This window comes from Streptomyces sp. NPDC048258, assembly GCF_043201995.1.
Lineage (GTDB): Bacteria > Actinomycetota > Actinomycetes > Streptomycetales > Streptomycetaceae > Streptomyces.
In genome coordinates this window covers 801,924-898,056 of record NZ_JBICZH010000001.1, presented here as the reverse complement: position 1 = coordinate 898,056, position 96,133 = coordinate 801,924, and the positions used below count along the sequence as shown (strand labels likewise).

General features: G+C 72.1%; 85 protein-coding genes, 1 tRNA gene, 1 pseudogene and 1 riboswitch. Of the genes and pseudogenes, 33 read left to right on the top strand and 54 right to left on the bottom strand.

Going from position 1 to position 96,133, the window contains the following annotated elements; all coding sequences use genetic code 11:
• From ACGFYQ_RS04150 to hisD, 3 genes and pseudogenes are all read right to left on the bottom strand, one after another.
• A pseudogene (locus ACGFYQ_RS04150) lies at positions 1-94 on the bottom strand (imidazoleglycerol-phosphate dehydratase); the annotation flags it as partial.
• Positions 91-1,197 (bottom strand): histidinol-phosphate transaminase, encoded by a 1,107-nt coding sequence (locus ACGFYQ_RS04145; protein ID WP_393739652.1) that lies wholly within the window; start codon positions 1,195-1,197, stop codon positions 91-93. The pseudogene ACGFYQ_RS04150 and the gene ACGFYQ_RS04145, both read right to left, overlap by 4 nt.
• Positions 1,194-2,516 carry a histidinol dehydrogenase gene (hisD, locus tag ACGFYQ_RS04140; RefSeq protein WP_393739650.1) on the bottom strand — a complete coding sequence of 441 codons (1,323 nt, stop codon included), beginning with the start codon at positions 2,514-2,516 and terminating at the stop codon, positions 1,194-1,196. The genes ACGFYQ_RS04145 and hisD overlap by 4 nt, the downstream gene beginning before the upstream one ends.
• Before the next feature lie 124 nt (positions 2,517-2,640).
• Between hisD and ACGFYQ_RS04135 the strand changes: the two genes are divergently transcribed.
• Genes ACGFYQ_RS04135 through ybaK form a run of 3 tightly spaced genes read left to right on the top strand, consistent with a single transcriptional unit; the run spans position 2,641 to position 5,552 of the window.
• Positions 2,641-4,281, top strand: a complete 1,641-nt coding sequence (locus tag ACGFYQ_RS04135; protein ID WP_393739648.1) for an oxidoreductase — start codon at positions 2,641-2,643, stop codon at positions 4,279-4,281.
• A 42-nt stretch (positions 4,282-4,323) separates the two neighbouring features.
• Positions 4,324-5,061 (top strand): LON peptidase substrate-binding domain-containing protein, encoded by a 738-nt coding sequence (locus tag ACGFYQ_RS04130; RefSeq protein WP_393739646.1) that lies wholly within the window; start codon positions 4,324-4,326, stop codon positions 5,059-5,061.
• Positions 5,061-5,552, top strand: coding sequence for a Cys-tRNA(Pro) deacylase (gene ybaK / locus ACGFYQ_RS04125; RefSeq protein WP_393739644.1), 492 nt, complete (start codon positions 5,061-5,063; stop codon positions 5,550-5,552). The genes ACGFYQ_RS04130 and ybaK overlap by 1 nt, the downstream gene beginning before the upstream one ends.
• Positions 5,553-5,843: 291 nt before the next feature.
• On the opposite strand, the gene ACGFYQ_RS04120 is transcribed toward ybaK, so the two are convergent.
• From ACGFYQ_RS04120 to ACGFYQ_RS04105, 4 genes are all read right to left on the bottom strand, one after another.
• Positions 5,844-6,491, bottom strand: coding sequence for a hypothetical protein (locus ACGFYQ_RS04120; protein ID WP_393739642.1), 648 nt, complete (start codon positions 6,489-6,491; stop codon positions 5,844-5,846).
• A 49-nt stretch (positions 6,492-6,540) separates the two neighbouring features.
• Complete coding sequence (locus ACGFYQ_RS04115) at positions 6,541-7,350, bottom strand: ABC transporter permease (RefSeq protein WP_393739761.1); 810 nt, start codon at positions 7,348-7,350, stop codon at positions 6,541-6,543.
• A gap of 11 nt (positions 7,351-7,361) precedes the next feature.
• The gene (locus ACGFYQ_RS04110; RefSeq protein WP_393739759.1) at positions 7,362-8,336 is read right to left on the bottom strand and encodes an ABC transporter ATP-binding protein; all 975 of its coding nucleotides are present in this window, start codon (positions 8,334-8,336) and stop codon (positions 7,362-7,364) included.
• Between the two features lie 103 nt (positions 8,337-8,439).
• Entirely contained in the window at positions 8,440-9,741 is a 1,302-nt protein-coding gene (locus ACGFYQ_RS04105) for an NYN domain-containing protein (RefSeq protein ID WP_393739640.1), read from the bottom strand.
• Between the two features lie 213 nt (positions 9,742-9,954).
• Between ACGFYQ_RS04105 and ACGFYQ_RS04100 the strand changes: the two genes are divergently transcribed.
• Complete coding sequence (locus ACGFYQ_RS04100) at positions 9,955-10,119, top strand: hypothetical protein (RefSeq protein ID WP_393739638.1); 165 nt, start codon at positions 9,955-9,957, stop codon at positions 10,117-10,119.
• Between the two features lie 72 nt (positions 10,120-10,191).
• Here the strand turns inward: ACGFYQ_RS04100 and dnaE are convergent, their stop codons facing one another.
• Complete coding sequence (gene dnaE / locus ACGFYQ_RS04095; RefSeq protein WP_393739636.1) at positions 10,192-13,734, bottom strand: DNA polymerase III subunit alpha; 3,543 nt, start codon at positions 13,732-13,734, stop codon at positions 10,192-10,194.
• 169 nt (positions 13,735-13,903) lie between these two features.
• On the opposite strand from dnaE, the gene ACGFYQ_RS04090 reads away from it, so the two are divergent.
• The 6 genes from ACGFYQ_RS04090 to ACGFYQ_RS04065 all read left to right on the top strand — a co-directional run bounded on the left by ACGFYQ_RS04090 (position 13,904) and on the right by ACGFYQ_RS04065 (position 20,808).
• On the top strand, positions 13,904-15,265 hold the full coding sequence (locus tag ACGFYQ_RS04090; protein WP_393739633.1) for a DUF2252 domain-containing protein: 1,362 nt from the start codon (positions 13,904-13,906) through the stop codon (positions 15,263-15,265).
• Positions 15,266-15,324: 59 nt separating this feature from the next.
• Entirely contained in the window at positions 15,325-16,014 is a 690-nt protein-coding gene (locus ACGFYQ_RS04085) for a hypothetical protein (protein WP_393739631.1), read from the top strand.
• Positions 16,015-16,059: 45 nt separating this feature from the next.
• Positions 16,060-16,854 carry a DsbA family protein gene (locus ACGFYQ_RS04080; protein ID WP_393739629.1) on the top strand — a complete coding sequence of 265 codons (795 nt, stop codon included), beginning with the start codon at positions 16,060-16,062 and terminating at the stop codon, positions 16,852-16,854.
• A gap of 130 nt (positions 16,855-16,984) precedes the next feature.
• Positions 16,985-18,646: an alkaline phosphatase D family protein gene (locus ACGFYQ_RS04075; protein ID WP_393739627.1), complete on the top strand. Its 1,662-nt coding sequence runs from the start codon at positions 16,985-16,987 to the stop codon at positions 18,644-18,646.
• 222 nt (positions 18,647-18,868) lie between these two features.
• Positions 18,869-19,822: a zinc metalloprotease gene (locus ACGFYQ_RS04070; RefSeq protein WP_393739757.1), complete on the top strand. Its 954-nt coding sequence runs from the start codon at positions 18,869-18,871 to the stop codon at positions 19,820-19,822.
• A gap of 32 nt (positions 19,823-19,854) precedes the next feature.
• Positions 19,855-20,808 (top strand): serine/threonine-protein kinase, encoded by a 954-nt coding sequence (locus tag ACGFYQ_RS04065; RefSeq protein ID WP_393739625.1) that lies wholly within the window; start codon positions 19,855-19,857, stop codon positions 20,806-20,808.
• Between the two features lie 10 nt (positions 20,809-20,818).
• On the opposite strand, the gene ACGFYQ_RS04060 is transcribed toward ACGFYQ_RS04065, so the two are convergent.
• Complete coding sequence (locus ACGFYQ_RS04060; protein WP_393739623.1) at positions 20,819-21,397, bottom strand: dienelactone hydrolase family protein; 579 nt, start codon at positions 21,395-21,397, stop codon at positions 20,819-20,821.
• 42 nt (positions 21,398-21,439) lie between these two features.
• Between ACGFYQ_RS04060 and ACGFYQ_RS04055 the strand changes: the two genes are divergently transcribed.
• Positions 21,440-22,489 (top strand): mechanosensitive ion channel family protein, encoded by a 1,050-nt coding sequence (locus ACGFYQ_RS04055; protein WP_393739621.1) that lies wholly within the window; start codon positions 21,440-21,442, stop codon positions 22,487-22,489.
• Positions 22,490-22,525: 36 nt separating this feature from the next.
• Here ACGFYQ_RS04055 and ACGFYQ_RS04050 read toward each other — a convergent pair whose 3' ends face one another.
• Positions 22,526-23,113: a TetR family transcriptional regulator gene (locus ACGFYQ_RS04050; protein WP_393739619.1), complete on the bottom strand. Its 588-nt coding sequence runs from the start codon at positions 23,111-23,113 to the stop codon at positions 22,526-22,528.
• 63 nt (positions 23,114-23,176) lie between these two features.
• Between ACGFYQ_RS04050 and ACGFYQ_RS04045 the strand changes: the two genes are divergently transcribed.
• The gene (locus ACGFYQ_RS04045; RefSeq protein ID WP_393739617.1) at positions 23,177-23,662 is read left to right on the top strand and encodes an SRPBCC family protein; all 486 of its coding nucleotides are present in this window, start codon (positions 23,177-23,179) and stop codon (positions 23,660-23,662) included.
• A 17-nt stretch (positions 23,663-23,679) separates the two neighbouring features.
• Here the strand turns inward: ACGFYQ_RS04045 and ACGFYQ_RS04040 are convergent, their stop codons facing one another.
• From ACGFYQ_RS04040 to ACGFYQ_RS04020, 5 genes are all read right to left on the bottom strand, one after another.
• Positions 23,680-25,272, bottom strand: a complete 1,593-nt coding sequence (locus ACGFYQ_RS04040) for a Na+/H+ antiporter (RefSeq protein ID WP_393739615.1) — start codon at positions 25,270-25,272, stop codon at positions 23,680-23,682.
• A 408-nt stretch (positions 25,273-25,680) separates the two neighbouring features.
• Positions 25,681-26,103 (bottom strand): GNAT family N-acetyltransferase, encoded by a 423-nt coding sequence (locus ACGFYQ_RS04035; RefSeq protein ID WP_393739755.1) that lies wholly within the window; start codon positions 26,101-26,103, stop codon positions 25,681-25,683.
• Between the two features lie 44 nt (positions 26,104-26,147).
• Positions 26,148-27,089 (bottom strand): RluA family pseudouridine synthase, encoded by a 942-nt coding sequence (locus ACGFYQ_RS04030; protein WP_393739613.1) that lies wholly within the window; start codon positions 27,087-27,089, stop codon positions 26,148-26,150.
• Positions 27,090-27,130: 41 nt separating this feature from the next.
• A complete protein-coding gene (gene lspA, locus ACGFYQ_RS04025; protein ID WP_393739610.1) occupies positions 27,131-27,691 on the bottom strand; it encodes a signal peptidase II in 561 nt (186 codons plus the stop codon).
• Positions 27,692-27,783: 92 nt separating this feature from the next.
• The gene (locus ACGFYQ_RS04020) at positions 27,784-28,686 is read right to left on the bottom strand and encodes a TraR/DksA family transcriptional regulator (RefSeq protein WP_393739608.1); all 903 of its coding nucleotides are present in this window, start codon (positions 28,684-28,686) and stop codon (positions 27,784-27,786) included.
• Positions 28,687-29,292: 606 nt separating this feature from the next.
• Here ACGFYQ_RS04020 and ileS point away from each other — a divergent pair.
• Complete coding sequence (gene ileS / locus ACGFYQ_RS04015; protein ID WP_393739605.1) at positions 29,293-32,451, top strand: isoleucine--tRNA ligase; 3,159 nt, start codon at positions 29,293-29,295, stop codon at positions 32,449-32,451.
• Positions 32,452-32,508: 57 nt separating this feature from the next.
• Here ileS and ACGFYQ_RS04010 read toward each other — a convergent pair.
• From ACGFYQ_RS04010 to rsmH, 17 genes are all read right to left on the bottom strand, one after another.
• Positions 32,509-32,581, bottom strand: a tRNA-Ala gene (locus ACGFYQ_RS04010).
• Positions 32,582-32,936: 355 nt separating this feature from the next.
• Positions 32,937-34,118, bottom strand: a complete 1,182-nt coding sequence (locus ACGFYQ_RS04005) for a DivIVA domain-containing protein (RefSeq protein WP_393739603.1) — start codon at positions 34,116-34,118, stop codon at positions 32,937-32,939.
• A gap of 82 nt (positions 34,119-34,200) precedes the next feature.
• Positions 34,201-34,497, bottom strand: coding sequence for a YggT family protein (locus ACGFYQ_RS04000; RefSeq protein WP_030155988.1), 297 nt, complete (start codon positions 34,495-34,497; stop codon positions 34,201-34,203).
• Positions 34,498-34,556: 59 nt separating this feature from the next.
• A complete protein-coding gene (locus ACGFYQ_RS03995; protein ID WP_393739601.1) occupies positions 34,557-35,180 on the bottom strand; it encodes a cell division protein SepF in 624 nt (207 codons plus the stop codon).
• Between the two features lie 149 nt (positions 35,181-35,329).
• Positions 35,330-36,049, bottom strand: a complete 720-nt coding sequence (locus tag ACGFYQ_RS03990) for a YggS family pyridoxal phosphate-dependent enzyme (RefSeq protein WP_393739599.1) — start codon at positions 36,047-36,049, stop codon at positions 35,330-35,332.
• A 3-nt stretch (positions 36,050-36,052) separates the two neighbouring features.
• Positions 36,053-36,763, bottom strand: a complete 711-nt coding sequence (pgeF, locus tag ACGFYQ_RS03985) for a peptidoglycan editing factor PgeF (RefSeq protein ID WP_393739753.1) — start codon at positions 36,761-36,763, stop codon at positions 36,053-36,055.
• A 17-nt stretch (positions 36,764-36,780) separates the two neighbouring features.
• Positions 36,781-37,983, bottom strand: coding sequence for a cell division protein FtsZ (gene ftsZ, locus ACGFYQ_RS03980; RefSeq protein WP_362390301.1), 1,203 nt, complete (start codon positions 37,981-37,983; stop codon positions 36,781-36,783).
• A gap of 277 nt (positions 37,984-38,260) precedes the next feature.
• Positions 38,261-39,097: a cell division protein FtsQ/DivIB gene (locus ACGFYQ_RS03975; RefSeq protein ID WP_393739596.1), complete on the bottom strand. Its 837-nt coding sequence runs from the start codon at positions 39,095-39,097 to the stop codon at positions 38,261-38,263.
• A 32-nt stretch (positions 39,098-39,129) separates the two neighbouring features.
• A complete protein-coding gene (gene murG / locus ACGFYQ_RS03970) occupies positions 39,130-40,224 on the bottom strand; it encodes an undecaprenyldiphospho-muramoylpentapeptide beta-N-acetylglucosaminyltransferase (protein ID WP_393739594.1) in 1,095 nt (364 codons plus the stop codon).
• Positions 40,225-40,230: 6 nt separating this feature from the next.
• Positions 40,231-41,592 (bottom strand): putative lipid II flippase FtsW, encoded by a 1,362-nt coding sequence (gene ftsW, locus ACGFYQ_RS03965; protein ID WP_393739592.1) that lies wholly within the window; start codon positions 41,590-41,592, stop codon positions 40,231-40,233.
• Positions 41,593-41,660: 68 nt separating this feature from the next.
• The gene (gene murD / locus ACGFYQ_RS03960; RefSeq protein WP_393739590.1) at positions 41,661-43,088 is read right to left on the bottom strand and encodes a UDP-N-acetylmuramoyl-L-alanine--D-glutamate ligase; all 1,428 of its coding nucleotides are present in this window, start codon (positions 43,086-43,088) and stop codon (positions 41,661-41,663) included.
• Positions 43,070-44,140, bottom strand: coding sequence for a phospho-N-acetylmuramoyl-pentapeptide-transferase (gene mraY, locus ACGFYQ_RS03955; protein ID WP_362390310.1), 1,071 nt, complete (start codon positions 44,138-44,140; stop codon positions 43,070-43,072). The genes murD and mraY overlap by 19 nt, the downstream gene beginning before the upstream one ends.
• Positions 44,137-45,561 carry a UDP-N-acetylmuramoyl-tripeptide--D-alanyl-D-alanine ligase gene (murF, locus tag ACGFYQ_RS03950; protein ID WP_393739587.1) on the bottom strand — a complete coding sequence of 475 codons (1,425 nt, stop codon included), beginning with the start codon at positions 45,559-45,561 and terminating at the stop codon, positions 44,137-44,139. The genes mraY and murF overlap by 4 nt, the downstream gene beginning before the upstream one ends.
• Positions 45,558-47,252, bottom strand: a complete 1,695-nt coding sequence (locus ACGFYQ_RS03945) for a UDP-N-acetylmuramoyl-L-alanyl-D-glutamate--2,6-diaminopimelate ligase (RefSeq protein WP_393739585.1) — start codon at positions 47,250-47,252, stop codon at positions 45,558-45,560. The genes murF and ACGFYQ_RS03945 overlap by 4 nt, the downstream gene beginning before the upstream one ends.
• A gap of 45 nt (positions 47,253-47,297) precedes the next feature.
• Positions 47,298-49,325 (bottom strand): peptidoglycan D,D-transpeptidase FtsI family protein, encoded by a 2,028-nt coding sequence (locus ACGFYQ_RS03940; protein WP_393739583.1) that lies wholly within the window; start codon positions 49,323-49,325, stop codon positions 47,298-47,300.
• 318 nt (positions 49,326-49,643) lie between these two features.
• Positions 49,644-50,147 (bottom strand): hypothetical protein, encoded by a 504-nt coding sequence (locus ACGFYQ_RS03935; RefSeq protein WP_393739581.1) that lies wholly within the window; start codon positions 50,145-50,147, stop codon positions 49,644-49,646.
• The gene (gene rsmH / locus ACGFYQ_RS03930) at positions 50,144-51,073 is read right to left on the bottom strand and encodes a 16S rRNA (cytosine(1402)-N(4))-methyltransferase RsmH (protein WP_393739751.1); all 930 of its coding nucleotides are present in this window, start codon (positions 51,071-51,073) and stop codon (positions 50,144-50,146) included. The genes ACGFYQ_RS03935 and rsmH overlap by 4 nt, the downstream gene beginning before the upstream one ends.
• A gap of 341 nt (positions 51,074-51,414) precedes the next feature.
• Here rsmH and ACGFYQ_RS03925 point away from each other — a divergent pair, with 341 nt between their 5' ends.
• From ACGFYQ_RS03925 to ACGFYQ_RS03910, 4 genes are all read left to right on the top strand, one after another.
• Entirely contained in the window at positions 51,415-51,966 is a 552-nt protein-coding gene (locus ACGFYQ_RS03925) for a beta-class carbonic anhydrase (protein WP_393739579.1), read from the top strand.
• A gap of 136 nt (positions 51,967-52,102) precedes the next feature.
• Positions 52,103-53,113, top strand: coding sequence for an AAA family ATPase (locus ACGFYQ_RS03920; RefSeq protein WP_393739577.1), 1,011 nt, complete (start codon positions 52,103-52,105; stop codon positions 53,111-53,113).
• Complete coding sequence (locus ACGFYQ_RS03915) at positions 53,113-54,474, top strand: DUF58 domain-containing protein (protein ID WP_393739575.1); 1,362 nt, start codon at positions 53,113-53,115, stop codon at positions 54,472-54,474. Before ACGFYQ_RS03920 ends, ACGFYQ_RS03915 begins: the two co-directional genes overlap by 1 nt.
• Positions 54,471-56,882 carry a transglutaminaseTgpA domain-containing protein gene (locus tag ACGFYQ_RS03910; RefSeq protein WP_393739573.1) on the top strand — a complete coding sequence of 804 codons (2,412 nt, stop codon included), beginning with the start codon at positions 54,471-54,473 and terminating at the stop codon, positions 56,880-56,882. Before ACGFYQ_RS03915 ends, ACGFYQ_RS03910 begins: the two co-directional genes overlap by 4 nt.
• A 495-nt stretch (positions 56,883-57,377) precedes the next feature.
• On the opposite strand, the gene ACGFYQ_RS03905 is transcribed toward ACGFYQ_RS03910, so the two are convergent.
• Genes ACGFYQ_RS03905 through ACGFYQ_RS03895 form a run of 3 tightly spaced genes read right to left on the bottom strand, consistent with a single transcriptional unit; the run spans position 57,378 to position 60,971 of the window.
• Positions 57,378-58,013, bottom strand: a complete 636-nt coding sequence (locus ACGFYQ_RS03905; protein WP_393739571.1) for a TetR/AcrR family transcriptional regulator — start codon at positions 58,011-58,013, stop codon at positions 57,378-57,380.
• A 29-nt stretch (positions 58,014-58,042) separates the two neighbouring features.
• The gene (locus ACGFYQ_RS03900; RefSeq protein ID WP_393739569.1) at positions 58,043-60,130 is read right to left on the bottom strand and encodes a YhgE/Pip family protein; all 2,088 of its coding nucleotides are present in this window, start codon (positions 60,128-60,130) and stop codon (positions 58,043-58,045) included.
• Positions 60,102-60,971 carry an ATP-binding cassette domain-containing protein gene (locus tag ACGFYQ_RS03895; RefSeq protein ID WP_393739567.1) on the bottom strand — a complete coding sequence of 290 codons (870 nt, stop codon included), beginning with the start codon at positions 60,969-60,971 and terminating at the stop codon, positions 60,102-60,104. The genes ACGFYQ_RS03900 and ACGFYQ_RS03895 overlap by 29 nt, the downstream gene beginning before the upstream one ends.
• Before the next feature lie 172 nt (positions 60,972-61,143).
• Between ACGFYQ_RS03895 and ACGFYQ_RS03890 the strand changes: the two genes are divergently transcribed.
• From ACGFYQ_RS03890 to ACGFYQ_RS03870, 5 genes are all read left to right on the top strand, one after another.
• Complete coding sequence (locus tag ACGFYQ_RS03890) at positions 61,144-61,668, top strand: SAV_6107 family HEPN domain-containing protein (protein ID WP_393739565.1); 525 nt, start codon at positions 61,144-61,146, stop codon at positions 61,666-61,668.
• Between the two features lie 88 nt (positions 61,669-61,756).
• Positions 61,757-62,515, top strand: coding sequence for a methyltransferase (locus ACGFYQ_RS03885; protein WP_393739563.1), 759 nt, complete (start codon positions 61,757-61,759; stop codon positions 62,513-62,515).
• 261 nt (positions 62,516-62,776) lie between these two features.
• Positions 62,777-63,178 carry a DUF3040 domain-containing protein gene (locus ACGFYQ_RS03880; RefSeq protein ID WP_328925249.1) on the top strand — a complete coding sequence of 134 codons (402 nt, stop codon included), beginning with the start codon at positions 62,777-62,779 and terminating at the stop codon, positions 63,176-63,178.
• Between the two features lie 105 nt (positions 63,179-63,283).
• On the top strand, positions 63,284-63,910 hold the full coding sequence (locus ACGFYQ_RS03875; protein ID WP_393739560.1) for a DUF4126 domain-containing protein: 627 nt from the start codon (positions 63,284-63,286) through the stop codon (positions 63,908-63,910).
• Between the two features lie 105 nt (positions 63,911-64,015).
• A complete protein-coding gene (locus ACGFYQ_RS03870) occupies positions 64,016-65,431 on the top strand; it encodes a phytoene desaturase family protein (protein WP_393739558.1) in 1,416 nt (471 codons plus the stop codon).
• Between the two features lie 13 nt (positions 65,432-65,444).
• On the opposite strand, the gene ACGFYQ_RS03865 is transcribed toward ACGFYQ_RS03870, so the two are convergent.
• The 5 genes from ACGFYQ_RS03865 to ACGFYQ_RS03845 all read right to left on the bottom strand — a co-directional run bounded on the left by ACGFYQ_RS03865 (position 65,445) and on the right by ACGFYQ_RS03845 (position 69,886).
• Complete coding sequence (locus tag ACGFYQ_RS03865) at positions 65,445-66,323, bottom strand: hypothetical protein (RefSeq protein ID WP_393739556.1); 879 nt, start codon at positions 66,321-66,323, stop codon at positions 65,445-65,447.
• Between the two features lie 51 nt (positions 66,324-66,374).
• Positions 66,375-67,289, bottom strand: a complete 915-nt coding sequence (gene metF, locus ACGFYQ_RS03860; protein WP_393739554.1) for a methylenetetrahydrofolate reductase [NAD(P)H] — start codon at positions 67,287-67,289, stop codon at positions 66,375-66,377.
• Between the two features lie 230 nt (positions 67,290-67,519).
• Positions 67,520-68,155, bottom strand: coding sequence for a thiamine phosphate synthase (gene thiE, locus ACGFYQ_RS03855; RefSeq protein WP_393739552.1), 636 nt, complete (start codon positions 68,153-68,155; stop codon positions 67,520-67,522).
• A gap of 77 nt (positions 68,156-68,232) precedes the next feature.
• A complete protein-coding gene (locus ACGFYQ_RS03850) occupies positions 68,233-68,598 on the bottom strand; it encodes an Rv2175c family DNA-binding protein (RefSeq protein ID WP_393739550.1) in 366 nt (121 codons plus the stop codon).
• A 67-nt stretch (positions 68,599-68,665) separates the two neighbouring features.
• On the bottom strand, positions 68,666-69,886 hold the full coding sequence (locus ACGFYQ_RS03845; RefSeq protein WP_393739548.1) for an NAD(P)/FAD-dependent oxidoreductase: 1,221 nt from the start codon (positions 69,884-69,886) through the stop codon (positions 68,666-68,668).
• Between the two features lie 81 nt (positions 69,887-69,967).
• Positions 69,968-70,080: riboswitch (TPP riboswitch) on the top strand.
• On the opposite strand from ACGFYQ_RS03845, the gene thiO reads away from it, so the two are divergent.
• From thiO to ACGFYQ_RS03815, 6 genes are all read left to right on the top strand, one after another.
• Positions 70,078-71,247 carry a glycine oxidase ThiO gene (gene thiO / locus ACGFYQ_RS03840; protein WP_393739546.1) on the top strand — a complete coding sequence of 390 codons (1,170 nt, stop codon included), beginning with the start codon at positions 70,078-70,080 and terminating at the stop codon, positions 71,245-71,247. (Overlaps the previous riboswitch by 3 nt.)
• The gene (gene thiS / locus ACGFYQ_RS03835) at positions 71,244-71,462 is read left to right on the top strand and encodes a sulfur carrier protein ThiS (RefSeq protein WP_393739544.1); all 219 of its coding nucleotides are present in this window, start codon (positions 71,244-71,246) and stop codon (positions 71,460-71,462) included. Before thiO ends, thiS begins: the two co-directional genes overlap by 4 nt.
• 5 nt (positions 71,463-71,467) lie before the next feature.
• Entirely contained in the window at positions 71,468-72,262 is a 795-nt protein-coding gene (locus ACGFYQ_RS03830) for a thiazole synthase (RefSeq protein ID WP_393739542.1), read from the top strand.
• A gap of 315 nt (positions 72,263-72,577) precedes the next feature.
• Positions 72,578-74,488: a Stk1 family PASTA domain-containing Ser/Thr kinase gene (gene pknB, locus ACGFYQ_RS03825; RefSeq protein WP_393739540.1), complete on the top strand. Its 1,911-nt coding sequence runs from the start codon at positions 72,578-72,580 to the stop codon at positions 74,486-74,488.
• Between the two features lie 15 nt (positions 74,489-74,503).
• The gene (locus tag ACGFYQ_RS03820) at positions 74,504-75,409 is read left to right on the top strand and encodes a deoxyribonuclease IV (protein WP_393739749.1); all 906 of its coding nucleotides are present in this window, start codon (positions 74,504-74,506) and stop codon (positions 75,407-75,409) included.
• A 78-nt stretch (positions 75,410-75,487) separates the two neighbouring features.
• Positions 75,488-76,003 carry a DUF4396 domain-containing protein gene (locus tag ACGFYQ_RS03815; RefSeq protein ID WP_393739538.1) on the top strand — a complete coding sequence of 172 codons (516 nt, stop codon included), beginning with the start codon at positions 75,488-75,490 and terminating at the stop codon, positions 76,001-76,003.
• 181 nt (positions 76,004-76,184) lie between these two features.
• Here ACGFYQ_RS03815 and ACGFYQ_RS03810 read toward each other — a convergent pair whose 3' ends face one another.
• Positions 76,185-76,817 (bottom strand): sulfite oxidase-like oxidoreductase, encoded by a 633-nt coding sequence (locus tag ACGFYQ_RS03810; RefSeq protein WP_393739536.1) that lies wholly within the window; start codon positions 76,815-76,817, stop codon positions 76,185-76,187.
• 173 nt (positions 76,818-76,990) lie between these two features.
• On the opposite strand from ACGFYQ_RS03810, the gene bfr reads away from it, so the two are divergent.
• Positions 76,991-77,470: a bacterioferritin gene (gene bfr, locus ACGFYQ_RS03805; RefSeq protein ID WP_388554795.1), complete on the top strand. Its 480-nt coding sequence runs from the start codon at positions 76,991-76,993 to the stop codon at positions 77,468-77,470.
• Here the strand turns inward: bfr and ACGFYQ_RS03800 are convergent.
• Together ACGFYQ_RS03800 and ACGFYQ_RS03795 are read right to left on the bottom strand one after the other, a co-directional pair.
• The gene (locus tag ACGFYQ_RS03800) at positions 77,467-77,733 is read right to left on the bottom strand and encodes a bacterioferritin-associated ferredoxin (RefSeq protein ID WP_393739533.1); all 267 of its coding nucleotides are present in this window, start codon (positions 77,731-77,733) and stop codon (positions 77,467-77,469) included. The two genes, bfr and ACGFYQ_RS03800, sit on opposite strands and share 4 nt — an antisense overlap.
• Positions 77,734-77,893: 160 nt before the next feature.
• Entirely contained in the window at positions 77,894-79,258 is a 1,365-nt protein-coding gene (locus ACGFYQ_RS03795; protein ID WP_393739531.1) for a class II 3-deoxy-7-phosphoheptulonate synthase, read from the bottom strand.
• Positions 79,259-79,592: 334 nt separating this feature from the next.
• On the opposite strand from ACGFYQ_RS03795, the gene ACGFYQ_RS03790 reads away from it, so the two are divergent.
• Positions 79,593-81,473 carry an anthranilate synthase family protein gene (locus ACGFYQ_RS03790; RefSeq protein ID WP_393739529.1) on the top strand — a complete coding sequence of 627 codons (1,881 nt, stop codon included), beginning with the start codon at positions 79,593-79,595 and terminating at the stop codon, positions 81,471-81,473.
• A gap of 87 nt (positions 81,474-81,560) precedes the next feature.
• Here the strand turns inward: ACGFYQ_RS03790 and ACGFYQ_RS03785 are convergent, their stop codons facing one another.
• From ACGFYQ_RS03785 to ACGFYQ_RS03770, 4 genes are all read right to left on the bottom strand, one after another.
• Positions 81,561-82,589, bottom strand: a complete 1,029-nt coding sequence (locus ACGFYQ_RS03785) for a 6-phosphofructokinase (protein ID WP_393739747.1) — start codon at positions 82,587-82,589, stop codon at positions 81,561-81,563.
• A gap of 155 nt (positions 82,590-82,744) precedes the next feature.
• Complete coding sequence (locus ACGFYQ_RS03780; RefSeq protein ID WP_362390493.1) at positions 82,745-83,389, bottom strand: response regulator transcription factor; 645 nt, start codon at positions 83,387-83,389, stop codon at positions 82,745-82,747.
• 23 nt (positions 83,390-83,412) lie between these two features.
• Complete coding sequence (gene macS / locus ACGFYQ_RS03775) at positions 83,413-84,624, bottom strand: MacS family sensor histidine kinase (protein WP_393739527.1); 1,212 nt, start codon at positions 84,622-84,624, stop codon at positions 83,413-83,415.
• 32 nt (positions 84,625-84,656) lie between these two features.
• A complete protein-coding gene (locus tag ACGFYQ_RS03770; RefSeq protein ID WP_393739744.1) occupies positions 84,657-85,424 on the bottom strand; it encodes a lysophospholipid acyltransferase family protein in 768 nt (255 codons plus the stop codon).
• Positions 85,425-85,594: 170 nt separating this feature from the next.
• Here ACGFYQ_RS03770 and ACGFYQ_RS03765 point away from each other — a divergent pair, with 170 nt between their 5' ends.
• Entirely contained in the window at positions 85,595-86,374 is a 780-nt protein-coding gene (locus ACGFYQ_RS03765) for an alpha/beta hydrolase (protein WP_393739525.1), read from the top strand.
• Entirely contained in the window at positions 86,367-86,951 is a 585-nt protein-coding gene (locus ACGFYQ_RS03760) for a hypothetical protein (RefSeq protein WP_393739523.1), read from the top strand. Before ACGFYQ_RS03765 ends, ACGFYQ_RS03760 begins: the two co-directional genes overlap by 8 nt.
• Before the next feature lie 354 nt (positions 86,952-87,305).
• On the opposite strand, the gene ACGFYQ_RS03755 is transcribed toward ACGFYQ_RS03760, so the two are convergent.
• From ACGFYQ_RS03755 to ACGFYQ_RS03730, 6 genes are all read right to left on the bottom strand, one after another.
• Positions 87,306-88,067 carry an endonuclease/exonuclease/phosphatase family protein gene (locus ACGFYQ_RS03755; protein WP_393739521.1) on the bottom strand — a complete coding sequence of 254 codons (762 nt, stop codon included), beginning with the start codon at positions 88,065-88,067 and terminating at the stop codon, positions 87,306-87,308.
• Positions 88,068-88,139: 72 nt separating this feature from the next.
• On the bottom strand, positions 88,140-89,081 hold the full coding sequence (locus tag ACGFYQ_RS03750) for an ROK family glucokinase (RefSeq protein ID WP_393739519.1): 942 nt from the start codon (positions 89,079-89,081) through the stop codon (positions 88,140-88,142).
• Between the two features lie 61 nt (positions 89,082-89,142).
• Complete coding sequence (locus ACGFYQ_RS03745) at positions 89,143-89,604, bottom strand: DUF5304 domain-containing protein (protein ID WP_393739517.1); 462 nt, start codon at positions 89,602-89,604, stop codon at positions 89,143-89,145.
• 108 nt (positions 89,605-89,712) lie between these two features.
• Positions 89,713-90,915, bottom strand: a complete 1,203-nt coding sequence (locus ACGFYQ_RS03740) for an ArsA family ATPase (RefSeq protein WP_393739515.1) — start codon at positions 90,913-90,915, stop codon at positions 89,713-89,715.
• Positions 90,916-90,920: 5 nt separating this feature from the next.
• Positions 90,921-91,364, bottom strand: a complete 444-nt coding sequence (locus ACGFYQ_RS03735) for an SRPBCC family protein (RefSeq protein WP_393739513.1) — start codon at positions 91,362-91,364, stop codon at positions 90,921-90,923.
• 79 nt (positions 91,365-91,443) lie between these two features.
• Positions 91,444-92,247, bottom strand: coding sequence for a metallophosphoesterase (locus ACGFYQ_RS03730; RefSeq protein WP_393739742.1), 804 nt, complete (start codon positions 92,245-92,247; stop codon positions 91,444-91,446).
• 242 nt (positions 92,248-92,489) lie between these two features.
• On the opposite strand from ACGFYQ_RS03730, the gene ACGFYQ_RS03725 reads away from it, so the two are divergent.
• On the top strand, positions 92,490-94,286 hold the full coding sequence (locus ACGFYQ_RS03725; RefSeq protein ID WP_393739511.1) for an AMP-dependent synthetase/ligase: 1,797 nt from the start codon (positions 92,490-92,492) through the stop codon (positions 94,284-94,286).
• Between the two features lie 29 nt (positions 94,287-94,315).
• On the opposite strand, the gene ACGFYQ_RS03720 is transcribed toward ACGFYQ_RS03725, so the two are convergent.
• Positions 94,316-95,932 carry a GMC oxidoreductase gene (locus ACGFYQ_RS03720; RefSeq protein WP_393739509.1) on the bottom strand — a complete coding sequence of 539 codons (1,617 nt, stop codon included), beginning with the start codon at positions 95,930-95,932 and terminating at the stop codon, positions 94,316-94,318.
• Positions 95,933-96,133 lie beyond the last annotated feature (201 nt).

Below are 96,133 nucleotides of genomic sequence, written 5' to 3'. Positions count from 1 at the left end.
TCGAGACGTCGACCTTGCCGGTGCCGTCGAGGTTTATCTCGACGACGACCGAGGTCTCCTTCGTGGTCCGTTCGACCCGTCCGATGCGGCTCATGCGTGCTGCTCCTTCTTCAGTGCGCGAACCGCTTCCAGGAACGCGTCGTTCTCGGCCGGGGTGCCGGCGGTGACCCGCAGCCAGCCCGGTACGCCGTTGTCCCGGACCAGGACGCCCTGGTCGAGGATCTTCTGCCAGGCGGTGTGGGAGTCCTCGAACGTCCCGAACTGGATGAAGTTCGCGTCGGACTCGGTGACCTCGTAGCCGATGGCCCGCAGTTCGACGACCAGGCGGTCCCGCTCGGCCTTGAGCTGCTCGACGTAGCCGAGCAGGGTGTCGGTGTGCTCCAGGGCGGCCAGCGCGGTCGCCTGGGTGACGGCCGAAAGGTGGTACGGCAGGCGCACCAGCTGGACGGCGTCGACGACGGCGGGGTGCGCGGCCAGGTAGCCCAGGCGCAGTCCGGCGGCGCCGAAGGCCTTGGACATGGTCCGGGAGACCACCATGTTCGGCCGGCCCTCGATGAGGGGCAGCAGCGAGTCGCGGTGGCTGAACTCCACGTACGCCTCGTCCACGATCACCAGGGACGGCTTGGCCGCCTGGGCGGCCTCGTACAGGGCGAGGACCGTCCCGGCGTCGACCGCGGTACCCGTGGGGTTGTTGGGCGAGGTGATGAAGACGACGTCGGGGGCGTTCTCGGCGATCGCCTGCTCCGCCGCCTCCACGTCGATGGTGAAGTCGTCCCGGCGCGGGCCGGAGATCCAGCCGGTGCCGGTGCCGCGGGAGATCAGCGCGTGCATCGAGTACGAGGGCTCGAAGCCGATCGCGGTGCGGCCGGGCCCGCCGAAGGTCTGCAGCAGCTGCTGGATGACCTCGTTGGAGCCGTTGGCGGCCCATACGTTCTCCCGCGCGACCGGGTGCTTGGCCGTGCGGGTGAGGTAGGCGGCCAGCTCGGTGCGCAGCTCCACCGCGTCCCGGTCGGGGTAGCGGTTGAGGGTGCGGGCGGCGTCGGCGACGCGCTCGGCGATGCGCCGCACGAGCGGCTCGGGGAGCTCGTACGGGTTCTCGTTGGTGTTCAGCTGGACGGGCACGTCGAGCTGCGGGGCGCCGTACGGGGTCTTGCCGCGCAGTTCGTCCCGGATGGGGAGGTCGTCGATACCGGTCACTGTCCAGGAACCTTCCAGCCGAAGCGCGCCTTCAGGGCGGCGCCGTGCGCGGGCAGGTCCTCGGCCTCGGCCAGCGTCACCACGTGGTGGGTGACCTCGGCGAGGGCGTCCCGCGTGTAGTCGACGATGTGGATGCCGCGCAGGAAGGACTGCACGGACAGGCCGGAGGAGTGGCAGGCGCAGCCGCCGGTGGGCAGCACGTGGTTCGACCCGGCGCAGTAGTCGCCGAGCGAGACCGGGGCCCACGGGCCGACGAAGATCGCGCCGGCGTTGCGTACGCGGGCGGCCCAGGCGGCGGCGTCGGCGGTCTGGATCTCCAGGTGCTCGGCGCCGTACGCGTCGACGACCTTGAGGCCGTCCTCCAGGCTGTCGACCAGCACGATCGCGGACTGCTTGCCCGCGAGGGCCGGCTTGATCCGGTCGTGGATGTGCTTGGTGGCCGCGACCTGCGGCTCCAGCTCGCGCTCGACGGCGTCCGCGAGCTCGGCGGAGTCCGTGACGAGGACGGCGGCGGCCAGCGGGTCGTGCTCGGCCTGGCTGATCAGGTCGGCGGCGACGTGTACCGGGTCGGCGGTGGAGTCCGCGAGGACCGCGATCTCCGTCGGGCCGGCCTCGGTGTCGATGCCGATCTTCCCGGTGAAGTAGCGCTTGGCGGCGGCGACCCAGATGTTGCCGGGGCCGGTCACCATGTTGGTGGGCAGGCAGTCTTCGGTCCCGTACGCGAACATCGCGACGGCCTGGGCCCCACCCACCGCGTACACCTCGTCGACACCGAGCAGCGCGCACGCGGCGAGGATCGTCGGGTGCGGCAGGCCGCCGAACTCTTTCTGCGGCGGGGACGCGAGCGCGATCGACTCGACGCCCGCCTCCTGTGCCGGTACGACGTTCATCACGACGGAGGACGGGTACACCGAGCGGCCGCCCGGGGCGTACAGCCCCACGCGCTCCACCGGAACCCACTTCTCGGTCACGGTGCCGCCGGGGACCACCTGGGTGGTGTGCTCGGTGCGGCGCTGGTTGCGGTGCACGATCCGGGCGCGCCGGATCGACTCCTCCAGGGCGGCGCGGACGGCAGGGTCGAGCTCGTCGAGGGCGGTCTTGAGCGCCTCGGCGGGCACCCTGACCTGCTCCAGCGTCACCCCGTCGAACTTCTGCGCGTACTCGATCAGCGCCGCCGTGCCACGATGATGGACGTCCTCGCAGATGGGCCGCACCTTGTCCAGGGCAGCTTCCACGTCGAACTCGGCACGGGGCAGCAGATCGCGCAGGGCGCCGCCCTCGGGGAGGGCGTCACCGCGCAGGTCGATACGAGAGATCACCTCCCAATTCTCTCAGACCGCCTCGCGCCACCGTTCGCCCGTATCACTGGCTGATACACGCCCCGGATGTCACAGGCGCCCGTTAGCGTTCCCGTACACGTACCCGGAGCGGAGGGGGGCCGCCATGACCGAGGCACACACGGACACCGAGGCACGAGCGGGCGAGGAGCCGGACGACCTCTCCGCCTCCGAGCGCCGCATGTGGAGCGCGTACCGCACGGGCATCGTCTGCGATCTGAGTTCCCCCGGCTACCGCCGGGAGGTGCCCCCAGGCGCCGGCGACCGGGACGATCCGCACGGCCAGCACGTCTGGGGCCCCGAGCGCAGTGTCCGCGCCCAGGTGGTGGCCCTGCTGCTGCTCCACGGGCCGCCGCCGGTGCCGGGCCGGGTGGCCTCGCTCAAACTGCGCGGCGTACGGATCACCGGGCGGCTCGACCTGTCCGGGGGCACGGTGGGCCCGTACGTGGAGCTGCAGTCCTGCCGCTTCGACAGCGAGATCCAGCTGTCCGAGACCCGCTTCGGCACCCTGCGCCTGGTGAACTGCGCGATCCCCCGGCTGGAGGCGGCCCGCCTGCACACCGAGGGCGATCTGCACCTGCCGCGCTGCCGGGTGGCCCGGGGCATCCGGCTGACCGACGCGCAGATCGGCACCGACCTGCTGATCAGCCAGGCGGTGGTGCAGAAGGACAGCAAGGGCCGGGCGATCGCCGCCGACGGGATGTCGGTGGCACAGGACTTCCAGGGCGAGCTGCTGGAGACGTACGGGGAGGTGAGCCTGCGCGGCGCGAAGGTCGGCGTGTCGATGAACATGCGCGGGGCCCGTCTGCGCAATCCGAACGGGCGGTACGCGCTGAACGCGCCGCAGCTGACCGTCGAGCGGACCTTGTACCTGACCTCGATCTCCCTGGACTACGTCCCCGGATCGAACTCCTCCACTCCCCCGTACGGACTGGGGCTGACGCCGACGCGCGGTCGGCCCTCGCAGCGCTTCGAGTGCCGGGGCGGGCTGCGGATGGACGACGGCCGCTTCGGTGACGCCATCGACTTCTACGGGGCGCGCTTCGAGCTCACCGACGAGCAGGAGATTTCCCTGCGCCGGATCCAGACCCCCGAGTTCCGCTTCGTCGGCGAGCGGCCGGAGCGCGGGCGGGTCGTGGTGTCGGGGGCCAAGGTCGTCAAGCTCGTGGACACCTCCACCAGTTGGCCGGGCCCGGGCGGGGTGTCGATCGAGGGCTTCGTCTACGAGAACCTCGCGCCCCGGGGCCACTTCCCGCTCTCGCGCCGGCTGGCGTGGGTGGAGGCGGCCACGCCCGAGTACTCGCCGGAGCCGTACGAGCGGCTGGCCGCCGTCCTGCGGGCCAGCGGTGAGGACGCGGACGCCCGCGAGGTGCTGCTGGCCAAGCAGCGGCGACGCCGGGCCACGCTGCCGCCGGCGGCGAAGGCCTGGGGCTACGTCCAGGACTGGACGGTGGTCTACGGGTACCGGCCGGGCCGGGCCGCGCTGTGGATGGCGGTCCTGTGGGCGGCCGGCGCACTGCTGTTCTCCCAGCACCAGCCGCCCCCGATCAAGGAGAACGAGCACCCGAAGTGGGATGCCGCCCTGTACGCCCTCGACCTCCTGCTTCCGGTGATCGACCTGGGCCAGCAGGGCCAGTGGAAGGTGGACGGCGGCTGGCAGTGGGGAGCGGCGGCGCTGGTCCTGCTGGGGTGGATCCTCGCCACGACGGTGGCGGCGGGCGCGTCGCGGCTGCTGCGGCGGGGGTGACGGGGATAGGGCGGTAGGCCCTCGGCCATTACCCTGTGCCTCGTGACCACCGTTCGCCTGCCCCTCTTCCCCCTCAACTCGGTGCTGTTCCCGGGACTCGTCCTCCCGCTGAACATCTTCGAGGAGCGTTATCGCGCCATGATGCGCGAGCTGCTGAAGACGGGCGAGGACGAGCCGCGCCGTTTCGCGGTCGTCGCCATCCGCGACGGCCGCGAGGTCGCCCCGACCGCACCCGGCCTTCCCGACCCGACGGCCCTGCCCGAGCGCGGCCCCGCTGCGGGATTCGGCTCGGACCCGGTCCAGGCCTTCCACCGCGTGGGGTGCATCGCGGACGCGGCGACGATCCGGGAGCGGGAGGACGGCAGCTTCGAGGTCCTCGCGACCGGCACGTCGCGGGTCCGGCTGATCTCGGTCGACGCCTCTGGCCCCTTCCTCACGGCGGAGCTGGAAGAGCTCCCGGAGGACTCGGGCGAGGGCGCGGGGGCGCTGGCCGAGGGGGTGCTGCGGGCCTTCCGCAACTACCAGAAGCGGCTGGCCGGGGCCCGCGAGCGGTCCCTGACCGGCGCGGAACTCCCCGACGAGCCGTCGGTGGTCTCGTACCTGGTGGCAGCGGCGGCGGTGCTGGACATCCCGGCGAAGCAGCGGCTGCTCCAGGCCCCGGACACGGCGACCCGCCTGGCGGAGGAACTCAAACTGCTCCGCACGGAGACGGCGGTGATCCGTCACCTCCCGTCGCTGCCGGCGGTGGACCTGACGCGCACCCCGACGAGCCCGAACTGATGGCGAAGAAGAAGCCGCCGGCCGGAACCCCGGCGATCGTGGCCCTCACGGCGGCGGGCGCCGAGTTCACCACGCACGCGTACGCACACGACCCGGCGCACGCCTCGTACGGCGAGGAGGCGGCGGAAGCGCTCGGCATCCCGTCCGACCGGGTGTTCAAAACCCTGGTCGCGGAGGTGGACGGGGTCCTGACGGTGGCGGTGGTCCCGGTCTCGGGCTCGCTGGACCTGAAGGCCCTTGCCTCGGCGGTGGGCGGCAAGCGGGCGGTGATGGCCGATCCCGCGCTGGCGGAGCGTACGACGGGGTACGTCCTGGGCGGCATCTCCCCGCTCGGCCAGCGCAAACGCCTGCGTACGGTGATCGACGCGTCTGCCTCCGGCCACCCGACCGTCTGCTGCTCGGCGGGCCGCCGCGGCCTGGAGGTCGAGCTCTCCCCGTCGACCCTGACCGCGTTGACGGACGCCACCCTGGCCCCCATCGCCCGCCCCTAGCCTCCGGCGGACCCGCGCTCCATGTGCGGCGCCGCTGCGGGGGCTCCGCCCCTGACCCCGCGCCTCAAACGCCGGCGGGGCTGGACCGCCGGCGTTCGTGGCGCGGAGCCCCGGCCTTTGAGCCCCGCCGGCGTTTGAGGCGCGGGGCCCGGGGCGGAGCCCCGATCTTTCAGCCCCGCCGGCGTTTGAGGCGCGGGGCCCGGGGCGGAGCCCCGGTCCTTGAGCCCCGCCGGCGTTTGTGGCGCGGGGTCCGGGGCCGAGCCCCGGTCTTTCAGCCCCGGCGGTGGTGGGTCAGGGACGCGGCGGCTTCGGCGCAGCCGGGTCGGCGTGGACGTGCGGCGGGGGGTAGACGGCCCACGCGGGGCCGGGCTCCGGGTCCCGCGGCGACCACAGGGCCGTCAGGCCCAGGTGGACCAGGACGGCCGTCATCGGCCAGACCAGCAGGACCCCGTGCGCCAGCATCTGCAGCGGCGCGTCGAACGGAACGCCCTTCCCCGCCTTCGCCGCGACGGCCGGCAGGTCCGAGGACGGCCCCAGCCACAGCCCGAGCCGCCACCCCACCAGCGCGGCGAAGAGCGACCCGATCCCGAGCCCGATCACCAGCGGCACACCGCCGCGCCGGCGCCACAGGAAAACGCCGACGGCACTCAGGACGCCCAGCCCCGCCGACAGCAGGAAGAAGGTCCCGTCGGCCCCGATCCGCGCCTCGCTCTCGGTGTTGCGCAGGAACACCGCCTCCCCGTTGGAGACGTACTGCACCCGCGGCGCGAGCCACACCCACAGCAGCGCGAGGAGCACTCCGGCCACCGCGACCATCAGGGCGACGGCGGCCCCGTCCCGGATGTCCCCCGGGGTGATGGCCGCTTCGTCGGCCCCCGGCTTCTCGGGCGGGAGCGACGGCGGGTCGAAAGGAGACGGCGGGGTCACGGCTTCGGTCACCCCCACATCGTGCCAGGTCTTGAACAAGGGGTGTCGTCCGGCACCGGCGTCAGCGGACCGCCGCCCGCCGGTACGCCCACGTGGCGACGGCCAGCGACAGGACCCCGACCGCCCCGCACACGCCGAGGTCGAAGGCGACCGCGGCCCAGTCCGGATCCGGTGCGAAGGTCCGCGCGAACGCCTCCACCCCGTACGTGGAGGGCAGCAGGTCCCGCGCCCACACGATCACGTCCGGCATCCGCTCGGGCGGCAGCACGCCCAGCAGCAGCGCCGCCGACATGCCGAGCTGCCCGGCCAGCGTGGCCAGCTCCTGTCGCGGCGCCAGCAGCCCGAGCGCCGCGCCGAGCCCGGCCAGCGCGGCCCCGGCCAGCGGCACCACCGCGGCCAGGATCCACAGCCCGCCCATCGGCAGCCCGAAGAGCACGCACCCGAAGACGGCGGTGACCAGGGTCCCCGGCAGGGTGAAGGAGGCGTACGCGCCGGCCGCGCCCAGCACCACCGACGCGGGCGGCACCGGCAGGGTGGCGTAGTGGTCGAGGCCGCCGCCCGCGCGCAGCTGCCCGAAGTACTGCGCGAGCAGGTTCAGCGCGACGAAGGCCACGACGAGGACGGAGGAGCCGGCCACGACGGCCCGGGCCTCCGAGCCCCCGTCCACCACGCCCCGCATCAGGATCATGATCCCGACGGACTGGAAGGTGGCCACGAACAGCAGCGGGATCCGCGCCACCCGGGCCCGGGACAGCTGTGCCCGGTACACGGCGGCCAGCGCGGGGAAGAACCGCGCCTTCGGAGCCAGCTCGGCGGGAGCCCACACGGCGTCCACGGCGTCCACGGCGCCCGCGGTGCCCGCGGTGCCCACGGCAGCGGTAGTCACGACTTGACCAGACCCTTCATCCGCCCGCCCAGCGCCAGGTAGACGTCCTCCAGGCTCGGCGTCGCCAGCGTGAAATCGTCGAGGGCGGCGAAGGCCGGCCCCCCGGTGACGGCGGCCACCGCGGCCCGCGCCTCCTCGGGCGGCAGCCGCAGCACCCAGCGGCGCCCGGACTCGGCGGCCGACGGGGCGAGCGCCGCGACCTCCGGCACCTCCAGCGGCGGCGCGGAACGCCACACCAGCTCCAGCCGGACCTCGCCCGAGACCTGGGCCTTCAGTCCGGCCGGGGTGTCGCAGGCGATGACCTTGCCCTGGTCGATGACGGCGACGCGGTCGAGGACCGTCTCGGCCTCGATGACGTTGTGGGTGACGAGCAGGACGGTGGCGCCGTGCCGCTCGCGCCGCCGGTCCACGGCGGACCACACCGCGCGGCGGGCCACGGGGTCCATGCCGGTGGTGGGTTCGTCGAGGACCAGTACCGGCCGCTCCCCCACCAGCGCGGCGGCGAAGCAGGCCAGGCGCCGCTGTCCGCCGGAAAGCTTCTTCAGGGGCCGCCCGGCGATCGCGGTCAGCCCGAGCTCCTCCAGCACGGCGTCCCGCGCGGCCCGCGCCGCCCGCGCGTCGAGCCCGCGCAGCCGGCCGGTGGTCTCGGCGGCCAGCGACACGGTGAGCTCGTCCAGCGCGGTGGACTCCTGCCCCAGGTAGGCGAGCAGGCGCGCCGCCCGCCCGGGGTGGCGTACGAGGTCGTGGCCGAGCAGGGTCACGGTGCCCGCGTCGGGGCGCATCAGCCCGGTGAGCTGGCGGACCAGGGTGGACTTGCCGGCGCCGTTGGGGCCGAGCAGGCCGAAGATCTCGCCGCGCCGGACGTCCAGGGACACGCCGTCGTTGGCACGGGTCTCGGGCAGGGCGGGGGCCCCGCGCCGGCCCCGCACGGCGGGGTACGTCTTGACCAGGTCACGCACGGAGCAAGCCACGTCGGAGGCCGCGGCCGCGGTTGCTGCCGTGTCCGGCGTCCCGCGGGGTCCTGCCTGTGCTGTGCCCGTACTCACGAGGGAGCAGCCTACGCGGCTTCCGCCCCTACTCGGCCGCCGGGGTCGGCGGGGCCGTCGCGCCCGGGGGCGGGGATCCCGGCGCCGCGGCCGGTACGGCGGCCACGTGTTCGGCGGCCGCCCGGACGTCGATCTCCCGCCAGAACCCGGCGCGGATGGCGTACCGGTCGTGCTCGTCGATCTGGTCGTCCTTGTGCGCGAGCAGCCCGAACCGGGCGGCGTAGCGCAGCAGCTCCCCGTCGATCCGGTGCGGGATGCGCGGGTACATCGTGGCCAGCTTCTGCAGGTGGACGGTCTCGGGGAGCCGCTCCATCCAGCGCCGGGCGAACACCTGTCCCACCTCGAACGGGTCGCCACCGACGGTGGTGATGTCCTCCTCCCGGTCGGCCCAGCGCTGCTCGGCGCTGGTGAGCTGGGCGAGGGTGGGCAGCGAGGCGGTCTCGGCGGGTTCGCCGAGCGGTCCGGCGCGGTCGATCCAGCCCTTGTCGGAGGACCAGCGCAGGGCGCTGCCGGCGGGCGGCTGGCTCCCGTTCTGCGCGGGCGTGTTCTGTCCGGGCGCGCGCAGCGAGCCGGCGAGGTCCTTGGGCGTGGGCACGGCCCGGCCCCCGGGGGTGGCGGGAGCGGGTACGGGTGCGCCGTCGGCGGCGTCCTCCCGGGTGTCGGCGGAGCCGTTGCGGGCGGCTTCGGCGAGCGCCGCCTCGGGCAGCGGGGCGGAGAGGATGGCGGCGATGTCGGGGCGCGGGGCGGGCGGCGGGGAGCACAGCCCGGTGAGGTCCTTGGCGCGGACGGCCCGGGTGATCCAGGCCCGGTCGAGGACGCGGCGTTCGTCGGCTTCCGCGACGAGGTCCTCGGACTGGTTGTAGTCCCCGTCGGCCGCCTGTACGGCCCACAGGTGGACGGCGACCCCGTGCTCCTTGGCGGACATCAGGCCGGGCAGCAGGTCTCCGTCGCCGGTCACCAGGACCACGTCGGAGCAGGCGCGGTTGCGGGCCAGCTCGGTGAGTTCCGCGTGCATGGCCGCGTCGACGCCCTTCTGCGCCCATCGGCCGTCGCTGCGGGTCAGGGCGCCGAGCCGGACGGTGACGCGGGGCATGACGCGCAGCCTGCGGTGCTCGGGCTGCGGCACCCGGTCGGGTGCGCCGTCGAACCAGTAGATGCGCAGCAGGGGCTGCTCGGTATCCGCTTCGGCGCGCTCACGCAGACCCTGGATGAGGGCGGCATGGTCGACGGTGATGCGGGAGCGGGAGGGCTCCCCTGCGAGAAGGCTCGCGGCGGCGCCCAGCAGATAGCCGGCGTCCACCAGGACGACGCAGCGGTCCACGCGTACCACCCTCTTCCCTGGGGGTCCTCGATAGGTTTTCCCCGAGTCTGCCCGACCCCAAGGGTGTTGACGGCCGGAACTCGATCATCGGCGTGGCGGATCTCATGAGGGGGAAGGAGAGGGGCTCCGACTACGCGCGGTAATGATCCAAAATGCGCGGTTTCTTGCGTTGTGTGAGTGTGAAGGCGGTCCTGGCCCCTAGACCCTCATGGAGGCTCCACCATGGCCAAGAACAAGCAGCAGAAGCAGCCGAAGCAGCAGGCCCGCTCGTCCGCGCAGGACCCGTCGAGGAGCTCGACGGAATCCTCGCCCGAGTCGACCTCGCAGGCGCCGAGTCCGATGGATCTGGCCCACAAGAGCAAGACGAAGAAGTTCGGCCACAACTGACGCCTCGCGTCCCGTGGCTGAAAAGGGCCTGCCCGGCGATACCGGGCAGGCCCTTGGCGTGCCGGTTTCGCGCTATCCGGCCAGGCAGGACGGGCCGAGCAGCACCTTGAGGTCGCCGAAGAGGGCGGGGTCGGGCTGGACCCGGTGCTTGTCGAGGCGCAGCACGGTGGTGGTGCGCGGCCCCTGGAGCTTGATCCGCACCTCTGTGTTGCCCTTGTGGTGCCGCAGGATCTCCCCCAGACGGGTCACCATCGGCGGCGTGACCTTGACGGTGGGGATGGTGAGGACCACCGGGGCGTTGGTGCCGGCCGAGGTGAGGTCGGGGACCATCATCTCCATGGCGACCAGGCGGGGGACGTCCTCGCGCTTGTCGAGGCGGCCCTTGACGAAGACGACGGTGTCCTCGACCAGCTGGGTGGAGACGAGCTGGTAGGTCGCGGGGAAGAACATGCATTCGATGGAGCCGGCCAGGTCCTCGACGGTGGCGATGGCCCAGGCGTTGCCCTGCTTGGTCATCTTGCGCTGGAGGCCCGAGATGATGCCGCCGATGGTGACGACGGCGCCGTCGGAGTGCTCGCCGCCGGTCAGCTGGGAGATGCCGGCGTCCGTCTTGTCGGACAGCACGTGCTCCAGGCCGAAGAGCGGGTGGTCGGAGACGTAGAGGCCGAGCATCTCGCGCTCCTGGGCGAGTAGGTAGGACTTCTCCCACTCGACGTCGGAGAACTCGACGTCGAGGCCGAAGCCCGGCTCGTCGCTCGCGCCCTCGTCGCCCATTCCGCCGAAGAGGTCGAACTGGCCCTCGGCCTCCTTGCGCTTCACGGCGACCACGTTGTCGATCATCGACTCGTGGTGGGCGACCAGGCCCTTGCGGGTGTGGCCCATCTCGTCGAAGGCCCCGGCCTTGATCAGCGACTCGACGGTCCGCTTGTTGCAGACGACGGCCTCGACCTTGTCCAGGAAGTCGGGGAAGGAGGAGAACTTCCCCTTGGCCTTCCTGGTCTTGATGATCGACTCGACGACGTTCTGGCCGACGTTGCGCACCGCGGTGAGGCCGAAGAGGATCACGTCGTCGCCCTGGGCGGCGAAGTTCGGCTCCGACTCGTTCACGTTCGGCGGGAGCACCTTGATGCCCATGCGCCGGCACTCGTTCAGGTAGATCGCGGACTTGTCCTTGTCGTCCTTGACCGACGTGAGCAGGCCGGCCATGTACTCGGCCGGGAAGTTCGCCTTGAGGTAGGCGGTCCAGTAGGAGACCAGGCCGTACGCGGCCGAGTGGGCCTTGTTGAAGGCGTAGCCGGCGAAGGGGACCAGGACGTCCCACAGGGCCTGGATCGCCTTGTCGTTGTAGCCGTTCTTCCGGGCGCCCTCCTGGAAGATGGTGAAGTTCTTCGCCAGCTCCTCGGGCTTCTTCTTGCCCATCACGCGGCGCAGGATGTCGGCCTCGCCGAGCGAGTACCCGGCGATGATCTGGGCGGCCTTCTGCACCTGCTCCTGGTAGACGATCAGGCCGTAGGTGACCGCGAGCACCTCTTCGAGGGGCTTCTCCAGATCCGGGTGGATCGGGGTGATCTCCTGCTGCTTGTTCTTGCGCAGGGCGTAGTTCGTGTGCGAGTTCATGCCCATCGGGCCCGGCCGGTACAGGGCCGAGACGGCGGAGATGTCCTCGAAGTTGTCGGGCTTCATCAGCCGCAGCAGGGACCGCATGGGGCCGCCGTCGAACTGGAAGACGCCGAGGGTGTCACCGCGGCCGAGCAGTTCGAAGGTCTTGGGGTCGTCGAGCGGGAGGCCCAGGAGATCGATGTCGATCCCCTTGTTGGCCTTCACCATCTTGACGGCGTCGTCCATGATCGTGAGGTTGCGCAGGCCCAGGAAGTCCATCTTCAGCAGGCCGAGCGACTCGCAGCTCGGGTAGTCCCACTGGGTGATGGTGACGCCGTCGGTGTGCCGCACCCAGACGGGCACGTGGTCGGTGATCGTCTCGCTGGACATGATCACGCCTGCCGCGTGCACACCCATCTGGCGGACCAGGCCCTCCACACCGCGGGCGGTGTCGATGACCTTCTTCACGTCCGGCTCGTTCTCGTACATCCCGCGGATCTCGCCGGCCTCGCCGTAGCGGGGGTGCTGCGGGTCGAGGATGCCGGAGAGCGGGATGCCCTTGCCGAGGACGTCGGCGGGCATGGCCTTGGTGAGCCGGTCGCCCATGGCGTACGGGTAGCCCAGCACGCGCGCGGAGTCCTTGATCGCGTTCTTGGCCTTGATGGTGCCGTACGTGCCGATCATGGCGACCTTGTCGGCGCCGTACTTGTCGGTCACGTACCGGATCACCTCGACGCGCCGGCGCTCGTCGAAGTCGATGTCGACATCGGGCATGGAGACGCGCTCGGGGTTCAGGAAGCGCTCGAAGATCAGACCGTGGGTGAGCGGGTCGAGGTCGGTGATGCCCATGGCGTACGCGACGATCGAGCCGGCCGCGGAGCCTCGGCCCGGGCCCACCGCGATGCCCTGGTTCTTGGCCCACATGATGAAGTCGGCGACCACGAGGAAGTAGCCGGGGAAGCCCATCGAGATGATCGTGTCCATCTCGTACTCGGCCTGCTTCATCCGGTCGTCCGGGATGCCTCCGGGGTAGCGGCGGTGCATGCCGCGCATGGTCTCCTCGCGGAACCAGGTGACCTCGGTGTAGCCGTCCGGGATGTCGAACTTCGGCATCAGGTTCCGGAACTTGAACATGCCCTCGGTGTCGATCTGGTCCGCGACCAGCCGCGTGTTGGCGCAGCCCTCCTGCCAGGCGTCCGAGGAGTCGATGGCGTACATCTCGTCCGTGGACTTCAGGTAGTAGCCGGTGCCGTCGAAGCGGAAGCGGTCCGGGTCCGAGAGGTTCTTGCCGGTCTGGATGCAGAGCAGGGCGTCGTGCGCGGTGGCCTCGCTCGCATACGTGTAGTGCGAGTCGTTCGTGACCAGCGGCGGGATGCCGAGCTTCTTGCCGATCTCCAGCAGCCCGTCGCGGACCCGGCGCTCGATCTCGATGCCGTGGTCCATCAGCTCCAGGAAGTAGCGGTCCTTGCCGAAGATGTCCTGGTACTCGGAGGCCGCCTTGAGGGCCTCGTCGAACTGGCCGAGGCGCAGTCGGGTCTGGAGCTCGCCGGAGGGGCAGCCGGTGGAGGCGATCAGCCCCTCCGACCACTTGGAGATCGTCTCCTTGTCCATGCGCGGCCACTTCGTGAGCCAGCCCTCGGCGTACGCGTCGGAGGACAGCCGGAAGAGGTTGTGCAGGCCGGTGGCGTTCGCCGCCCAGATGGTCTTGTGGGTGTAACCGCCGGAACCGGAGACGTCGTCGCGCTTCTGGTGGGGCTGGCCCCACTGGATGCGCCGCTTGTTGCGCCGGGACTCGGGGGCCACGTACGCCTCGATGCCGATGATCGGGGTGATCCCGGCCTTCTGGGCGGTGTGGAAGAAGTCGTACGCCCCGTGCAGGTTGCCGTGGTCGGACATGGCGATGTGCGTCATGCCCATCTCGTTGCACGCGTTGAACATGTCCTTCAGCCGCGCGGCACCGTCCAGCAGCGAGTACTGGGTGTGGACGTGCAGGTGCGTGAACGGCGGCTTGGTCACGGTGGGGGTCCTCCGGCGGGGAGAGAGGGGCGGCAGCTCTGAATCCTACGTCGACCGGGTGACAAAACCTGGGCACCGACGGGTACGGTCATCCGTTGCAGAACCAGGACGCATGTCCGAAAACCGATCCACCCGCGATCCACCCCAGCGCCACCAGGAGGCATCCGCCATGGCGGTTCCCGAGACGACCGACGAGCAGCGCGCCGAGCAGATACTCGACGTCTTCGACACCGCGTTCGGTGAGCTGCTCGCCGCCGACCCCGCTGCCTTCCAGGTCAAGTTCCGGAAGATGGCGGCCTCCGCCTTCGCCTTCTACCGGGGCACGGCCTGCCTCTTCTACGCGGACCTGGAGCGCGACCGCCACGGCGGACCGTACCTGGACGAGCGGACCGGCCGGGTGTGGATCCACGGCGATCTCCACGCGGAGAACTTCGGCACGTACATGGATTCCAACGGCCGGCTGATCTTCAACGTCAACGACTTCGACGAGGCGTACGTCGGCCCCTTCACCTGGGACCTGAAGCGGTTCGCCGCCTCCGTCGCCCTGATCGGCTACACCAAGGCGCTGAGCGACGACCAGATCAGCGAGCTGGTACGGGTCTACGCGGGCGCCTACCGGGAGCGGATCCACGCCCTGGCCACCGGCGCCAAGAGCAGTGACATGTCGGAGCTGCCCTCCTTCACCCTGGACACCGCCGAGGGCCCGCTGCTGGACGCGCTGCGCTCGGCCCGCGCCCGCACCCGCTTCTCCCTCCTGGACTCGATGACGGAGATCCGCGACTTCGAGCGCCGCTTCACCCCGGGCCCGGGCACCATCGAGCTGGACGCGGCCACCCGCTACAAGGTGCTGGCCGCCTTCGACGGGTACCTGGAGACCCTGCCCGACGAGTCCCTCGTCCGGCCCGACTCCTACCGGGTCAAGGACGTGGTGGGGCGCCGCGGCGTCGGCATCGGCTCGGCCGGCCTGCCCTCCTACAACATCCTGCTGGAGGGGCACAGCGACGCCCTGGAGAACGACGTCGTGATCTACCTCAAGCAGGCCCAGACCCCGGCGGTCTCCCGGCACATCACCGACCGGGCGGTGCGCGAGTACTTCCACCACGAGGGGCACCGCACGGTGATCTCCCAGCGGGCGCTCCAGGCGCATGCCGACCCGTGGCTGGGCTGGGCCGAGCTGGACGGCTCGGGGCAGCTGGTGGCGGAGGTCTCCCCGTACGCGGTGGACCTGGACTGGTCCGACCTGGACGAGCCGGAGGAGATCGCCGCCGTCGTCGCGGACCTGGGCCGGGCCACGGCGACCATGCACGGCGCGGCGGACGCGGACGAGAGCGGCCAGACGCTGGTCCCCTTCTCGACCGAGCGGGCCATCGACGCGGCCATCGCGGCCGACGAGGAGGGCTTCGCCCGGCTGCTCGTGGACTTCGCCCACGCGTACGGGGCGCGGGCGCGCGCCGACCACCAGATCTTCGTGGACCTCTTCCGCAACGGCCGTCTCACTCCCCCGGCCACGGCTGGGAGGCGCCCCCGGTAATCAGGCGGGAACAGGACCTGCGGACCGATTTCACAGGGACCCGTGGCAGACTCGCGGCGATGGACATATCAGGGGTGGGGCTTCGAGGGCTGCGGGCCGCGCTGTTCAGCGCGCTCGTCGTGCTGCTCTCGGCCGGCTCGCACGTCCTCATGTCCCGGGTGCCGCTGCCGCCCGCGCTGGTGGGCGGGGCCTTCGCCGCCGTGTTCACCGTCTCCTACGCGCTGGCGGGCCGCGAGCGGGGCTTCGGCCCGATCGCCGCGCTGCTCGTCCCGCTGGAACTGGCCGCCGACACCGTCTTCACCGCCGGGCAGCACGTCTGCTACGGCCCCGCGGGCGGCCCGGTCTCGGGCCCGCTGCACGCACTGGGCCTGGACGAGCTGTGCGGCGGGACCCCGGTGGGCGGGCCGCTGGCCGAGGTGGCCGGACCGGCGGCCGATCCGGCCGCGCTGCTGTCCTCGCCCGGGCCGTGGGCGCCCTGGCTGCTGCTCGCCGCCCACGTCTCGGTCGGGCTGCTCGCCGCCGGATGGCTCCGCCACGGCGAACGGGCGCTGGCCCGGCTGCTGCGCGCGGTGGCCGCGGTCGCTTTCCGGCCACTGCTGCTGACGGGGGCCGGGGGGCCGGTGGCCGCGGGTCCCGCGCGGCGGACGCCGCGGCCGGCCCGGCCGGGCGCGGGGGCCCGTACGCGCTTCCCCGCACACTCCGTGGGACGGCGGGGACCTCCCGTGCTCGGCGCGCTCGCGAGCGCCTGACGCACGTACGGCATCCCTGACACGTCACACCCCACGGAGATCACGATGAGTTCACGCAACAGCCAGACCAACAAGGCGGCGGCCCGCGAGCGGCTGCGCGCCGAGCGCGAGGCACAGGCCAAGAAGGACAAGCTGCGCCGCCAGGTGGTCGTGGCCGGAGCGGTCCTCGCCGTACTGGCCCTGGCCGGCGGCGTCGGCTACGCGGTCGTGCAGGCCAACCAGCCCGGCCACTGGGAGAAGGCCGCCAAGGCCGAGCTGGTCAAGCCCAAGAACACCGAGGGCGAGGACGGCACCACGGTCGTCATCGGCAAGGCCGAGGCGAAGAAGACCCTGGAGCTCTACGAGGACTCGCGCTGCCCGGCCTGCGCCCAGTTCGAGCAGGCGGCGGGCGAGCAGGTCAAGAAGGACGTCGACGCGGGCAAGTACAAGCTCCAGTACTTCGGTGCCACCTTCATCGACAACATGGCCAAGGGCGAGGGTTCGAAGAACGCGCTGAGCGCGCTCGGCGCGGCGCTGAACGTCAGCCCGCAGGCCTTCCTCGACTACAAGGCCGCGCTCTACTCCAAGGACCTGCACCCCGAGGAGACCGTCGACAGCTTCGCCAAGGACGACTACCTGCTGAAGGTCGCGGACACGGTCCCGGCGCTCAAAGGCAACGCCGAGTTCAAGAAGGCCGTCGAGGACGGCACCTACGACCGGTGGGCGATGGAGATGTCCAAGGCCTTCGACAACTCCGGTGTGAAGGGCACGCCCACCCTGAAGATGGACGGCAAGAAGATCGACACTCCGCAGACGGCGGAGGCGTTCACGGCTGCGATCGACAAGGCCCTGCAGGGCTGAGCCCCGGCCATTCCGGAGGGCGGTTTCCGGACAGGCCGGACCAACGGGCGGGTGGACTCCCAGAGTTCGCCCGCCCGTTGCGTGTCCGGGCCTGTTCCCGTGCCCATACCCGCCAGTAATATGATCATCCGTGACCAGTCATCTCTCCTCTTCCGCCGCCGCGGCAACTCCTCGCCGCCGCACGGTCGTCCTCGCCGCCGCGGCCACCGCCGCGCTGGCCCCCCTCACCTCGCTGGGCGCCACGGCCGCCCACGCCGCCGGCAGTGCGCCGGCCTTCCTGCACGGCGTCGCCTCGGGCGACCCGCTGCCCGACGGGATCCTGCTCTGGACCCGCGTGACCCCCACCGCCGAGGCCGTGCCCGGCTCCGGCCTCGGCCCGGCGGTCCAGGTGGGCTGGGAGGTGGCCTCGGACAAGGCCTTCTCCCGGGTCGTCGCGAGCGGCACCGTCACCGCGAGCGCCGCCACCGACCACACGGTCAAGGTGGACGTGCGCGGGCTCCAGCCGCAGACCCCGTACTGGTACCGGTTCACCGCCGGCGCCACCGTCTCCCCCGTCGGGCGCACCCTGACCACCGCGGGCCACGACGTGACCACCGCCGGGGTCCGCTTCGGCGTGGTCTCCTGCGCCAACTGGGAGGCCGGGTACTTCTCCGCCTACCGGCACCTGGCCGCCCGTACCGACCTCGACGCGATCCTGCACCTCGGCGACTACATCTACGAGTACCAGACCGGGGGTTACCCGGAGGCGAAGTACGTCGTGCGCCAGCACGAGCCGAAGAACGAGATCGTCACGCTGGCCGACTACCGCGTCCGGCACGGCAAGTACAAGACGGACGCCGACCTCCAGGCCCTGCACCACGCGCACCCGGTCATCGCCATCTGGGACGACCACGAGTTCGCCGACGACACCTGGGCGGGCGGCGCCGCGAACCACACCCCGGACACCGAGGGCGAGTGGGCGGCCCGCGCGGCCGCCGCCAAGCAGGCGTACTTCGAGTGGATGCCCGTACGCGCCTCCGTCGCGGGCACCGTCTACCGGCGGCTGCGTTTCGGCACCCTCGCCGACCTGCACCTCCTCGACCTGCGCTCCTTCCGTTCGCAGCAGGTCAAGGCGGGCAGCGGATCGGTGGACGACCCGGAGCGCACCATCACCGGGCGCGCCCAGCTGGACTGGCTCAAGTCGGGCCTCGCGAGCTCGAACGCGACCTGGAAGCTGGTCGGCACCTCGGTGATGATCTCGCCGGTGGCCTTCGCCTCGCTGCCCGCGCACCTGCTGGCGCCGCTCGCCAAGCTGCTCGGCCTGCCCGAAGGCGGCATAGCGGTCAACGTGGACCAGTGGGACGGGTACACGGACGACCGCAAGGAGCTGCTCGGCCACCTCAAGGACCGGAACATCAAGAACACCGTGTTCCTGACCGGCGACATCCACATGGCGTGGGCGAACGAGGTCCCGGTGAACATGGCCACGTACCCCGGTTCGGGGACGGCGGCGACCGAGTTCGTGGTCACCTCGGTGACTTCCGACAACATCGACGACATCCTGCACGTGCCGGAGAACACCGCCTCACTGGTCGCCGAGTCCGCCGTCAAGGCCGCCAACTGGCACGTGAAGTGGCTGGACATGGACGCGCACGGTTACGGCGTGCTCGACGTGACGGCGGAGCGCTCGCAGATGGACTACTACGTGGTCTCCGACAAGCGCCGCCAGGACGCCACCGCCGCGTGGTCCCGCTCGTACCGCACGCTGAACGGCACTCAGAAGGTGGAACGGGCCGACCGACCGGTTCGCTGATTACCCGTCAAATTTGTTGTTGCAAGGGGCCCCTGGTGTAGACCAGGGGCCCCTTGTGCATCAGAAGCAACAAATCTTTTACGTAAGAGTCTTGACCACCTCATGTCATGGACACATAAGCTTCGCGCCAGCCGAAGAGATCCTTCGGCCGAAAACCCCCCACCGCGAGGAGCACCCGTGCGCGCTGTTGCCCGCATATCCCCCCTTCTCCGCCGCCGCCTGATGGGCACGGCGGTCCTGGCCGGAACCCTGGCGTTCACCCCGCTCGCCGCCCCCACGACGATCGCCGCCGCCAAGACCCCCGCCGAGGTGTGCGCCGAACAGGGCTCGACCGGGGCCGCCGCCAACGCCCGTGTCGCGCGCCCCGAGGACCAGCACGCGGCCGAGCCCAACGAGGTCACCGAGACCCAGGCGAAGGCCATGGACGCCGACCTCAAGGCGAAGCTGGACAAGGCCCTGAAGAACCAGCCGCAGCGCAGCCTGCGTGCCGCCGAGGCCGTCACGACGATCCCGGTGTACTTCCACGTCGTCCACTCCGGCACCACCGGAAAGCTGACGTCCACCCAGATCAACAACCAGCTGGCGGTCCTCAACGCGGCCTACGGCGGCCAGGGCACCGGCAATGTGAACACCAACTACCAGTTCACCCTGGCCACGACCGACTACACGGACAACGCCTCCTGGTACAACCTGGCTTCCGGCTCCCAGGCCGAGAAGGACATGAAGAACACCCTGCGCAAGGGCGGCGCCGGCGCGCTGAACTTCTACACCGCCAACCTGTCGGGCGGCCTGCTCGGCTGGGCGACCTTCCCGACCTCGTACGCCTCCAGCCCCAAGATGGACGGCGTGGTCGTGCTCGACACCTCCCTGCCGGGCGGCTCGGCGGCCAACTACAACGAGGGCGACACCGCGACCCACGAGGTCGGCCACTGGATGGGCCTGTACCACACCTTCCAGGGCGGCTGCACCGGAAACGGCGACTACGTCTCCGACACCCCGGCCGAGAAGAGCGCCGCGTACGAGTGCCCGACCGGCCGCGACTCCTGCGCCAGCAAGACCGGCGTGGACCCGATCCACAACTTCATGGACTACACGTACGACTCCTGCATGTACCAGTTCACGGCCGGTCAGGTTGCCCGCATGACGAGCAGCTGGACCGCCTACCGGGCAGGCTGACCCTCAGGTCGTGACTGCTCTACCCTGGCGCCATGAGCGCGCCGGGGGACGTGATCGACGGACGGTTCGAGCTGGTTGAAAAGCTCGGCAGCGGAGGTATGGGCACGGTCTGGCGAGCGCTGGACCGTGCCCTGCACCGTGATGTGGCCGTCAAGGAGGTCCGGCCTCCCGCCGGCCACGAACACGGCGGGGCCGCGCGGCGGCTGCGCGCTCGCGTACTGCGCGAGGCCCGCGCCCAGGCCCGGATCAGCCACCCCAACGTGGTCACCCTCCACCACATCGTGGACGAGGACCCGCACCCGTGGCTCGTGATGGAGCTGCTGCCCGGCTACTCCCTCCAGCACCGCCTGGACCGGGGCCCGCTGGAGCCGGCCGAGACCGCCCGCATCGGCCGCGAGGTCCTCGCCGGACTCCGCGCGGTACACGCCGCCGGGATCCGCCACCGTGATGTGAAACCCGCCAACGTGCTGCTGCGGGCGGACGGTTCCGCCGTCCTGACCGACTTCGGTATCGCCGCGATCCAGGACGCGCCCTCGCTGACACCGGCCGGGGACGTCATCGGGACCCCCGAATACCTGGCGCCCGAGCGCATCCGCGGCGCCGACCTGCCCGCCTCCGACCTGTGGTCGCTCGGCATGACGCTGTACGTGTGCGTCGAGGGCGTCAGCCCGATGCGCCGCGCCACCAGCCTGGCCACGCTGGCCGCCGTCCTGGACGACCCGGTCCCGCCGCCGCGCCGGGCCGGCGCCCTGGGCCCCGTACTGGCGGACCTGCTGGTCCGCGATCCGGCCGCCCGGCCCGCTCCCGAGGAACTGGACGCGCGGCTCGCGGCGGTCGCCCGCGGCGCCAAGGCCGCGCCGGCACCGCCGACTCCATCTGCCCCGACGCCCGCGCCGCAGGACGGGGTCCCGCCGCCGCGGAGCCCGGCCGGCGGCCGCTTCGGGCCGCCGCCGACGCTGCCCCCGAAGCCGGCACCCCGCGGCTGAAACAGGGTTCCTACAGGGTGTCGAGGAAACCGATCGCGACCTTCCAGGCCTGCTCGGCGGCCTCGGCGTCGTAGTCCTCCAGCCCCGGGTCGGTGAACAGGTGCCCGGCGCCCGGGTAGCTGTGGACCTCCACATCGGCCCCGGCCCGTTGCATCCGCAAGTACCAGGCCGTCAGCCAGTCGTGCGGCTCGAAGGGGTCCGGGTCCGCGATGTGCAGCTGCACGGGCAGCTCGTCCACCGAGGCGTCGTCCGCGACGTCGGCCGTGCCGTGCAGGAGCAGCAGCCCGCGCGCCTTGTCGTCGGCCAGCGCCAGGTGCTGCGCGACGGAGCCGCCGAAGGAGAAGCCGGCGTAGACCAGGCCCTGATCGGAGTAGGGGGCGGAGGCCAGAACCGCGCGCTTGAGCAGCTCGTCACGGCCGATCTCGTCCCGGTGGGCCATGCCCTCCTCGACGGTCCCGAAGGTGCGTCCCTCGAAGAGATCCGGTACCTGGACCTGGTGCCCGGCCGCGCGCAGCCGGTCGGCCGCCGCGTGCACCGCGGGCCGCAGCCCGTACGTCGAATGGAAAAGCATGATGTTCATGCCTCCCATCGTGCCAGTTTGCGCGGACCGCTTCCGGTTACCTTCCTAGCCATGGATATGGAGACCGTCCTGCGCCCCGTCACGGTCGTCGGCGGCACGCTGGTCGTCACCCTGATCGCCGGGTGGCTGCTGGACCTGCTGCTGCGCCGGGCCGACGCCCGGCACCCCGAGACCCCCCTGTGGGGTCTGCTGCGCCGCTGCCGGCTGCCGTTCCAGGTCGTGCTCTGCACCTCGCTGCTCAGAGGGTCCTACCGCAGGGCCGGGATCCTGCCCGACCACGCCTTCGTCGTCGGCCGGACCCTCACGCTGGTGCTGATCGCCTCCGTGGCCTGGCTGGCGGTGCGCATCGCGACCGCCGCCGTCGACTCCACGTACGCGCGCTACGCCGCGGTCACCCAGGACGACGCCCGGGTCCGCCGGGTCCGTACCCAGGTCACGCTGATCCAGCGGGTGGTCACGGCGGTGGTGGTCGTGGTCGCGGCGGCGGCCATGCTCCTGACCTTCCCGCCGATGCGTACGTTCGGCGCCTCGATGCTGGCCTCCGCGGGTGTACTCGGCATCGTCGCGGGCATCGCCGCCCAGTCCTCGCTGAGCAACCTGTTCGCCGGCCTCCAGATCGCCTTCGGCGACACCGTCCGCATCGGCGACACGGTCGTGGTCGACGAGGAGTGGGGCAAGGTCGAGGAGATCACGCTGACCTTCCTGACCGTCCGCACCTGGGACGAGCGGCGCATCACGATGCCTGTGTCGTACTTCACGAGCAAGCCGTACGAGAACTGGTCGCGCGGCGGCGCGCAGATGACGGGCACCGTCTTCTGGCACGTGGACCACAGCGCCCCCGTCGGCCTGATGCGGGAGCAGCTCCAGGTCATCCTCCAGGACGTCCCGGAGTGGGACGGCCGCGGGTCCGGCCTGGTGGTGACGGACACCACCCCGCACACGGTGCAGGTCCGGGCGGTGGTCACGGCGAAGGACGCGGACGATCTGTGGACGGTGCGCTGCGCGGTGCGCGAACGTCTGATCGCGTGGCTGCTGACCCACCACCCGTACGCCCTCCCCCGCGTCGTCACGTCGGAGGCCGCCCCCCGCCCGGCGCCCTGAGGCCCCGCCCGCGGCCACCCTCCTCGCCCCGGACCGCTACGCGGTCTGGAGCAGGGCGGCCGCGCACTCCTCGGCGAGGTCCTCCGTGTGGGGCGGCAGCGGCTGTCCGGCGCGCAGGTGGCGGCGTACGACGGCGAGCGGCAGGTCGACCAGGGCCAGGGTGACGCGCTCCTGGTCCTGCGGCCCGGCCGCGCCGAGGGCCTCGCCGAGGCTGCCGAGCGAGGCGTACACGCGCGCGTTGCCGGAGTCGGCGCGCCGGGTGTGCTCCTCGGACCAGTCGGCGCGGCCGAACTCCGCGGGTCCGTACAGCAGGAGGGCGGCCTCCTGCGGGTGGGCGCGGCTCCACGAGACCACGTACCGCGCCGCGGCGCGGGCGGCCCGGCGGGCGTCGGGATCAGCGCGGAGCACGTCGAAGTAGCCGTCCTGGAACCGCTCCACGGTACGCAGCCACACCTCGGCGAGCAGGGCCGTACGCCCGGCGAAGCGGTGGTACATGGAGCCGCTGGGCGCGCCGACCGCATGGGCGACGGCCGACATGGTCACCCCGCCCGGTCCGGCGGAGGCGGCCAGCCGGACGGCGGCGTCGAGGATCTGGTCGGTGTCGAAGCGGGGTGGTCTCGCCATGAATCAGAGAGTACCCTCCAATTAATTAGAGACACCTCTCCAATCAAGCCCTGGAGGAGACCCATGCCCGTGTACAACGTGCACGAACGCCTGCTGCCCGCCACAGCGGAGGAGGTGGGCGCGCTCATCGACAGCCTGTCCGACGGCTCGGCCGACCGGCTGTGGCCGTACCGGAACTGGGGTGCGATGGAATTCGACCGCCCGCTCTCGGTCGGCGCGGCCGGAGGCCACGGACCGGTTCGCTACACGGTCGCCGCGTACGTGCCGGGGATCTGGATCCGCTTCGCCTTCACCGGGCCGCGCGGCTTCCACGGCTTCCACGAGTTCGCCGCGCTGCCCGTCGACGAGGGGCGCACCGTGCTGCGGCACACCCTCTCGATGCGCGTGACCGGCCTCGCCCGGCTGACCTGGCCCCTGGCGTGGCGCCCGGCGCACGACGCCTGCCTGGAGGACGGCCTGGACCGCGCCGAACGCGCCTGCGCCGGCCAGCTCCCCCGCCCGGCCCGCTGGTCGCGCTACGTCCGCCTGCTCCGCAAGGTCGACCGCTGACCCGCGGACTCCGTCGGCTACGGACTCCGCAGGCTCCGCACGTCCAAGTGCCGCAGCACCCGGTCCACGATCTCCGGATCGGAGCCGGGTTCGCTGCGGGCGGCCAGCACCTCGTGGCGGGCGGCGGACATCATCTCGCGCTGGATCCGCTGGATCTCCCGGATCCGCTCCACCCGCTGCGCGTACGCTTCCCTGCGCTCCTCGTCGACCATGTCGGGGCTGATACGGGCTCCCACGTCGTAGGCGCGTCGGTACAGCGTCTCCACCAGGTCCTCCGGCAGCTCCTCCACCGCCTCGATCTCCTTCAGCCGCCGCTTCGCGGCCTTCGCGGCGCGGATCGCCAGCTGCCGCTCGATCTCCCGGTCCGCGTCCGTGTCGGCCTCGACCCCCAGCTTCCGTACCAGCCACGGCAGGGTCAGCCCTTGGAGCACCAGCGTCGCCATGATCACGGCGAAGGCGATGAAGACGATCTGGTCCCGCGCGGGGAAGGGCTCACCCGCGTCAGTCCGGAGGGGAATGGCGAGGGCCAGTGCCACCGAGGCCACCCCCCGCATCCCGGCCCACCACATGACCACGCTCTCCCGCCAGCTCAGCGGGATCTCCTCGTCGTAGTCGCGCCGCGTGTGCAGCTTCTGGGCGAGCCAGCCCGCCGGCAGCAGCCACACCAGCCGTACGCCGACCACCACCGCGACCACGACCGCCGCCCACCCGGCCATCTCCCACGCACGTCCGCGCGCCGTGCCGAACACGTTGTGCAGCTCCAGCCCGATCAGCCCGAACGCCACCCCTGTGACCAGCATGTCGACGACTTCCCAGAACGTGTGGCCGGCGAGCCGGCCCAGCACGTCATCGGCGTCGCTCGCGTACTCGGCGAGGAACAGGGCGGTCGTCAATACGGCCAGCACCCCCGACCCGTGCAGCTCCTCGGCCAGCACGTACGCCACGAAGGGCACCAGCAGCGTCAGCCCGATCTGGAGCGTGGCATCGCCGAGCAGCCCCATGAGCCGGTTGGCCGCCCAGCCGAGGGCCAGTCCGACCACCACGGCGACGACGGCGGACAGCCCGAACTCCCCCAGCGCGTCGGGCCAGGAGAAGCTGCCGCTGACGGCGGCGGCGATGGCCACGTGATAGAGGACGATCGCCGTCACGTCGTTGAAGAGCCCCTCGCCCTCCAGGATCGACACCATCCGGCGGGGCAGCCCGAGCGAACCCGCGACGGCGGTGGCGGCGATCGGGTCGGGCGGGGCGACGAGCGCGCCGAGCGCGACGGCGGCGGCGATCGGCAGCCCGGGCACCACGGCGTGCGCGACGGCCGCGACTGCGGCGGTCGTGACGAACACCAGAGCCACGGCGAGCAGCAGGATCGGCCGGACGTTGGCGGCGAACTGCCGCCAGGAGGTGCGCTGCGCGGAGGCGTACAGCAGCGGCGGCAGCACCAGCGGCAGGATGTACTCGGGCGGGACGTCGACGTCGGGCACCACCGGCACGAGGGCGAGGATCACCCCGCCGATGGTCATGAGCACGGGCGCGGGCAGTCCGAGCCGGTCCCCGAGCGGCACGGTGACCACGGCCCCGAGCAGCAGCACGAACAGCAGAGCAAGCTGATCCACTCCCCCACCCTGCCAGTCCGCTGCGCTCGGCTCGCCACGGTGAGGCCGGCCCGCCAACGTGTCGGGCCTCCGCCCCGCACCCCTACGGCGCCGTACCGGGGCTCCGCCCCGCACCCCCTACGGCGCCCCGGACCCCGCGCCTCAAAGCCGGCGGGGCTGAAATTGCCCTACGGGCAATCCAGCCCGCGCCGGGCAGACGGCACCAGCCAAAATCCAGCCTCGCCGGCTTTGAGGCGCGGGGTCCGGGGCGGAGCCCCGATCTTGAACCCGGCGGGCACAACCCAGCCCAGCCAAATCCAGCCTCGCCGGCGTTTGAGGCGCGGGGTCCGGGGCGGAGCCCCGGGTCTTTGAGCCGCGGCGGCGATGGGGCCCCGGTAGCGGCGGCGCGGAGGGGCGGCCCGGCCAGGGCTACGGCAGGGGGCGCCGCATCGCGCGGTGCGGGATGCCCGCGTCCTGGAACTCGGGGCCATAGGCCACGTACCCGAGCCGCTCGTAGAAGCCAAGGGCATGGGTCTGCGCGCCCAGATCCACCGACCCGAGCCCCAACCGCCCCGCCTCCGCCTCGATCGCGCGCACCAGGGCGACACCCACACCCAGCCCGCGCGCGGACTTCCGTACGGCCAGCCGACCCAGCGAGCCGACGTCCTCGGAGCCGGTCTTGGCCAGCGCCGCGGCCCCGTGCAGCAGCCGCCCCGTACCCAGCGGCACCCCGTCCGGCCCGACGGCCAGTACGTGCACCGCGTCCGCGTCGTACGCGTCGTACTCGATCGACTCCGGCACGGACTGCTCGACCACGAACACCTCGGTCCGGACCTCGAAGCAGGCCGCCATGTCGGCCTCCCCGACCGCCACCCGGACCTCGAACGAGGGCGTGGTCACTCGCTCTCCGCCCGGATCACGTCCAGCGCGTGCTGAAGGTCGGCCGGGTAGTGGCTCTCGAACTCGACCCACTGCCCGTCCGACGGGTGCTCGAAGCCGAGCCGCACCGCGTGCAGCCACTGCCGGGTCAGCCCCAGCCGCTTGGCGACGGTCGGGTCGGCGCCGTACGTCAGGTCGCCGACGCACGGGTGCCGGTGCGCGGACATGTGCACGCGGATCTGGTGCGTACGCCCGGTCTCCAGCTTGATGTCCAGCAGCGAGGCGGCGCGGAAGGCCTCGATCAGGTCGTAGTGCGTGACGGAGGCCTTGCCCTCCTGGGTCACGGCCCACTTGTAGTCCGCGCTCGGGTGCCGGCCGATCGGCGCGTCGATCGTGCCGCTCATCGGGTCCGGGTGCCCCTGGACGAGCGCGTGGTAGCGCTTGTCGACGATCCGCTCGCGGAACTGGTTCTTCAGCGAGGTGTAGGCACGCTCCGACTTCGCGACGGCCATCAGACCGGACGTACCGACGTCGAGGCGGTGCACGATGCCCTGGCGCTCGGCCGCGCCGGAGGTGGAGATCCGGTAGCCGGCCGCGGCGAGGCCGCCGATGACGGTGGTGCCGGTCCAGCCGGGGCTCGGGTGGGCGGCGACGCCCACCGGCTTCATGATGACGACGATGTCGTCGTCGTCATGGACGATCTCCATGCCCGGGACGGGCTCGGCGACGACCTCGACCGGCCGCAGCGGTGCGGGCATCTCGACTTCGAGCCAGGCGCCACCGTGCACACGCTCGGACTTCCCGACGACACTGCCGTCGACCGACACCTTCCCCGCGGCCGCGAGTTCGGCCGCCTTCGTCCGGGAAAACCCGAACATACGGGCGATGGCGGCGTCGACGCGCTCGCCTTCCAGGCCATCGGGAACGGGCAGGGTGCGGACCTCGGGAATCGTACTCACCTGTCGAGTATGCAGGACTCGGCAGATGGGCATTCCCGCGATCAGTCCTTGTGGACGGTCCCGTCCGGGTCCAGACCCTTGAACGACAGCAGGACGATCAGGATGCCGCCGCACACGATCGCCGAGTCGGCGAGGTTGAAGACCGCGAAGTGGGCCGGCGCGATGAAGTCGACGACCGCGCCCTGGAACACGCCCGGCGAACGGAAGATCCGGTCGGTGAGATTGCCCAGCGCGCCGCCCAGCAGCAGGCCCAGCGCGATCGCCCACGGCAGGCTGTAAAGCTTGCGCGCCAGCCGCACGATCACCACGATCACGGTGGCCGCGATGCAGGTGAAGATGATCGTGAAGGCCTCGCCGAAGCCGAAGGCGGCGCCGGGGTTGCGGATCGCCTCGAACCGCAGCAGGTCGCCGATGAGCTCGATCGGCGGCTGGTGCTCCAGCTTCGCCACGACCAGCATCTTGCTGCCGAGGTCCAGCAGGTACGCCAGCAACGCCACGACGAGCAGTGCCACGATCCGCCGGCGCCCCTTGGGCCCGGCGGACTCAGGCTCGGCGTCGTCCCCGACCTCCGGCGTACCGATGATGCGCTCCGCCTCTGCCACGTGAGTCCCTCGAACTAGCTCGAACCAGGTTGAGACACGAGGGTACGTCAGGGCACCCGCCCACCGCCCGCCCGAGGCCCACCGGACAGGACCTAGTGCCGCCGCTCCTGCTTCTGCTTGCAGTCCACGCACAGCGTGGCCCGCGGGAAGGCCTGCATCCTGGCCTTGCCGATGGGCTGCCCGCAGGTCTCGCAGAGGCCGTACGTGCCCGCCTCCAGCCGTTCCAGGGCCCGCTCGGTCTGCTCCAGCATCGAGGTGGCGTTCGCCGCGAGGGCCAGCTCCGACTCCCGGGTGATGTTCTTGGTGCCCGTGTCGGCCTGGTCGTCGCCCGCGCCGTCGCCCGAGTCCCGCATGAGGCCGGAGATGGCCACCTCCGAGGCGTCGAGCTCCGCGCGCAGCCTCAGCGCCTCGCTCATCAGCTCGCTGCGGGCCTCCTCGACCTCCACGGGCGTCCAGGGGTCCTCCCCGGGCCGTACGGCGAGCTCACCGGGCGCGGTGACCGCCGTGACCCTCGCCTTGGGCAGCCCGCTGGTCGCGGCCGCGGCCGTCTTCCTCGCCGTACCGGTGCTCTTCTTGGCAACCACGTTCCGGACTCCCGTCTTCTTCGCGGCCTGCGCCGCCCCCTCGGCCCCGGCCGGCTTGGCCGTGGCCTGCCGCTTCGCGACGGCAGTCGTCTTCTTCACGGCGGTCGCCTTGACGGCAGCCGTCGCCTTCTTCGCGGTCGTCCTGACGGCGTCGGTCGCCTTCCTCGCGGTCGCCTTCTCGGCAGTCACGTTCGTCGCGTTCGCTTTCGTCGCGTTCGCCTTCGTCCCGCTCGCCTTCGCCTTCGTCGCGGTCGCCTTCTTCGCCACTGCCTTCTTCGCGGTCGCCTTCTTGACCGGTGCCGCATCGACGGCGGTCGCCTTGACGGCTCCCGCTCTCCTGGCCGGCGCCTTCTTCGCCGGTGCCTCGGCCAGCGCCTTCCCGGCAGTACCGGCGATCTTCTTCGCCACCATGGCCGCGGCCCCTTCACATACTGTGATAATTGCTCGCGAATCGTGCCGGAACGATAAATCGGCACCGGCCCCGCGGCAACGGGGCACGCATCCGGCGAGGCCAACCTGCATCCGTTGTGCCCATCCGGAGGCCCCGTAACCCGCCCCACCCGCCCCACAGGAGTCCGTACCGGCGCGTCGGCCCATTCGGGTCACGCGAGCGGCCCTCCCGCGCCCCCGCCACGCCGTGCCGCCGGGCCCCGCGCGGGCCCCCGTAAACCGGTCTGCCGAGCGCCCCCCGGCCCCGTACACTGGGCCCAGCGAGAGGCATGGATGGGGACGAGTAGCGTCGGACGCAGCCAGGAGCGACCCGGGGACGGTGAGAGCCCGGGGGCGAGCGCGATGTGAAGGATCACCCCGGAGCCGCCGGAAGAAAGCGCGCACGGATGCCCGCGAGGGTCCCGTACGGCGAGTAGAACCGGCTTCGCACCCCAATGAGGGGGCCGCCGGACCCGTCCGGAGGCCAAGGAGGGTGGTACCGCGGGAGCAGCATGTCCCTGAAACCAGGGAGTGCCTCTCGTCCCTCCGGACGGAAGTGACACCCCGCCGGAGGAAGAGTTCAGCCTCATGACCACACCGCCGCAGTACCGCCCGGTCCCCGCCCAGGTCGACCTGCCTGCCCTCGAGCACGCCGTCCTCGACTTCTGGCGCGAGAGCAAGACCTTCGCCAAGACCTTGGAGCAGTCCGAGGGCCGCCCCGAGTGGGTCTTCTACGAGGGCCCGCCGACCGCGAACGGCATGCCCGGCGCGCACCACATCGAGGCCCGCGTCTTCAAGGACGTCTTCCCCCGGTTCCGCACCATGCGCGGCTACCACGTGGCCCGCAAGGCCGGCTGGGACTGCCACGGCCTGCCCGTCGAGCTCGCCGTCGAGAAGGAGCTCGGCTTCAACGGCAAGCAGGACATCGAGGCGTACGGCATCGCCGAGTTCAACGCCAAGTGCCGCGAGTCCGTGACCCGCCACACCGACGCGTTCGCCGAGCTCACGACCCGGATGGGCTACTGGGTCGACCTGGACGACGCCTACCGGACCATGGACCCCGAGTACGTCGAGTCCGTGTGGTGGTCGCTGAAGGAGATCTTCAACAAGGGCCTGCTCACCCAGGACCACCGCGTCGCCCCCTGGTGCCCCCGCTGCGGCACCGGCCTCTCCGACCACGAGCTGGCCCAGGGCTACGAGACGGTCGTCGACCCCTCCGTCTTCGTCCGCTTCCCGCTGACCTCCGGCCCGCTCGCGGGCGAGGCGGCACTCCTCGTCTGGACGACGACCCCCTGGACCCTGGTCTCCAACACGGCCGTGGCCGCGCACCCGGACGTCACGTACGTCGTCGCGCGCCGTACCGGCGTCGAGGACTCCGAGAACCTCGTGGTCGCCCAGCCGCTGCTGGAGAAGGCCCTCGGCGAGGGCTGGGAGGCCACCGGCCAGACGTTCACGGGCAAGGAGATGGAGCGCTGGATGTACGAGCGCCCGTTCTCCCTCGTGGAATTCCCGGCGCCCGCCCACTACGTCGTGAACGCCGAGTACGTCACGACCGAGGACGGCACCGGTCTGGTCCACCAGTCCCCCGCCTTCGGCGCCGACGACCTCGCGGTCTGCCGCGCCTACGGCCTGCCGGTCGTGAACCCGGTCCGCCCCGACGGCACCTTCGAGGAGGAGGTCCCGCTCGTCGGCGGCGTCTTCTTCAAGAAGGCCGACGAGAAGCTGACCGCCGACCTGGACGCGCGCGGCCTGCTCTTCAAGCACATCGCGTACGAGCACAGCTACCCGCACTGCTGGCGCTGCCACACGGCCCTGCTCTACTACGCGCAGCCGTCCTGGTACATCCGCACCACCGCCGTCAAGGACGCGATGCTGCGGGAGAACGAGAAGACCAACTGGTTCCCGGACTCCGTCAAGCAGGGCCGCTTCGGCGACTGGCTGAACAACAACATCGACTGGGCGCTCTCCCGCAACCGCTACTGGGGCACCCCGCTGCCGATCTGGCGCTGCGAGGAGAACCACCTCACCTGCGTCGGCTCGCGCGCGGAGCTGAGCGAGCTGACCGGGCAGGACCAGTCCGCCCTGGACCCGCACCGCCCGTACATCGACGACGTCACCTTCACCTGCACGCACGAGGGCTGCTCCCTGACCGCGGTGCGCGTGCCGGAGGTCATCGACGCCTGGTACGACTCGGGCTCGATGCCGTTCGCGCAGTGGGGCTACCCGTACAAGAACAAGGAGATCTTCGAGAAGCGCTACCCGGCGCAGTTCATCTCGGAGGCCATCGACCAGACGCGCGGGTGGTTCTACACGCTGATGGCCGTCGGCACCCTGGTCTTCGACAAGTCCTCGTACGAGAACGTGGTCTGCCTGGGCCACATCCTCGCCGAGGACGGCCGCAAGATGTCCAAGCACCTGGGCAACATCCTCCAGCCCATCCCGCTCATGGACCAGCACGGCGCGGACGCGGTGCGCTGGTTCATGGCGGCCGGCGGCTCCCCGTGGGCGGCCCGCCGCGTGGGCCACGGCACGATCCAGGAGGTCGTCCGCAAGACCCTCCTCACGTACTGGAACACGGTCGCCTTCCAGGCCCTGTACGCCCGTACGTCGAACTGGGCCCCCTCCGCGGCCGACCCGGCCCCGGCGGACCGCACGGTCCTCGACCGCTGGCTGCTCTCCGAGCTCCACACCCTCGTCGCCGACGTCACGGACGCGATGGAGGCCTACGACACCCAGCGCGCGGGCAAGCTGCTGTCCTCCTTCGTGGACGACCTCTCCAACTGGTACGTCCGCCGCTCGCGCCGCCGCTTCTGGCAGGGCGACGCGGCCGCGCTCCGCACCCTGCACGACGTGGTCGAGACGGTCACCCGCCTCATGGCTCCGCTGACGCCCTTCATCACGGAGCGGGTCTGGCAGGACATGATCGTCCCGGTCACCCCGGAGGCCCCGGAGTCGGTGCACCTGTCGTCGTGGCCGCAGGCGGACGCGTCTCAGGTCGACCGGACCCTGTCCCAGCAGATGCTGCTGGTGCGCCGCCTGGTCGAGCTGGGCCGGGCGACGCGTGCCGAGTCGGGCGTGAAGACCCGCCAGCCGCTGTCGCGCGCGCTGGTCGGCGCGGTCGGCTTCGACGCGCTGTCCCCGGAGCTCCAGTCCCAGATCACGGAGGAGCTGAACGTCTCCTCCCTGGCCTCGCTCTCCGAGGTCGGCGGGTCGCTGGTGGACACCACGGCGAAGGCCAATTTCCGGGCGCTGGGCAAGCGGTTCGGCAAGGGCGTGCAGGACGTCGCGAAGGCGGTGGCAGCGGCCGACGCGGCGGAGCTGTCGCTGGCCCTCCGGTCCGGCGAGGCCACGGTCGTCGTCGACGGCTCCCCGGTCACCCTCACCCCGGAGGAGGTCATCATCACGGAGACCCCCCGCGAGGGCTGGTCGGTGGCGTCCGACTCGGGCGCGACGGTGGCCCTGGACCTGGAGATCACCCCGGAGCTGCGGCTGGCGGGCCTGGCGCGTGACGCGATCCGCCTGATCCAGGAGGCTCGGAAGAACTCCGGCCTCGACGTGGCCGACCGCATCGCCCTCCGCTGGACCTCCGGGTCCCCGGAGGTGGTCACGGCCCTGACGGACCACGCGACCCTGATCGCGGACGAGGTCCTGGCCACGGACTTCGCCTCCGGCGAGGCCGACGCCACGTACGGCGAGGCCTTCACGGACGAGCCCCTCGGCCTGACGTTCCGCCTCCGCAAGGCGTAACGGCCACCACGACAAACGGCGCCCCCTCCGGGGGCGCCGTTTGTCGTTGCGACACAGCGGGCCGGACCGGATTCGAACCGGCGTCTTCCCTCCTGCGGAGGGGGCGCGACGACCTCTGCGCTACCGGCCCGCTGCGCGTCGGCCACTGTACCGACCCCGGCCTGCCCTTCCCCGCCCCGCCCTGTCACCGTTTCCCGGGCTCTGCCCAGACCCGTGCGCCTCAATCGCCGGGCACAACCCCAGCCCCGCCGGCGTTTGAGGCGCGGGGTCCGGGGCGGAGCCCCGATCTTTCAGCCGCACCGGGCCCACCCAGCACAGCCCGCCAAATCCAGCCCCGCCGGCGTTTGAGGCGCGGGGCTCGGGGGCGGAGCCCCCGCAGCGGCGCCGAGCCCGGGTACGGGAACGGGAACGGGCCGGGCCCGGGTTCCAGAAGGAACCCGGGCCCGGCCCGTAAAGCGACTGCCGACAAGAGGCGGCGGCGGCGCCTAGTTGTCGTCCTCGTCGATCAGAAAGCCCCGCATGGGAGACGGCGCCTGCTGCATCGGCTGCGGCGCAGCCGGCCGCACCGGAGCCATCGGCTGGGTCATCGCCGGGGACATCTGCTGCTGGCCGCCGTACGACGGGCCGCCCATCGGGGAGGGACCGCCCATGGGGGACGGGCCACCCATCGAGGGACCACCCATGGTGTGACCCATCGCACCGGCCGGAGCCATCGAAGGCGACGGCGACGGCGGCAGCGCGGGACCGGCCGGGCTGCGCGGCGGGGCCAGGGAGTCGTCGGCCTGGGTCTCCAGCTGACGCAGCTGCGACTCCAGGTAGGACTTCAGGCGCGTACGGTACTCACGCTCGAAGCCCCGCAGGTCCTCGACCTTGCGCTCCAGCGTGGCACGGGCGGACTCCAGGGAGCCCATCGCGACGCGGTGCTTCTCCTGCGCGTCCCGCTCCAGCGCGTCGGCCTTGGCGCGGGCGTCCCGCTCCAGGCCCTCGGCGCGCGAACGGGCCTCGCCGACGATCTTGTTGGCCTCGGAACGGGCCTCCGCGATCGCCTGGTCGGCGGTCTGCTGCGCCAGCGACAGGACGCGGGCGGCGCTGTCGCCACCGGGGCCCTGCTGCGGAAGCTGCTGCGGCTGCTGCTGGTGCATCTGCTGCCCCATGGGCTGCATCTGCTGGCCCATCGGCTGCATCTGCTGGCCCATGGGCTGCATCTGCTGGCCCATCGGGTTCTGGCCGCCCATGGACTGCTGACCCATGCCCTGCGGGCCACCCATCGGGTGCTGCTGCATGGGGCCGCCCATGGGGCCCGGACCCTGCGGTCCGTGTCCGCCGGGGCCGGCGGGCAGCTGCGGCTGGCCGCCCGGCAGCTGCGGCGGGCCCATCTGCTGCTGCTGCGGCTGCGGCGGGCCGGATATGGCCGCGGGCACGGGGGCACCGGGGCCGCGCTGGTCCTGGGGCTCCGGCTTGCGCATGCCCTGCTGCTGCTGGTTCTGCGCGGCGGCACGCGTGGCGGCGGCCAGCTTGGCGCGCAGGTCCTCGTTCTCGCGCAGCAGGCGCGTCAGTTCGGACTCGACCTCGTCGAGGAAGGCATCGACCTCGTCCTCGTCATAGCCTTCTCGCAGGCGGACGGTCGTGAACTGCTTGTTCCGCACGTCCTCGGGAGTCAGCGGCATGTCTTCTTCACCTCTACGTAGTCGTCGGCAGTCGGCAAGACCGTATCGGGACTGTCCCCGCGCCTGCGGGGAAGCACATCGTTCACACGCTTCTCGCAGCGGTGCTCACGAAACTGATGAGGATGTAAACGATGATCATCAGAACGAAGAAGGACAGGTCGAGTGCCACGCCCCCGAGACGCAACGGCGGAATGAAACGCCGGAGAAGCTTGAGCGGTGGATCGGTGACAGTGTAGGTGGCCTCCAGAACGACCACCATCGCCTTGCCGGGTGTCCATGAACGTGCGAACTGGAACACGTAGTCCATGACCAGTCGGAAGATCAGCACGATCAGGAAGCACATCAGCGCGATGTAGACCACTTGCAGTGCGACGCCCATCCCGCGCTTCCCTCTCCCCGTTCTCGCTCTGTTCCCGGTCCCGTATCTGACGGATCGGTCTAGCTTTGGTTGAAGAACCCGCCCTCCGCGATGCGGGCCTTGTCCTCCGCCGTGACATCGACGTTAGCAGGCGACAGCAGGAACACCTTCTGTGTCACCCGTTCAATACTGCCGTGCAGGCCGAAGACGAGACCGGCGGCGAAGTCCACGAGACGCTTCGCGTCCGTGTCGTCCATCTCCGTGAGATTCATGATCACCGGAGTGCCCTCACGGAAGTGTTCCCCGATGGTACGGGCCTCGTTGTAGGTCCGGGGGTGCAGCGTCGTGATGCGGTACGGCTCCCGCTCGGAGACGACCTTGGGCATGATCACGGGGGCGTTCTTCTCCAGGTTGGTGCGGTCAGGTGTGATGGATGCCACGGGGGCAATTCGCGCGGGACGTCCGTTTTCTACCGGGATTGGGATGGGTTCCCGCTGCGCCGGAGGCTGTACGACTCGTACCGGTTCGTCCGTTACGGGCGTTTGGTGCACGGGCTGACGGTCTCGCTCGCGGGTCCGCTCCCGGGCCCGCTCCGGTTCCGGCTCGGGCTCGAACTCGTCGTCGGGGTCGTACCCCGGGTTGTCGTACCGGTCGTCCTCCACGAGGCCGAGGTAGACCGCCATCTTGCGCATCGCGCCGGCCATTCTCCGAGTCCTCCGCTCTGTGGTGGATCGCCCTGTCGCAGGTGCCGCTGTGTCACGAATGTCACCAACTGCCCGCGATCCACGTGGTCTGCCCGCCCATCAGCGGTAATGACCATATTTTCTGCTGTGGTCCGACTTTCTTGGCGACGTTACCCGAGCCGGGGTCTCGCGCCGAGTACCGCAGTGCCGACGCGTACATGTGTCGCACCGGCCGCAACGGCCTGTTCCAGATCCGCGCTCATCCCGGCCGACACCATCGTGGCAGCCGGATGGTCCGCGCGCAGGCGGGATGACAATTCCATCAGCCGCTCGAAAGCGACCTGTTCGCGCCCCGCGTACGGACCGGACAGCGGGGCGACGGTCATGAGGCCGTCGATCCGCAGTCCGGGCGCCCCCGCGACGAGGTCCGCCAACTCCGCGAGCTGCTCCGGCGCCGCGCCGCCCCGGGCCCCGCGCCCGCCCGACTCCGCGTCGAGGGCGATCTGCACGAGGCAGCCGAGTTCCCGGCCGGCGTTCGAAGCGGCCGCCGAGAGGGCGGTCACGAGCTTCGGACGGTCGACGGACTGCACCACATGCGCGTATCCCGCCACGGAACGGACTTTGTTCGTCTGCAACTGGCCGACGAAGTGCCAGCTGAGCGGCAGATCCGCGCAGGCCGCCGCCTTGGGCGCGGCATCCTGGTCACGATTCTCCGCAACATGACGGACGCCCAGCTCCGCCAGCAGTCGTACGTCGCTCGCGGGATAGGTCTTGGTGACCACGATGAGCGTCACCTCGTCCCGCTCGCGCCCCGCGGCCGCGCAGGCGGACGAGATACGTTCCTCCACCCGCGCCAGGTTCTCCGCGAGTTCCGACTTACGGTCCGTCATTTCCTATTCCAACCAGACATATCCGGCAAGCCGCCCGGTCACCCGGTCGCGGCGGTACGAGAAGTGGTCCCGCGACTCCAGTGTGCAGACCGCCGACCGGAGCGTGTCACTCACCCCCGCCTCCGCGAGCTGGGCGTGCACCCCGGCGACCACGTCGACGGCCGGTGTCCCCCAGCTCGTCTCGGCCCGGGCGGCCGGCACCACTTCGGATACCGCGTCCCGCATCTCGGCGGGCACCTCGTAGCAGCGCCCGCAGACCGCCGGTCCGGTACGGGCGACGATCCGCCCGGGCTCGGCCCCGAGGGCGACCATCGCCTCGACCGCGGCGGGGACCACCCCCGCGACCAGTCCGGGCCGGCCCGCGTGGGCGGCGCCCGCGACCCCGGCGACGGGGTCGGCCAGCAGGACCGGCGTGCAGTCGGCGGTGAGCACGGCGAGGGCGAGGCCCCGGCGGGCGGTCACCACCGCGTCCACCGACGGGATCCCCACCTGGGCGTCCCACGGACCGTCGACCACCGCCACGTCCCGGCCGTGCACCTGGTTCATCCAGACCACCAGGTCCGGGTCGAGTCCCAGGGACTTCGCCGCGAGCGCCCGGTTCGCGCGAACGGCGGCCGGGTCGTCTCCGACCGCGCCGCCGAGGTTGAGCTCTTCGTACGGAACGGCGCTCACCCCGCCCCACCGGTCGGTGAAGGCGAAGTGGGCGCCGCCCACGTGGTGCTGCTCCGGTGTCACTTCAAGAAGTCCGGGACATCCAGTTCCTCGGCCGGGCTGTCCTGGTACGGCCGGGCCGTCGGGACCTGCGGCGCGGGGGCCTGGGCCTCGACCGGGACCTCGACCGGAGCCGGCGGGTCCTCTCGCGGGGTGACCGTGCCGAGTCCGCCGAAGGCCGGGCGGGCCGGCTCGGCCGCGCGGACCGGCGCCGGGGCCGGCTCCTCGCGCTTCGTGGACGCGGCGCCGATGACGTTGTCCCGGCGGGCCGGGGGCTGTCCGCCGTCGAAGCCGGCGGCGATGACGGTGACCCGTACCTCGTCGCCGAGCGCGTCGTCGATGACGGCACCGAAGATGATGTTCGCCTCGGGGTGCGCGGCCTCGCTCACCAGCTGCGCGGCCTCGTTGATCTCGAAGAGACCGAGGTCCGAGCCGCCGGAGATGGAGAGCAGCACGCCACGGGCGCCGTCGATGGACGCCTCCAGCAGCGGCGAGGAGATCGCCATCTCGGCCGCGGCCACCGCGCGGTCGTCGCCGCGGGCCGAGCCGATGCCCATCAGGGCCGAGCCGGCCTCGGACATCACGGACTTGACGTCGGCGAAGTCGAGGTTGATCAGACCCGGGGTGGTGATGAGGTCGGTGATGCCCTGGACGCCCGAGAGCAGGACCTGGTCGGCCGACTTGAACGCGTCGAGCACGCTGACCTGGCGGTCCGAGATGGACAGCAGCCGGTCGTTGGGGATGACGATGAGGGTGTCGACCTCTTCGCGGAGCTCGGCGATGCCGTCCTCCGCCTGGTTCGCGCGGCGCCGGCCCTCGAAGGTGAACGGCCGGGTGACCACACCGATCGTCAGGGCGCCGAGCGAGCGCGCGATGTTGGCGACGACGGGTGCGCCGCCGGTACCGGTGCCGCCGCCCTCGCCGGCGGTGACGAAGACCATGTCGGCCCCCTTGAGGACCTCCTCGATCTCCTCGCGGTGGTCCTCTGCCGCCTTGCGACCGACGGCCGGATTGGCGCCGGCGCCGAGGCCCCGGGTGAGTTCACGGCCCACGTCGAGCTTGACGTCGGCGTCGCTCATCAACAGCGCCTGGGCGTCCGTGTTGATGGCGATGAACTCGACGCCCTTGAGACCGACCTCGATCATTCGGTTGATGGCATTGACACCACCGCCGCCGACACCGATGACCTTGATGACTGCGAGGTAGTTCTGCGGTGCTGCCACGTCGAAGGCCTCTCGCCTCGATTACGTGTCGTCGCCTCGCGGCCTGCGTTGCGACGACTGATGCCGAAATAGGGACGGTCCGAACGCGCCGACCCGAACCCTCACCCTGAAGTTTAGGGTTAGGGGTATGTCTGTTCCTTGGACTCTTCCGAACAGGACACTAAGTCGACAAGTAGCGCGTGTTCAACGAACACGCCGAACCTCCCGTTTTTCTTTTCACCCTATGTGATCACCCGTATCGCTGGCCAACCAGGGTGCTCCGCTGTTGGACCGGGCGTCAACTCCCGGACACCGCAGGGGCGGTGGGGACGCGCACGTCGAAGTGACCGGCCTTCGGCGCGGCTTTCAGCAGAGCGGTCAGAGCCCGCCCCTTCGCGTCGCTCTGTTCGCCGCTCCCCCACGCCACGGTCCGGCCCCGGGTCAGCTCCAGCACCACCGAATCGTACGAACCCACCTTGACCTGCAGGGTCTCCTTGGCGACCGGCTCCGGGAGGGAGCCGGCGACGAGTACGGCCTCGTGCAGCAGCCGTTCCTCGTCGAAGCGGCGGGCGCTCGGGGACTGCTTCGCGTTCAATTCGAGGACCGGAACACCCGCGGGTGCTTTCGGAACCGTGTCGAATCGCACACCCGAAGCGTCCACTTCTACGAAGTTGGCGTCCTTTTTGATGAGCAGGACGGGTTTGCGTTCCGTCACTTTGAGCCCGATCCCGTGCGGCCAGGCCCGCGCCACATCGACCGAATCGATGCGGGGCAGGCGGCCGCGGACGCGGTCCTCGATCTCGTCGGTGTCGACGCTCACCAGGGGGGCGCCGACCGGAACGGCCGCCGCGGCCAGCACCTGCTCGGGGGTGAGCACCTCGGTGCCGGTCGCGGTGACCTTCTCGACGCGGAGCCAGGAAGAGCCGTAGAGCGCCCAGGTACCGCCCGCGGCGAGGAGTACCGCGACGGCCAGGGAGGCGAGCACAGGACCCCGGCGCAGGCGCCTGCCGGGGCCCTGAGGGCCGGATCCCCGCGACGACTTCGGGGCTTTGGGCGGCTTGGGAGAGCCGCTGCCCTTGCGGGCGGACGGGCCGGAGCCCTCGTTCCCACGCTGTGCGGTCGTCGCTCCGGCCACTCCTGTGCCTCCTGCGTCTGTGCGTTCCCGCCTCAGCGGGCCCGGTGGGCCGCGATCGCCTCGTACACCATGCCGACCAGCAGCTCGTCGGCGTCCCGGCGGCCGAACTCACCGGCGGCGCGGGACATCTCGTACAGGCGGTGCGGGTCGGACAGCACCGGGAGGACCTGGCTGAGCACCCACTCGGGCGTCAGTTCCGCGTCGTCCACGAGCAGGCCGCCGCCGGCCTTGACCACCGGCTGGGCGTTGAGCCGCTGTTCGCCGTTGCCGATCGGCAGCGGGACGTAGGCGGCGGGGAGCCCGACGGCGGACAGTTCGGCGACGGTCATGGCGCCCGCGCGGCACAGCATCATGTCGGCGGCGGCGTACGCGAGATCCATCCGGTCCACGTACGGTACCGGCACATATGGCGGCATCCCGGGCATGTTGTCGACACGCGGCAGTTCGTTCTTCGGCCCGACGGCGTGCAGGATCTGGATCCCGGAGCGCTGGAGGGTCGGAGCGACCTGCTGGATCACCTCGTTGAGGCGGCGGGCGCCCTGCGAGCCGCCGGAGACCAGCAGCGTCGGCAGGTTGGGGTCCAGGCCGAAGGCGGCGCGCGCCTCCGGGCGGACCGCGGCCCGGTCGAGGGTGGAGATGGAGCGCCGCAGCGGGATGCCCACGTAGCGGGCGCCGCGCAGCTTGCTGTCGGGGGTGGAGACCGCGACGGCGTGCGCGTACCGGGAGCCGATCTTGTTGGCCAGTCCCGGCCGGGCGTTGGCCTCGTGGACGATGATCGGCACCCCGAGCCGCTTGGCCGCGAGGTAGCCGGGCAGGGCCACGTAGCCGCCGAAGCCTACGACGCAGTCGGCCTTGGTGCGGATGAGGATCTCCTCGGCCGCCTTGATGGTGCCGCGCAGCCGCCCGGGGACGGTGATCAGCTCCGGGGTCGGCTTGCGGGGCAGCGGTACGGCGGGGATCAGGCCCAGCTCGTAACCGCGTTCCGGCACGAGGCGGGTCTCAAGTCCGCGCTCGGTGCCGAGGGCGGTGATGCCCACTGAAGGGTCCTGCCTGCGCAGGGCGTCCGCGAGGGCGAGCGCCGGCTCGATGTGGCCGGCGGTCCCCCCACCGGCGAGTACGACATGCACCGAAATTCACCGCTCTCCGGACGGACGCTTCTTGATGCGCCGTCTCATCGATTTCCATCTCACCCCGGTCCGCCACCAGCCGGTCTTCGGCTGCCGCATCGCGAGGGCCGCGCGCGCCGCCGGCTCCTCCCGCGCGAAGGCGATGAGCAGTCCGACCGCGAACATGGTCGGCAGCAGGGCTGACCCACCGTAGGAGAACAGCGGGAGCGGGACCCCGGCGATCGGCAGCAGGCCGAGCACCGCACCGATGTTGATCACGGCCTGGGCCGTGATCCAGGTGGTCACGCCTCCCGCGGCAAACCGTACGAAGGAGTCCTCCGTGCGTCCGGCCACGCGGATACCCGCATAGCCTAGAGCCGCGAACAGGGCGAGCACCGACAGCGTCCCCGCCAGACCCAGTTCCTCCCCGGTGATGGCGAAGATGAAGTCCGTGTGGGCTTCGGGCAGTTGCCCCCATTTTTCCACGCTGGCACCCAAACCGGAACCGAACCATCCGCCTGAAGCGAGTGCGTAGATTCCGTGGACGGCCTGCCAGCAGAGGTCGTTCTTGCCCGGATCCGTCGCGCCGAGGCACTCCAGCCGGGCCATCCGGTGCGGGCTCGTCTTGATGAGCAGTGCGACGATCACACCGGTGAAGGCCAGCACCGCGACGAACAGCCGTGTCGGGGCGCCCGCCAGCCAGAGCAGGCCGAACAGGACGGCGCCGAGGATCATCGCGGTGCCCATGTCCCCGCCCAGCATGATGAGCCCGAGCAGCAGGAAGGCCACCGGGACCAGCGGCACCAGCAGGTGCTTCCACTGGCTGAGCAGCCCCTTGTCGCCCTTGCGCGCCAACAGGTCGGCGCCCCACAGGATCAGGGCCAGTTTGCCGAACTCACTGGGCTGCAACATGAACGGACCGCCAAGGGAGATCCAATTCTGGTTGCCGTTGATCGAGACCCCTATCCCGGGGACCTGGACCAGGACCATCAGGAACAGGGTGCCGGCGAGCACCGGATAGGACAGCGCCCGGTGCAGTTTGACCGGCATCCGGGAGGCGACCAGCAGCAGTCCGGTGCCGATCAGGGCCGCCACGAACTGCTTCTTGAAGAAGTACGCGTCACCCAGGCCGAGCTGGAGCGCCTTGATCATGGAAGCCGAGTAGACCATCACCAGGCCGAGCACGGTGATGAGCAGCGAACTGCCGAAGATCAGGTAATACGCCGTGAGCGGGCGGTCCCAGGCCCTGCGCAGCTGCTGCTGCGTACGCCGCAGCCCGGCCAGCGGCCCGCGCCCGGCGGGCCGCCGCACACTCACCACGGGGCGCTTGCGGCCCTGCGCCTTGACGGCGGACGGCCGCCGTCCCGGCAGCATCTGCTTGGCCGGCATCTGTGATCTTCCCCTCCACTCGTACGAGGCGAGCAGCCGGCCGGAGAGACCCGTTCCAGGAGCCCTGCCTAGGCGCTCTCGGCGGCCAGTTCGCGCACCGCCTCGGCGAACGCGTCCCCACGCTTGTTGTAGTTCGCGAACATGTCCATGGAGGCGCAGGCAGGTGCCAGCAGGACCGTGTCGCCGGGCTCGGCGAGCCGGGCAGCCTCCCGGACCGCTGCGAGCATCGCCCCAGTGTCGGTCCGGTCGAGGTCGACGACCGGGACCTCGGGGGCGTGTCGCGCCAGCGCGTCGGCGATCAGCGCCCGGTCGGCGCCGATCAGCACCACACCGCGCAGCCGCTTCGCGGACTTCTGTACGAGCTCGTCGAAGGTGGCGCCCTTGGCGAGACCGCCGGCGATCCAGACGACCGGTTCGAAGGCGGCCAGGGAGGCCTCGGCCGCGTGCGTGTTCGTGGCCTTGGAGTCGTCGATGTACCTGACCTCGCCGACCTCGTCCACGTACGCGACCCGGTGGGCGTCCGGGCGGAAGTCGCGCAGGCCGTCGCGGACCGCGCGCGGCTCGACGCCGAAGGCGCGGGCCAGGGCCGCGGCGGCGAGCGCGTTGGCGATGTTGTGCGGGGCGGGCGGGTTGACGTCCTCGACGTGCGCGAGCTCCTGGGCGTTCTTCTGCCGGTTCTCCACGAAGGCGCGGTCGACGAGGATGCCGTCGACGACGCCGAGCATGGAGGGGCCGGGGGCGCCGAGGGTGAAGCCGATCGCCCGGCAGCCCTCTTCGACGTCGGCGTTCTCGACCAGCTTCTCGGTGGCCGGGTCGGCGACGTTGTAGACGCAGGCCACGGTGTTGCCCTCGTAGATGCGGCCCTTGTCGGCGGCGTACGCCTCCATGGAGCCGTGCCAGTCGAGGTGGTCCGGGGCCAGGTTGAGCACGGCCGCCGAGTGGGCGCGCAGGGAGGGCGCCCAGTGCAGCTGGTAGCTGGAGAGTTCGACGGCCAGGACGTCGTACGTCTCCTCGCCGAGCACCACGTCGATGATGGGGGTGCCGATGTTGCCGACGGCCGCGGTCCGCAGGCCCGCCGCCTTCAGGATCGACGCGAGCATCTGGGTGGTGGTGGTCTTGCCGTTGGTCCCGGTGATCGCGAGCCAGGGGGCCGCATCGGGGCCGCGCAGCTGCCAGGCGATCTCCACGTCACCGACGACCTCGACACCGGCCTTCGCGGCGGCCGCGAAGAGCGGGCTGTCGGGCTTCCAGCCGGGCGAGGTGACGACGAGGTCGGTGCCCTCGGGGAGGGTTTCCGCGTCGCCGAGGCGTACGGAGATCCCCAGCTCGCCGAGTTCGGCGGCGCGGGCGCGGTGGCCCTCGCTGTCGCCGCCGTCGACGACGGTCACGGATGCGCCGAGGCCGGCCAGGGCGCGGGCGGCGCTGATGCCGCTCACGCCGAGGCCGGCGACGGTGATGTTCTTGCCGTGCCAGGAGGTCACTTGTCGGCTGCCCATCCCGCGTAGAAGAGACCGAGACCCACGATCACGCACATGCCCTGGATGATCCAGAAGCGGACCACCACAAGGACTTCGGACCACCCCTTGAGTTCGAAGTGGTGCTGCAGCGGTGCCATCCGGAAGACGCGCTTCCCGGTCATCTTGAAGGAGCCGACCTGGATGACGACCGACATGGTGATGAGGACGAAGAGGCCGCCGAGCAGGGCGATCAGGAACTCCGTGCGGGAGCAGATCGCCAGACCGGCGAGCGCGCCGCCCAGGGCCAGCGAACCGGTGTCACCCATGAAGATCTTGGCGGGCGAGGTGTTCCACCACAGGAAGCCGAAGCAGGCGCCCATCAGGGCGGAGGCGACGACCGCGAGGTCCAGCGGGTCGCGCACCTCGAAGCAGGCGCCCGGGTTGGTCAGGTCCTGCGCGTTCACGCAGGACTCCTGGTACTGCCACACGCCGATGAAGGTGTAGGCGCCGAAGACCATCACCGCGGCGCCGGTGGCCAGGCCGTCCAGACCGTCGGTCAGGTTCACGCCGTTGGACATCGCCAGGATCATGAACAGCGCCCAGACGACGAACAGCACCGGGCCGATCGACCAGCCGAAGTCCGTGACGAACGACAGCCTGGTGGAGGCCGGGGTCAGCCCGCGCGAGTCGGAGAACTGGAGCGCGAGCACCGCGAAGGCGATGCCGACGATCAGCTGGCCGGCCATCTTGGCCTTGGCCCGCAGACCCAGCGAGCGCCGCTTGACGATCTTGATGTAGTCGTCCAGGTAGCCGACCAGGCCCATGCCCGCCATCAGGAAGAGGACGAGCAGACCCGAGAACGTGGGCTCGCTGGAGGTGATCACCTTCGTCAGGGCGTACGCGATGAGCGTGGCCAGGATGAAGGAGATACCGCCCATGGTGGGCGTGCCCTTCTTCCCGGCGTGGCCGCGGGGGCCGTCGTCTCGGATGAACTGGCCGTAGCCCTTGCGGGCCAGCAGCTTGATCAGCAGCGGCGTCCCGACGACGGTCAGGAACATGCCGATGACACCGGCGAACAGGATCTGCCTCATCGGTCGGCGACCTCGCCCTCGCGCTCGAGGAGCGCCAGCGCGACCCGCTCCAGGCCGATCGACCTGGAAGCCTTCACCAGCACGACGTCCCCCGGGCGCAGTTCACTGCGCAACAGGTCCACCGCCGCCTGCGCGTCGGACACGACCACCGACTCCTCACCCCACGAACCCTCGTTATATGCGCCCAGTTGCAGCCAGGACGCTTCCCGGCCCCCGACTGCCACGAGCTTGCTCACGTTGAGCCGGACGGCAAGCCGTCCCACCGCGTCGTGCTCGGCCAGCGATGCGTCACCGAGTTCGGCCATGGGGCCGAGCACCGCCCACGTGCGCCCCCCGTTCGCCCTGGCGGCGCCGCCCATCGCGGCTAGCGCGCGCAGAGCGGCCCGCATGGACTCGGGATTCGCGTTGTAGGCGTCGTTGACGATCGTCACGCCGTCGGCCCGCTCGGTGACCTCCATCCGCCACCGGGACAAGGTGCCCGCTCCGGAGAGCGCGGTGGCGATCTCCGAGGTGGACATGCCCAGTACATGGGCCACGGCGGCCGCGGCGAGCGCGTTCGACACGTGGTGCTCACCGTACAGGCGCAAGGTCACATCACTGCACCCGGTCGGTGTGTGGAGTGTGAAGGCGGGCTGTCCCCCGGGGGTCATCCGTACGTCGGTGGCCCGGACGTCGGCATCGTCGGCCTCGCCGAAGAGGACCGTACGGGCCTTCGTACGGGCCGACATGGCACGCACCAGCGGGTCGTCGGCGTTGAGGACGGCGACTCCGCCCTCGCTCTGCGCCGGCAGCGCCTCGACCAGTTCCCCCTTGGCCTGGGCGATCTGCTCGCGGCCGCCGAACTCGCCGATGTGGGCGGTCCCGACGTTGAGGACGAGCCCGATGCGCGGCGGGGTCAGGCCGGTGAGGTACGCGATGTGGCCGATGCCCCGGGCCCCCATCTCCAGTACCAGGTGCCGGGTTTCGGCGGTGGCCTTCAGCGCGGTGAGCGGCAGGCCGATCTCGTTGTTGAGTGAGCCGGGGGTCCACACGGTGGGCGCGTGGGCCTGGAGCACCTGCGCGATGAGGTCTTTGGTGGAGGTCTTGCCGGCGGAGCCGGTCAGGGCCACCACGTCGGTGCCGAGCCGCTCGACGACGGCCCGCGCGAGGGCGCCGAGCGCCTTCTCCACGTCGGGGACGACGATGGCGGGTACGCCGACCGGCCGGGCCGCGAGGACGGCCGCGGCACCCGCCTCGATCGCGCGCCCGGCGTAGTCGTGGCCGTCGACGTGCTCGCCGTCGAAGGCGGCGAAGAGGCTGCCGGCCTCCACCTGGCGGGAGTCGATCACGACGGGACCGCTGATCCGCACGGACGGATCCGGTATGTCGTGGGGCCGCCCGCCGGTGATTTCGGCGATCTCGGCGAGGGAGAGGGCGATCACTGGTTCACCTCGGCCTGTCGGGCATTGCGCTGCTGTGTCTCGATGGCCGCGCGGAGCACCTCGCGGTCGTCGAAGGGGCGTACGACGCCCCCGGTGTCCTGGCCCTGCTCGTGGCCCTTGCCCGCCACCAGCACGGTGTCGCCGGGCCGGGCGCGCGCGACGGCGGCGGCGATGGCCGCGGCCCGGTCGGCGTCGACGAGGACGGTGCCCCGCTCGGCGGGCGGCACGGACACGGCGCCTTCGAACATCGCGGCGAGGATCGCGAGGGGGTCCTCGGAGCGCGGGTTGTCGGAGGTCAGGACGGCCACGTCGGCGAAGCGGGCGGCCGCGGCGCCCATCGGGGCGCGCTTGGTGGTGTCGCGGTCGCCGCCGCAGCCGAGCACGATGTGCAGCTTGCCCTCGGTGACCTCGCGCAGGGCGCGCAGGACCGATTCGACGGCGTCCGTCTTGTGCGCGTAGTCGACGACGGCCAGGTACGGCTGTCCCGCGTCGACCCGCTCCAGCCGGCCGGGGACCCCGGGGACCGCGGCGACTCCGTCGGCGGCGGTCTGCGGGTCGAGGCCGGCGGCGGCGAGGGTGACGATCGCGGCGACGGTGTTGGCGACGTTGAACGGGCCGGGCAGCGGCGCGGTCGCCCGTACGCGCTGTCCCTCCGGGCCGACCAGGGTCAGGGTGGAGCTCGCCGGTCCGAAGACGACGTCCTCGGCGCGCCAGTCGGCGGCCGGGTCGCCCGCGGCGGAGAAGGAGACGACCGGGATCGGCGCCTCCTTGGCCAGGCGGCGGCCGTACTCGTCGTCGAGGTTGACCACGCCCAGGCGGGCCCGGCGCTCGGTGAAGAGCCCCGCCTTCGCCTGGAAGTAGTCCTCCATGCCCGTGTGGAACTCCATGTGCTCCGGGCTCAGGTTGTTGAAGACGGCGACGTCGAAGACGCAGCCGTCGACGCGGCCCAGCACCAGGGCGTGGCTGGAGACCTCCATGGCGACGGCCTCGACCCCGCGTTCGCGCATGACCGCGAAGAGGGCCTGGAGGTCGGTCGCCTCGGGGGTGGTCCGCTCGGACTTGATGCGCTCGTCGCCGATGCGCATCTCGACGGTGCCGACGAGTCCGGTGCTGCGGCCCGCCGCGCGCAGTCCGCCTTCGACGAGGTACGCCGTGGTGGTCTTGCCGGAGGTGCCGGTGATGCCGATCTGGAGCAGGTGCTCGCCGGGGCGGCCGTAGATCGTGGCGGCGAGTTCGCCCATCCGGCCGCGCGGGTCGGCGACGGTGAGGACGGGCAGGCCGGTCGCGGCGGCGCGCTCCGACCCGGCGGGGTCGGTCAGCACGGCGGCGGCGCCGAGGCCGGCCGCCTGGGCGGCGAAGTCGGCGCCGTGCGTCCTGGCTCCCGGCAGGGCGGCGTACAGGTCACCGGGGCGGACCGCACGGGAGTCGTGCGTGATGCCGGTGATCTGCGCCGCGCCTGGCGACGGGATGCCCAGCATGGTGGCCAGCTCGCCGAGAGGGGTCGGGCGGGCGGACACGGGCCGGGGCGCTCCCGGCGGCGCTGCCGGGGCGTCTTTCTGGGTGGTTCTGGGCTGATCAGCGTGAGGCACGGCGGTGAGCGTACCGGGCGCGGCGGGCCGCCCGCGAAGTGAGGGCCCGGCCTCGGCGCCGGTGGCCGACTGGTTCCCGGGATTCGGGGTGATCGTTGTCACTGGTGGTGCCTCACGCGTTTCTGGCGGGCCGGCAAGGGCGGTGGGTCACTGACCGGGCTGCGGACTGGGCTGCGTACTCGGCTGCGTGCTCGGCTGCGGCGCGGCCTGCTGGGCGGCCTGGGGACCGGATTCGTAGGTCACCGGGAGCCCGGCGGGGGCGGTGCCGGTGGGGGCGATCTGGAGGGTCTTCAGGGCGAACTCCATGACCTTCTTGTAGATCGGGCCGCAGATCTGGCCGCCGAAGTAGCTGCCCTTCGTGGGGTTCTGGATGGCGCAGTAGACGGTGATGCGCGGGTCGTCGGCGGGCGCGAACCCGGCGAAGGAGGCGGTGTAGCCCTTGTAGACGCCGGTGGCCGGATCCACCCGGTTGGAGGTGCCGGTCTTGCCGCCGACCCGGTAGCCGGGGATGCGGGCCTTGGTGCCGGTGCCCTCCTGGTCGTCGACCACGGATTCCAGCATCTCGGCGAGGGCCCTGGCGGTCTCCTGGCTGACCACGCGGCGTTGTTCGGGCGCCGGGGCCGGGGTGAAGCGGCCGTCGGGGCCCTTGCTGCCGCGGACCAGGGTCGGTTCGATGCGGACGCCTCCGTTGGCGATGGTCGAGTACACGGAGGCCGCCTGCATGGCGTTGAGGGACAGGCCCTGGCCGAAAGGAATCGTGTACTGCTGCGAGGTGGACCAGGCCTCGGGCTTGGCGAGGATGCCGCGGGACTCGCCCGGGTAGTTCAGGCCGGTGGGCTGTCCGATGCCGAACTTGGTCAGGTAGGAGTGCAGGACCTTGTTGGCCTCGGGCTGGGTGGGCCCGAGCTGGCCGGTGGCCAGGATGGTGCCGATGTTGGAGGACTTGGCGAGGACCCCGTTGAGGGTCAGGTACCAGGTCGGGTGGTCGATGTCGTCCTTGAACAGCCGGTCGCCGCGGTGCAGCCGGTTGGGGACCTCGACGTGGGTGTCGGGGGTGGCCTTCTTCTCCTCCAGTACGGCGGCCATCGACATCACCTTGGCGGTGGAGCCGGGCTCGTACACGTCCTGGAGCGCGGCGTTGCCCATGGCGGTGGAGCGGGCCCGGGTCAGGTCGTTGGGGTCGAAGCCGGGGGCGTTGGCCATGGCCAGCACCTCGCCGGTGCGGGTGTCCTGGACGATGACGTAGCCGCGGTCGGCCTCGGACTTCTGGACCTGCTCGGTGATGGCGCTCTGCGCCGCCCACTGGATGTCGCGGTCGATGGTCAGCTCGATGTCCTCGCCGGGCACGGCGGGCTTCTCGCTGGACCCCGCGGTGGGGACCCGGCGGCCGCCGGACTGGGCGTAGGTGACCTCGCCGTCCTTGCCGGACAGCTTCTTGTCGAGGGAGGACTCCAGACCGCCGGCGCCCTTGCCCTCGGCGTTCACGTAGCCCAGTATCCCGGCGGCCAGGTCGCCGCCCGGGTACACGCGCTTGCTGCTGTCCTCGTTGAACACGCCGGCGAGGACGTTGGCGCCGGGGCCGTTGTTCTTCTTGTCGGCCGCCGCCTTCTCCGCGAAGACCCGCTGGAGGTCCTTGATCTGGTTCCAGACCTGGGGGGTCTGGCGGCGGGCGAGGACGACGTACCGGGTCCTGGTCTTCAGCCGCTCGGTGAGCTCCTTGGCGTCCTTGCCGAGGATGGGCGCGAGGAGGGCCGCGGCCTGCTCGGGGGCGTCCGGGGCCTTGCTGTCCTGCGGGGTGAACATCTTCGGGTCGGCGGTGATGTCGTACGCGTCGACGCTGGTGGCCAGGGCCACGCCCTTGCGGTCGGTGATCTCCCCGCGTTCCGCGGCCAGCCTGACGCTGGTGTAGCGGTTCTTGGAGGCCTCGGCGGAGAAGGCGGAGGCGTCGACGGCCTGCACCTGGAGCAGGCGCACGACGAACGCGAGCATGACGAGGGTCAGGCCGACGCTGACGAGGCGCAGCCGGGGGCGGGGGCTGCCGAGCCGGATGGTGTGGGGCCGTCTGGGCGCCGCGGGCCGCCGGGTCGCCGGGCGCGAGGCCGACGGGCGTGCCGTGGCTCCGCCGCGGGGCCTGCCCGGGCCGGGCACCCGCCGCCGCGGCTCCTGCGGGCTCATGCCGCCACCGCCTCAAGCAGGGCCGCGCCCGGCCTCCTGGGGCTCCGCCCCGGACCCCGCGCCTCAAACTCCCCCAGACTCCGTCCGGGGGGACCCCCAGGCGGGGCTGGAGTTGCCCTGCGGGCAACCCAGCCCGTCGCCCGGCGGCACCTCGGAGTGGCGATGTCAGCCCCGCCGGCGTTTGAGGCGCGGGGGTCCGGGGGCGGAGCCCCCGCCGGGTCCGGGGCGGAGCCCCGGGAGGGGGGCCTGGGGGCGCAGCCCCCGGTCTCGGGAAGGGGCGGGGTGGGGGAAAGCCCCGCAGGGGTCCGCTTCACGACGTCACCTTCCGGGGGTCTGGCTGGGCTGCGGGCTGCCGCCGGGAACGGGCTGGACCGGCGCCGACGACGGCGGCGGGGACGGCGCGGGCGGCGGCTCCGCCACCGCCGCGGTGCCGGTGACCTTGCCGTCCGGGCCGATGAAGACGGGGCTGCCGCCCGGGACCAGCCCCAGCTCCTGCGCCCGCCGCTGCAGCGCGTCGGGGGCCGAGTACCCGTCCACGTCGCGCTGCAGCGCCTGCTCCTCGTCCGTGAGCGCGGTGGTCTCCTTCTTCAGCTTGCTCAGCTGGAAGGAGCCCTCGTTCAGCGCCGAGTTCAGCAGCAGCAGGCTGATCAGGCCGCCGGCGAGCAGCGCCACGACCAGCAGGACGAACGGCATCCGCGCCGCCTGCCCACCGGAACCGGGACGCGCGGGGCGGGCAGGGCGGGCGGGGCGGCCGCCGAGCGCCCGGCCGAGGCGGGCCGCCTGCCCGCGGGTCAGCGTGGCGACCTTCCCGGCCTTGGTCACAGTCGCGCCTCCCGGATGCGTTCGACCCCGCGGAACCTCGCCGGGGCGGCCCGCCGGTTCTCGGCGATCTCCTCCTCGGTGGGCAGCTCCGCGCCGCGTGTCAGCAGCTTCAGCTTCGGCTGGTACTTCTCCGGGACCACCGGCAGCCCGGGCGGGGCCGTGGAGGCCGCGCCCGCCGCGAAGACCTGCTTCACGAGGCGGTCCTCCAGCGAGTGGTACGAGAGCACCGCGATCCGGCCGCCGACCGCGATCCGGTCCACCGCCGCCGGAATGGCCTTCTCCAGCCCCGACAGCTCGCCGTTGACCTCGATGCGCAGCGCCTGGAAGGTCCGCTTGGCGGGGTTGCCGCCGGTCCGCTTGGCGGCCTGCGGCAGGGCGTCGCGGATCAGTTCGACCAGCCGGGCGCTGTTGGTGAAGGGCTCCTTCTCCCGCTCCCGGACGATCGCGGACACGATCCGCTTGGCCTGCTTCTCCTCGCCGTACTGGCGCAGGATGCGGACGAGCTCGCCCGGCGCGTAGGTGTTGAGCACCTCGGCGGCACTGATGCCCGTCGTCTGGTCCATCCGCATGTCCAGCGGCGCGTCCTGCGCGTACGCGAACCCGCGGTCGGCCTCGTCCAGCTGCATGGAGGAGACGCCGAGGTCGAAGAGGATGCCCTGGACGGCCGGGATCCGCAGCCCGTCGAGGACCTCGGCGAGGTCGGCGTAGATCGCGTGGACGAGGGTGGCCCGGTCGCCGAAGGGGGCGAGGCGCTCGCCGGAGAGCCGCAGGGCTTCCTTGTCGCGGTCGAGGCCGATCAGGTGCGCCTCGGGGAACCGGGTCAGCAGGGCCTCGCTGTGGCCGCCGAGGCCGAGGGTGCAGTCGACGACGACGGCCCCCGGCCTCTCCAGCGCCGGGGCCAACAGGTCCAGGCACCGCTGGAGCATCACCGGGACATGTCGGGACTCGCTAGTCAAAGCGCCCTCTCAGATAACGGCGCGGCAGGCATACGCCGCGCCGCGCACGCGGAGTGTTACCAAGGGGCCGGGCGGCCGGTCAGGGCCGGGCTCCGGCCGGTTCGCGCCACTTTAGTGCAACGGTCGCCGGGGTCAACGAACCGCCTCGCGCGCCGTGCACGTCTCTCCCGCCGAACCGGCAAAAGCCGTGAATCACCCGGACGGCCGCCTCCTCCCCACCCCTGTGGGTTAGCTCACAACATGACTCGTTGGCCTTCTTTGTCCACCCTCACTCGCTGCCTTCACGAGCGGTGAGCACTAACGTCGTATCCATGACGACTTCCGCATCCCTGCCCGCCGACTCCACCCACCTGGCAGCCGGCGACGGCTCCGTCACCGACCGGCTGGTCGCGGCGAACCGTCGGTACGCCGCGGAATTCACCGATCCCGGCATGGACGCCCGGCCCGTCCTGCACGTGGCCGTCGTGGCCTGTATGGACGCCCGCCTCGACCTGCACGCCGCCCTGGGCCTGGAACTCGGCGACTGTCACACCATCCGCAACGCGGGCGGTGTGGTCACCGACGACACCATCCGCTCGCTCACCATCAGCCAGCGGGCGCTGGGCACCCGCGCGGTGATACTCATCCACCACACCGGCTGTGGTCTCGAAACCCTGACCGAGGACTTCCGGCACGAGCTGGAGGACGAGGTCGGCCAGCGCCCCGCCTGGGCCGTGGAGGCCTTCCGGGACGTGGACCAGGACGTCCGGCAGTCCATGCAGCGGGTCCGGACCAACCCCTTCCTGCCCCACCGGGACGATGTGCGAGGCTTCGTCTTCGATGTGCACACCGGCCTCCTGCGGGAGATCGATCCCAGCTCTTGAGTGACACAAGGCCTTAACGCCGTCAACAATGCGGGGAGACACCCCCCGGGAACCTCCGGGTCCGGTGTCCGTGTTTCGGGGTGGGCCGGTCATGCGCCAAGGGCGTCGGCCCTGGAATTGGGCCGAGGAGAACCAGGTGACGACGTATGACGACCGAGCGAGCCTCGCGGATCTGACCAGCACGGCGGAGCGGGTGCGCCAGTCGGTCGAGAGCGTGATCGAGGGCAAGCCCGAGGTCGTACGCCTCGCGCTGACCGTGCTCCTCGCCGAGGGGCACCTGCTGATCGAGGACGTCCCCGGCGTCGGCAAGACCATGCTCGCCAAGACGCTGGCGAAGTCCATCGACTGTTCGGTGCAGCGCATCCAGTTCACGCCGGACCTGCTGCCCTCCGACATCACCGGCGTCAGCATCTACGACCAGCAGCGCCGCGAGTTCGAGTTCAAGCCGGGCGCGATCTTCGCGCAGATCGTCATCGGCGACGAGATCAACCGCGCCTCGCCGAAGACGCAGTCGGCGCTGCTGGAGTCGATGGAGGAGCGCCAGGTCACCATCGACGGCACGACGTACGTGCTGCCGAGCCCCTTCATGGTCGTCGCCACCCAGAACCCGGTGGAGATGGAGGGCACCTACCCGCTGCCCGAGGCCCAGCGCGACCGCTTCATGGCCCGGGTCTCCGTCGGCTACCCCAGCCCCGAGGCCGAGCTCCAGATGCTCGACGTGCACGGCGGGCTCTCCCCGCTCGACGACCTGACGGCCGTCGCGCACGCCCACGAGATCGTCAAGCTCATCGAGGCCGTCCGCGAGGTGTACGTGGCCGACCCGGTCCGGCGCTACGTCGTCGACCTGGTCTCCGCCACCCGCAGCCACCCGGACCTGCGCCTGGGCGCCTCGCCCCGGGCCACCCTGCACCTGCTGCGCGCCGTGAAGGCCTCCGCCGCGCTCGCCGGCCGGGAATACGTCCTGCCCGACGACGTCCAGGCTCTGGCCGGGCCGGTCCTCGCGCACCGGCTGCTGCCCACCGCCCAGGCCCAGCTGAACCGGCGCACCGCCGAGCAGGTCGTCGGCGAGATCCTCCAGCGCACCCCGGTCCCGGCCGCGCACGCCCGCGGCGAGATGCCGCCCGGCGCGGGCATCCGGGGCTTCTGATGAGCGCCGGTGCCCCGCGCGGCGCCGGCGGCGGGCTGCGCACGTCGCTGTCCGGCCTGACCACCCGCGGCCGGTCCTTCCTGGCCGCCGGGATCGCCGCCGCCGCGTGCGCGTACGTCCTGGGCCAGGGCGAACTGCTGCGGGTCGGCCTGCTGCTCGCCGTACTGCCGCTGATCTGCGTCTACGCCCTGCACCGCACCCGCCACCGGGTCTCCGGCAGCCGCCGGCTGACCCCGGGGCGGGTCCCCGCGGGCGCCGAGGCGCGGGTACAGCTGCGCATGGACAACGTCTCCCGGCTGCCCACCGGCCTCCTGATGCTCCAGGACCGCGTGCCGTACGTCCTCGGCCCGCGCCCGCGCTTCGTCCTGGACCGGGTCGAGCCCGGCGGGCGCCGCGAGGTGTCCTACCGGGTCCGCTCCGACCTGCGCGGCCGCTACCCGCTGGGCCCGCTCCAGCTGCGGCTGACCGACCCCTTCGGGCTGGTCGAGCTGACCCGCTCCTTCAGCACCTACGACACCCTCACCGTCATACCGCGCACCGAGCCGCTGCCGCCGGTGCGGCTGACCGGCGAGTCCTCCGGCTACGGCGACGGCAGCCGCCGTTCGCTGGCCCTGGCCGGCGACGACGACGTCATCCCGCGCACCTACCGGCGCGGCGACGACCTGCGCCGGGTGCACTGGCGCTCCACGGCCCGCTACGGCGAGCTGATGGTCCGCCGCGAGGAGCAGCCCCAGCGCAGCCGGGCCACCGTCCTGCTGGACACCCGGCAGGTCGCCTTCGACGGCGCCGGTCCCGACTCCGCCTTCGAGTGGGCCGTCTCCGGGGCCGCCTCGACCCTGGTGCACCTCCTGGAGCAGGGCTTCTCGGTCCGGCTGCTCACCGACACCGGCGACTCGGTGCCCGGTGAGGGCGGCGGTGGCTTCTCCTCCGGCAGGCACGAGTCCGCGGAGGCCGCCGGGCTGATGATGGACACCCTCGCGGTGGTCGGGCACTCGGACGGCGCCGGGCTCTCCCGGGCCTACGACGCGGTGCGCGGCGGCGGTGGCGGCGGTTTCGGCGCGGCCGGCGGCGACGGGCTCCTCATCGCCTTCTTCGGCGACCTGGACGACGTACAGACAGAGCTGGCGGCCAAGATGCGCCAGCGCGCCTCGGGTGCGGTGGCCTTCGTACTGGACTGCGCGACCTGGGGCGGGCAGCCCGCGCCGGGGCAGGCCGTGCCCCCGCTGGAGGACCGGCTGCGCAGGCTGCGCGACGCGGGCTGGACGGCCCTGGCCGCCCCGCCCGGGGTGGCTTTCGCCGAGCTGTGGCGGCACGCCGGTACCACCGCTTTCACCACGGAAACCTCCGGAGGCCGGGCATGAGCGGGCGCGCGAGGATCACGCTGTTCGCGACGCTGGCGACGCTGCTCACCTCCTGGTCGCTGGTCCCGCTGGTCGAATCGGCGGGCTGGCTGCTCCAGGCGGCACTGCTCCTGGGCGTGCAGAGCGCCGTGGGGGCCGGGGCCCGGCGGGTGCCGCTGGCGCGGTCGCTGACCGTGGCCGCGCAGCTGCTGGTGTCCCTGCTGCTGCTGGCGATCCTGTTCGGCGGCAAGGGCGGGTCCACCGGGACCGGGCCGATGGCGTATCTGGTCACCGACTTCGGTGCGCTGTTCCGCCAGGGCGTGATGGACGTGAGCACGTTCGCGATCCCGGCCCCGCTGACGGACGGCATCCGGCTGCTGCTGGTCACCGGCGTGCTGCTCATCGGGCTGCTGGTGGATCTGCTGGCGGTGACCGCGCGGACCGCCGCCGCGGCGGGGCTGCCGCTGCTCGCGCTGTACTCGGTGGCCGCGGGCCTGTCGGGCGGCGGGGACGCCTCCTGGATCTCCTTCCTGCTGGCGGGCTGCGGGTACCTGATGATGCTGCTGGCCGAGGGCCGGGACCGGCTCGCCCAGTGGGGCCGGGTCTTCGGCGGGGGCCCGCGCGAGGGCGCCCCGTCCGCCTCCGGCCTGGGTCCGGGCGGCCAGGTGACGGCCCCCGTACGGACCGGCCGGCGGATCGGCGCGGTGGCCCTGGGCCTGGCGCTGGTCGTGCCGGCGGCGCTGCCCTCGCTCGGCGGCGGGCTGCTGGGCGCGGCGGGCGACGGTGAGGGGTCCGGCAGCGGGGCGGGCGGGACGATCTCCGCGGTGAACCCGCTGGTGTCCCTGCAGAGCAGCCTGAACGCGCCGGACAACCGGGTGGTGCTGAAGTACCGCACGGACAACCCGCAGCAGGGCGATCAGTACCTGCGGATCCTGGCGCTGGACGAGTTCAACGGGGTCAAGTGGGAGGCCTCCGGGCGGGCCCTGACCGATGTGCCGGAGCGGATGCCCGATCCGCCCGGGCTCGGCGGCCAGGTCCTGCAGTCCGCGACCGAGGTGCGCACCAGCGTCTCGGCGGCGGACACCTACACCCAGCGCTATCTGCCCATGCCGTACCCGGCGACCTCGGTGGAAATCGGCGGGAAGTGGCGGTTCGAGCCGGCCGGCCGGACCCTGGTCGGGGACCAGCTGGGCAAGGACAGGTTCCAGAACGTCCAGGGCGCCATGTACACGGTGCGCAGCCTGCTTCTGAAGCCGACGGCACAGCAGCTGCAGAAGGCTCCGGCGCCGGACCCGGCCGTCAGGGCCGAGTACACGAAGCTGCCGGACAATCTTCCGCCGGTGGTCGCCGACACGGCCCGCTCGGTGACGCAGGGCGCGAAGGACGACTACACGCGGGCGGTGAAGCTCCAGGACTTCTTCGCCGTGAGCGGTGGCTTCCGCTACAACACGAGGACGGCCTCGGGCACGGGCCCGCAGGCGGTCGCCCGCTTCCTGGCCGACAAGGAGGGCTTCTGCATCCACTTCGCGTTCTCGATGGCGGCCATGTCCCGGTCGCTGGGCATCCCGGCGCGGGTGGCGGTGGGCTTCACCACGGGTGAGGTGCAGTCGGACGGCAGCGTCAACGTCTCGATGCGGGACGCGCACGCCTGGCCGGAGCTGTACTTCGAGGGTGTGGGGTGGACGCGGTTCGAGCCGACGCCCCGGTCGGGCATCACGGTGCCGGACTACTCCCGGCCGCAGGTGCCGACGGCCCAGCCGTCCGCCCCGGCGCCGCTGCCCTCGCAGAGCGCGGTGCAGCCGTCGGCCGCGCCGTCGAAGTCGGACGACTGCCCGCCGGAGGCGAAGAAGCTGGACGAGTGCGGGGCGGCCGCGCCGAAGCAGAACGCGTCCGGTGGGGGCGGGCCTTCGGTGACGGCGGTGCTCGGCTGGACGGCCGGCGGGGTGGCGCTGCTGGGCCTGCCGCTGCTTCCGCTGCTGTGGCGGAGCCGGCTGCGGGCCCGCCGGCTGGGGACCGGTGAGGTGCCGACGGCCTGGCGGGAGCTGGGTGACGCGGCCTGGGACGTGGGCGTCGCCCCGGACGAGGCCCTGTCGCCGCGGCGGGCGGCGGCTCGGATCGTGGAGCTCGGCCGTCTGGAGCCGGAGGCCGCGGGTGCGGTGCACCGGGTCGCGGGTGCGCTGGAACGGGCCCTGTACGCGCCGCCGGGCACGGAGGTCTCGTACCCGGGGCTGGCGGACGACGTCCTGCTGGCCCGTGCGGGCCTGCTGGCCGGAGTCGGCCGGCGCGCCCGTCTCCGTGCCCTGTTCCTGCCGCGCTCGGCGGCCCGCCTCTCCTGGGCCCTGACCCGGCGCTGGTCGACCCTGACCTCGTCGCTCTCCACCCGCCTGCATGCGCTACGGCTGCGCCTGCCGCTACGAGGCCGAGGCTGAGGTACGCACACTTCGCGCCTCAAACGCCGGCGGGGCTGGATTGCCCGGAGGGCAATTTCAGCCCCGCCGGCGTTTGAGGCGTGGGGGTCCCCCCGGACGGAGTCTGGGGGAGGGTCTGGGGCGGAGCCCCAGCAGCGGCGGGGCGGGAGCACCGGCCCGGTTCCACCCGCTGGAGGCGCGAGGCCGAGCCCCGACACCCGCGGACGCGCAAACGCGCGAACGCGGCGAGGCTCGATCCCCCCGAGCCCCGCCGCGCCGCGTACCGCGTCACGGAGGAGGTACCCGGTCCGCTCCGCAGCCCCGTGCCGGCGGTGCGGACCGGGTCTCCTGTCCGTTGCCCCCCAGTCTGGCGTCCACGCAGGTGGGGGCCCATCCGCGCACGTACTCATTTCCGTGCCTAGGTACGGATACTCAGTCGCCGCGGCGGGCCCCACCAGTTGTACGGGCTGCGGCGCCCCGGCGGCACCGCCGACTGGGGGGTCGGCCCGCCCGGATTCAGCGGTTCCCGCTGACCCGGCCACGCAGCAGCAGCGACAGCGCCGAGTGCACGTCGTCGAGGGACCGCTCGCTCTGGAAGGACTGCCAGTCCAGGGCCGCCACCAGCACCATCCCGACCATCGCGGCGGCGGTCAGCGGCACGTCGATCTCGGCGCTCAGCTCCCCCCGCTCGACGCCCTCCCGCAGCACCGTCTCCACCACGGCCACCGCCTCCTGCCGGACGACCATCAGCGTGGACTGCCACGCCCGGTTGGTCCGCCACAGCTCGGCGACGTAGAGCTGGGTGAAGGCCGGGTACCGGTCGATGAAGACGAGACCGGCCCGGATCATCGCGTCGAGCGCCTCGACGCGGCTGCCGCCGCGCGCCTCCGTCTCCTCCGCCGCCGTCCGCAGCGAGGCGGTCAGCAGTCCGACCCCGTGCCGCAGCAGCTCCTCGAAGAGGTCGTTCTTGCTCGCGAAGTTGTAGTAGACGGTGCCCTTCGCGACGCCCGCGCGCTCGGCGATCTCCTCGACCGTGGTCGCGGAGAACCCCTGCTCGGCGATGAGGGTCACGGCCGCTTCGTAAAGCTTCTGGCGGGTGGCCTGGCGGCGGCCGCCGCCGGTGCCCGTGCCCGTCCCGGTGCTGCTTTCCATGGCGCTGATTCTCACAGGTCAACGGCTCCTTACAGACTCAGATCCGGGTGGAGCCGGTCCATGGTCCACACCTGCTTGCCGCGAGCGGCCAGCGCGGTGAGGGCGAGCGCGCCCGCCGTGAAGGCCACCAGGACCGCGCCACCCTGCCACACGGGGGCGAGGTCGCCGCCCGTGATGAGGCGGCGCAGGCTCTCGACGACGTACGACATCGGCAGGTACGGGTGGATGGCGTTGAAGAAGCCCGGGCTGGTCTGTACGGGGTACGTGCCGCCCGCCGAAGTCAGCTGGAGCATCAGGACGGCGAGGACCAGGATCCGCCCGGCGGCGCCGAACTTGGCGTTGAGCCACTGGACGATCGCCGCGAAGCAGCCGGTGACCAGCATCAGGAAGCCGATGGTGAGGGCCGGGCGGGCCATTTCCAGGCCGAGTCCCCAGTGGAGCACGGCCATGAGCAGGCTCACCTGCGCGGCGCCGATGCCCGCCACGGGCAGCCAGCCGGCGAGGGCGATCCGCCAGGGCGAGGCACCGGCGGCCAGGGCCCGCCGGTTGAGCGGGGCGATGAGCATGTAGGCGACCATCGCGCCGACCCAGAGGGAGAGCGGGATGAAGTAGGGGGCGAAGCCGGTGCCGTAGTTGGGCGCCTTGTGCAGGGACTGGTTGGCGAGCCGGACCGGGTCGGCCATGACCTCGGTGCGGGTGTCGCGCTGCTGCTGGTCGTAGTCGGGGATCTGGCCGGCGCCCTTGTGGAGGCCGTCGGCGAGGTCGCGGTTGCCGTCGACCAGCTTGTACATGCCGCCGTCGAGGGTGTGCGCGCCGTCGCCGAGCTTGCCGACGCCCTCCTTGATGGCGCCGGAGCCGGTGGTGGCGGTGCCGAGGCCGGTGTGCAGCTGGGCCATGCCGGCGGCGACCTTGTGGGCGCCGGTGTTGAGGGCGTTGACCTTGGCGACGGCCGCTTCGAGGTCGCCCGCGAGCTGGGGGGCCTTGTCGACGAGCTCCCGGGCCTTCTTCTCCAGGTCGGTCAGCTGGGTGCGGAGCTTGGTGACGTCGCCGTTCGCGTTCTTGACCAGGGTGCTGACGTCCCCGGTGAGTTCGGCGGCCTCGGCGGCGTCGTCCTTGACCTTCTTCAGGTCGGGGCAGGAGGCCAGGTGCGGTTCGAGGCCCGGGGTGAGGCAGTGCTTGGTGTAGTAGGCGTCCGCGCCCGCGGAGGCCTTCTTGGCGGCCGCGGCGGCGGCCGGGGCCTTCGCGGCGAACGTGTCGAGGTGGTTGTTCACGACCTTCGCGGAGTCGGCGACCAGCTCGGCGGTGTCCGCCAGGTTCTTGGGGTCCTTGACGAAGGGACGGGCCTTGTCGGCGGCCCCGTTGACCTTGTCGGCGAGGGTCTGGGTGCCGTCCGCGACGTCCTTCGAGCCGGTCTCCAGCTTGGCCGCGGCCGAGTTGAGCTTCTGCAGGCCGCTGTTGAGCTCGCCGGTCTTCTCCTCGGCCGTGTCGAGACCGTCGGCGAGTTCCTTCGCGCCTTCCTGGGCCTTGCCCGCACCGTCCTTGAGCTTGTCGGCGCCGTCGGCGGCCTCGGCGGTCTTGTCGTGCAGGTCGGAGAAGTTGACGAAGATCTTGTCGAGGAAACCGCGGGAGGCGTTGGTCGACGCCGCCGAGCGGACCTCGGAGAAGACGGTGCGCGAGATCGAGCCGACGATGTAGTTGTTGGCGTCGTTGGTGCGGACCTGGAGGGCGCCGGTGGTGGGGTCCTCACCGGAGCTGGAGGCGATCTTCTCGCTGAAGTCGGCGGGCATCGTGAGGGACAGGTAGTAGGTCCCCTTCTCCAGCCCCTTCGCCGCCTCGCCGGCGCTCACCTCGCGCCAGTCGAAGGTCTTGCTGTCGTGGAGCTTCTTGGCGATCTCGCCGCCGGCGTCGATGCGCTTGCCGTCGACGGTCGTGCCCTTGTCGGCGTTGACGAGGGCGACGGGCACCTTGTCCAGGCGCTTGTACGGGTCCCAGAAGGAGCACAGGTACAGGGCTCCGTAGAGCAGCGGGATCAGGAGCAGCGCGACGAGAGCGGCCGCGGGCAGCTTCCCCCGCCCGAACCGCTTCAGCTCAAGCGCGGCCAGCTTCGGCGAGCGCATCGTCCGCCCCCTTCGTGTCGTCGTTCTCGGTGTCGGTGTCGGTGTCGGCGGCGGTTTCGTCGTCGGCGTCGGTTTCGTCGTTCTCGGCTTCGGCTTCGGCTGTCGCTGCCGCTGCCGACTCGACCTCGGCCTCGCCGGCCGGTTCCGCCGGGCCGGTCCGCAGGACGAGCGCGTCGTCGGGGGCCTCGCTGCACACCGCGAGGACGGTGGTCCCGCCGGCGGCGATCGAGCGGAGCAGGGCCCAGGCCTCGATGCGCTCGGCGTCCGAGAGCTTCAGGTCGAGGTCGTCCAGGGCCAGCAGCCGCGGCGAGCCCAGCAGGGCGATGGCCACGGACAGCCGTACGGACTCCAGGCGTTCCAGGTCCCGTACGGAGGTGCGCGGCCCCTTGGGCAGCGCGGCGAGGTCCAGCCCCGCGGCGTCCAGGGCGGCGTCGATCCGGGCCCGGGCGTCCGCCCGGCGCTCGGCCGGGGGGCGCAGCAGGGCGCGGACCGGGCCGTCGTAGTGGCGGTGGAGCAGGGCGCCCTCGCGCAGCTGTTCGGCGACGGTGAGGGCCTGGTCGAGGTCGGTGACCCCGGAGACCGGGCCGAGGGCGGCGATCCGGCGGACGGCCGACATGTGCTTCGGCAGCCGGTGGCCGCCGATCTCGGCGTGGCCCGCGGTGGGCTTCATCCGTCCGGTGAGGGCCAGGAGCAGACATGTCCGGCCGGTACCGGAGGGGCCTTCGACCGCGATGAGCGAGCCGGGCGCCGCGTCGATGCCGACTCCCCGGAAGGCCCAGCCGCGCGGGCCCTTGAGTCCGAAGTCCTCGGCTTTGACGGCCGCGCCGTGCGGGCTGTCCACGCCGTCCCCCCTTCTTTTGAACTGACCGGTCAGTTCAAAAACTAGCACCTTCCGGCGCACGGGGTGGGCAACGGGGGGCAATTCCCCCGGGATTGACCGTAAAATCGCAGGTCAGAGCGATTGTCAGTGGCGCCCGTCACGATGGTTGGAACGCATCGACAGGAGGTTCGTCATGGCCACACCGTCCCCGTCCCCTGTCCACCCCGTCCTGCGGCGGTCGGCAGCTCCCTCCCCTACGGCTCCGCCGCGGGGATACCCCAAGGCCGCTCTCGACCTGCTCGCCAAGGCCCGCACCGGCCTGGCCGAGGCCGCCCGGCTGACCCGGCCCAACGAGCGGTACGCCACCGCCCACCTCGCCGCGCTGCGGACCGCCGCGGCCGTGCTCGCCGCGCGCGGGCGGCCCGAGCCGGTCGGCCCGCGGCGGCGGCCGCGGATCCGCAGCGCGTGGGAGGTACTGCCGGAGATAGCGCCGGAGCTGACCGAGTGGAGCGCGCTCTTCGCCTCCGGCGCCGCTCGCCGGGCCCGGGCCGAGGCGGGGATAGCGGACGCGGCGACCGGCCGGGACGCGGACGATCTGGTGCGTGCCGTCGAGATGTTCCTGCGCCTGGTGGAGCGGATGCTCGCGATCCGGCCGGCGCAGCAGACGCTGCCGCAGGGGGTGCCGCAGCCGCGCCCGGAGCGTCCGGACGCGGGATGAGCTGACCGGTGGCGGAAGGCAATAGGGTGGGGCGGGGCGGGGCACTGACCGCTCCCCCCTTCCCCACCGCGCCGAGGAGCCATCAGCCGTGTCGGACACTTCCCGCCCCCGCGCCTCCCTTCGCACCGCCGTGGTGTGGGAGGTCCTCAAGGAGGCGCTCGACCGCCGGGTGAAGGTGACCGGGCGGGACGTGCTGGACGTGCTGGACACCGGTGGCGGCACCGGCAAGTTCGCCGTGCCGGTGGCCCGCCTGGGCCACCGGGTCACCGTGGTCGACCCCAGCCCGAACGCGCTGTTCGGACTGGAGCGCCGGGTGGCCGAGGCCGGCGTCGCCGACCTGGTCCGCGGAGTGCAGGGCGACGCCCAGGGCCTGCTGGACGTCGTCGAGCGCGATGCCTACGACGTGGTGCTCTGTCACGGCGTGCTGGAGTACGTGGACGACCCGGCCGAGGGCGTGGCCAACACGGTGGCGGCCCTGCGCCCCGGCGGCACGCTCAGCCTGCTCGCCGCCGGCCTCGGCGGGGCCGTGCTCGCCCGCGCCCTGGCCGGACACTTCACGGAGGCCCGTACCGCCCTCACCGACCCGGCCGGCCGCTGGGGATCCGGCGACCCGGTGCCGCGCCGCTTCACCGCCGAGCAGCTCTCCGAGCTGGTCGGCGGGGCCGGACTGACGGTCGGCGCCGTCCACGGCGTGCGGATCTTCGCGGACCTCGTTCCGGGGGTCCTGGTGGACACCGAACCGGGCGCCGTGGAGGCGCTGCTGCGTCTGGAGGAGGCCGCCGCGGAGCTGCCGGCCTTCCACGCCGTGGCCACGCAACTGCACGTGCTGGGCGAGAAGCAGGCCTGATCTGCGATCTTCCGCGCATGGAGTCGGCCACACACCCTCCGAACCGGCGGTCCGCCCCGTATGATCGGGGCAGTGACCGGCATGGTGGACGGACCATTGGGGAATTAACGCCTCAGGGACCGCTCCCGCGGCGGTACGGGTTTCAAGGGCTGTGCTGACAGCCTGGCGTAGAGGGCGGGTATCACGGGGGCGATTCCCCGCCTATCCTGAAGGGGACCCCTGGTCGCTACCCCCCGCGACCGACGGATGAGGAGGACTCCCGTGCCGCTCTCGGAGCACGAGCAGCGAATGCTCGAGCAGATGGAGCGAGCGCTGTACGCCGAAGATCCCAAGTTCGCGACAGCGCTTGAGGGCAGCGGACTGCGTACGTACACCCGGCGACGGGTCTACCAGGCAGTCGTAGGCATTCTGGTGGGTATCGCGCTCCTCATGACCGGTGTGATCGTGCCGAACGTACTGTGGATCAGCGTGGTGGGTTTCCTCGTCATGCTGGGCTGTACGGTCCTCGTGGTCACCGGTTGGCGCAAGGCACCCAAGCCTGGCGAACAGCCCGTCTCCGGAAGTGCAGGCGGTTCGGCCCGTGGCCGGAACCGGCAGCGTCGGTCGATGATGACCCGCATCGAGGAACGGTGGCAGCGCCGCCGTGACGAACAGGGGCAGTAGCCCCCGGACATCGTGAGTGAAGGGGACGGCCGCCGTGTGCGGCCGTCCCCTTCACTGTTGTGCGTTCTGCCCGTCCGCTCACCCTTTCTGCGGCATGATGATCGAATGAGTGTGCTCCCCCTGGTCTTCACCAGTGGCTGGGCCAGTGGGATCAACGCGTACGCCGTGGTCCTCCTGCTCGGCATCTTCGGCGCGACCGGCCTGTCCGACGAGGTCCCCGCCTCGCTGCAACGCACCGACGTGATGATCGTCGCGGCGGTGCTGTTCCTCTGCGAGGCGGTCGCCGACAAGATCCCGTATGTGGACTCGGTCTGGGACGCCGCCCACACCGTGATCCGCCCGGTGTCCGGTGCCGTGGTGGGCGCGCTGCTGGCCGGCCAGAGCGGTTCGCTCTCCGACATCACCGCCGGCGCGGTCGGCGGCTCCACCGCGCTGGCCAGCCATTTCGTCAAGGCCGGCACCCGGATGGCGATCAACACCTCGCCCGAGCCGTTCAGCAACGTCGCCATGAGCATGGCCGAGGACCTCGGCGTGGCCGGGATCATAACCTTCGCGATGTTCAATCCCGAGGCCGCGGCGATCATCGCGGCCGTCCTGCTGGCCGCCGGACTGGCCATACTGATCTTCCTCTGGACCCGGATCCGCCGCTTCCTGCGCCGCCGTGCCCAGCGCCGCGAGGAGAAGCGGCTGGCCGCCGAGGCCCGCGAGGCCACCGGAGCCCCGCCCCGCTGACCACCCGCCCCGGCCACCGCGCCGACCGGCCGTCCGACCACCGCGCCGACCGGCCGTCCGACCACCCCGCCGATCACCGCGTACGGCCTCGATAGGCTCAGCCGCATGGCACGAATTGCGGTGATCGGCGCCGGGATGGGCGCGATGGCGACGGCGGCCCGGCTGGCCGTGGCAGGGCACCGGGTGACGGTGTACGAGCGCGCGGCGACGTACGGCGGCGCGGTCGGCCGGTACGAGCGCGAGGGCTTCGCCTTCGACACCGGGCCGGGGCTGCTGCACCTGCCCGCCGTCTACCGCGACCTCTTCGTGAAGACCGGCAAGCGGCCCCTGGAGACCTGTGTCGACATGGTCCAGGCCGACCCGGCCGTCCGGCACGTCCTCCCCCGCCACGGCGTCGACGTCACCCTCCCCGGCGCCTCGCACGGCGGTGTCGCCGCCGCCCTCGACGGGGCCTTCGGCCCGGGCGCCGGCGAGCGCTGGAACGCCGTTCTCGGCCGCGCCCGTGACGCCTGGGACGCCACCCGCCGCCCGCTGCTGGAGGAGCCGCTGCGCGCGGACCGGCGGGCGCTGTCCGACGACCCGTACCCCGCCCTGCGCCGGAGCGGCCTGCTGCGCCGCCGCCCGCCGACCCTCGCCGAGGTGGCCGACCGGGAGCTGGGCGGCGGCCTCGGCGAGCTGCTGACCGGCCTGGTGCGCGCGTACGGGATCGACCCCGGCCGGGCGCCAGGCTCGGCCGCCGTGCTGCCGTACATGGAGCAGACCTTCGGCAGCTGGTACGTCCGCGGCGGGATGCGGGCGCTGGCCACCGCCGTCCACGAGCGCTGCCGGGAACGGAAGGTGGAGTTCGTCTTCGGGGCGGAGGTCCGGGAGGTCCTCGCGCCGCGGGGCCGGGCGGCCGGTCTGCGGCTGGCCGACGGCGGCGAGGTGGCCGCCGACTCCGTCGTCTGCGGGATCGACCCGCGGCTGCTGCCGGCCGCCTCCCTGCCGTGGCCGCCGCAGGCGGTCCCCGCCCGCGGGGAGGACCTGCCCAGCCGCCTCACGCTCTTCCTCGCGCTGCGCGGAGCCCGCCCCTCCGACGCCGTCCACCGCACCCTGGTGCACTCCCCCGGCCTGGACGTCACCGTCATGCGCCCCGACGACCCCGCCACCCGCCCCGACGCGGACCACGAGGCGGTCACGGTCAGCACCGTGTGCGGGCCCGGGGGCGCGGGGCCGGAGGAACTGCTGGAGCTCGCCGGGAAGGCCGTACCGGGGCTGCGGGAGCGGCTGCTGTGGCACGAGGCGCGCACTGCGGCCGATGTCGAGGCGGCGACCGGCGCGGTGGGCGGCGCGGTGCCCGCGCCCGCCCTCGCGGGGGCCGGGGGCCGGCTGCTGTACCCCGCCAACACCACGGCCGTGCCGGGGCTCTACCTGGCGGGCGGCTGGGCGCACCCCGGCGGCGGACTGGCGCACGCCGGAATGACCGGGGCCCTGGTGGCCGGGCTGATCGTGGAGGGCGCGGAGTTCCGCGGCTCCCAGTGACCCGCCGGCCCGCTCAGTAGCGGTACTGCTCGTACTCGCCCTGCTGGGGGTACGGGTACTGCTGCGGCTGCTCGGCCTGCTCCTCCGCCGGATAGGGCTGGGCCACATCCCGCTGCTGCGGGACCCACACCCCGCCGGGCGGGGTGTCCATCGCGTACTGCTGCTGCCCGTAGTCGGGGTACTGGGTGTAGGCCGAGTAGTCGTAGGCCGCGGGCGGTCCGACACCGCCGCCGGTGCCGATGTACGGGTCCGAGTAGGCGGCGTAGACCTGCTGCTGATCGCCCGTCGGATAGCCGGCGGAGTAGTCGTACCCGCCGCCGACGCCCTGGTTCTGCTGGTCGTAGTACGCCGCGTACTGGTGGGCTTCCTGCTCCGCCGTGGTGAACGGCGAGGCGAAGGCCGCCGTCTGGCCCGCCTCGGGAGCGGGCGCGAAGCTCTGTATCCCGTAGGAACCGGTGTCCTCGGGCATCGGCTGCGGGCTGTAGACCTCTTCGGCCTCGACCTCGGCTTCGGCCTGGAACTGCCGCTGCTCCCCGGCGCCGTCCGCGTCCTCGTACTCCAGCGCGGTGACTTCGAGGGCGGGTTGCGGGCGCGGACCGCCGGACCGGCGCCGCCGGGACTGCCGTACGGGTTCCCCGCCGCGGCGCAGCGCCCAGCCGGCGACGAAGCCCTTGCGGAAGGAGAGCGTCACCAGGGTCTGGCCCAGGGCGAACGCGGCCGCCCCGGCGCCGATGACCAGCACCGACGGCAGGATCACCCCGGCGACCACGCCGAGGAACCCGGCGAAGGCGAGCAGGCGCCAGCGGAGCCGGGCCTTGTACTGCATCAAGACCTCGGCAAGCAGCCACAGCGCGACGAAGCCGAACGCGATGTAGAGGACCGTCATACCCATGCATGGCCCCTCTCGGTACGGCCGACCGCGTGGGAAACGGGGGCCAGCCGGTCAGGCCCGCTGGTGCAGGCCCAGGTTCTCGTAGATCTCGAGAGTCGCCGTGGAATTGTTCAGCGTGATGAAGTGCAGCCCTGGGACACCCTCGGACAGCAGCCGCGCGCAGAACTCCGTGGCGAACTCGATGCCAATGGAGCGTACAGCGGCCGGATCGTCCTTGACCGCGAGCATGCGCTCTTTCACGTTCTCGGGGAAGAGCGCATTGCTGAGTTGGGGCAGCCGGTCGAGCTGCTTGATCGCCACAACAGGCATGACCTCGGGGATGATCGGGGTCTCGCAGCCGGCCTTCTCGACGCTGTCGCGCAGCCGCAGATAGTTCTCCGGATCGAAGAACATCTGTGTGATCGCATAGTCCGCTCCGGCGCGGCACTTGTCCACGAAGTGCCGGATGTCCGTGTCCCAATCCGTCGAGCGGGGGTGCATCTCGGGGAAGGCCGCGACGCCGACACAGAAGTCGCCGGACTCCTTGACGAGCCGGACCAGGTCCGCTGCGTAGTGCACGCCGTCGGGGTGGGCCACCCAGTCGCCCATCGGGTCGCCCGGCGGATCTCCGCGCACGACGAGCATGTTCCGGATCCCGGCGTCGGCGAACTGCCCGATGACATTGCGCAGCTCAGCGACCGAATGGTCCACGGCGGTGAGGTGCGCGACGGGGGTCAGCGTGGTGTCCGCGGCGATCTGCTGGGTGGCTCGGACGGTGCCGCCGCGGGTGGAGCCGCCGGCTCCGTAGGTCACGGAGACGAAGCTGGGGGATACCGCCTCGACCCTGCGCAGGGCGTTCCAGAGGTTGCGTTCGCCCTTCTCCGTCTTGGGGGCCCAGAACTCGAAGGAGTACGAGCGCCCGGACGCGAGGAGGTCGCGGACCGTGTGTGCACGATCCGACCAGGTGGAAGCGGTACCAGAGGCCATACGGGCAGGTTAGACGCGGCCCGGCGGACGCCGAAGCGCTGTCCGCCTTTTGGACACGTTTTTGGACACCTGGTCGCGCGGCTCCGGCCGAGCGGTTCCTAATCCGCAAGGGCGCGCTACGGCTGTCCGGGTATCCGGGCGAAACGCGCTACGGCTGTCCGGGTGTCCATCCGGGCGGACGACAGCGGACAGGAAGCGGACAGACCGGGCGGGCGGGAAGCGGACAGGACTCAGCCGAGCCGGGCCCGGACGCGCTTGGCGAGGTCCGCGGCGGCCGCACCCGGGTCGGTGGCCTCGGTGAGGGCGCGGACGACGACGACACGGGTGGCTCCGGCGTCCAGCACCTCGTCCAGATTCGCGCTGTCGATGCCGCCGATGGCGAACCAGGGCCGGTCCTGCTCCAGGGAGGCCGCGTACCGGACGAGCCCGAGGCCGGGGGCGAAGCGGCCGGGCTTGGTGGGGGTGGGCCAGCAGGGGCCGGTGCAGAAGTAGTCCACGCCGGGCTCGGCGACGGCCGCGTCGACCTCGGCCTCGGCGTGGCAGGAACGGCCGATCAGCACCTGGTCGCCGAGGATGGCGCGGGCGGCGGGGACGGGGATGTCGCCCTGGCCGAGGTGCAGGACGTCGGAGCCGATGGCGTGCGCGACGTCGGCGCGGTCGTTCACGGCGAGGAGCTTGCCGTGGCGCCGGGCGGCCTCGGCGAAGACCTGGAGGTGTTCGAGCTCCTCCCCGGCCTCCATGCCCTTGTCCCTGAGCTGGACGATGTCCACGCCGCCGGCCAGCACGGCGTCCAGGAACTCGGGGAGGTCACCCTGGCGCTTGCGGGCGTCCGTGCAGAGGTAGAGCCGGGCGTCGGACAGCTGCATGGGTGTACCCCCCGGGATGGAGGCGGTGTACGAGCCCCGCGGGCCCGTACACCGCGGTGGAGCGGATGCGGATCAGGTCAGAGGGCGAGCGCCTGAGCGCGGCGCTTCACCTCCGTGCCGCGATTCTCGCTCAGCGCCTGCACGGGGGTGCCGGGCAGGGTCGGGTCCTCGGTGAAGAGCCACTCAAGGATCTCCTCCTCGGTGAAGCGGTCGTCGCGCAGCACGGTCAGCAGGCCGACCAGGCCCTTGACGACCTTGTCGCCGTCGATGAAGGGGGCCGGCACCTGCAGGGCGCGGTTCTCGCCCCTGCGTACGGCGATCAGCTGCCCTTCCTTGACCATCTGGCGGACCCGGGTCACCTCGATGTCGAGCATCTCCGCGATGTCGGGGAGGTACAGCCACGAGGGGACAAGGGAATCGATCTTTGCGTCAATCTCGGTCACGGGTACAAGCCTGCCATCTCGGACCGGCACCCGGTACCGGAGCCGCCCGTCCGTGGTCCGGCCGGGACTACAAGGGGGTCGACTTGAGCGGAACCGCCGGGTCGGAGACCTTGGCCGGGTCCACCGCGGCCGCCGTCTCGATCAGCTTTCGGCCCTGCGCCAGGTCGCGGGGGCGGCCCACGGCCAGGACCGCGACCAGGACGCCGTCGCGCAGCCAGCACACCGACCAGGTGGGGCCGGCCGGGTCGCCGCGCCAGAGCAGGGTGTCGGCCCCGGCGTGGTGGCCTGCGTACTGGACGAAGCGCCCGAACTGCTCCGACCAGAAGTACGGCACCGGGTCGTACACCTGGACCGGTTCCCCGGCCAGGATGTTCGCCGCGACCGCCCGCGGGCCCTGGAGCGCGTTGTCCCAGTGGTGCACGAGCAGCCGCGTCCCGTAGCGGGCCGAGGGGAAGGAGGCGCAGTCGCCGACCGCGTACACCCCGGGCAGGGAGGTACGCAGGTACGCGTCGGCGGTGACCGAGCCGTCGGGGCCCAGTTCGACGCCGGTCCCGGCCAGCCACCCGGTGGCGGGGCGGGCTCCGATACCCACCACCACCGCGCCGGCCGGCAGGGCGCGCCCGTCCGCGAGCAGCACCCGGCCCTCCTCGACGCCGGAGACCTTCGCGCCGGTGATCAGCTCGGCGCCCGCCTCCTCGTACCAGCGCGCCATCGGGGCGGCGACCTCCGCCGGCAGCGCCCCCGCCAGGACCCGGTCCGCCGCCTCGACCACGGTCACCTCGCAGCCCGCCTCCCGGGCCGCGGTGGCGAACTCCGCGCCGATCCAGCCCGCGCCGACGACCACCGCCCGGGGCGCCTCGGCCAGGACCGGGCGCAGCCGCGCCGCGTCGTCCAGCGTCCGCAGCAGGTGCACGCCGGGAACGCCCTCCGTCCCGGGCAGGGTCAGCGGCACGGCGCCGGTGGCCAGCACGAGGACCCCGTACGGGACCGGTCCCGCCTCGGTGTCCAGCTCGCGCTCGGCGGCCCGCAGCCCGGTGACCTCCGTGCCGAGCCGGAGCTCGATGCCGAGCCCTTCGAAGTCCACGTCGAAGGCGGAGTCCTCGGCCTTGCCGAGCAGCACCGCCTTGGACAGCGGTGGCCGGTCGTAGGGCTGGTGGGGCTCGGCGCCCAGCAGGGTCACGGGGCCGGTGAAGCCCTGCTCGCGCAGGGCGACCGCGGTCTGCACGCCGGCCATTCCGGCGCCCACGATCACGACGCCGCTCGGGTTCTGCTCCGTCTGCTCACTCACCCGGCCACCCTAATCACCTGACGGGCCGCCAGGAATAGGTGCCGCCTTACCCGCTGTCCGGACCGGGGTTAGTCTGGCCACCGTACCTATCGCGGGAGTCCGGGCGCACCGGGCTGAGAGGGAGGCTGGCCGGCCTCCGACCGTACGAACCTGATCCGGGTCATGCCGGCGAAGGGAGGGGCTGGACGCCCATGCATTCTTCTCGGAAGGGATCCGACGTCCTCGTCATCGGGGGCGGGATCATCGGACTCGTCACCGCCTGGCGGGCTGCCCGTCGGGGCCTCGGCACCGTACTGGCCGACCCGGCCCCCGGCGGGGGCGCCGCCCAGGTCGCGGCCGGGATGCTCGCGCCCGTGACCGAGCTGCACTACGGCGAGGAGGCCCTGCTGGGTCTGGGTCTCGCCTCCGCCGCGCGCTATCCGGAGTTCGCCGCCGAGCTGGCCGAGGCGAGCGGCGGTCTGGACATCGGCTACCGGGCCTGCGGCACCCTCGCCGTCGCCCTCGACGCCGACGACCGGCTCCACCTGCGGGAGCTGCACGCCCTGCAGCGCCGCTGCGGCCTGGAGTCCGAGTGGCTCACCGGCCGGGAGTGCCGCCGGCTGGAGCCGATGCTGGCCCCGGGGGTCCGGGGCGGCCTGCGGGTGGACGGCGACCACCAGGTCGACCCGCGGCGGCTCGCGGCCGCGCTGCTGGCCGCCTGTGAGGGGGCCGGCGTGGCCGTCCACCGGGCGGCGGCGGAGCGGCTGCTGGTCACCGCCGACCGGGCGGCCGGGGCCCTGCTCGACGACGGTACGGAGCTGCGCGCGGACCAGGTGGTGCTGGCGGCGGGCTCGCTCAGCGGGCGGCTGGCGGGCGTCCCGCCGGAGGTCGTGGCCCCCGTACGGCCGGTGAAGGGCCAGGTGCTGCGGCTCACGGTGCCTGCCGCCTATGCGCCGTTCCTGTCGCGGACGGTACGGGCGGTCGTGCGCGGCAGCCACGTCTACCTGGTCCCGCGCGAGAACGGCGAACTCGTCGTCGGCGCCACCAGCGAGGAGCTCGGCTGGGACACCACGGTCACCGCGGGCGGGGTCTACGAACTCCTGCGCGACGCCCACGAGCTGGTGCCCGGCATCACCGAACTCCCGCTCACCGAGACCCGCGCGGGGCTGCGGCCGGGCTCCCCCGACAACGCCCCGCTGCTCGGCCCGACCGACCTGCCCGGCCTGCACCTGGCCACCGGGCACTACCGCAACGGGGTGCTGCTGACCCCCCTCACCGGCGACGTGCTGGCGGAGCTGCTGACCACCGGCGAACTGCCGCCGATCGCACGCCCCTTCACCCCCCGCCGGTTCTCCGCCGCACGTCAGGAGTCGTACGCATGACCCTCCCCGTCTCCGTTTCCGTCTCCGTCAACGGCGAGCCGCTCGAGGTCGCGGCCGGCACCACGCTCGACGCGGTGGTCGCCACCCTGACGGCGGCCCCCTCCGGCGTCGCCGCAGCGCTCAACGAGACCGTGGTCCCGCGCGGGCAGTGGCCGCTCACGCCGGTGGGCGAGGGCGACCGGGTCGAGGTCCTCACCGCGGTCCAGGGAGGCTGACGGCCATGGCAGACGACCTCTTCGTCCTCGGCGGCCGGACCTTCTCCTCCCGCCTGATCATGGGTACGGGCGGCGCCCCGAGCCTGGACGTCCTCGAACGCGCCCTGGTCGCATCCGGCACCGAACTCACCACGGTGGCCATGCGCCGGCTCGACCCGACGGTCCAGGGATCCGTCCTCTCCGTCCTGTCGAAGCTGGACATCGCCGTCCTGCCGAACACGGCGGGGTGCTTCACGGCGGGTGAGGCCGTGCTCACGGCACGGCTCGCGCGGGAGGCGCTGGGCACCGACTGGATCAAGCTGGAGGTGGTCGCGGACGAGCGGACCCTCCTGCCCGACGGCGTCGAGCTGCTGGACGCCGCCGAGGTCCTCGTGGACGAGGGCTTCACGGTCCTCCCGTACACGAACGACGATCCGGTGCTCGCGCGGAAGCTGGAGGACGCGGGCTGCGCGGCGATCATGCCGCTCGGGTCCCCCATCGGGTCGGGGATGGGCATCCGCAATCCGCACAACTTCGAGCTGATCACGGAACGGGCGTCCGTCCCCGTCATCCTGGACGCGGGGGCGGGCACGGCCTCGGACGTGGCGCTGGCGATGGAACTCGGCTGTGCGGCGGTGATGCTGGCGTCGGCCGTGACGCGGGCGCAGGAGCCGGTGCTGATGGCTGCGGCCATGCGGGACGCGGTGTCGGCGGGGCGCCTCGCCCGTCGCGCGGGGCGCATCCCGCAGCGGCGCTTCGCCCACGCCTCGTCTCCTGCGGAGGGCCGGGCCGCCCTCGACCCGGAACGCCCGGCGTTCTGACCTGCGGCCCGCCTGCCGGGGCTCCGCCCCGGACCCCCTACGGCGCTCCGCGCCCGCGCCAAGCAGACGGCACCAGCCAAAATCCAGCCCCGCCGGCGTTTGAGGCGCGGGGTCCGGGGCGGAGCCCGGATCTTTGAGCCCCGCCGGCGTTTGAGGCGCGGGGTGCGGGGCGGAGCCCCGGTCTTTCAGCCCGCCGGCGTTTGAGGCGCGGGGGTCGGCCCGGCGGCGGCGCGTGCCCGGGGGTCACGTCACAGGTGCGCTGCAAGGCACCGGGCGGCGGGTTCGGCCCGCACCGGCCCCTCGTAGAATCGCCGGGTGGATACGACCCTGGATGACCCCCTCGTCGGGCGCGTGCTCGACGGCCGCTACCGCGTCGACGCCCGCATCGCGGCCGGCGGCATGGCCACGGTCTACCGGGCCGTCGACACCCGCCTGGACCGCGTCCTGGCCCTGAAGGTCATGCACCCGGCGCTCGCCGCGGACGCCGCCTTCGTCGACCGGTTCATCCGGGAGGCGAAGTCCGTGGCCCGGCTCGCCCACCCCAATGTCGTCGCCGTCTTCGACCAGGGCACGGACGGGCCGTACGTCTACCTGGCCATGGAATACGTCTCCGGCTGCACCCTGCGCGACGTGCTCCGCGAGCGCGGCGCCCTCCAGCCCCGGGCCGCGCTCGACATCCTGGAGCCCGTGCTCGCCGCCCTCGGTGCCGCCCACCGGGCCGGCTTCGTGCACCGCGACATGAAGCCCGAGAACGTCCTGATCGGCGACGACGGCCGGGTGAAGGTCGCCGACTTCGGGCTGGTCCGGTCCGTGGACTCCGTCACGAACACCACCGGGTCCGTCCTCGGCACCGTCTCCTACCTGGCCCCCGAGCAGATCGAGAACGGCGTCAGCGACACCCGCGTGGACGTCTACGCCTGCGGTGTCGTCCTCTACGAGATGCTCACCGGCTCCAAGCCCCACACCGGCGGCTCCCCCGCCCAGGTGCTCTTCCAGCACCTGCACGAAGACGTACCGCCGCCGTCGGCCGCCGTCCCCGGGCTCCCCGTCGGTCTCGACGAGCTCGTCGCGCACGCCACCGCGCGCAATCCGGAGCTGCGCCCCTCCGACGCCGCCGCGCTGCTCGGCCTCGCCCGCGAGGCCCGGCTCCGGCTCAGCGACGCCGAGCTGGACGCCGTGCCGCCGCAGGCTCGCGCCGAGGAGCGGTCGTCCGCCGAGGACCGCACCGGCGTGATCCCGCGCCCGGTGGCCGCACACCAGCCCGTGCACCACACCTCCCGGCTGGAGATGCCGCCCCCGCCGCCGCCCGCCCCGGCACCGGACCCAGGCCGGCGCCGGCCGCGCCGCGGCACGCTCCTCGTCGTCGTCGGCGTCCTGCTGGCCCTCGGCCTCGGCACGGGCGTCTGGTACATCAACTCCGGCCAGTTCACCAAGGTCCCCAACCTCCTCGGCAAGACCGAGGAGCAGGCCAAGTCCCAGCTGTCCGCGGCCGGCCTCGGCGTGAAGCGGGTCGACCGGAAGTTCAGCGACGCCTTCGACCGCGGGACGGTGATGAACACCGATCCCCCCGGCGGCGGCCGGATCCGCGGCAACGGCGCGGTGACGCTCACCATCTCCCGAGGCCCCGAGGTCGTGGCCGTGCCCAACCTGAAGGGCCGGCCGCTGGAGGAGGCCAAGGCCGAGCTGACGAAGGCCGGGCTGGCTCCCGGCAAGGTCACGCAGGCCTTCAGCCAGGACATCGCCCAGGGCTCGGTGATCGGCTCCGACCCGGTGGGTGGCGAGAAGCGGGCCCCCGACACGGCGGTCGCGCTGGTCGTCAGCAAGGGCCGCCCGATCCCCGTGCCCACCGTGGCCGGGATTCCGTTCGAGCAGGCGCGCTCCACCCTGGAGGGCCTCGGCCTCAAGGTGGCCACGGCCCCCGAGCAGGTCAACGCCCCCTCGCCGGTCGGCACGGTCGCGAACCAGTCCGTCGGCGCCGGAACGCAGGCCGCGGCCGGGGACACCGTCACTCTGACCCTCTCCAAGGGCCCCCGCCAGCTCCCGGTCCCGGACGTGACCGGCCAGGAGGTGGACGCGGCACGCAAGGCGCTGGAGGTCGCGGGCTTCAAGGTGAAGGTGGAGCGGCCGTTCCTCTCCTTCAGCAAGACCGTGGAGTCCCAGTCGGTGCCCGGCGGGCAGAACGCCCCCGAGGGCAGCACGATCATCATCAGGACCAAGGGACTGTAGGGGTACGTGGAGTACGTGAAGCACGTCGAGCACGTCGAGCACGCTGAGCAGGACCGTTCGGCGCAGGCCGTCCGCAACCCCGTGGGCGGGCACGTCCCCGTCGCGGGCGGGCTCGCCTCGGTAGGGCTGACGTACGCGCGGGAGATGGGCGCGGAGGCGGTCCAGGTCTTCGTGGCCAATCCGCGCGGCTGGGCCACACCGGTGGGCAATCCGGCGCAGGACGAGCTCTTCCGCGCCGAGTGCGCGGCCGAGTCCCGGCCGGCCTACGTACACGCCCCGTACCTGATCAACTTCGGCTCGCACACCGAGGCGACCGTCGAGAAGTCGGTGGAGTCCCTGCGCCACTCGCTGCGCCGGGGCCGGGAGATCGGCGCGCTCGGGGTGGTCGTGCACACCGGCTCGGCCACCGGAGGCCGCCCGCGCGAGGCGGCGTACGCGCAGGTCAGGCAGTACATGCTGCCGCTGCTGGAAGAGCTGACGCACGACGACGACCCCTTCCTGCTGCTGGAGTCCACGGCCGGCCAGGGCTCGTCGCTGTGCTCGCGGGCCGAGGACTTCGGGCCGTACTTCGAGGCGCTCGACCACCACCCGAAGCTGGGGATCTGCCTGGACACCTGCCACATCTTCGCGGCCGGACACGATCTCGCGGAGCCGGGCGGGACGAAGCTGACGCTGGACCTGCTGGTGGACACGGCGGGCGAGGGCCGGCTGAAGCTGGTCCACGCGAACGACTCCAAGGAGGGCGTCGGCGCCCACAAGGACCGGCACGCCAACATCGGCCAGGGCCACATCGGCCGGGAGGCCTTCGCCGAGCTGTTCACGCATCCGGCGATGGCGGGCGTACCGCTGATCATCGAGACGCCCGGCGGCAAGGAAGGACATGCGGCGGACGTGGCGCTGCTGAAGCGGCTGCGTCCTTGAGGGAATACCCCCAGGGGGTATACGGTTCTGTCATGTCGACGGAACCGCTACTCGGCTTGTCCCACTCAGGGGGTCGTCATGGAGCACGCGCACGCACACCACGAACACCAGCACGACGAGCACCACGGGCAGCATGAGCACCACGAGCACCTCCAAGGGAACGTCAGCTGGGCCATGGCCGCCAAGGCCACCCTCCACTGCCTCACCGGATGCGCCATCGGCGAGGTGCTCGGCATGGTCATCGGCACCGCGCTGGGCTGGGGGAACGTCGCGACGATGATCACGGCGATCGTCCTGGCGTTCTTCTTCGGCTACGCGCTCACCCTGCGCGGGATCCTCGCGGCCGGCGTCGGCCTCCGCACCGCCATCCGGGTGGCGCTCGCCGCGGACACCCTTTCGATCGCCGTCATGGAACTGATCGACAACGGCGTGATCGCCTTCTGGCCGGGCGCGATGGACGCGCACCTGTCGGAACCGCTGTTCTGGATCGTCCTGGCGATCTCGCTGGTGGCCGCCTTCGTGGTCACGACCCCGGTCAACAAGTGGATGATCGGCCGCGGCAAGGGTCACGCGGTCGTCCACCAGTACCACTGAGGCACCAGGAGCCCGGCCCTAGGGGGTGTCCGGTGGATCAGGGCCGGACAGCCCGGGGCGTCTGGTGCCGTGCGTTGCAAGGCGGAGGAGGGAGGCGACGCGGAGCGTCGGCGACCGACGACAACGCGGCAAGGCGCGGTGCCAGACGCCCCGGGCCCGGCCCTGATCCACCGGACACCCCCTAGAGCTCGGGGCCTTCCCCCGGCTCCTCCTGGTACGAGTAGCGCTGCTCGCGCCAGGGGTCGCCGATGTTGTGGTAGCCCCGCTCCTCCCAGAAGCCCCGGCGGTCGGCGGTCATGTACTCGACGCCGCGGACCCACTTGGGGCCCTTCCAGGCGTACAGGTGCGGGACCACGAGGCGCAGCGGGAAACCGTGCTCGGCGGTGAGCAGTTCTCCGCCCTGGTGGGTGGCGAAGACGGTCCGCTCGGAGGCGAAGTCGGCCAGCCGCATATTGGAGCTGAAGCCGTACTCGGCCCACACCATCACGTGTGTGACCTGCGGCGACGGCGGCGCCAGGGCGAGGATCGTACGGGCGAGCACACCGCCCCATTCGGCGCCCGTCATGCTGAACTTCGTGACGCAGTGCAGGTCCGCCACGACCGACTCGAACGGCAGGGCCGCGAACTCCTCGTGGTTCCAGCAGTGCTTGTCACCGTCGGCCGTCGCGCCGAAGACGCGGAACTCCCAGCGGTCAGGCTTGAACTTGGGTACGGGACCGTAGTGGGTGACCGGCCAGCCCCGCTGCAACCGCTGCCCCGGTGGAAGCTCCAGCTGCTCTGCTCCCGGAGATTCCCGGCTTTCCGGCTGACCCATGCCTCCATGGTGACAGACGTGGCGGGGTGGTCATGACCAGCTCCGAGCCGATTCGGGCAAGTCGCGGTAACTCCCACTAAGGAGGCACTTACTGGACTGCCCCCCACGGCGGTGCGAGGATGCGCCCACCTACCCCGTCACGTAGCTGACATTGCCTGGAAGGAGCCTCTGCGATGCAGGGCGACCCCGAGGTCCTTGAGTTTCTGAACGAGCAGCTGACCGGTGAGCTGACGGCCATCAACCAGTACTGGCTGCACTACCGCATCCAGGACAACAAGGGCTGGACCAAGCTCGCCAAGTACACGCGTGAAGAGTCCATCGACGAGATGAAGCACGCGGACAAGATCACCGAGCGCATCCTGATGCTCGACGGTCTGCCGAACTACCAGCGCCTCTTCCACGTGCGCGTCGGCCAGACGATCACGGAGATGTTCCAGGCGGACCGGCAGGTCGAGGTCGAGGCGATCGACAGGCTCAAGCGCGGCATCGAGGTCATGCGCGGCAAGGGCGACATCACCTCGGCCCGGCTCTTCGAGGAGATCCTGGAGGACGAGGAGCACCACATCGACTACCTCGACACCCAGCTGGAGCTCATCGAGAGCATCGGGGAGCCGCTCTACATCGCGCAGCTGATCGAGCAGCCGGAGAGCTAGGCCGCTTCGGCCAGCGCGGGCTCGGGGACGAGCTGCGGGTCGGCGGCGAGCACGGCCGCCGCACTGCCCTTCTCCAGCAGTTCCCGGCGCGGGCAGGTCCCGCGGCCGAGGAGGCCCTGGATGGCACGCACACAGGAGCCGCACTCGGTGCCGGCCTTGGTGGCGGAGGCGATCTGGCGGGGGGTGCAGGCCCCGGCGGCCGCGTGTTCCTTGACCTGCTGGTCGGTGATGCCGAAGCAAGAGCAGACGTACACGCGGTTCACCTCCCGAAGCGGAATGGTTCTACAGCCGTCCCCTGTGCGGTGAGGCTTACCTAACCGTACCCAAAGTTAGGGTGACCTAAAAGACCCGGATACGACAGTGGGGCGCGGATCACATGGATCCGCGCCCCACTGTCATACGTTCCTACGTACTGATCCCTGCTTACTGATCGCGGTACATCTCGGCGACCAGGAACGCAAGGTCCAGGGACTGGCTGCGGTTGAGCCGCGGGTCGCAGGCCGTCTCGTAGCGCTGGTGCAGGTCGTCGACGAAGATCTCGTCGCCGCCGCCCACGCACTCGGTGACGTCGTCACCGGTGAGCTCGACGTGGATGCCGCCCGGGTGGGTGCCGAGGCCCTTGTGGACCTCGAAGAAGCCCTTGACCTCGTCGAGCACGTCGTCGAAACGGCGCGTCTTGTGGCCGGAGGCCGCCTCGAAGGTGTTGCCGTGCATCGGGTCGGTGACCCAGGCGACGGTCGCACCGGAGGCGGTGACCTTCTCGACGAGCTCGGGGAGCTTGTCGCGGACCTTGTCGGCGCCCATGCGGACGACGAAGGTCAGCCGACCCGCCTCGCGCTCGGGGTCCAGCCGGTCGATGTACGTCAGCGCCTCGTCCACCGTGGTGGTGGGGCCGAGCTTGATGCCGATCGGGTTGGCGATCTGCGAGCAGAACTCGATGTGCGCGTGGTCCAGCTGGCGGGTGCGCTCGCCGATCCAGACCATGTGGCCCGAGGTGTCGTACAGCTTGCCGGTCCGCGAGTCGGTGCGGGTCAGCGCGCCCTCGTAGTCGAGCAGCAGCGCCTCGTGGGAGGCGTAGAACTCGACGGCCTTGAACTCGGCCGGGTCGGTGCCACACGCCTTCATGAAGTTCAGCGCGTTGTCGATCTCCCGCGCGAGCTGCTCGTAGCGCTGCCCGGACGGGGAGGACTTCACGAAGTCCTGGTTCCAGGCGTGCACCTGGCGCAGGTCGGCGTAACCACCGGTGGTGAAGGCGCGCACCAGGTTCAGCGTCGAGGCCGACGCGTGGTACATGCGCTTCAGCCGCTCGGGGTCCGGGATCCGGGCCTCTTCGGTGAAGGCGAAGCCGTTGACGGAGTCGCCGCGGTAGGTCGGCAGGGTGACGCCGTCGCGGGTCTCGGTGTCCTTGGAGCGCGGCTTGGAGTACTGGCCCGCGATACGGCCGACCTTGACGACCGGCACGGAGGCCGCGTACGTCAGGACGGCGCTCATCTGGAGCAGCGTCTTCAGCTTGGCGCGGATGTGGTCGGCGGACACGGCGTCGAAGGCCTCGGCGCAGTCGCCGCCCTGCAGCAGGAACGCCTCGCCCTTGGCGACGGCTCCCAGGCGGGCGCGCAGCTGATCGCACTCGCCCGCGAAGACGAGCGGAGGATACGACTCGAGGTCCGCGACGACAGCGCGCAGAGCCTCGGCATCGGGGTACGAAGGCTGCTGCGCCGCAGGAAGGTCTCGCCAGGTCGCCTTGGCGGCGGGGGCTTGGATTTCAGCGTTCACGGTCACCTCGTACACATTACGGCGTCACACGCCTCGTCCAGCCAGGCGCCCACAACGTGAGACAGATATCTCCCGTACCGGCCGCCAGTGGCTGGAACCGCCAATTCCGGACATGCCCTGGAAGGGTGGATCCTTCGCCTCCGCCGAGAGGGTGGGTTAGGGTCGCCCCCATGTACGCGTCGCAGTCGAACCAGAACTGGTGGTGGCCCGCTCCCGGCGGCCCACTCCTCGCGCGTACCTGAGAAGACACGACCGACGCGAAGGCCGCCCCGAGGGGCGGCCTTCCGCATTCGGTGAAAGACACCGTCCGCCGCGGGCCGCTCCTCCCACCGGAAGGACGCCCCTGCACATGAACCTCAGCCGACTGCTCGAAGACACCTGCCCGCCGTTCGCCCTGCTGCGCCGGCGGACCCCCGGCCGCGACCACGACACCGTCGAGGTGCTGATCGGCGCGGTGCACGAGGCCGAGCACCTCGCCGACCTGCCCGTCGGGGAGCTGCCCACCCTGGCGCTCGTCCCCTTCCGGCAGATCCGGGAGCGCGGATTCGACGTACGCGACGACGGCACCCCGCTGAGCGTGCTCGTCACCGAGGAGGCGTACGAGATCCCGCTCGCCGAGGCGCTGGCCGCGCTGCCCGCGCACGGGGTACGGGTCGAGGGCGGCGGCTTCGACGTCCCCGACACCGAGTACGCGGCCACCGTGGAGCGCGTCATCCGGGACGAGATCGGCCGCGGGGAGGGTGCGAACTTCGTCATCCGGCGCACCTACGAGGGCCGGATCGACGGCTTCGGCCGGGCCGACGCCCTCGCGCTGTTCCGGCGGCTGCTGCTGGGCGAGCGGGGCGCGTACTGGACGTACGTGGTCCACACCGGGGAGCGCACGCTGGTCGGGGCCAGCCCCGAGGTCCACGTGCGGATGTCCGGGGGCACGGTCGTGATGAACCCGATCAGCGGGACCTACCGCTATCCGGCCGGGGGGCCGACGGCGGAGTCGCTCCTGACCTTCCTCGGCGACCGCAAGGAGACCGAGGAGCTGTCGATGGTGGTCGACGAGGAGCTCAAGATGATGTGCACCGTCGGCGACATGGGCGGGGTCGTGGTCGGGCCGCGGCTGAAGGAGATGTCCCACCTCGCGCACACCGAGTACGAGCTGCGCGGCCGCTCCTCGCTGGACGTGCGCGAGGTGCTGCGGGAGACGATGTTCGCGGCGACGGTCACCGGCTCGCCGGTACAGAACGCCTGCCGGGTGATCGAGCGGTACGAGAGCGGCGGGCGCGGCTACTACGCGGGCGCGCTGGCCCTGCTCGGCCGGGACGGTTCCGGGGCGCAGACGCTGGACTCCCCCATCCTGATCCGCACCGCCGACATCTCGGCGGACGGCGTGCTGCGGGTGCCGGTCGGCGCCACGCTCGTGCGGCACTCCGACCCGGCGGGCGAGGTGGCGGAGACCCACGCGAAGGCGGCGGGGGTGCTGGCGGCCCTCGGGGTCCGGGCGGCGGCGCCGCGGCCCGCCTTCGAGGGGGCGCGGCTGGCGGACGACCCCCGGGTGCAGGCGGCCCTGGCGGCCCGGCGGGCGGACCTGGCCCCCTTCTGGCTCCGGATGCAGGAGCAGCCCTCCCCCCTGACCGGCCACGCGCTGGTGGTGGACGGCGAGGACACCTTCACGGCGATGCTGGCGCACCTGCTGCGGGTGGCCGGGCTGGAGGTGGCCGTACGCCGCTACGACGATCCGGGGCTGCGGGCGGCGGCCCTGGCGTGGGAGGGGCCGATCGTGCTGGGGCCCGGGCCGGGGAATCCGGCGGAGTCATCGGACCCCAAGATGCGGATGCTGCGCGGGCTGGCCGCGGATCTTCTGGCCGGGCACCGGCACGGGCTGGTCGGGGTCTGCCTGGGGCACGAGCTGCTGGCGGCCGAGCTGGGCCTGCCGCTGATCCGCAAGGCGGAGCCGGCGCAGGGGGCGCAGACGCGGATCGGGCTGTTCGGGGCGGAGGAGGTCGTCGGCTTCTACAACACGTACACCGCGCACTGCTCCGACGAGCTGGCGGCCGGGCTGGCCGCGCGCGGCGTCGAGGTCTCGCGCGACCCGTCGACGGGCGAGGTCCACGCCGTCCGCTCCGCGTCGGGCGGCTTCGCGGGGATCCAGTTCCACCCGGAGTCGGTCCTCACCCTCCGCGGTGCGGACCTGCTGCACGCCCTCCTGACCGGCGTCCGCACGGGCGCCCCGGCGTAGCCGCGACCCGGCGGGGTCGGGGAGCGGTCCGGACCGGTCGGCGAAGCGGTCCGGACCGCTTCGCCGCCCATGGCCCTGGGCTGCCGCTCAGCCGAAGAAGACCCCGACCTCCTCGTACAGCGCCGGGTCCACCGTCTTCAGCTTCGACGTGGCCTCGGCGATCGGCACCCGGATGATGTCCGTCCCCTTGAGCGCGACCATCTTGCCGAAGTCCCCGTCGCGCACCGCGTCGATCGCGTGCAGCCCGAACCGGGTCGCCAGCCACCGGTCGAAGGCGCTCGGCGTACCGCCCCGCTGGATGTGCCCGAGCACCGTCGTACGGGCCTCCTTCCCGGTCCGCGCCTCGATCTCCTTCGCCAGCCACTCGCCCACGCCCGACAGCCGGACATGGCCGAAGGAGTCCTTGGTGGCGTCCTTGAGCACCATGTCCCCGTCCTTGGGCATGGCCCCCTCCGCGACCACCACGATCGGCGCGTAGCTCGCCTTGAACCGGGAGGTCACCCAGGCGCAGACCTGGTCCACGTCGAAGCGCTGCTCCGGGATGAGGATGACGTTGGCGCCGCCCGCGAGTCCCGAGTGCAGGGCGATCCAGCCGGCGTGCCGGCCCATGACCTCGACGACCAGGACCCGCATGTGCGACTCGGCCGTGGTGTGCAGCCGGTCGATGGCCTCGGTCGCGATGCCGACGGCGGTGTCGAAGCCGAAGGTGTAGTCCGTCGCGGACAGGTCGTTGTCGATGGTCTTCGGCACGCCGACGCAGGGGATGCCGTACTCCTCGTACAGCTTGGCCGCGACGCCGAGGGTGTCCTCGCCGCCGATCGCGATGAGCGCGTCCACCTCGTACTTGGCGAGGTTGTCCTTGATGTCGCGCACGCCGTTCTCCGTCTTGAACGGGTTGGTGCGCGAGGAGCCGAGGATGGTGCCGCCGCGGGGCAGGATCCCGCGGACGGCGGGGATGTCCAGCGGAACCGTGGCTCCCTGGATCGCGCCCCGCCAGCCGTCCTTGAATCCGATGAACCCGTATCCGTACTCCTGCTCGCCCTTGCGGACGACGGCCCTGATCACCGCGTTGAGCCCGGGGCAGTCGCCGCCGCCGGTCAGCACTCCGACCTTCATGGAATCTCCCTTCGCCATGACGGCCACGCTAGTGGTGACCCAGGTCACAACAAGGGTCCTGGAGAGGTCAATTCCGGTGGAATCGCGGGGCGTTGCCTACGCCCGTTCACTCGTACGAGGACGTAAGTACGATTGACGGCGCCGGCGGCGGCTGCCTAAGCGTCGTCGAGGCCCCGCTCTATGGCGTACCGGACGAGCTCCACCCGGTTGTGCAGCTGGAGTTTGCCCAGCGTGTTCTGCACGTGGTTCTGCACCGTGCGGTGGGAGATGACCAGCCGCTCCGCGATCTGCTTGTACGAGAGCCCCTTGGCCACCAGCCGCAGCACCTCGGTCTCGCGGTCGGTCAGCTGCGGCGCCTTCGGCTCGTCGGAGGCGGCCGGCGCCGGGTCGGTGGCCAGCCGCCGGTACTCGCCGAGGACCAGCCCGGCCAGGCCCGGGGTGAACACCGGGTCGCCGGCCGCCGTGCGGGCCACCGCGTCGATGAGCTCCTGGGCGCCCGCGGACTTCAGCAGGTAGCCGGTCGCACCGGACTTCACGGCCTCCAGGACGTCCGCGTGCTCGCCGCTCGCCGACAGGACCAGGACCCGCAGCGCCGGGTGGGCGCCGACGAGTTCCTTGCAGACCTGCACCCCGGGCATGCCGGGCAGGTTGAGGTCGAGGACCAGGACGTGGGGGGTGACGGCGCGGGCCCGGCGGACCGCCTCGGGGCCGTCGCCGGCGGTGGCCACCACGTCGAAGCCCGCGGCGGCCAGGTCGCGGGCCACCGCGTCCCGCCACATCGGATGGTCGTCGACGACCATCACCTTGATCTCGTGCGGCTCGCTCACTGGGTCCTCCCCCTCGGTACTTTCAGTTCCACTTCGGTGCCCTGTCCGGGGACGGACACCAGCTCGGCGCTTCCGCCGAGGTCACGCAGCCGGCCGCGGATCGACAGGGCCACGCCCATCCGGCCCTCGCCCTCCGCCTGGTCGAGCCGGCCCGCCGGGATGCCCGGGCCGTCGTCCCGGACCGTGACGATCACCTCGTCGCCCCAGTCCTCGACCAGGATCCAGGCGCTGGCCCCCTCCCCGGCGTGCTTGCGCACGTTGTCGAGGGCGGCGCCGACCGCGGCGGCCAGCTCCCTCGCCGCGGGCACCGGCAGCGGCACCGGGGTGCCCGGCTCGGCGAAGCTCACCCTGCACCCGGCGTGCGGAGCGAGGAGCGTCCGCAGATCCAGCTCGCCGTCCTCGTCTCCGCCCTCCTCCAGCTCGTACGCGTCCACCAGCGCGCCGCGCGACTCGTCGCGGGAGATCCGGGAGGGGTGCACCAGCCCGCTGGAGACCAGCGTGCGCAGTGCCACCTCCTGCTCGCCCGCCATCCGGCCCAGCTCGGCGGCCTCGCCGCCCAGTTCGGTGCCGCGCCGCTGGACCATGGCGAGGACCTGGAGGACCCCGTCGTGGATGTCGCGGGCGAGGCGCTCGCGCTCGCGGGTGGCCGCCTCGATCTCCAGGGCGCGGGCGAGGGTGGCCTCACTGGCCCGGGCCACCTCGACGACGTAGCCGATGGCGATGGAGGCGACCCAGACGAGCAGGACGTTGTGCAGGGTGTCCCGCGTGGGGTTGCCGCCGTGCACGACGATGTTCGCCGCGGCCACGAAGGTGGAGGCGAACCCGGCCCAGCGCCAGCCGCCCTTGATGGCGAAGGCGAGGACCGAGCCGGCCGTCCAGATACTGGGGAGGGTGGGGCCACCCTCGGCGATCCGCTCGGCGGTGTCGGCGAGCGGGGTGAGCAGGACCCCGACGAGGGCGACGGTCAGGTCGGCGACGAGGAAGCGCCTGGTGCAGCTGGCCGCGTTCGCCACCTTGCGGTGGGTGGCGAGGGTCCAGACCGCCAGGACGGCGAGGTAGCCGACCGCGATCCCGGGACGGTCGAACTTCTTGTACGCGGAGGCGAACAGCCCCACCGCGTAGAGCATGGTCAGCAGCCGGTAGCCGGTCAGGGCACGCCACAGCGGCTGCTCGACCGACATGCGCACGACGCGTTCGCGTTTCGCCATCTCCCCCACCCCCGCGGGCGGTACGCCCGTCGCTACTCCGCCGTGCCCTCGGCCTTCTCGGCGGCAGCCTTCTCGGCCGCCGCCTTCTCGGCCTTCTCGGCCGCGGCCTTCTCCGCCTTCTCGGCCTTCTCGGCGTCGGCGATCTGGCGCTTGGCGGCCGTCGCGTAGATGTCGACGTACTCCTGGCCGGACAGCTTCATGATCTCGTACATGACCTCGTCGGTCACCGAGCGGAGGATGAAGCGGTCGCTGTCCATGCCGTGGTAGCGGCTGAAGTCCAGCGGCTTGCCGATCCGGATGCCCGGGCGCATCAGCTTGGGGACCACCTTGCCGGGCGGCTGGATCTTCTCCGTGTCGATCATCGCCACGGGGATCACGGGTGCGCCGGTGGCCAGCGCCACGCGGGCCAGGCCGCCGGGCTTGCCGCGGTAGAGGCGCCCGTCGGGCGAACGCGTGCCCTCGGGGTAGATGCCGAACAGCTCCCCGCGCTCGATGACCTCGATACCGCTCTTGATCGCGGCCTCACCGGCCCCCCGCGCGCCGGAACGGTCCACCGGGAGCTGGCCGACGCCCTTGAAGAAGGCGGCCGTCAGCTTGCCCTTGATTCCGGGGGAGGTGAAGTACTCCGCCTTCGCGATGAAGGTGACCTTCCGGTCCAGCACCGCCGGCAGGAAGAAGGAGTCGGAGAAGGACAGGTGGTTGCTCGCGAGGATCGCCGGCCCCTCCGCGGGAATGTTCTCGAGGCCCTCCACCCACGGCCTGAAGGCGAGCTTCAGTGAACCGCCGATGGAGAACTTCATTGCGCCGTAGATCAACTCGAAAGCCTTCCTGTGTCTGTCGAACAGACCTTAACGCCTGGCCGCACCGGCAGCGGCCCTACGGCCCTGGTCGGTGTCACCCCTGTCGCGTACGGTGAAGTCACACAGAGCAACGCACCCACCCGACGTACATCATGATCAAGGAGACCCTGGTGCCCGTCCTCCCTGGAGCCGAGCCGTTCCGCCACGAGGGTGGAGAGGTCGGCGTCCTCCTCTGCCACGGCTTCACCGGTTCCCCGCAGTCGCTGCGCCCCTGGGCCGAGTATCTCGCCGCGCAGGGGCTCACGGTGTCGCTGCCGCTGCTGCCCGGGCACGGCACGCGCTGGCAGGACATGCAGCTCACGGGCTGGCAGGACTGGTACGCCGAGGTGGACCGCGCGCTGCGCGAGCTGCTGGACCGCTGCGAGCAGGTGTTCGTCTTCGGTCTGTCGATGGGTGGCGCGCTGACCCTGCGGCTGGCGGCCAAGCACGGCGACGCCATCAGCGGCATCGTGCTGGTCAACCCCGCCAACAAGGTCCACGACCCGCTGGCCTTCGCCCTCCCGGTGGCCAAGCACTTCATCCGGTCCACGCCGGGCATCGCCAGCGACATCGCCAAGCCGGGCTCGGAGGAGGTCGGCTACGACCGGGTCCCGACCCGGGCCGCGCACTCGCTGCGGAAGTTCTTCCAGCTGGTGGACACCGAGCTGCCGCAGGTGACGCAGCCGGTGCTGCTGCTGCACAGCCCGCAGGACCATGTCGTCCCGCCGGTCGACTCGGCGCGGGTCCTCGCCCGGATCTCGTCCACCGATGTCACCGAGACCCTGCTGGAACAGAGTTACCACGTCGCGACGTTGGACCATGACGCGGAGCGGATCTTCGCGGACAGCTATGCGTTCATCGGCCGACTGGTGGAGAGCGTGGGCAGGGAGGGGGCGCAGGCGGGTGGCTGAGCACGAGGAGCAGTCGGGCGGGGTTCCGCCGCTGGACGAGGAAGCGGCGTGGGCGGCGATCGTCGCCGGGTACGGGCAGGAGCCGCCGGACCCGCCGGGGTCGCGGCCGTTCCGGCCGATCGAGAACCTCCTGCTGCCGGAGGAGGACGTGAAACCGCTGCCGCCGGAGCCCGAGCCGAAGCCGGAGCCGGAGCCCGGGCCGGAGCCTCCTGCCGCGCTGGGCAGCTCGGTGGTCTTCGCCCCGGGCGTGGGCCTCTCGGGTCCGCGCGACCACTCCCTCGCGGAGCCGCGGGACGACGACCTGACCCCGGCCGACCGGGCCGACGAGGGCCATTTCGTCCCCCCGGAGCCGGAGCTTCCGCCGGCGGACACGACGGCGAAGTTCGCGTGGCTGGCGGTGGTCGGTGGCCCGGTGCTGTTGCTGCTGGCGGTGCTCCTGCAGTGGGAGATGACGTGGTGGCTGACGACGCTGGGCATCGGCGGCTTCCTGGGCGGGTTCGCGACGCTGGTCGCGCGGATGGCTCCGCACGACGACGACGATGACGACGACTACCCGGGCCGCGGCGCGGTGGTCTGACCGGAGCCCCGCCCCGGCCGCACCGGCCTCCGGCCCTGGTCCCCGCGCCTCAAACGCCGGTGCGGCTCAAAGACCTGGGAGGTGCCCCCAGGCGGGGCTGGATGGTGCGGCGGCGGCTCCGCCCCGAACCCGGCGCCTCCGGCGCGGGTGCGCCCTCAAACGCCGGGCGGGCTGGATTTGCGCTCCGCGCAACCAGCGAAATCCAGCCCCGCCGGCATTTGAGGCGCACCCCGGCAGCGGCGCCGCACCACCCAGCCCCGCCTGGGGGCACCTCCCAGCGGTAGCTGGGGGAGCTTGAGGCGCGGGGTCTGGGGCGGAGCCCCGGCAGCGGCGCCGCACCCGGACGCGCAGGGGCTACGGCGAGGCCGGGAGGTGGAGGGCCGCCAGGACCGGGAGGTGGTCCGTCGCCGAGCGGAGGTCGGTGGGCGAGACGCCCGCGAGCCCCGCCGGGACCCCGCAGCCCAGCACCTCCACCCCCCTCGTCGCGAAGATCGCATCGATGCGTCGGTCCGGCCCCTCCGACGGAAAGGTCCGCTCCCCGCCCCACGGAGCCACCGCCCAGCAGTCCTGGAAGGACCCGGCCAGCCGCCCGAAGGCCGGGCCCTCCGGGCCCTCGTTCACATCGAGCGCCGCGATCCCGTACGGCACGTCCAGCCCGGCCAGCCGCTCCAGCAGCATCCCGGCCTGGGCCCGGCGCTCCTCCCGCTGGAGCGACAGGTGCGCGGAGACCAGACCCACCCGCGCACCGCCGATCCGGACCACCGCCGTGGCGAAGCCCCTGCGGTGCTGGCCGGGCGTGCGCGGCAGCAGCACGTCCTCCGTCCGCTCCACGAAGACCCGTAGCGAACACATCAGCAGCGGACCGGCCGCCGTCGCGCCCCCGCCCAGCACCACCAGGTCGGATTTCGCGGCCAGTCTCGCCGCGTGCTTGCGCCACCGGAAGAACCGCGGCGCCTCCTGCACGAACACGAGGTCCGGCGCGCATGCCCGGATGACCCGGGCCAGCGCCTCCTCGTCGTCGCGCAGCGACCGGATGTTGTAGCTGAGCACCCGGATCACGGCCGAACCGTCGGGCTCCGTACGAGACTTCGGCAGCGAAGGCAGCAACTGGTCCATGCCCGCAACATACGCAGCTGCCCGCCGCTCCCCCAAGGGGCGCGGCGGGCAGCAACGGCAAAAGGAAGGGGCTCAGCCCTGGCGGGCCAGGTCCGCCGCGCCCACGAGTCCGGCCTTCCCGCCCAGCTGGGCGGCGAGGACCTGCGCGTGCGGACGCCAGGCGCCGCCGATCAGCCAGCGCTTGAAGGACTTGCGGATCGGGTCGAGGACGAGGTCGCCCTCGTCCGAGACCCCGCCGCCGACGATGAACGCCGACGGGTCGAACAGCGAGGCCAGGTCGGCCAGGCCGGCGCCGGCCCAGCGGGCCAGCTCGCGGAAGGAGTCGATGGCCACCAGGTCACCGGCCCGGGCGGCCTCGCTGATGTGCTTGCCCTCGATGCCCTCGGGGGTGCCGTCGCCAAGGGCGAGGAGGATCGCCGCGTTCTCGGGCGTGGCGTTCGCGCGCTGCTTCGCGTACCGGACGAGCGCGCGCCCGGAGGCGTACTGCTCCCAGCAGCCCTGGCTGCCGCACCCGCACAGCAGGCCGTCCGGGACGACCCGGATGTGGCCGAACTCGGCGGCGACGCCGAAGCGTCCGCGGCGCAGCTTGTTGCCGATGATGATGCCGCCGCCCAGGCCCGTGCCGAGCGTGATGCAGATGACGTCCTCGTGGCCCTGGCCGGCGCCGAAGCGGTACTCGCCCCAGGCCGCGCAGTTCGCGTCGTTCTCGACGACGACGGGCAGGCCGATGCGCTGCTCGACCTTGTCCTTCAGCGGCTCGTGGCGCCAGTTGATGTTCGGCGCGAAGAGCACGGTGGCGCGCTTGTCGTCCACGTAGCCCGCGGCGCCGATGCCGACGGCCTCGATGGTGTGGTTGCTGCTGACCGCGGAGACGGCGGTGCAGATCGCGTCCGTCACTCCGTCCGCGGTCGGCGGGGTGGGCACCTTGTACGTCTCAAGGATGGTGCCCTCTTCGTCGACCACGCCGGCCGCGATCTTCGTGCCGCCGATGTCGACGCCGATGGTGAGTCCCATTAGTCCCTCGGTTTCCGGTCAAACCCCGCCACGGCCAACGGTACCCGAGGGCGGCCGGGGTTCAGTCGAGATCGATCCGCTCGGTGGGGCCGTCACCGGGGCCTTCGTCGCGGGGATCGCGGTCCGGGGACCGGCGGGGGGCCGGGGGCTCGTCGCGCGTCCAGCGGCGCTCGTGGCCCTCGACGGCCGAGCGGTAGGCGGCGAGCAGCTCGGAGCCGGCGGCGGCGAGGTGGTCGAAGACCTCGGGGTTGCGCTCGATGACGGGCTTGGCGGCGCTCTTGGCCTGGTTGACGAACTGGCGTACGGCGCCCTGGGCGGCGCCGCCGACGAGCGGGTTGTTCATCCCGGCGACCTTGTCCGCGACGGCCTCGAAGAGCTTGAACAGCTCCTCGGCGGCGGTCCCGGTGGCCGCGCCGCCCGCCCCGCCCTGCCCGCGCAGGCGCTCCTTCTCGGCGGCCAGGTCCTCCGCGCAGGCCTTGGCCCAGGCGTCGTCGTCGGTGGGGCGGTCGGTGGCCTCGCTCATGGCGGACTCTCCTGCGGCGGCTGCTGTGCGTGCGGTACGGGCTACCTTCGACGGTACCCGAACGGCGGTACGCGGATCAGGGCGTGCGGGTTCAGGTCGTGCGGGTGTTCAGTGCGTACGGGGCCACAGGCCCGGGTCCGGGGTGAAGCGGATGCGGAGCACGTCCTCTTCCAGGGCGGCGCCGGAGACGGTGCAGCGGCGCAGTGCCGCCGGGAGGGGAACGATCCTGCGGTACGGGCCCGCCGTGAGCAGCAGCTCGTCGCCGCGGCGGATCAGGTCGAGGTCGCGCTTGCGGGCGCCGGGCAGCGGTACCACCCAGACGAGTACCCCGTCCTCGGCGAGCCGGTCCTCGACCGGCCAGGCCCGGCGGGGCGCGGGCCGCTCCGGGACGAGTCCGTCGGCGGCGGCGAGCAGCTCCAGGTCCTGCGGGCCGCGCGGGTCCCGGCCGAGGTGGGCGAGCCGGGTCACCGGGATCTCCCCGGCCCATGCGGCGGTGCACTTCTCCTGCTGGGCGGCGAGCCCGGCGAACCAGGGGTCGGCGGAGCCCTGCGGGAGGAGCCGGTTGGCGACGACGGCGGAGACGGGCAGCTGCTGGAGGGCGAGCCCGAGCCGCCCCAGCCGCATCGCGTCGGCGGCGGCCGGTCCCGGCTCGGCGACCAGCCGCAGCTCGGTGGTGTCGGCCTCGATGACTCCCTGGACCGCGGCGAGCTCCTCGTCCCAGCGGGCGGCGGCCTCGTAGAGCCACTGCGCGGGCATGGGCACACCGGCCAGCTGGGCCAGTACGGGCCGCAGGGCGCGGGCGGCCTGACGTTCGGCGGGGAGCAGCCGGGCGAGGTAGCGGCGCAGCTGGGCGGGGAGCGCGAGGGTGGCCACGGTCTGGTGGAGCGGCGGCATGTCGACGACGACGAGGTCGAACCCCGGCGCCGCGGCGGCCCGCCGCAGGGCGCGCAGCAGCGCGAACTGCTCGGCGCCGGGCAGCTCGGTGAGCTCCTCGGCTCCCAGCGGCCGGGCCCCGACCATGCCGAGGAGGGCGGAACCGCGCTCCTGGAGGGCGACGAGTTCGTCGCGGAACTCCTCGCCGGAGTCCACCCGTGCCACCTGGACACCGCCGGCCGCGGTGGCGGCCCGCAGGCCGGGTACGACCTCGGCGGACTCCCCCACCGGTTCCCCGGTCAGGGCGGAGAGCGGGTCTCCGACGTCTCCGGACAGCAGCAGCACCCGGCGGCCCTGCCGGGCCGCCGCGAGGGCGGTGGCCGCGGCCACGGTGGTCCGCCCGGCGCCGCCGGGGCCGGTGATCAACAGGGTGTGCACGGTGTTCAGCCGGTCGATTCGACGCGCTTCTTCAGGCCCGCGAGCGCGCGGTCGATGATGACCTTCTCGGCCTTGCGCTTGATCATGCCGAGCATGGGGATCTTGACGTCCACGGTCAGCTGGTAGGTGACCTCGGTGCGCTTGCCGTCGTCCAGCGGGGCCAGCCGGTACGAGCCGTCCAGCTGGCGCAGCATCTGCGACTTGTCCAGGGTCCAGCTGACCTCGTCCGCGCCCTTCCAGGTGTAGGCGAGGGTGTGGTCGTCCTTGATCGCGCCCGCGTCGAGCAGCAGCCGGACCTTCTCGGCCCGGCCTTCGGCGTCGGAGGCCAGCACCTCGGCCTCCTTCACCTCGCCGGTCCACTCGGGGTAGCGGGCGAAGTCGGCGATCACGGCCATCACGTCGGCCGGCGAGGCGTCGATCGTGATGCTTGAGCTGGTGTGTTCCGCCATCGCGGTGGCTCCTCCGGGGAGTATTCGAGGAAGTGTGCGGCCTCCGGCCGCCGCTCGAAGGCTACCGTGCGTGCGGAGCTCACCACTCCAGGGCCCAGGGCCTTCCGGTCGCCGCGAAGTGCCCGACGTTCACGCACTCGGTGCTGCCGATCCGCATCCGCCGCGCGAGCGGCTGGTGGACGTGCCCGAAGAGGGCGTACCGGGGGCGGGTGCGCCTGATGGCGGCGAGCAGGGCCTCGCTGCCCCGTTCGAACCGGCGCGCGACCGTGTCGTAGCAGAGCTCCGGCACTTCCGGCGGGATGTGCGAGCACAGTACGTCCACCTCGCCCAGCGCCTCCACCTTGGCGGCGTACTCCTCGACGTCCACCTCGTACGGGGTCCGCATCGGCGAGGGCAGCCCGCCTCCCACGAAGCCGAAGACCCGGCCGCCGATCTCCACCCGCTGCCCGTCGAGCACGGTGAGGCCGGGGCGGTCGGCGTACTCCGGCCACAGGGCCGGGATGTCGACATTGCCGTAGGTGGCGTACGTCGGGGTGGGGAAGACGGCGAACATCTGCTCGTACTGGCGGCGCACCGCGCCCTCGATGAGCCGCTCCCGGTCCAGCCCGGCCCACAGCTCCCGCCCGAAGGCGCGGGCCTCGGCGAAGCGGCGCTCGGTGCGCAGCTCGACGATCCGGTCGGCGTTCTCGACGCCGAACAGGTCGGGGAAGATGCCGCGCGAGTGGTCGGCGTAGTCGAGGAAGAGGACGAGGTCACCGAGGCAGATCAGCGCGTCGGCGCCGTCTCCCGCCCGGGCGAGGGCCTCGGCGTTGCCGTGCACATCGCTCACGACGTGGACCCGAGTTCGGCTCGATCCGCTCGTGTCCGTCTTCCCGCTCCGCATGCTGCCACCCATGCGGCAACCCTAGGGCGGCCGGGCGACGGCGGGTAGACAGGGGTGCCGAAGGGGGCTGGACCTGCGGTTACTTCCGGGTCTTGGACGCGGTCGACTACTGTCGCCGTGATAGTGCCGCGTTTTGTGACGCACGGAACATCTGGCCGGTTCCCTCTATCGGGAACCCACTACCGGTGGGTAACGTCCGGTCGGTCCACACGGTGGCGATGGCGCCCAGAGGAGCAGCAGTCTTGCGCGAGTTCAGCCTTCCGGCCCTGTACGAGGTCCCGTCGGACGGGAACCTGACGGATCTCATCCGCCGCAATGCCGCTCAGCATCCCGACACGGCCGTCATGAGCCGCAAGGTCGACGGCCAGTGGCAGGACGTGACCGCGACCGAGTTCCTGGCCGAGGTCCGGGCCGCCGCCAAGGGTCTGATCGCGGCCGGCATCCGTCCGGGCGACCGGGTCGCCCTGATCTCCCGTACCCGCTACGAATGGGTACTGATCGACTTCGCGATCTGGAGCGCGGGCGGTGTCACCGTCCCCGTGTACGAGACCAGCTCCCCCGAGCAGATCCAGTGGATCCTCGGCGACTCCGGCGCCGTCGCCGCGGTCGTCGAGAGCCCCGGGCACAGTGCGGCCGTGGCCTCGCTGCGCGACCGGCTGCCGGAGCTGCGCGAGGTCTGGGAGATCGAGCAGGGCGCTCTCGAAGCGCTGAAGAGCGCGGGCGCCGGGATCACCGACGAGGAGGTCGACGAGCGCAGCAACCTCGCGGGCGCCGACGACCCGGCCACCATCGTCTACACCTCGGGCACCACCGGCCGCCCCAAGGGCTGCGTGCTCAGCCACCGCAACTTCTTCGCGGAGTGCGGCAACGTCGTCGAGCGGCTGGGTCCGCTCTTCCGTACGGGCGAGTGCTCGGTGCTGCTCTTCCTGCCGGCGGCGCACGTCTTCGGGCGCCTGGTGGAGGTGGCGGCGGTACTGGCGCCGATCCGGCTGGGCTGCGTACCGGACATCAAGAACCTGACCGACGAGCTGCAGTCCTTCCGGCCCACGCTGATCCTGGGCGTGCCCCGGGTCTTCGAGAAGGTCTACAACTCGGCGCGCGCCAAGGCGCAGGCCGACGGCAAGGGCAAGATCTTCGACGCCGCCGCCGAGACCGCGATCGCCTACAGCCGGGCGCTGGACACCCCCCGCGGCCCGTCCTTCGGCCTGAAGCTCAAGCACAAGATCTTCACCAAGCTCGTCTACAGCAAGCTGCACGCGGTGCTGGGCGGGCGCGGCGAGTACGCGATCTCCGGCGGCGCGCCGCTGGGCGAGCGCCTGGGCCACTTCTTCCGCGGCATCGGCTTCACGGTCCTGGAGGGCTACGGCCTGACGGAGTCCTGCGCGGCCACGGCCTTCAACCCGTGGGACCGGCCGAAGATCGGTACGGTCGGCCAGCCGCTGCCGGGCTCCGTGGTGCGCATCGCGGACGACGGCGAGGTGCTGCTCCACGGCGAGCACGTCTTCAGCGGCTACTGGCAGAACGAGGCGGCGACCGCCGAGGCACTGACCGACGGCTGGTTCCACACCGGTGACGTCGGCACCCTCGACGAGGACGGCTACCTCGCGATCACCGGACGCAAGAAGGAGCTCATCGTCACGGCCGGCGGCAAGAACGTCGCTCCCGCCGTGATCGAGGACAGGATCCGGGCGCACGCGCTGGTCGCGGAGTGCATGGTCGTCGGCGACGGGCGGCCGTTCGTGGCCGCGCTGGTCACCATCGACGAGGAGTTCCTCGGCCGGTGGGCCGCCGAGAACGGCAAGCCGGCCGGTGTGACGGCGGCGGAACTGCGCGAGGACGCGGAGCTCAACGCCGCCGTCCAGAAGGCCGTCGACGACGGCAACGCGGCGGTTTCCAAGGCGGAATCGGTGCGGAAATTCCGCATTCTGCCCTCCCAGTTCACGGAGGAGTCGGGTCACATCACGCCGTCGCTGAAGCTGAAGCGCAATGTGGTGGCGAAGGACTTCGCGGACGAGATCGAGGCCCTGTACCGGGGTTAGCGGCCGGGGTCAGCCGGGATCAGCCCGGGCTAGCGCGGGTCCGTGGCAAGGATCCGCGCCATGTTCCGCTCGGCGAGGGCCGTGATGGTGACGAACGGGTTCACGCCGAGCGAGCCGGGGATCAGGGAGCTGTCGACCACGTACAGCCCCTGGTAGCCCTTGGCCCGGCCGTAGAGGTCGGTCGCGTCGCCGAGGACGCAGCCGCCGAGCGGGTGGTACGTGAAGTTGTCGGCGAAGGCCTTGTTGTCGCCGAAGAGGTCGTACCGGTAGATGGTGACGTTCCGCCGGTTGATGCGGTCGAAGAGGTTCTTCGCCGCGTCGACCGAGGGCGTGTTCTGGTCCCGCCGCCAGTTGAGCCGGGCCGAGTCGGTGGCCGCGTCGTACGTGAAGCGGCCGCGCTCGGGGTTCTTGGTGATGGCCAGGTACATCGAGATCCAGTGCTCGAAGCCCATGGGGAGCGGGGCGATCTCGGCGAAGACCGGGTTCGAGGCGTTGTCCCAGTCGTCGATGCCCAGGGCGGGCATGGTGGCCTGGTTGCAGCCGACCGTGTCCCAGAGGTGGTTGGCGCGGGCGGTCATGACGTTGCCGTTGTGGCCCCAGCCGAGCCCGACCTTGTCGCTGAGGGCGGGCAGCGTCCCGGTCTCGCGGGCCCGCAGCAGGATCTCGGTGGTCCCCAGGCTCCCCGCCCCCAGGAACAGCTGCCCGCAGCCGAGTTCCCGTGTCTGGGTGACCCGCCCGGTGAGGTCGCTGGTCCGCACGGTCAGCACGTATCCCCCGGCCGGGTCCTGGCGTACGCCGACCACGCGCTGCATGGTCTCGATGGTGACGTTGCCGGTGCCGAGGGCGGCGGCGAGGTAGGTCTTGTCGAGGCTCTTCTTCCCGTGGTTGTTGCCGTAGATGACCTCGCCCGCGAGCGCGGACCGGGTGGCGGTGCCGGCCGCCTCGCGCCGCATGTAGCCGAAGTCGTAGACGTTGGGGACGAAGACGGTCTTCAGGCCGGTGTTCTGGGCGTGCTTGCGGGAGATCCGGGCGAAGCGGTACCACTCGGTGGACTCGAACCAGGCGGGGTCGATGTCGTTGACGCCGAGCATGGCGCGGGCGCGGGGGTAGTAGGTGCCGTACATCTCGTCGGCGTCGACCCCGGGCAGCACCTCGGTGAAGTACGAGCGCCGGGGGGTGGGCGCCATGCCGCCGTTCACGAGCGATCCGCCGCCCACCCCCCGCCCCACGTACACGGACATGTCGCCGTGGTTCACGCGGTCCAGGACACCGGGGTACGGGCTGATGTCGCGGTTGACCACGTCGAGCCAGAGGAACTGGGCGAGCGGGGCCTCGGTGCGGGTGCGGAACCACATGGACCGCTGGTCGGGGGCGGAGGTGGAGGGGAAGACCTTTCCGTCGGGCCCGGGAGCGTCCCAGAGCCGGCCCATTTCGAGGACGACGGTCCGTACACCGGCCTGCCCGAGCCGCAGGGCGGCGACGGCGGCGCCGTAACCGGAGCCGACGACGATGGCGGGTGCGTACTGGGCTGCGCCCGGCTCGGCGGCGGAGGCGGAGGACAGGCCGATCCTCGTGAAGCCGAGGGCGGCGGCGGTCTGGAGGGCGCCGAGTCCCAGGACATGACGGCGCGTCAGATTGGGTGTCATGGCCGCATGATGGGCGGAATCCGACGCTCCGGCCATATGCCGTCTTGACAGGCATCTGAGAGACAGTCACACGTGGCTGCGGAGCCCGTCCCGACCGCCGGGGGGGGGCCAAACCCCGGGGGGGGGGGGGGGGGGGGCGCCGCCCCGGGGGGGGGGGGGGGGGGGGGGGGGGGGGGGGGGGGGGGGGGGGGGGGGGGCGTA

Coding starts and splice junctions, on each gene's coding strand:
- ACGFYQ_RS03750 (WP_393739519.1), bottom strand. CDS start 89,081: ATGGGACTCACCATCGGCGTCGACATCGGCGGCACGAAGATCGCGGCC.
- ACGFYQ_RS04000 (WP_030155988.1), bottom strand. CDS start 34,497: ATGGGCGTCGCACTGCAAGTGGTCTACATCGCGCTGATGTGCTTCCTG.
- ACGFYQ_RS04005 (WP_393739603.1), bottom strand. CDS start 34,118: ATGCCGCTGACTCCCGAGGACGTGCGGAACAAGCAGTTCACGACCGTC.
- ACGFYQ_RS04090 (WP_393739633.1), top strand. CDS start 13,904: ATGGCGGTTCCCGAGACGACCGACGAGCAGCGCGCCGAGCAGATACTC.
- ACGFYQ_RS03900 (WP_393739569.1), bottom strand. CDS start 60,130: ATGCGCTCGCCGAAGCTGGCCGCGCTTGAGCTGAAGCGGTTCGGGCGG.
- ACGFYQ_RS03870 (WP_393739558.1), top strand. CDS start 64,016: ATGGCACGAATTGCGGTGATCGGCGCCGGGATGGGCGCGATGGCGACG.
- mraY (WP_362390310.1), bottom strand. CDS start 44,140: ATGAGGCAGATCCTGTTCGCCGGTGTCATCGGCATGTTCCTGACCGTC.
- ACGFYQ_RS04080 (WP_393739629.1), top strand. CDS start 16,060: ATGAGTTCACGCAACAGCCAGACCAACAAGGCGGCGGCCCGCGAGCGG.
- rsmH (WP_393739751.1), bottom strand. CDS start 51,073: ATGCTCCAGCGGTGCCTGGACCTGTTGGCCCCGGCGCTGGAGAGGCCG.
- murD (WP_393739590.1), bottom strand. CDS start 43,088: ATGGGCAGCCGACAAGTGACCTCCTGGCACGGCAAGAACATCACCGTC.
- ACGFYQ_RS04100 (WP_393739638.1), top strand. CDS start 9,955: ATGGCCAAGAACAAGCAGCAGAAGCAGCCGAAGCAGCAGGCCCGCTCG.
- ACGFYQ_RS03940 (WP_393739583.1), bottom strand. CDS start 49,325: ATGAGCCCGCAGGAGCCGCGGCGGCGGGTGCCCGGCCCGGGCAGGCCC.
- ACGFYQ_RS04020 (WP_393739608.1), bottom strand. CDS start 28,686: ATGGTGGCGAAGAAGATCGCCGGTACTGCCGGGAAGGCGCTGGCCGAG.
- ACGFYQ_RS03785 (WP_393739747.1), bottom strand. CDS start 82,589: ATGAAGGTCGGAGTGCTGACCGGCGGCGGCGACTGCCCCGGGCTCAAC.
- ACGFYQ_RS04050 (WP_393739619.1), bottom strand. CDS start 23,113: ATGGCGAGACCACCCCGCTTCGACACCGACCAGATCCTCGACGCCGCC.
- thiE (WP_393739552.1), bottom strand. CDS start 68,155: ATGCAGCTGTCCGACGCCCGGCTCTACCTCTGCACGGACGCCCGCAAG.
- ACGFYQ_RS03780 (WP_362390493.1), bottom strand. CDS start 83,389: ATGGTCGTCGACGACCATCCGATGTGGCGGGACGCGGTGGCCCGCGAC.
- ACGFYQ_RS04085 (WP_393739631.1), top strand. CDS start 15,325: ATGGACATATCAGGGGTGGGGCTTCGAGGGCTGCGGGCCGCGCTGTTC.
- ACGFYQ_RS03720 (WP_393739509.1), bottom strand. CDS start 95,932: ATGACACCCAATCTGACGCGCCGTCATGTCCTGGGACTCGGCGCCCTC.
- ACGFYQ_RS03875 (WP_393739560.1), top strand. CDS start 63,284: ATGAGTGTGCTCCCCCTGGTCTTCACCAGTGGCTGGGCCAGTGGGATC.
- ACGFYQ_RS03915 (WP_393739575.1), top strand. CDS start 53,113: ATGAGCGCCGGTGCCCCGCGCGGCGCCGGCGGCGGGCTGCGCACGTCG.
- thiO (WP_393739546.1), top strand. CDS start 70,078: ATGCATTCTTCTCGGAAGGGATCCGACGTCCTCGTCATCGGGGGCGGG.
- ACGFYQ_RS04045 (WP_393739617.1), top strand. CDS start 23,177: ATGCCCGTGTACAACGTGCACGAACGCCTGCTGCCCGCCACAGCGGAG.
- ACGFYQ_RS03790 (WP_393739529.1), top strand. CDS start 79,593: ATGAACCTCAGCCGACTGCTCGAAGACACCTGCCCGCCGTTCGCCCTG.
- macS (WP_393739527.1), bottom strand. CDS start 84,624: ATGGCGAAACGCGAACGCGTCGTGCGCATGTCGGTCGAGCAGCCGCTG.
- ACGFYQ_RS03905 (WP_393739571.1), bottom strand. CDS start 58,013: ATGGAAAGCAGCACCGGGACGGGCACGGGCACCGGCGGCGGCCGCCGC.
- metF (WP_393739554.1), bottom strand. CDS start 67,289: ATGGCCTCTGGTACCGCTTCCACCTGGTCGGATCGTGCACACACGGTC.
- ACGFYQ_RS03770 (WP_393739744.1), bottom strand. CDS start 85,424: ATGAAGTTCTCCATCGGCGGTTCACTGAAGCTCGCCTTCAGGCCGTGG.
- bfr (WP_388554795.1), top strand. CDS start 76,991: ATGCAGGGCGACCCCGAGGTCCTTGAGTTTCTGAACGAGCAGCTGACC.
- ACGFYQ_RS03865 (WP_393739556.1), bottom strand. CDS start 66,323: ATGGGTATGACGGTCCTCTACATCGCGTTCGGCTTCGTCGCGCTGTGG.
- ACGFYQ_RS04035 (WP_393739755.1), bottom strand. CDS start 26,103: ATGGCGGCCTGCTTCGAGGTCCGGACCGAGGTGTTCGTGGTCGAGCAG.
- ACGFYQ_RS03925 (WP_393739579.1), top strand. CDS start 51,415: ATGACGACTTCCGCATCCCTGCCCGCCGACTCCACCCACCTGGCAGCC.
- ACGFYQ_RS03810 (WP_393739536.1), bottom strand. CDS start 76,817: ATGGGTCAGCCGGAAAGCCGGGAATCTCCGGGAGCAGAGCAGCTGGAG.
- ACGFYQ_RS03815 (WP_393739538.1), top strand. CDS start 75,488: ATGGAGCACGCGCACGCACACCACGAACACCAGCACGACGAGCACCAC.
- ftsW (WP_393739592.1), bottom strand. CDS start 41,592: ATGCCGGCCAAGCAGATGCTGCCGGGACGGCGGCCGTCCGCCGTCAAG.
- ACGFYQ_RS03755 (WP_393739521.1), bottom strand. CDS start 88,067: ATGGACCAGTTGCTGCCTTCGCTGCCGAAGTCTCGTACGGAGCCCGAC.
- ACGFYQ_RS03990 (WP_393739599.1), bottom strand. CDS start 36,049: ATGACGGACCGTAAGTCGGAACTCGCGGAGAACCTGGCGCGGGTGGAG.
- ACGFYQ_RS03745 (WP_393739517.1), bottom strand. CDS start 89,604: ATGAGCGAGGCCACCGACCGCCCCACCGACGACGACGCCTGGGCCAAG.
- ACGFYQ_RS03995 (WP_393739601.1), bottom strand. CDS start 35,180: ATGGCCGGCGCGATGCGCAAGATGGCGGTCTACCTCGGCCTCGTGGAG.
- ileS (WP_393739605.1), top strand. CDS start 29,293: ATGACCACACCGCCGCAGTACCGCCCGGTCCCCGCCCAGGTCGACCTG.
- ACGFYQ_RS04065 (WP_393739625.1), top strand. CDS start 19,855: ATGAGCGCGCCGGGGGACGTGATCGACGGACGGTTCGAGCTGGTTGAA.
- ACGFYQ_RS03890 (WP_393739565.1), top strand. CDS start 61,144: ATGGCCACACCGTCCCCGTCCCCTGTCCACCCCGTCCTGCGGCGGTCG.
- ACGFYQ_RS04055 (WP_393739621.1), top strand. CDS start 21,440: ATGGATATGGAGACCGTCCTGCGCCCCGTCACGGTCGTCGGCGGCACG.
- ACGFYQ_RS03730 (WP_393739742.1), bottom strand. CDS start 92,247: ATGCGGAGCGGGAAGACGGACACGAGCGGATCGAGCCGAACTCGGGTC.
- ACGFYQ_RS04135 (WP_393739648.1), top strand. CDS start 2,641: ATGACCGAGGCACACACGGACACCGAGGCACGAGCGGGCGAGGAGCCG.
- ACGFYQ_RS03830 (WP_393739542.1), top strand. CDS start 71,468: ATGGCAGACGACCTCTTCGTCCTCGGCGGCCGGACCTTCTCCTCCCGC.
- ACGFYQ_RS04070 (WP_393739757.1), top strand. CDS start 18,869: ATGGGCACGGCGGTCCTGGCCGGAACCCTGGCGTTCACCCCGCTCGCC.
- thiS (WP_393739544.1), top strand. CDS start 71,244: ATGACCCTCCCCGTCTCCGTTTCCGTCTCCGTCAACGGCGAGCCGCTC.
- ACGFYQ_RS03910 (WP_393739573.1), top strand. CDS start 54,471: ATGAGCGGGCGCGCGAGGATCACGCTGTTCGCGACGCTGGCGACGCTG.
- ybaK (WP_393739644.1), top strand. CDS start 5,061: ATGGCGAAGAAGAAGCCGCCGGCCGGAACCCCGGCGATCGTGGCCCTC.
- ACGFYQ_RS03735 (WP_393739513.1), bottom strand. CDS start 91,364: ATGGCGGAACACACCAGCTCAAGCATCACGATCGACGCCTCGCCGGCC.
- ACGFYQ_RS04060 (WP_393739623.1), bottom strand. CDS start 21,397: ATGGGAGGCATGAACATCATGCTTTTCCATTCGACGTACGGGCTGCGG.